General features: G+C 64.2%; 80 protein-coding genes, 1 tRNA gene and 2 pseudogenes. 33 read left to right on the top strand and 50 right to left on the bottom strand.

Annotation, left to right across the window (positions count from 1 at the left end; all coding sequences use genetic code 11):
- Positions 1–121: 121 nt before the first annotated feature.
- From HX613_RS08220 to HX613_RS08230, 3 genes are all read left to right on the top strand, one after another.
- Positions 122–427 (top strand): hypothetical protein, encoded by a 306-nt coding sequence (locus HX613_RS08220; RefSeq protein WP_235344884.1) that lies wholly within the window; start codon positions 122–124, stop codon positions 425–427.
- A 178-nt stretch (positions 428–605) separates the two neighbouring features.
- Positions 606–1,421 carry a YidC/Oxa1 family membrane protein insertase gene (locus tag HX613_RS08225; RefSeq protein ID WP_235344885.1) on the top strand — a complete coding sequence of 272 codons (816 nt, stop codon included), beginning with the start codon at positions 606–608 and terminating at the stop codon, positions 1,419–1,421.
- Positions 1,422–1,647: 226 nt separating this feature from the next.
- Complete coding sequence (locus HX613_RS08230; protein ID WP_235344886.1) at positions 1,648–2,085, top strand: hypothetical protein; 438 nt, start codon at positions 1,648–1,650, stop codon at positions 2,083–2,085.
- Positions 2,086–2,177: 92 nt separating this feature from the next.
- On the opposite strand, the gene HX613_RS08235 is transcribed toward HX613_RS08230, so the two are convergent.
- From HX613_RS08235 to HX613_RS08250, 4 genes are all read right to left on the bottom strand, one after another.
- Positions 2,178–4,730, bottom strand: a complete 2,553-nt coding sequence (locus HX613_RS08235) for an ATP-dependent Clp protease ATP-binding subunit (protein ID WP_235344887.1) — start codon at positions 4,728–4,730, stop codon at positions 2,178–2,180.
- 91 nt (positions 4,731–4,821) lie between these two features.
- The gene (locus HX613_RS08240; RefSeq protein ID WP_235344888.1) at positions 4,822–5,658 is read right to left on the bottom strand and encodes a DUF3152 domain-containing protein; all 837 of its coding nucleotides are present in this window, start codon (positions 5,656–5,658) and stop codon (positions 4,822–4,824) included.
- 48 nt (positions 5,659–5,706) lie between these two features.
- Complete coding sequence (locus tag HX613_RS08245; protein WP_235344889.1) at positions 5,707–6,375, bottom strand: VOC family protein; 669 nt, start codon at positions 6,373–6,375, stop codon at positions 5,707–5,709.
- A complete protein-coding gene (locus HX613_RS08250) occupies positions 6,363–7,016 on the bottom strand; it encodes a VOC family protein (protein WP_235344890.1) in 654 nt (217 codons plus the stop codon). The genes HX613_RS08245 and HX613_RS08250 overlap by 13 nt, the downstream gene beginning before the upstream one ends.
- A gap of 82 nt (positions 7,017–7,098) precedes the next feature.
- Between HX613_RS08250 and HX613_RS23020 the strand changes: the two genes are divergently transcribed.
- Genes HX613_RS23020 through HX613_RS08280 form a run of 7 tightly spaced genes read left to right on the top strand, consistent with a single transcriptional unit; the run spans position 7,099 to position 14,916 of the window.
- Positions 7,099–7,155, top strand: coding sequence for a putative leader peptide (locus HX613_RS23020; protein WP_353843990.1), 57 nt, complete (start codon positions 7,099–7,101; stop codon positions 7,153–7,155).
- Positions 7,156–7,207: 52 nt separating this feature from the next.
- Positions 7,208–8,917 (top strand): TIGR04028 family ABC transporter substrate-binding protein, encoded by a 1,710-nt coding sequence (locus HX613_RS08255; protein WP_235344891.1) that lies wholly within the window; start codon positions 7,208–7,210, stop codon positions 8,915–8,917.
- Positions 8,914–9,969, top strand: a complete 1,056-nt coding sequence (locus tag HX613_RS08260) for an ABC transporter permease (protein ID WP_235344892.1) — start codon at positions 8,914–8,916, stop codon at positions 9,967–9,969. Before HX613_RS08255 ends, HX613_RS08260 begins: the two co-directional genes overlap by 4 nt.
- Entirely contained in the window at positions 9,966–10,841 is an 876-nt protein-coding gene (locus HX613_RS08265) for an ABC transporter permease (RefSeq protein WP_235344893.1), read from the top strand. Before HX613_RS08260 ends, HX613_RS08265 begins: the two co-directional genes overlap by 4 nt.
- Positions 10,838–12,517 carry a dipeptide ABC transporter ATP-binding protein gene (locus tag HX613_RS08270; protein WP_235344894.1) on the top strand — a complete coding sequence of 560 codons (1,680 nt, stop codon included), beginning with the start codon at positions 10,838–10,840 and terminating at the stop codon, positions 12,515–12,517. Before HX613_RS08265 ends, HX613_RS08270 begins: the two co-directional genes overlap by 4 nt.
- 10 nt (positions 12,518–12,527) lie before the next feature.
- A complete protein-coding gene (locus tag HX613_RS08275; protein WP_235344895.1) occupies positions 12,528–13,571 on the top strand; it encodes a putative FMN-dependent luciferase-like monooxygenase in 1,044 nt (347 codons plus the stop codon).
- Between the two features lies 1 nt (position 13,572).
- The gene (locus tag HX613_RS08280; protein WP_235344896.1) at positions 13,573–14,916 is read left to right on the top strand and encodes an alkylhydroperoxidase domain protein; all 1,344 of its coding nucleotides are present in this window, start codon (positions 13,573–13,575) and stop codon (positions 14,914–14,916) included.
- A gap of 6 nt (positions 14,917–14,922) precedes the next feature.
- Here HX613_RS08280 and HX613_RS08285 read toward each other — a convergent pair whose 3' ends face one another.
- Both HX613_RS08285 and HX613_RS08290 read right to left on the bottom strand, forming a co-directional pair.
- Positions 14,923–15,540: a class I SAM-dependent methyltransferase gene (locus tag HX613_RS08285; protein WP_235344897.1), complete on the bottom strand. Its 618-nt coding sequence runs from the start codon at positions 15,538–15,540 to the stop codon at positions 14,923–14,925.
- Entirely contained in the window at positions 15,540–16,511 is a 972-nt protein-coding gene (locus HX613_RS08290; RefSeq protein ID WP_235344898.1) for an NAD(P)/FAD-dependent oxidoreductase, read from the bottom strand. The genes HX613_RS08285 and HX613_RS08290 overlap by 1 nt, the downstream gene beginning before the upstream one ends.
- A 114-nt stretch (positions 16,512–16,625) precedes the next feature.
- On the opposite strand from HX613_RS08290, the gene HX613_RS08295 reads away from it, so the two are divergent.
- Positions 16,626–17,225, top strand: a complete 600-nt coding sequence (locus HX613_RS08295; protein WP_235344899.1) for a helix-turn-helix domain-containing protein — start codon at positions 16,626–16,628, stop codon at positions 17,223–17,225.
- Between the two features lie 28 nt (positions 17,226–17,253).
- On the opposite strand, the gene HX613_RS08300 is transcribed toward HX613_RS08295, so the two are convergent.
- Entirely contained in the window at positions 17,254–17,673 is a 420-nt protein-coding gene (locus HX613_RS08300; protein ID WP_235344900.1) for a DUF779 domain-containing protein, read from the bottom strand.
- Positions 17,673–19,196, bottom strand: coding sequence for an acetaldehyde dehydrogenase ExaC (gene exaC / locus HX613_RS08305; protein WP_235344901.1), 1,524 nt, complete (start codon positions 19,194–19,196; stop codon positions 17,673–17,675). Before exaC ends, HX613_RS08300 begins: the two co-directional genes overlap by 1 nt.
- A gap of 249 nt (positions 19,197–19,445) precedes the next feature.
- Here exaC and HX613_RS08310 point away from each other — a divergent pair, with 249 nt between their 5' ends.
- The gene (locus HX613_RS08310) at positions 19,446–19,781 is read left to right on the top strand and encodes a hypothetical protein (protein ID WP_235344902.1); all 336 of its coding nucleotides are present in this window, start codon (positions 19,446–19,448) and stop codon (positions 19,779–19,781) included.
- A gap of 8 nt (positions 19,782–19,789) precedes the next feature.
- Here HX613_RS08310 and HX613_RS08315 read toward each other — a convergent pair whose 3' ends face one another.
- The 4 genes from HX613_RS08315 to aqpZ all read right to left on the bottom strand — a co-directional run bounded on the left by HX613_RS08315 (position 19,790) and on the right by aqpZ (position 22,271).
- A complete protein-coding gene (locus tag HX613_RS08315) occupies positions 19,790–20,242 on the bottom strand; it encodes an SRPBCC family protein (protein ID WP_235344903.1) in 453 nt (150 codons plus the stop codon).
- A 66-nt stretch (positions 20,243–20,308) separates the two neighbouring features.
- Entirely contained in the window at positions 20,309–20,932 is a 624-nt protein-coding gene (locus HX613_RS08320; RefSeq protein WP_235344904.1) for a M23 family metallopeptidase, read from the bottom strand.
- An 8-nt stretch (positions 20,933–20,940) separates the two neighbouring features.
- Positions 20,941–21,501, bottom strand: coding sequence for a GNAT family N-acetyltransferase (locus HX613_RS08325; protein ID WP_235344905.1), 561 nt, complete (start codon positions 21,499–21,501; stop codon positions 20,941–20,943).
- Complete coding sequence (gene aqpZ / locus HX613_RS08330; RefSeq protein ID WP_235344906.1) at positions 21,498–22,271, bottom strand: aquaporin Z; 774 nt, start codon at positions 22,269–22,271, stop codon at positions 21,498–21,500. Before aqpZ ends, HX613_RS08325 begins: the two co-directional genes overlap by 4 nt.
- A 179-nt stretch (positions 22,272–22,450) precedes the next feature.
- Here aqpZ and HX613_RS08335 point away from each other — a divergent pair, with 179 nt between their 5' ends.
- Positions 22,451–22,666, top strand: a complete 216-nt coding sequence (locus tag HX613_RS08335; protein WP_235344907.1) for a hypothetical protein — start codon at positions 22,451–22,453, stop codon at positions 22,664–22,666.
- A gap of 3 nt (positions 22,667–22,669) precedes the next feature.
- Here the strand turns inward: HX613_RS08335 and HX613_RS08340 are convergent, their stop codons facing one another.
- Positions 22,670–23,740 carry an AI-2E family transporter gene (locus tag HX613_RS08340; protein ID WP_235344908.1) on the bottom strand — a complete coding sequence of 357 codons (1,071 nt, stop codon included), beginning with the start codon at positions 23,738–23,740 and terminating at the stop codon, positions 22,670–22,672.
- Between the two features lie 107 nt (positions 23,741–23,847).
- On the opposite strand from HX613_RS08340, the gene HX613_RS08345 reads away from it, so the two are divergent.
- A complete protein-coding gene (locus HX613_RS08345; RefSeq protein WP_235344909.1) occupies positions 23,848–26,424 on the top strand; it encodes a M3 family metallopeptidase in 2,577 nt (858 codons plus the stop codon).
- On the top strand, positions 26,399–27,130 hold the full coding sequence (locus HX613_RS08350; RefSeq protein ID WP_235344910.1) for a queuosine precursor transporter: 732 nt from the start codon (positions 26,399–26,401) through the stop codon (positions 27,128–27,130). Before HX613_RS08345 ends, HX613_RS08350 begins: the two co-directional genes overlap by 26 nt.
- A 314-nt stretch (positions 27,131–27,444) precedes the next feature.
- Here the strand turns inward: HX613_RS08350 and tgt are convergent, their stop codons facing one another.
- Positions 27,445–28,734, bottom strand: coding sequence for a tRNA guanosine(34) transglycosylase Tgt (gene tgt / locus HX613_RS08355; protein ID WP_235344911.1), 1,290 nt, complete (start codon positions 28,732–28,734; stop codon positions 27,445–27,447).
- Between the two features lie 21 nt (positions 28,735–28,755).
- Here tgt and mmuM point away from each other — a divergent pair, with 21 nt between their 5' ends.
- A complete protein-coding gene (gene mmuM / locus HX613_RS08360) occupies positions 28,756–29,703 on the top strand; it encodes a homocysteine S-methyltransferase (protein WP_235344912.1) in 948 nt (315 codons plus the stop codon).
- Here the strand turns inward: mmuM and HX613_RS08365 are convergent.
- Positions 29,678–31,078: an FAD-binding oxidoreductase gene (locus HX613_RS08365; RefSeq protein WP_235344913.1), complete on the bottom strand. Its 1,401-nt coding sequence runs from the start codon at positions 31,076–31,078 to the stop codon at positions 29,678–29,680. The genes mmuM and HX613_RS08365 overlap by 26 nt on opposite strands.
- The gene (gene hisC / locus HX613_RS08370) at positions 31,075–32,160 is read right to left on the bottom strand and encodes a histidinol-phosphate transaminase (RefSeq protein ID WP_235344914.1); all 1,086 of its coding nucleotides are present in this window, start codon (positions 32,158–32,160) and stop codon (positions 31,075–31,077) included. Before hisC ends, HX613_RS08365 begins: the two co-directional genes overlap by 4 nt.
- 216 nt (positions 32,161–32,376) lie before the next feature.
- Between hisC and HX613_RS08375 the strand changes: the two genes are divergently transcribed.
- Positions 32,377–33,852: a malate:quinone oxidoreductase gene (locus HX613_RS08375; RefSeq protein WP_235344915.1), complete on the top strand. Its 1,476-nt coding sequence runs from the start codon at positions 32,377–32,379 to the stop codon at positions 33,850–33,852.
- 141 nt (positions 33,853–33,993) lie between these two features.
- Here HX613_RS08375 and HX613_RS08380 read toward each other — a convergent pair whose 3' ends face one another.
- The 3 genes from HX613_RS08380 to HX613_RS08390 all read right to left on the bottom strand — a co-directional run bounded on the left by HX613_RS08380 (position 33,994) and on the right by HX613_RS08390 (position 37,683).
- Positions 33,994–34,818, bottom strand: coding sequence for a bifunctional allantoicase/(S)-ureidoglycine aminohydrolase (locus tag HX613_RS08380; protein WP_235344916.1), 825 nt, complete (start codon positions 34,816–34,818; stop codon positions 33,994–33,996).
- A 72-nt stretch (positions 34,819–34,890) separates the two neighbouring features.
- On the bottom strand, positions 34,891–36,198 hold the full coding sequence (locus HX613_RS08385; RefSeq protein ID WP_235344917.1) for a DUF6986 family protein: 1,308 nt from the start codon (positions 36,196–36,198) through the stop codon (positions 34,891–34,893).
- A gap of 105 nt (positions 36,199–36,303) precedes the next feature.
- On the bottom strand, positions 36,304–37,683 hold the full coding sequence (locus tag HX613_RS08390) for an NAD-dependent malic enzyme (protein ID WP_235344918.1): 1,380 nt from the start codon (positions 37,681–37,683) through the stop codon (positions 36,304–36,306).
- A gap of 226 nt (positions 37,684–37,909) precedes the next feature.
- On the opposite strand from HX613_RS08390, the gene HX613_RS08395 reads away from it, so the two are divergent.
- Positions 37,910–38,695, top strand: a complete 786-nt coding sequence (locus tag HX613_RS08395) for an IclR family transcriptional regulator (protein WP_235344919.1) — start codon at positions 37,910–37,912, stop codon at positions 38,693–38,695.
- 199 nt (positions 38,696–38,894) lie between these two features.
- Here HX613_RS08395 and aceE read toward each other — a convergent pair whose 3' ends face one another.
- The 4 genes from aceE to uraD all read right to left on the bottom strand — a co-directional run bounded on the left by aceE (position 38,895) and on the right by uraD (position 43,625).
- Positions 38,895–41,672: a pyruvate dehydrogenase (acetyl-transferring), homodimeric type gene (gene aceE / locus HX613_RS08400; protein ID WP_235344920.1), complete on the bottom strand. Its 2,778-nt coding sequence runs from the start codon at positions 41,670–41,672 to the stop codon at positions 38,895–38,897.
- A 66-nt stretch (positions 41,673–41,738) separates the two neighbouring features.
- Complete coding sequence (gene pucL / locus HX613_RS08405; protein WP_235344921.1) at positions 41,739–42,623, bottom strand: factor-independent urate hydroxylase; 885 nt, start codon at positions 42,621–42,623, stop codon at positions 41,739–41,741.
- A gap of 187 nt (positions 42,624–42,810) precedes the next feature.
- Positions 42,811–43,134, bottom strand: a complete 324-nt coding sequence (uraH, locus tag HX613_RS08410; RefSeq protein ID WP_092103512.1) for a hydroxyisourate hydrolase — start codon at positions 43,132–43,134, stop codon at positions 42,811–42,813.
- Positions 43,131–43,625 (bottom strand): 2-oxo-4-hydroxy-4-carboxy-5-ureidoimidazoline decarboxylase, encoded by a 495-nt coding sequence (gene uraD, locus HX613_RS08415; protein WP_235344922.1) that lies wholly within the window; start codon positions 43,623–43,625, stop codon positions 43,131–43,133. Before uraD ends, uraH begins: the two co-directional genes overlap by 4 nt.
- A gap of 263 nt (positions 43,626–43,888) precedes the next feature.
- Between uraD and HX613_RS08420 the strand changes: the two genes are divergently transcribed.
- A complete protein-coding gene (locus tag HX613_RS08420) occupies positions 43,889–45,058 on the top strand; it encodes a glycerate kinase family protein (RefSeq protein WP_235344959.1) in 1,170 nt (389 codons plus the stop codon).
- Positions 45,059–45,101: 43 nt separating this feature from the next.
- Positions 45,102–45,569 (top strand): thioredoxin-dependent thiol peroxidase, encoded by a 468-nt coding sequence (bcp, locus tag HX613_RS08425; protein WP_235344923.1) that lies wholly within the window; start codon positions 45,102–45,104, stop codon positions 45,567–45,569.
- A 79-nt stretch (positions 45,570–45,648) separates the two neighbouring features.
- On the opposite strand, the gene HX613_RS08430 is transcribed toward bcp, so the two are convergent.
- The 5 genes from HX613_RS08430 to HX613_RS08450 form a co-directional block, all read right to left on the bottom strand.
- The gene (locus tag HX613_RS08430) at positions 45,649–46,647 is read right to left on the bottom strand and encodes a DUF559 domain-containing protein (protein WP_235344924.1); all 999 of its coding nucleotides are present in this window, start codon (positions 46,645–46,647) and stop codon (positions 45,649–45,651) included.
- A 170-nt stretch (positions 46,648–46,817) separates the two neighbouring features.
- Positions 46,818–48,197: an allantoinase AllB gene (gene allB, locus HX613_RS08435; protein WP_235344925.1), complete on the bottom strand. Its 1,380-nt coding sequence runs from the start codon at positions 48,195–48,197 to the stop codon at positions 46,818–46,820.
- Between the two features lie 195 nt (positions 48,198–48,392).
- Entirely contained in the window at positions 48,393–50,189 is a 1,797-nt protein-coding gene (gcl, locus tag HX613_RS08440) for a glyoxylate carboligase (RefSeq protein ID WP_235344926.1), read from the bottom strand.
- A gap of 116 nt (positions 50,190–50,305) precedes the next feature.
- Positions 50,306–51,187, bottom strand: coding sequence for a 2-hydroxy-3-oxopropionate reductase (locus tag HX613_RS08445; protein WP_235344927.1), 882 nt, complete (start codon positions 51,185–51,187; stop codon positions 50,306–50,308).
- 44 nt (positions 51,188–51,231) lie between these two features.
- Entirely contained in the window at positions 51,232–52,044 is an 813-nt protein-coding gene (locus HX613_RS08450; RefSeq protein ID WP_235344928.1) for a hydroxypyruvate isomerase family protein, read from the bottom strand.
- Positions 52,045–52,351: 307 nt separating this feature from the next.
- Between HX613_RS08450 and HX613_RS08455 the strand changes: the two genes are divergently transcribed.
- Positions 52,352–53,914, top strand: coding sequence for a nucleobase:cation symporter-2 family protein (locus HX613_RS08455; RefSeq protein ID WP_235344929.1), 1,563 nt, complete (start codon positions 52,352–52,354; stop codon positions 53,912–53,914).
- A gap of 25 nt (positions 53,915–53,939) precedes the next feature.
- On the opposite strand, the gene guaD is transcribed toward HX613_RS08455, so the two are convergent.
- The 8 genes from guaD to HX613_RS08495 form a co-directional block, all read right to left on the bottom strand.
- Positions 53,940–55,226, bottom strand: coding sequence for a guanine deaminase (gene guaD, locus HX613_RS08460; RefSeq protein WP_235344930.1), 1,287 nt, complete (start codon positions 55,224–55,226; stop codon positions 53,940–53,942).
- 41 nt (positions 55,227–55,267) lie between these two features.
- Entirely contained in the window at positions 55,268–56,056 is a 789-nt protein-coding gene (xdhC, locus tag HX613_RS08465) for a xanthine dehydrogenase accessory protein XdhC (protein WP_235344931.1), read from the bottom strand.
- Entirely contained in the window at positions 56,053–58,470 is a 2,418-nt protein-coding gene (gene xdhB / locus HX613_RS08470) for a xanthine dehydrogenase molybdopterin binding subunit (RefSeq protein WP_235344932.1), read from the bottom strand. Before xdhB ends, xdhC begins: the two co-directional genes overlap by 4 nt.
- Entirely contained in the window at positions 58,467–59,933 is a 1,467-nt protein-coding gene (locus tag HX613_RS08475; RefSeq protein WP_235344933.1) for a xanthine dehydrogenase small subunit, read from the bottom strand. Before HX613_RS08475 ends, xdhB begins: the two co-directional genes overlap by 4 nt.
- Positions 59,934–60,162: 229 nt before the next feature.
- Positions 60,163–61,638, bottom strand: coding sequence for an NCS2 family permease (locus HX613_RS08480; RefSeq protein ID WP_235344934.1), 1,476 nt, complete (start codon positions 61,636–61,638; stop codon positions 60,163–60,165).
- 415 nt (positions 61,639–62,053) lie between these two features.
- A tRNA-Ser gene (locus HX613_RS08485) sits at positions 62,054–62,141 on the bottom strand.
- Between the two features lie 71 nt (positions 62,142–62,212).
- Entirely contained in the window at positions 62,213–62,677 is a 465-nt protein-coding gene (gene tadA, locus HX613_RS08490; protein WP_235344935.1) for a tRNA adenosine(34) deaminase TadA, read from the bottom strand.
- Positions 62,678–62,751: 74 nt separating this feature from the next.
- Complete coding sequence (locus tag HX613_RS08495) at positions 62,752–63,306, bottom strand: tRNA adenosine deaminase-associated protein (protein ID WP_235344936.1); 555 nt, start codon at positions 63,304–63,306, stop codon at positions 62,752–62,754.
- 78 nt (positions 63,307–63,384) lie between these two features.
- Between HX613_RS08495 and upp the strand changes: the two genes are divergently transcribed.
- The 3 genes from upp to HX613_RS08510 all read left to right on the top strand — a co-directional run bounded on the left by upp (position 63,385) and on the right by HX613_RS08510 (position 66,162).
- The gene (upp, locus tag HX613_RS08500; RefSeq protein ID WP_235344937.1) at positions 63,385–64,023 is read left to right on the top strand and encodes a uracil phosphoribosyltransferase; all 639 of its coding nucleotides are present in this window, start codon (positions 63,385–63,387) and stop codon (positions 64,021–64,023) included.
- 282 nt (positions 64,024–64,305) lie between these two features.
- On the top strand, positions 64,306–65,133 hold the full coding sequence (locus HX613_RS08505; RefSeq protein ID WP_235344938.1) for a winged helix-turn-helix transcriptional regulator: 828 nt from the start codon (positions 64,306–64,308) through the stop codon (positions 65,131–65,133).
- 87 nt (positions 65,134–65,220) lie between these two features.
- On the top strand, positions 65,221–66,162 hold the full coding sequence (locus HX613_RS08510; RefSeq protein WP_235344939.1) for an endonuclease/exonuclease/phosphatase family protein: 942 nt from the start codon (positions 65,221–65,223) through the stop codon (positions 66,160–66,162).
- 46 nt (positions 66,163–66,208) lie between these two features.
- On the opposite strand, the gene HX613_RS08515 is transcribed toward HX613_RS08510, so the two are convergent.
- Together HX613_RS08515 and HX613_RS08520 are read right to left on the bottom strand one after the other, a co-directional pair.
- Positions 66,209–67,396 carry a MarP family serine protease gene (locus tag HX613_RS08515; protein WP_235344940.1) on the bottom strand — a complete coding sequence of 396 codons (1,188 nt, stop codon included), beginning with the start codon at positions 67,394–67,396 and terminating at the stop codon, positions 66,209–66,211.
- Between the two features lie 8 nt (positions 67,397–67,404).
- On the bottom strand, positions 67,405–69,069 hold the full coding sequence (locus tag HX613_RS08520) for a PrsW family intramembrane metalloprotease (protein WP_235344941.1): 1,665 nt from the start codon (positions 69,067–69,069) through the stop codon (positions 67,405–67,407).
- Between the two features lie 383 nt (positions 69,070–69,452).
- Here HX613_RS08520 and HX613_RS08525 point away from each other — a divergent pair, with 383 nt between their 5' ends.
- Positions 69,453–71,390 carry a hypothetical protein gene (locus HX613_RS08525; RefSeq protein WP_235344942.1) on the top strand — a complete coding sequence of 646 codons (1,938 nt, stop codon included), beginning with the start codon at positions 69,453–69,455 and terminating at the stop codon, positions 71,388–71,390.
- Positions 71,391–71,479: 89 nt separating this feature from the next.
- On the opposite strand, the gene HX613_RS08530 is transcribed toward HX613_RS08525, so the two are convergent.
- Genes HX613_RS08530 through HX613_RS08555 form a run of 6 tightly spaced genes read right to left on the bottom strand, consistent with a single transcriptional unit; the run spans position 71,480 to position 77,892 of the window.
- The gene (locus tag HX613_RS08530) at positions 71,480–72,268 is read right to left on the bottom strand and encodes an HpcH/HpaI aldolase family protein (RefSeq protein ID WP_235344943.1); all 789 of its coding nucleotides are present in this window, start codon (positions 72,266–72,268) and stop codon (positions 71,480–71,482) included.
- Positions 72,253–73,038 carry a fumarylacetoacetate hydrolase family protein gene (locus HX613_RS08535; protein WP_235344944.1) on the bottom strand — a complete coding sequence of 262 codons (786 nt, stop codon included), beginning with the start codon at positions 73,036–73,038 and terminating at the stop codon, positions 72,253–72,255. Before HX613_RS08535 ends, HX613_RS08530 begins: the two co-directional genes overlap by 16 nt.
- Positions 73,039–73,050: 12 nt before the next feature.
- Entirely contained in the window at positions 73,051–74,163 is a 1,113-nt protein-coding gene (gene hpaD / locus HX613_RS08540; RefSeq protein ID WP_235344945.1) for a 3,4-dihydroxyphenylacetate 2,3-dioxygenase, read from the bottom strand.
- 11 nt (positions 74,164–74,174) lie between these two features.
- Complete coding sequence (gene hpaE / locus HX613_RS08545) at positions 74,175–75,680, bottom strand: 5-carboxymethyl-2-hydroxymuconate semialdehyde dehydrogenase (protein WP_235344946.1); 1,506 nt, start codon at positions 75,678–75,680, stop codon at positions 74,175–74,177.
- Positions 75,677–76,414, bottom strand: coding sequence for a GntR family transcriptional regulator (locus tag HX613_RS08550; protein WP_235344947.1), 738 nt, complete (start codon positions 76,412–76,414; stop codon positions 75,677–75,679). Before HX613_RS08550 ends, hpaE begins: the two co-directional genes overlap by 4 nt.
- On the bottom strand, positions 76,411–77,892 hold the full coding sequence (locus tag HX613_RS08555; RefSeq protein ID WP_235344948.1) for a fumarylacetoacetate hydrolase family protein: 1,482 nt from the start codon (positions 77,890–77,892) through the stop codon (positions 76,411–76,413). Before HX613_RS08555 ends, HX613_RS08550 begins: the two co-directional genes overlap by 4 nt.
- Before the next feature lie 168 nt (positions 77,893–78,060).
- Between HX613_RS08555 and HX613_RS08560 the strand changes: the two genes are divergently transcribed.
- Complete coding sequence (locus HX613_RS08560) at positions 78,061–79,404, top strand: MFS transporter (RefSeq protein ID WP_235344949.1); 1,344 nt, start codon at positions 78,061–78,063, stop codon at positions 79,402–79,404.
- A 76-nt stretch (positions 79,405–79,480) separates the two neighbouring features.
- Positions 79,481–81,409 (top strand): FAD-binding monooxygenase, encoded by a 1,929-nt coding sequence (locus HX613_RS08565; protein ID WP_235344950.1) that lies wholly within the window; start codon positions 79,481–79,483, stop codon positions 81,407–81,409.
- A 157-nt stretch (positions 81,410–81,566) separates the two neighbouring features.
- Here HX613_RS08565 and HX613_RS08570 read toward each other — a convergent pair whose 3' ends face one another.
- From HX613_RS08570 to HX613_RS08585, 4 genes are read right to left on the bottom strand one after another with little or no spacing between them, the layout of a single operon-like run.
- Positions 81,567–82,079 carry a hypothetical protein gene (locus tag HX613_RS08570; protein WP_235344951.1) on the bottom strand — a complete coding sequence of 171 codons (513 nt, stop codon included), beginning with the start codon at positions 82,077–82,079 and terminating at the stop codon, positions 81,567–81,569.
- Between the two features lie 28 nt (positions 82,080–82,107).
- Complete coding sequence (locus HX613_RS08575) at positions 82,108–82,551, bottom strand: hypothetical protein (RefSeq protein WP_235344952.1); 444 nt, start codon at positions 82,549–82,551, stop codon at positions 82,108–82,110.
- A gap of 59 nt (positions 82,552–82,610) precedes the next feature.
- A complete protein-coding gene (locus tag HX613_RS08580; RefSeq protein WP_235344953.1) occupies positions 82,611–82,877 on the bottom strand; it encodes an HNH endonuclease in 267 nt (88 codons plus the stop codon).
- A 22-nt stretch (positions 82,878–82,899) separates the two neighbouring features.
- The gene (locus tag HX613_RS08585; RefSeq protein ID WP_235344954.1) at positions 82,900–83,469 is read right to left on the bottom strand and encodes a DUF222 domain-containing protein; all 570 of its coding nucleotides are present in this window, start codon (positions 83,467–83,469) and stop codon (positions 82,900–82,902) included.
- A 104-nt stretch (positions 83,470–83,573) separates the two neighbouring features.
- On the opposite strand from HX613_RS08585, the gene HX613_RS08590 reads away from it, so the two are divergent.
- From HX613_RS08590 to HX613_RS08600, 3 genes are all read left to right on the top strand, one after another.
- A complete protein-coding gene (locus HX613_RS08590) occupies positions 83,574–84,314 on the top strand; it encodes an HNH endonuclease (protein WP_235344955.1) in 741 nt (246 codons plus the stop codon).
- Positions 84,315–84,426: 112 nt separating this feature from the next.
- On the top strand, positions 84,427–84,783 hold the full coding sequence (locus tag HX613_RS08595; RefSeq protein WP_235344956.1) for a hypothetical protein: 357 nt from the start codon (positions 84,427–84,429) through the stop codon (positions 84,781–84,783).
- Between the two features lie 62 nt (positions 84,784–84,845).
- On the top strand, positions 84,846–85,358 hold the full coding sequence (locus HX613_RS08600; protein ID WP_235344951.1) for a hypothetical protein: 513 nt from the start codon (positions 84,846–84,848) through the stop codon (positions 85,356–85,358).
- Between the two features lie 183 nt (positions 85,359–85,541).
- Here the strand turns inward: HX613_RS08600 and HX613_RS08605 are convergent, their stop codons facing one another.
- Both HX613_RS08605 and HX613_RS08610 read right to left on the bottom strand, forming a co-directional pair.
- Positions 85,542–87,443, bottom strand: a complete 1,902-nt coding sequence (locus tag HX613_RS08605; RefSeq protein WP_235344957.1) for an FAD-binding monooxygenase — start codon at positions 87,441–87,443, stop codon at positions 85,542–85,544.
- 76 nt (positions 87,444–87,519) lie between these two features.
- Positions 87,520–88,863 carry an MFS transporter gene (locus HX613_RS08610; RefSeq protein ID WP_235344949.1) on the bottom strand — a complete coding sequence of 448 codons (1,344 nt, stop codon included), beginning with the start codon at positions 88,861–88,863 and terminating at the stop codon, positions 87,520–87,522.
- A 168-nt stretch (positions 88,864–89,031) separates the two neighbouring features.
- On the opposite strand from HX613_RS08610, the pseudogene HX613_RS08615 reads away from it, so the two are divergent.
- The 3 genes and pseudogenes from HX613_RS08615 to HX613_RS08625 all read left to right on the top strand — a co-directional run.
- Positions 89,032–90,512 (top strand): annotated as a pseudogene (locus HX613_RS08615) (fumarylacetoacetate hydrolase family protein).
- Positions 90,509–91,087: pseudogene (locus HX613_RS08620) on the top strand (GntR family transcriptional regulator); the annotation flags it as partial. The pseudogenes HX613_RS08615 and HX613_RS08620, both read left to right, overlap by 4 nt.
- A 154-nt stretch (positions 91,088–91,241) precedes the next feature.
- On the top strand, positions 91,242–91,854 hold a 613-nt coding region (locus HX613_RS08625), incomplete at its 3' end, for an aldehyde dehydrogenase family protein (protein ID WP_235344958.1).

Consider the following 91,854-nt stretch of genomic DNA (forward strand, 5'->3'; position numbering starts at 1 on the left):
AAGGTGTTTCCGCTCCAAGCGGGAGTGTGCCGCTGTGAGCGGACAGTGCCGCTTTCCCAGACGACGTGCAGTGCCGTCGTGATAAAATCGAGCGACGATTTCAAATGGAAGGTCGACCGGAATGCTGCTGAACCTGTGGATGACAGTTCAGTTCATCGTGGTGCTGTTGAGCGCCGACATCGATTCGGTCATTCCCCAGTCGTCCATGCATCTGATCGTCCTCGTGCTTCTGGGCGCGGTGCTGCTGTCACCGGTGGCGCCCTGGGCGGCAAACGCTCTCGTCAGGGCTCTGTCCCTGGCTCCCCACGGCCCCTGGATGCGACGTGAGCGAACCGAAGTTCGCGAATTCCGCATACCTGAGGAACCCGGGACTCCGGGCACCGCGCAAGCGAGAGCCCCCTCCTTCGTCGTTCGCTCCTTCGCCTGAACGACGACTCCATCTCCGTGCTCTGAGGCACGGTCTCTGACGTCACTCCTGCCTGCTCCTTGAGAGTCTGCCCGTGGTGTCGCCATGCGTCGTTCCGTCGATGAAACCCCATGACGACATCACACCACTGCTGCCTGCATGCTGAACTGCATCGGCGGCGCCCAGGAGGGCCATCACCATGAACATCTACGAATTTCCACCCATTGAACTGCTCGTCAACGCCGCCTATTGGGTCGTCACCTGGCTCTCGACCCTGCTCGAACCACTGGCGGGCAGCGCAAGCGCCGCGCTGGCCATCGTGGTGCTGACGCTCGTCGTCCGCGCCGTCCTCATCCCCGTGGGCCTGTCACAGGTCAGAGCCGGAATCACTCGACGTCGGCTGGCACCGAAGATCTCCGAGCTGCAGACCCGACACAAGAAGAATCCCGAGCTCATGCAGCAGAAGATCATGGAGCTCTACAAGGAGGAGAAGGCCTCCCCGATGGCCGGCTGCCTGCCCGTGCTCGCTCAAATGCCGGTGCTCATGGCCGTCTACGGAATCTTCATCCAATCCACGATCGGCGGGCATGCGAATGAGCTCCTCAATCATTCGCTGCTGGGCATCCCCCTCAATGCCGGCTTTGTCGGTCTCCTGGGTGGCGGGGATCTGACGGTGGTCAGCATTGCGGTCTTCGCCGTCATCGTCGTGATCATCACTGTCGTCGCCGCCCTGTCGCGGCATCTCCTGACCCCCGACATGCCGCAGACGCCGCCGGTCCAGGCTTCCACCACTGATCGACCCGCTATGCCGGACCTCTCCGGCGTGACCAGGATGCTGAGCTTCATGCCGTTCATGACGGCGGTCATCGCACTGTTCGTCCCACTGGCGGCCACGCTCTATCTGATGACGACGACGGCATGGACCTTGGCAGAGCGTCTCGTACTCAACCGTGCCTTCAAAGTTGACGAGCAGGACGGACCCAGCAGAAGATTCAGAGCAGCTCGGCCGCCCTGAAGAGATTGTCAGGCTGATGGCCTAGCATCTGCGACATGAGCACACATCGAGACCTCGCGCGCCACCTGGTGGATGAGCACGGTCGCACATTCGCAGCCGAGGCGGCAATCACGTTGCGGGACAAACCCGCTCCGCTGTGGCAGCTCCTCGTTCTCAGCCTGCTGCTGTCGACGCGGATCAGCTCTGATATCGCCATCGGAACCGCTCGTGAGCTCTTCTCCACCGGGTGGAGGACGCCCCAGCGCCTGCGCGAGAGTACGTGGCAGGAGCGAGTCGATGCGCTGGGCGCGGAGGCTATCGTCGGTATGACGAGAGCACTGCGACCCGCCTGGACGAGGCGGGCGCACTCCTCATCGATCGGTGGAACGGAGATCTTCGCCGACTGCGTGAAGAGGCCGAGGCGGACATCGCTCGCATCTCGAAGCTCCTGCAGGAGTTCCCCGGGATCGGTCCCACCGGCGCCGGCATCTTCCTGCGTGAGGCGCAGAAGGTCTGGCCCGAGGCCCGTCCGTATACCGACAAGCTCACGATCAGAGGGGCTCGAGCATCAGGACTGCCAGAGAGCCCCGAGGGGCTGGCCGATCTGGTCGCAGGCAACGACTTCGCGAACCTCGCCGCCGCACTCGTGAAGGTGGCACGCGACCCGGCCCTGTTGGAAGAATGAATCGTCAGCCCAATACACAGCAGACCCGGGTCGGAGGAAGAATCCTCCGACCCGGGCCTGCTCATCGATTGGGCTCGCAGACAGCCTCTGACTCAGGCTGCCACAGGAACCTCGGCAGAGCCCGCGATCACGCGCAGCGCTCCGTCTTCGACAGTGGCGCTGACGGTTCCGCCCTCTGACACCGCCTCGTTGACGAGGAGGTCCGCGATGCGGTCGTCGAGCTCACGCTGGATCACACGGCGCAGCGGACGAGCACCGAACTCGGGCTCGTATCCGGCATCGGCAAGCCATTCCACAGCGTCCTCGGACACACTCAGGCTGATGTCCTGGTGCGCCAGACGCTGCACCGACTGCTCCAGTTGGAGACGGACGATGACGCGCAGCTGCTCACGGTCGAGTCGCGAGAACATGACGGTCTCGTCGATCCGGTTGAGGAACTCGGGGCGCATCACTTCCTTGAGCTTGCCCATCACCTTCGCACTCAGGTCCTTCTCGGTGACCTTCGCATCGGTGGAGCTGAAGCCCAGCGGGGTGCTGCCGGCCATGAACTCGGAGCCCAGATTGCTCGTCATGATGATGACGGTGTTCCGGAAGTCCACGGTCCTCCCCTGTCCGTCGGTCAGACGACCGTCGTCGAGGACCTGGAGCAGCAGATTGAATGCGTCCGGGTGGGCCTTCTCGACCTCGTCGAGCAGGATCACCGAGTACGGCTTCCGTCGAACCTGTTCGGTGAGCTGACCGGCTTCGTCGTAACCGACGTAGCCGGGAGGCGAACCCACCAGGCGCGATACGGTGTGACGCTCGCCGAACTCACTCATATCGAACCGGATCATCGCCGACTCGTCGTCAAAGAGCGTCGCGGCCAGCGACTTGGCCAATTCTGTCTTGCCCACGCCCGTGGGGCCCAGGAAGAGGAAGCTGCCGATGGGACGGTTCGGGTCCCCCATGCCCATCTGTGACCGGCGAACGGCCTTGGACACTGCGGTCACCGCATCGTCCTGGCCGATGACACGACCATGCAGGACCTCTTCGAGCTTGGCCAGTTTGGCCTTCTGTCCCTGAGTCATGTTCCCTGCTGGGATTCCCGTGGCACGGGACACGACCTGTGCGATCTGGTCGGCGTCGACGACGCCGGGATTGGCGTCTGCCTCAGCCTGCACCGTGTCTTCGTCCGAGTTCTCGGCTGCATGCAGCTTCTCCCCAAGACTCATGACCTCGTCGCGGAGTTCTCCTGCGCGCTCATAGTTCTCTTCGCCGATGGCGGTGGACTTCTCGGTTTCGAGCCGCTCGATCTCCGTCCGCAGAGCCTGGGGATCGATCTTGGGCCCACGACGCAGCGACAGACGAGCTCCCGCCTGATCGATGAGGTCGATCGCCTTGTCCGGCAGGAACCGATCGTTGATGTAGCGGTCGGAGAGCTCCACGGAGGCGCGGATCGCCTCAGGTGTGTACGTCACGTTGTGGTGCTCGGCGTAACGGCCCTTGAGCCCGTCGAGGATCGCCACAGCATCCTCGATGTTCGGTTCTCCCACGCGCACCGGCTGGAACCGACGTTCGAGAGCTGTGTCCTTCTCGATCGTGCGGTATTCCTTGAGAGTGGTCGCACCGAGCAGGTGCAGATCTCCTCGGGCCAGCCTGGGCTTGAGGATGTTGCCGGCGTCCATCGAGTTGGATTCGCCGTTGCCGCCGGCACCGACGAGGGTGTGGAGCTCATCGACGAAGACGACCATCTCGCCGTCCTCGGCGATCTCGTCGAGTGCACCTGTCAGACGCTCCTCGAAGTCGCCGCGGTAGCGTGTGCCCGCGAGCATTCCCGGAAGATCGAGTGCGATGACTCGTTTGCCGGACAGCTGAGCCGGGATCTCGCCGCTGTGGATGGCCTGAGCCAGTCCTTCGGCGATCGCGGTCTTGCCGACGCCTGCCTCGCCGAGGAGCACCGGGTTGTTCTTGGTGCGGCGGGCCAGGATCTCGATCGTCTCCTGAATCTCATCAGCTCGTCCGATCACCGGGTCGAGCTCACCATCGGCGGCCAGAGCCGTGAGATCCGTGCCGAAGCGCTGGAGCATGGTCTCTTCCGACTGCCCTGCTCCGGGACCGCCTTGCGGATCGCCGGCCTCTGCAGCTTCGGCTCCGGCCTGCAGCCGCTCCTGCGTCACGCCCGCCTGGGCGAGGATGCGACCGGCAGGCATCTCATGGTTGAGCACGAAGGCGAAGAACAGGTGCTCCGGGTCGACATAGGTCGAACCGAATGCCCGAGCCACCTGGTAGGCGTCGAGCAGCGCACGCTGGCCCGAGCCGGTGAGCGTGAGCGCGCCCTCGGACTTCGTGTTCGATGATGCGGGCAGGCGCTCCTCAACGGCGTGAGCGACCTGTTCGGGGTCCGCTCCCGCCTGGCGGATGGCGGTGACGCCTGGTTCGGTCTCAGCCATAGTGCGCAGAATGTGGAGCGCATCGACCTCCGACTGACCGTGCTCTCTGGCATAGTCGGCGGCATTGTCGATGACCTCATGGCTGCGCTTACTCAGCAGCTTGTTGATGTCGACGCTGCGCCCCTGGCGTGAACCCTGCTGTCCCTGCAGGAAGCGAGCGAGGAACTCGTCGAACGAGTCGCCGCCGGAACCCGCGGGTCCGAAGAATGTGGCCAATCTGACCTCCTGTTGAAACTTGAGCGTGTACGACTCAATCAACGATGAAGGCGGGGGTCTTATTCCCGAGTGCCGTCCTCGGCTTCCCAGCTCAGCCCTTCGAGGGCCAGGCGTTGGGCTCGCAGCCCTGCAGTCCCTTGGTCTGCTGCTGCATGAGCGGAGCGGTCTCGCCCGGCCCCGGGCAGGATTCATGGCCGTGGCCCAGCGCGTGGCCGACCTCGTGGTTGATGAGGTACTGGCGGTACTGAGTGATGTCATCGAACTCATCGGTGGCAGACACCCAGCGCTTGGCGTTGAGGATGACGTCGTTGCCGTTGCGGCAGGAGAGTTTGCCCAGGGTGCGCAGCGGCAGGCACATCGAGTCCACGGTGTCGGGGCTGGCGATGGAGATCATCGCATCCTCACCCTCGTCGACCATTTCAATCGACACATCGTCCAGGTCCTGCCAGCCGCGTTCGTCCTGGAGCGTCTTGATGATGAAGGCGCCCGCCTCGTCGACGTCGATCGGCAGATTGTCCTCAACTCGCAGCGCGACCTTGAAGGTCTTGCCCTTGTCCCGGTTGGGTCGGGCCTCCTTCTTCGGTCGGTCCCACTCGCCGCTGCCCTTCATATCGATGTCGGACTCACTCACACCGGCGGCACCCGCGGAATCAACGTCGGGCTCGGCAGACTTGCTGGGTGCCGGGGACTTCGTCGGCGACGCCGACTCACTCGGCTGTGCAGAGGCCGGACTCTCACCGGACGCGACCGTCTCGCTCGAGGACGGTGCAGGCCTGGCCTCCTGCCCCGAGTCCGGCGCGCAGGCACTGAGCACGATGAGCAGGGATGCGGCAACCGCCGCCGAGGCGGCCCTCAGCCGACGCGAGGCACCCGGCGACGATCGAGATGACTGCAGTGGACCTTGTGAATTGCGAGGAGTTGGCGACACTCTGCCGAGTCTAGCGTTTGAACGTGCGTTGCCGGAGGAATCGCATGATCAGAACTCGAGCACACCGCCGGGACCGCGCAGACGTGCGTGCAGCCGATGCTCCTTGCCTTCGACGACTTGGGCATCACCGGCACCGAGCACATCGAGGACACGGCGGGTCTCCTCGGCGTCCGGGGATTCGATGGTGAACTCGAGGAGCTCCACCGACGGCAGGGACGCCGCGGCGGGGTGGGTCGATTCGCCCCAGTCGATGAGGAAGGGCTGGGTGCCCGTGCTCGGCAGCGGAGACCGAGAGGTCAGACGCCATTCGAGCAACGTGCCGTCAGCGGTCTCCCTGGACATGTCACGGACCTCGCCGAAGTCGATCCCTTCGGTATTCGCCCCGGCGACCTTCGCGAGGAAGGCATGCGGGTGGATGGCCCAGGTCTGCAGCGTCAGGCCCTGCGCCAGATGTGCATCCAGCGGCAGGGTGCCGTCTGCCGGTGGCGTCTGCTGTGCATCCGGACCCAGAATCTCGAGGTAGGTATGGGCGCCAGCATCCCAGCCGGCTGGGGCAACACCGACAAGATAGTTCGCGGTTCCTCGGCCGGGGTGACTTCCGCCGGCGACGGCACGGACCCCGGTGAGGCGCTCGAATTCAGCAACCCCAGCTTCGAGCTCAGGCACCGTGATGATGAGGTGGTCAAGATTGGCGGGAATCGTACTCAGATCGTCCATGATCCACCGGGACCTTTCAGTGTGGCGTGCAGGGTTTCTGTGACTCCTGCCTCAACCTCGATGGTAGCCCCCAAGGATCGCAGAACTCTGGATGTTGTGTCCACATCTGGGCTCGTCGCCCAGAACCGCTCGAGGCGAACAGTGGGCATCGCCTGCCGTGCGGGATGCGGAGAATCCTTCCAATCGATGAGGAAAGGCTGGATTCCGCCCAGAGCCAGCGGCTTCCGCCTCGTCAGCCTCCATTCGAGAAGCATGCCCTCAGGGGTGCGGCGGGTCATGTCGTGAACCTCGCCGAGGTCGATGTGCGGTTCGATTGATCGTGCGGCTGAGGTAACGAGTCCGTCGAAGTCGGCCGGGTGGATCGCCCACCGCTGCACAGCGGGCTCGGTGATCCCCGTCAGGCGCGAAGCCGCGAGCGCCGGATCCTGTTCGGGGTCGGGGCCGAGGATCTCAAGGTAGACATCGCGGCCGGCCCCGCCACCAACCCCCTCGAGACCAAGCAGAGCATTGGCCGTACCCAGGCCCGGATGAGCACCCCCGGGAATAGCTTCCACACCGAGCATGTTGTGATATTGCTCAACACTTTCAGCGAGATTGGGCACGGCAATGACGAGATGATCGAACTCCGAAGGCAGCAACATGACTCAATGTTAAGCGATCAAATTGACGCTCAGCATGTCGATGCGATTAACTCAAAGCATGCAGACACTCCCAGGGGCCCAAATGCTGTGGCGTCGGATCCACATCGATCTCAAGAGGCTCACCAGCTCCAATTGTTGAGCACCTGACCAGACCCCAAGCTCGGTTTCATCTGCACAAAGGACCACATTCCATGCCGGACCTCCGTCCAGCCACCTCGGCGAACCTCAGTCGAGCCTACGGGCGACGCAATTTCCTCAGCCTCGGGCTGGGGCTGGGCACGGTCATCACGCTCAGCGCCTGCACCCCCACCGATGATGCTCCGCTGCCCGAGGGCGGCGACCCGGTGCAGGGCGGAGTCCTCACCTACTTCGAGCCTCAGACCTGGACGCTTCTCTACCCGCCCTCGGTCGGGTTCTATCCCAACGGCGGCATCATGAACAACATCTCCGCGCGTCTGCTGTGGCAGGACCCGGAGACTCTCGAACTCCACCCCTGGCTGGCCACGCAGCTGCCGGAGATCAACGGCGATGCCACCCAATTCACGTTCACGATCCGCCGCGGCGTGACCTACTCCGACGGCTCTCCCCTGACAGCGGATAACGTGGCGAAGAACTTCGACCTCTTCGGACGCGGAGACGAGACCCGCACTCTCCCGGTCTCCGAGCAGATCTCGAACTATGAGAGCAGCGAAGTCCTCGACGATCAGCGGGTCCGCTTCCACTTCAGTGCCCCCTCCCCCGGATTCGCCCAGGCGACATCGACGATGAACGCCGGCCTGCTCGCCGATTCGACGCTACGACTCGACGCCGAGGGATTCGGTCCCGGCGGTGCCACGCAGATCCACACCTGCGGTCCGTTCCGCATCACCGAGGAGACGATCGGAACGAAGCTGTCCGTGCGCGTCCGCGAGGACTACGACTGGGCGCCACCGCACTTCGAACACCAAGGCCGAGCCCACCTCGACGGCATCGACTACCTGGCCAACAATGAGTATTCGGTGCGCATCGGAGCCGTGCTCTCCGGGCAGGCCGACGGTGTCCGCGACGTCCAGGCCCCCGACGAACCTCGGGTGAAGGAGCAGGGCCTGAGCCTCTATGCCAAGGCCACGAACGGCATCGACAACAGCATCAACTTCCGTTTCCGGCACGAGCTCCTGTCCGACCTCAAGGTCAGGCAGGCCATCATCGCCGCCGTTGACCGGCAGGAGATCGTCGACAAGCTCTTCACCCCCAACTACCCGTTGGCCACCGGGCTCTTGGCCAAGGGAGCCATGGGCTACAAGGACCAGTCCGGGTCCTGGGTCCATGACCCCGACGAAGCGAACCGACTGCTCGATGAGGCAGGCTGGTCCGAGCGCAACGCCGCCGGCTTCCGCGTCAAGGACGGCCAGGTCCTGGAGCTGGCCGTCAACATCGCGCTGCCGCAGCCACGGTCGAATGAGGTGCAGACGCTCATCCAGCAGCAGCTGCGCCACGTCGGCGTGCGTCTGTCCATCAACCCCGGTGACCAGTCCAAGCAGACCCTGGACGCCCTCGATCTCGATACGATCCAGATCTACCATTCGATGGTCGCCCGCGCGGACTTCGACAATCTGCGGTCGAACTACTCCTCGGTCAACCGAGATGTCTTCCTCAACGGGAAGGACCGCGACGACGCCGACGATGAGAGCATCGATCCCGAGATCGACCGCCTGCTGGACGAACTCGCCTCGGAACCCGAGACGAAGAAACGGCAGACGGCTGCGGAGAAGGTCCAGGACTACCTCGTTGAGAACGCCTATGTGCTGCCGTTCTTCGAAGAGCCCCAGGTCTTCGCCTTCCGCCGCCGCGTCAACGGCTTCGCGACCGAACCGGTGGGCCGCCCCGACTTCTACAGCACATGGTTGGCAGGTCAGAAATGATCCTCGACGTCCGATACCTCTTCCTGCGCCTGGGGCAGGCTGTTCTCGTCCTCCTCCTCGCATTCACTGCGGCCTTCATACTGCTCAGCCTCATCCCCGGCGACGGCGTCACCGCCAGGTTCGCCGACCCGGCACTGGGCCTTTCGGCCGATCAGATCGCCACGATCCGGACCGAGACCGGGGCCGATGAATCCTGGATCAGCCGCTACTTCCTGAGCCTGGGCGGCTTCCTCACCGGCAACTTCGGGTTCTCCGTTCAGACCGGGGCCGCCGTGTCGACGATCATCACCGCGGCCCTGCCTTCGACGGCGGTCCTCGCCCTGTCCGGGTTCGTCTCAGCCTTGGTCCTGGCCGTTCTCATCGCGGTGCTGGCCACCTACGGCCCCTTTGCCTGGCTGCGGAAGATCCTCGACTCCGTGCCCAGCCTGTTCATCTCGATTCCCGTGTTCTGGCTCGGCATCCTGCTGATCCAGATCTTCTCCTTCCAACTCGGGTTCGTCTCCGTGGTCTCCCCCAGCCCCGCCGAGGCGCTCGTCCTGCCCACCCTGACCGTGGCGGTTCCGCTGTCGGCTCCGATCGCGCAGGTCCTCATCCGCTCCATCACCGATGTCAGGGCCTCGGGATTCGTCAAAGTCACCTCGGCCAAGGGCGCGAGCGAACTGTGGATCCTCGTCCACTCCGTCGCCCGCAATGCAATCCTGCCCGGGCTGACGATCATCGGCCTGGTCTTCGGCGAACTCGTCGCCGGCGCCGTGGTCACCGAAACCGTGTTCGGGCGCAACGGCATCGGTCAGATCACGGCCCAGGCGGTGACCCACCGCGACAATCCGATCCTCCTGGCCGTCGTCGTCATCGCGACCCTGACGTACGTGATCATCAACCTCATCGTCGATCTCCTCTATCCCGTCATCGACGTGCGCCTGCGCTCTGGGGCAGGGACGGCCTCGGCGGGGAAGAAGCCTGCCGATGAGCCCACCCGCCGAGCGCTGACGACCACCGCTGCCAGCGTCGGAGTCGACCTCGACTGGGACGAGAAGGACACTCACTCATGAGCCTCATCGACACTTTCGCCCGCACCCCAGGCACCGGCACGCCGCACCCGGCATCGAAGCGGCGCAGCCGCACCCGCGCGAGCATCGGGCCCGCCACCATCCTCTCCGGGCTGGTTCTGCTCATCGCCGTTGCGTGGGCACTCTTCCCGGGGCTGTTCACCCACCATGATCCCAATGACGGCGGAAACACTCCGGCGCTGCTGGCCCCGAGCCTCGACCATTGGTTCGGCACCGACCAGACCGGCCGCGATGCCTTCACCCGCGTCGTCTACGGCGCATCTCAGTCCCTGCTGGCGGCGCTCGTGGCAGTGGGCGTCGGCCTTGTCGTGGGAACGGCGATCGGGCTCATCGCCGGCACCCGCCGCGGTTGGCTCGACGATGTGCTCATGCGCTTCATCGACGTGCTGCTCTCGATCCCCGCGATCCTGCTCAGCCTCTCGATCGTCATCGTCTTGGGCTTCGGCACCATCAACGCGGCAATCGCCGTCGGTGTCACGGCCATCGCCCAATTCGCACGCCTGTCGAGGTCAGAGGCGGTGCGGATCAACACAAGCGACTTCGTGGCAGCGGCCTACGGCTCGGGCGGCACCTTCTTCTCCGTCCTCTTCCGCCACATCCTGCCCAACTCGATCTCGCCCGTCCTGTCCCTGGCCGTGCTGCAGATCGGTTCCGCAATCCTCCAGATCTCGACCCTGGGCTTCCTGGGCTACGGCACTCCTCCGCCGACACCTGAATGGGGCCTCATCATCGCCGAGGGCCGCAACTTCGTGGCTACCGCCTGGTGGCTGACCGTCCTGCCCGGCTTCGTCGTCATGGCCATCGTCCTGGCCACCCATCAGATCGGCAATACCCTGCGAAAGGCGACATCATGACCGAGAGCGCACCACTGCTGTCCGTCCAGGATCTCAGTGTCGCCTACTCCCAAGCAGCAGCCCAAGCCGTCGACGGCGTCTCGTTCGCCGTTGGTGCCGGGTCGATGACCGCGGTCGTCGGCGAATCCGGGTCCGGCAAGTCGACGACCGCGAATGCGGTCATCGGTCTGCTCCCGGAGTCCGCGCAGATCATGGGTGGGCACATCCACCTCGGCGAGCTCGATCTGGGCGCGCTGGGCGCCAGCGCCTGGCGGGGAGTCCGCGGCAGTCAGATAGGCTATGTTCCCCAGGACCCCGGCAGTTCCCTCAACCCCCTGCAGACCATCGGAAAGTCCGTCGCCGAGGCGCTGCGAATCCACAAGCGTGCCGACCGTAGATCCGCCCGCGCCCAGGTCATCGACCTGCTGGCCAAGGTCGGCATCGATCGTCCGCAGATGCGTGCCGACCAGTTCCCGCATGAGCTCTCCGGAGGCATGCGTCAGCGGGTCCTCATCGCATCGGCTATCGCACTGCGTCCGCGTCTACTCATCGCCGATGAGCCGACCTCGGCGCTTGACGTGACCGTGCAGAAGCAGGTCCTCGATCTCCTCGATGGGCTGCGAGCCGAGACCGGGATGGGCGTCCTCTTCATCACTCACGACCTGGCTGTCGCCGGTGAACGCGCCGATGATGTCGTGGTCATGCAGTCTGGGAAGGTCGTCGAGGCCGGTCCGGCAGCTCGGATCTTCTCCCGCCCTGCGACCGACTACACAGCCCGACTTCTCGCCGATGCTCCGGCACTGAAGACGAAGGCTCGCCACACCGCGGCCGTCGAGGACTCGCAGACAGACTCCTCGTCGGCAGCCTTCGTCGCCGTCGAGGGACTGACTCAGGTCTATGCCCGCAACGAGGATCAGGTCATCGGCGTCGACGACGTCTCGCTGAGCGTTCAACGCGGAACCACACACGGGATCGTGGGCGAATCCGGGTCCGGCAAGACCACGACAGGCAAGGCCCTGGCAGGGTTCCTGACCCCGCAGTCCGGTCGCATTCGCATCGGCGATTTCGACACCGCTGATTCCGTGACGGGCAATGCCGCACGCGTCCGCCATCGGGACTTCCGGCGCAGAGTCCAACTGGTGCACCAGAACCCGTATTCGGCGTTGGATCCGAAGCACTCGATCCGGCAGATCCTGACCGAGCCCCTGCGCAATTTCCGCATCGGGACCAGAACTTCGCGTCCCGGACTCGTCTCCGAGGCCCTTGACCGGGTGTCGCTGCCGACAGAATTCCTCGACCGGCGGCCGCAGGAGCTCTCCGGCGGTCAGCTGCAGCGAGTGGCGATCGCCCGAGCACTCATCGCCGGTCCGGAGCTCGTCGTCTTCGATGAAGCAGTCTCCGCCCTCGACGTCACCGTGCAGGCCCAGATTCTGGACCTCCTCGATGAGCTCCAAGCTGAGCTTGGTCTGACATATGTCTTCATCTCCCACGATCTTGCGGTCGTGCGTCAGATCGCTGATACGGTGTCGGTGATGTCGCAGGGACGCCTGATGGAGAACGGACTGACGGAGGACCTCTTCGCCCGCCCGCAGACCCACTACACGCGCACCCTCCTCGACGCGATCCCCCACCCCGTGATGCTCCACGGCGGCGAGGACGCGAAGAATCCGACACCGCTCGCAGCCGCAGAAAGATGAGACCACCACGATGACGAACAGCTCCCCCGGACCCCGGCTCGGATTCTTCACACGTCTGCTCGAGGACGCTCCGGCCGATCAGCGCTACCGGTTCGCGCTCGAACAGATCCAGGCGGCCGAGACACACGGATTCGATTCGGCCTGGGTCGCCCAGCACCACTTCTCCGCGGCCGAAGGTGGACTGCCCTCCCCGCTCGTGTTCCTCGCCCATGCTGCGGCGCAGACGTCTCGGATTCGACTGGGCACGGCGATCATCACCCTGCCGATGGAGAACGGTGTGCGTGTGGCCGAAGACGTCGCAGTCACCGATGTGCTCTCCGGCGGGCGCCTTGAGATCGGACTCGGTTCGGGCGGAAACCCCAAGTCGTTCCCGGCCTTCGGCACCAGTTTCGATGTCCGCCGCGAAGTCTTCGCCGACAACCTCGCCGCGCTGAAGACGCTGCTGGCAGGGAAATCATTGGACACCGGACACGCCCTCTATCCGCAGGCCTCCGGCCGGTCTGACGGTCGCGGACTCTCCGAACGCCTCTGGCAGGCCACCTTCTCCTCCGGCGGTGCCGGAGCGGCCGGTGCCGCGGGTGATGGCCTCATGCTCTCTCGAACGCAGCCCCGTGCACAGGACAATCCGGGGGCGCCCCTCGACGAAGTGCAGCTGCCGGTCATCGACACCTATCTGTCGAACCTGCCGGCGGGGGTCGAGCCCCGCATCCTCGCCTCCCGCACGGCCGTCGTCGCCGAGGCCAAGGATCTGCCGGCGCTGCGTGCGCTGACGGAACCGGCACTGCGGTCCGAGGCAGACCGCCTCGTCGGCTACGACACCTCCGGCCTGAGCCTTGATGAGCTGCTCGTCGCCACGGATACGTTCCTGGGCACCCCCGAGCAGGTCGTCGAACGCCTCTCGACAGACCGTGTCCTCTCACAGGCCACCGACGTCAGCTTCCAAGTGCACTCGGTGCCCACGACGAATGAGACCACCCTGCGATCCATCGAGCTGCTGGCCACCGAGGTGGCACCGGCTCTGGGACTGACATTGACGACAGAACAGGCGGCCTGACATGACCGACATCATCAACACCCTGGCGGGAATCGCCGCGCAGGACCCGCTCGATGCTCTCCGCGATCACCGTGCACAGGCCAAGGAGAATGCGCAGCTCAGCTTCGAAGCTCTCTTGGAACCTGCCGAGGCCGAGGGGTTCTCCCAGCGAGATCGCTACGCCGTCGCCGCCTTCACCGCCGGGCTGCTGGGATCTCCCGCCGCCGAGGAGTTCTACCGCGACCTCCTTCGCGACGAGGACGAGGTCGCGTCCTGGGCAATCGCCGAACTCCTCGACGAGGCTCTGCCCGAACTCGACTCCCGGTCATCCGGGCACGGTCCCTATGGAATCTTCGAATCCGCTGCACTCGCTGACGAGAACGTTGTCGGACCATGGTTGTCAGTGGAGAAGAAGTCCATCGAAGTCCTCGGTCCGCAGCTGGCCGCCGGGCTCGAATTCGCTCATCTTCTGGTCCTGCATCCGCGAGATTCTCGACCCGAACATATGGCGCTGCTGCTCGATGCCGGATGGGACGAGGATTCGATCGTCACGCTCGCGCAACTTGTCTCGTTCCTCAACTTCCAGATCCGCATCAGTACCGGGCTGACGGCACTGGTCCACGCACCGACCGCGGCCTTGGCCCCCGTCGCAGACGAGCCACCGGAAGCGGTCGACGATGACAGCGAGGCCACCTCGGCGAGGGAATCCGCTGCCTCTTCGAAAGGCAGCGAAGCTCTGGCCCGGGTGGGCGATCGTGTCAGCTCCTACCCCGATCTCAAACGGCCCTCACTGTTCCAGCAGTCCGGATTGGGGTGGGTGCCCTGGATCGCACCCGTCGCCGAGGCGGAGCTGAGCGATGTCCAGCGTGAGGCTCTGATCGAGGCGGGGCGGGCGAAGAACCCCTACTTCCGTCTGTTGGCCAGAGATCCTGCGGCGCTGAGGGCCCGGACGCTGACCGATCTCGACATCTTCTTCAACACCACCGACGGACTCGGCCGGGCCGAACGCGAGCTTGCCGCGACCGTGGCCTCACGTCTCAACGGGTGCCTGTTCTGCGCCTCGATCCACTCGGACCGGGCCACTGAGGAATCCGGGCGCCGCGACCTGGTGCAGTCGCTGCTCGACTCTGGCATTCACACACCGTCGAACCTCGGCGACGCGGTCTGGGATGCTGTCGTCGACGCCTCCGCGGCGCTCACGCTCACGCCCCAGGCGTTCGGCCCGGCGCATGTGACTGCACTGCGCGAGGCCGGTCTCGAAGACGCGGACATCGTCGACGTCCTCAACTGCGCGGCCTTCTTCAACTGGGCCAATCGGCTCATGCTCTCCCTGGGAGAGCCGGAGGTGCTGGCACCCGGGAAGTGACCCGGCTCAGCGGCCGCGCCCGGCCTTCACCACGACGTCGTCGATGGTGATCGTGCGGCCTTCAGGTCCGACCATCGTCCGCTGTGACTCCTCGGCGGTGACGACGGTCCAGACGGCTGGATCGAGACGATCCGTGATGGAGTCGGCGGTGGCTGAGGCTTCTGCAGGTGGATGAGATTCGCCATGGCCGCGGTGGAGGTGGCCGACGATGAGCAGGGTTCCGCCGGGTGCCACCCAGGAGGCGATGCGGTCATAGAAGTCCAGCTGCCCCATCGCAGGGTGCGCATAGTGGGTGGTGACCAGATCGTACTGCGTCTCCGGTTCCCAGACGGACAGGTCAGCCTGGGCCCATGCGATTCGTCCGGCCATCCCGGCAGTGGCCGCACGGTCCTCGGCATAGTTCAGCGCAGTGTCGGCGATGTCGGCGCCGGTGACATCCCACCCCTTGTCCGCCAGCCAGATGGCTTCTGCTCCGGCACCGCAGCCGGAATCGAGGGCGCTCCCGGGTTCGAGCTCACCGATCTGGTGGACCAGGTGGGGGTTCGGGTCGCCTGAGCTCATCATGGGGGCTCGTTCGCCATCCCAGGTCTTATCCCAGTAGCTCCTATCGAATGAGTGAGTCATCAGCTTGCCCTCCCGTCCTGTTCGTCGTTCAGCTCTGCCACTGCACGATCGAGGTCCTTGAAGATGAGATCGGTGTTGATGTGCTGGGCGGCGAGCGCTCCGGCTGCCGCCGCACCGCTGACCTGTGCTCCGATGTCTGTGGCGTTGCCGGCGACCCAGACACCCGGGACGGAGGTCAGTCCGAAGGATTCGGTTTCGATGAAAGCTCCTGCTGGATGTGCCGTGGGTTCGAGACCGATACTCGCGAACATTTCGGTACGCGCGACCATCGGTGTGGCCACGACCGCCGCGTCCACAGCAACGACCTGCCCATCGTCCAGGCGAACACCGGTCAGTGTGTCGTCTATGATCTCGAGGCTCTCGATGCCGCCTTCGATCACTGGGATGTCGAGTGCCTGCAGCTTGATCTGCTCCTCCTCGCTCAGCTCGTGGTCTCCGGCGAAGAGCATCACCTGGTCACTCCACTGGCGGAACAGGAATGCCTTGTGGACGGCCATCGGGGTGGTGACGAGGACTGCGATGCGGCCATCCCGAACCTCCCACCCATGGCAGTACGGGCAATGGAGCACGCCATGGCCCCATTGCTCGCGGACACCCGGGATCTCGGGCAGCTCGTCGACCAAGCCGGTCGCAATGAGCAGGCGCCTGCCTTCGACGGCGTTCCCATCGCGCAAAGTGAGCGTGAAACCGTCTTCAGCGCCGCTGACGGCGACGACTTCATCGTCGATGAGCTCTCCGCCGTAGCCGAGCACCTCTTCGCGTCCTCGCCTCAGCAGCTCCTGGGGACTGATGCCTTCGTGGCCCAGCAGCCCGTGCACTCCGTCCGCGGGTGCGTTGCGCGGTTGGCCCGCGTCGAACACGGTCACACTCCGGCGTGCGCGGGCCAGGGTCAGACCCGCACTGAGGCCGGCTGCTCCCGCTCCCACGATCACGACGTCTCGGATTGCGCTCTTCTTCTCTGCCACGCTCATGCCTCTCGTCCTCCCACGAAATCAGGAACTGCCTCTGCGACGTTCCAATACTTCGATGGTGACAAGCACGACGCATCATTGCAAATGAGTTTTCCGAATGGCAAAATTGTGAGCATGGATGAACTCATGGACCGCACCCTCGATGCTGTCGGACCACGCTTGAAGCAGCTGCGACAGCGCCGCGACATCACTCTCACCGATCTCTCCGAAGAGACCGGCATCTCGATCAGCACACTGTCACGGCTCGAGGCTGGTCACCGCCGCCCCAGCCTCGAACAGCTTCTGCCCTTGGCACGCGCATTCGGTGCCACTCTCGACGAGCTCGTCGATGCTCCACCGACTGGAGATCCGCGCATCAATCTGCGTCCGATCCCCAGTGGTGATGGTCGGACCATACTGCCTCTGACTCGTCGGGCTGGGGGCATCCAGGCCTACAAGTTCATCCTTCCCGCCGGGGACGACGAGACAGTGCCCGAGCTGCGCACCCATGACGGCTATGACTGGGCGTTCGTCCTCAACGGCAGACTCCGACTCGTCCTGGGCGAACACGACCTCATCCTCGAACCGGGCGAGGCCGCGGAGTTCGACACTCGCACTCCGCACTGGTTCGGCGCCACCAGCTCAGGACCGGTCGAATTCCTCAGCCTTGTCGGCAAGCAGGGAGAACGAGCCCACATCCGAGCGGCGCCGAAGCGCCGCCTCGGCGCAGAATAGATGCAAGCGCCAGGCGAACTGACTGGTGTCAGCCGATGTCCATGAGCGTCGACCGGATGATGAAGCGATTGCCCGTCGGTGACTCGACGCTGAAGCCGCCTCCCCGTCCGGGCACCACATCCACCGTCAGATGCGTGTGCTTCCAGTATTCGAACTGCTCGACCGACATCCAGAAGTCGAGGCCGGACTTCTCACTGTCGTCGATGGGCAGTTCGAAGTGTCCGAGCAGGACGTCGGCATCGGAGGTGAGGAAGTCGCCTTCTGGGAAGCACATCGGCGAGGACCCGTCGCAGCAGCCACCCGACTGGTGGAACATCAGTTGACCGTGTTTGGAGACCAGTTCGCCGAGGAGGTCGACGGCGGCCTGTGTCATGGCCACCCGGGACTTCTCCTCCCCGTCGATGGTGGGGGTAGATTCCAGTGCTGCTGTCTGTGTCGATTCACTCATCAGAAAAATCCTTGTGCGTTCTCCGAGTAGCTGACCAGCAGGTTCTTCGTCTGCTGGTAGTGGTCGAGCATCATCAGGTGGTTCTCTCGGCCGATTCCCGATGATTTGTATCCGCCGAACGCGGCATGTGCCGGGTAGGCGTGATAGTTGTTCACCCAGACACGGCCGGCCTGGATGTCACGGCCGGCACGGTAGGCGATGTTGCCGGTGCGGGCCCAGACGCCGGCCCCCAGACCGTAGAGCGTGTCGTTGGCGGTGGTGATGGCGTCGTCGTAGTCCTTGAACGAGGTCAGTGCTACGACTGGACCGAAGATCTCCTCCTGGAAGATCCGCATATTGTTCGAGCCCTTGAAGATTGTGGGCTGGACGTAGAAGCCGCCTGATAGATCTCCTTCGAGTTCGGCCTTGTCACCGCCGATGAGCACCTCGGCGCCTTCGTCCTTGCCGATCTGCAGGTAGGACATGATCTTCTCGTACTGATCATTCGAGGCCTGCGCGCCGACCTGGGTGTCGGTGTCGAGCGGATTGCCCTGCTTGATCGAACGCACACGCTCGACACCAGCAGCGACGAAGTCATCGAAGATCGACTCCTGGACGAGGGCGCGAGACGGGCAGGTACAGACCTCACCCTGATTGAGTGCGAACATCGCGAAGCCTTCGAGCGCCTTGTCGCGGTAGCTGTCGTCGGCGGCGAGGACGTCTTCGAAGAAGATGTTCGGAGACTTGCCGCCGAGTTCCAGGGTGACCGGGATGATGTTCTGCGAGGCGTATTGCATGATCAGACGACCCGTCGTCGTCTCACCGGTGAACGCGATCTTCTTGATCCGCTTGTTCGAGGCCAGGGGTTTGCCTGCCTCGACGCCGAAGCCGTTGACGATGTTGAGGACACCGGGTGGCAGCAGATCGCCGACGAGTTCAGCCAGGATGAGGATCGAGGCCGGAGTCTGCTCGGCGGGTTTGAGGACGACGCAGTTGCCTGCGGCGAGCGCCGGTGCCAGCTTCCATGTGGCCATGAGGATGGGGAAGTTCCACGGGATGATCTGTCCGACGACGCCGAGCGGCTCGTGGAAGTGATAGGCCACGGTGTCATCGTCGATCTGCGACAGGCCGCCTTCTTGGGCCCGGATCGCTGCGGCGAAATAGCGGAAGTGGTCGATGGCCAATGGGATGTCGGCGGCCAGTGGTTCGCGGATGCCCTTGCCGTTGTCCCAGGTCTCTGCGACCGCGAGCATCTCAAGATTGGCCTCCATTCGATCAGCGATCTTGAGGAGGATGTTCGAGCGCTCGGTCACCGAGGTCTTGCCCCAGGCCGGTGCTGCCGCCCAGGCCGCATCGAGGGCAGTTTCGATGTCGTCGGCGGTGGAGCTGGGGATCTCTGTGAATGCATGTCCGGTGACGGGAGTGATGTTGTCGAAGTAGTCGCCGTTCTTCGGCGGCACCCACTCGCCTCCGATGTAGTTCTCGTAGCGCGATTTGAACGTGACGAGTGAACCTTCGGTACCGGGTGCTGAGTAGACTGCCATGACACTCCTTCGTGTGAGTCCATCCGCTCGCATCGCACGCATTGTTTCGCGTGCAGTGCATGGTCGTGGTCGACTGCGCGGAGCGGACGTGTCCGTATCCTCTCACCATAGGGCGGAGAGAGTGTACGAACAATAGCCTGCACGATTTCAAGGTGAAGTTGAGAGAATGACTCGATGGATGTCCGACCGTTCTATCCTGCTGATCGCGAATCATCCGAAACGGATATCTATCGGCCTCAGCGTAAGGTCATGACTCCGCGCGTGGAAAGTGCCCGTAGAATCTCTGCCGAGATCGACAGACTCGATGATTCACGGATCTGTGCGCTCGTCAACGCCGCTGACCTCATGCACCTGTTCCACTGGACGCTGTTCGAACTCGGATTCACCTCCAGGTCCAGGCGTTTGGAGCTGCTGCGTGCCGCAGCAGCTGATCCGGCAGCCTCTGTGCTGAAGCCGGTTCGCGCAGCTCTCGGTGACAAAGGTGCCGATCTGATCGCCGAGCATGCGAGTGTCGCTGTCCGTATGACGGAGATGTTCGCCGTTCTCATGCAGGATGCGTTCGGCACCAGGTACGACAGACGATAGCGCTGGTTCTAGTCGGTTCTGAGTATATTTCGCCGGAGGAGCTCGAGGCTGAAGTCCCAACCGTCGGCGAAGAAGTCGCGCGCTTCGCCTCGGCGTTCGGTTGGAATGTCGTCAAAGCAATGCACGATGGTCACCCTCGTATCCTCGCCATGAGGTTGCAGAGTGATCTCGACACTGCCGGATCGGCCGAAGCGCCCATTCGCCCAACGAAGGATCGCAAGGCAGCGCCGCTCGTCGAAGACGGTGATCTCGCCAGTGAGCACATACTCGTATGAGTGGTCGCTGTAGTGCTCCTCGTAGGAGCTGCCGACTCGTGGTTCGAAGTTGATCTGCACTGTCGGCGGCGGACACCACCATCTGCTCAAGCGAATCGGGTCTGCCACGTGCGGCCAGACCTGGGCAGCCGACGCTTTGATCACCAGCGATCTGTCGAAGCCCCAATCCGGATTCTTGTCAGCCATGGGCACATTCTTCAGTGTCTGGCATCAAGTCACAATGATGATTCAGATCAGCCGGTCGGCGGGTTCTCATTGGAGCGTCCTACCCGAGATGATCGAACCGTTCGACGGCAAGGCGCCCCTGAACGCAATGCGCGTAGCCACTGCGTGCTCAATGTCGACACTGTCGATCGCCTGGACATGTAGGTGCGGTTCCGTGCTGTTGCCGGAGTTTCCACAGCGGCCGATCTCTTCGCCGATCTCAACGTGCTGTCCCGCCCGAACCCGTGTGCTGCGATGCTGGAGATGGCAGAGCGAGACTATACCGCCGACGCATCTGATCATGACGTGATTGCCGGCGAGCGCAGGCCAGCCCGCACCGACACGGCGAGCCTGTGTCAGCGCGTATCCGATCGAAGGGACACCGCGATACGAAAGATGATCACGCTCAGTGTCATGAGACGCCACGACAGTTCCTGCGACCGGAGAGAGCACCGGACGACCGAAGCCGACAAAGTTCTCCGGAGGTTCCGGACGGACGAGGGAGCCGACGGTGAAGGGCGCCGATCTCCCAGAGCCATCGACCGGCACGAAGTCGATTGCGTATGAGGTCGCGAAGAGTGTCGTGCCGTGGCTCGGCACCCGATCGGCGGGACTGTTCTGGACCAGCCATCGGCCGGTGAAAGGGTAGTCCATATCGAGCAAGTCGGCCATAGGGTTCGTCACCTCGTGGAGTGCCCCCGCCGTACCGAGGAATACAGGATCATGTCGCGAGGTTCGCCGCCGACCAGCTGATGTCTGACCAGAAGTTCCTCGCGAACATAGCCTGCTCGCTCTGCGGTGCGAATCGATGCGATGTTCCACGGTTCGATGAACAGGTCGATCCGCTGTACTCCCGGAACAGTCCACCCGAACTCGGTCAGGGCCGCGAGTGCCTCGGCCGCATAGCCGCGCCCACGCTCGGACGGCGCAAGGGCATAACCAGCGCTCGCCCGCCCCTCGTCGAGATCCTTCAGCCAGAGACCGCAGTGACCGATCGCGAACTCATCGGAACGTCGCGCAATCGTGAAGGAGAAGCCAGTTCCCTCTGCATGACGACCCTGCTGGCGTTCGACCCAGTCACTGGCCTCCTGCGTGGTGGCGTCTTCTGGCAGTGAACCCGTCTGCGGCACATAGGGGTCGGTCGACAGCTGCCGAGCCATTGCGGCGTCCCGCGCCTCCACTGCTCGCAGCAGAACCTGCCCAAAAGCCGGTGACTCCGCGGGCCAGGGTGGCAGTGTCATCCGCCCTCGGTGATGGGAACTTCGGCAGCCTTCGGGAACAGAAGGTTATAGGTGAGTCCGGCGACGGCGGCACCAGCGAGCGGTGCGAGGAAGAACACCCACACCTGACCGAGCGCGTCTCCACCGGCGAATACCGCGACACCGAAGGAACGTGCCGGATTCACCGAAGTGTTCGATACCGGAATGGCGACGAGGTGGATGAGTGTGAGTGAGAGGCCGATCGCCAGAGGAGCCATTCCGACCGGGGACCTGTCGTCGGTCGTCCCGAGGATGACGTAGAGGAAGATGGCGGAGAGGACGAACTCGGCGATGAGCACGCTGACCAAGGAGAATCCGTTCGGGGAGAATTCTCCATAGCCGTTCGTCGCCAGTCCGTCCCTCGCAAGCGAATAGTCGGGATTGCCCGAGGCGATGAGGAGCACGACTCCACCGGCGACGATGCCGGCGACCAGCTGTGTGATCCAGTAGGGAACGGCGTCCTTGACCGGTGTCCTGCCTGCTAGCACACAGCCCAGCGTCACCGCGGGATTGAAGTGTCCACCGGAGATATGTCCGACGGCGTAGGCCATGACGACGACGGTGAGACCGAAGGCCAGCGCGACGCCGAGGAATCCGATACCCATGTTGATGCCGTCGTCGCCGACGACCTTTGCTGCGAATACGGCCGCGCCGCAGCCGCCGAAGACGAGGACGAAGGTGCCGAGGAATTCGGCGAAGATCTTTGAGACTAGGGTGGGTTTCTGCTGGAGCGCCATGATGATTGATCCCATCTGTGATGTGTGCCACATATCATGCCGTTTTCCATACTACAGTCACGTCTCAGCAGATGAGCCCAAGTCGCACTGTCGTCTCCTCTCACCGGGTGCAACGCGGGCTCATCCCAACGGCATGACCATGATCAGGCAGGGCCACCTCGGCGAGGGGACCGGCACTTGGTACGCTGACGGACATGAGCGATGTCGACAGCCCGGTTCTCCGCCTGATTCCCTATCTCGCGGCATTCACGGTCGCGGTGTTCGTCGGCCTGCCTGTGATGGGCAACGGAGATCTGTTGACGGCCGTAGTCGTCATCGCCGTCGCCTATTTCGTGACCTACTACCTGGTCAGGTACGTCATCGGACTCATCGTCCGAAACCACCGAAACAGCACCGACGACCAGGACTAGCCGCTACCGCTTATCCTGCGCGGGCACGACGACCTTGCGGATGATGATCATCCCCGAGGCGGCCACGGGCACAGCGACCACGGCGCCGAGGACTCCACCCAGGGTGCCGCCGGCGATGGCCGCGATGATGACGAGCGCACCGGGCACGTTGACCGCGGTCTTCATGATGCGGGGGCTGAGCAGGTACGCCTCCACCTGCATGTACACGAGGTAGTAGATGCCGACGGCGATCCCCAGCCCGGGAGAGACCATGAGGCAGGATCCGGTGATGATGATCGCACCGGTGATCGGGCCGACGAGTGGGATGAGTGAGGCGAGGAACGCGATGAACGCCAGCAGCGCCGGCAGCGGGGCACCGATGATGGTGAGGAAGATCGCCGAGCACACGCCGTTGACGATGCCCAAGGACACCTGTCCCAGAACGTAGCGTCCGATGGATCGGGTGACTTCCTCGGTGACGGATTCGACGGTCGGTCTGGAGCTTGCAGCGACGATGGAGAGCAAGGCCGACTTGATCGTCGGCATCGTCACGGCGAAGTAGATGGTGAGGATGACGACGATGACGACACCGGCGAGGAAGCTGAGAATGCCGGCTCCGATGGACACGACCCCGCCGCCCAACGACACCACGTTCTTCGGGTCGGATGCCCACTCGCCGAGGTTGGCGAAGATCTTGTCGAGATCGACGGCTCCGGTGAATCTCTGTTCGAGGTCGGCGACCCACCCAGTGGCCGCCAGGCTCGCGACGATGTCCGGAAGATCACCGATGAACTGCTGGATCTGGCTGATGACGGCAGGGGCGATGAGCAGCACGGCCCCGGCGACGATGGCGATGAACGCCAGAACGACGAGGACGACCGACAGGGACCGGGGCAGCTTGCGCTCGACCAGCCACAGCACGATCGGTTCGAGTCCGAGCGCGAGGAACAGGGCCAGACCGATGTAGATGATGACAGTCGCCACAGACTGCAGGGCCGTGATCAGCCCGAATGCGAGTCCCACTCCCAGCGTTCCGGTGAAGCCGACCCGGAATGCGCTGTTGAGAGTCAGCGTCTTTCCCTGCCCTTTGCCCATGGTGACAAGTGTAACCAGCGACCATGCGCTGCAGCGTGTTCACGCGTTAGGATCGAGGGCGAGACCTGGCACAATCCTTCAACCGTGTAGAAAGTGGTACGTCGACGATGAGCTCCGATCCGAACAGCATCGATGTCTGGGAGGCATTCCTCGACCCACAGGGCGACTTCTCACTGCCCGACTTCTCCGCGGTCACTCCGGCATCACTGATCGCTGCGGTCAGGGCGGCCACCGACTTCGCGCGGTCCGAGGTCGAAGACATCCTCGGTGATGAGAACGATCCGACGTTCGTGTCGACGACCGTGCGCTTCGAATCCGCGACCATCCCCATGGCCCGGATCTCGGCCGTGGTGAGCGCCGTGGAGTCGAATCATTTCCGTCCCGAGCTCGCCGATGCCGTCGCCGAGGTGTGGGATCGCCTGTCCGCGGCACGGACCCGGATCTTCCTCGACGTCGAACTCTTCCACCGCATCGAGCAGGTCCCCTCCAGCGATCTCAACCCCGAGGACAAACGTCAGCAGGAGCTCACGGTCGAGGAATTCGTGCGTGCGGGAGCCCGCCTCGGCGAAGAGGAGCGGGATCAGATGTCCACGATCGCAGCCGAACTCACGACCCTGGCGACCTCCTTCTCCCGGGCGCTGCAGAAGGACACCCGGGATCTCGCAGTCCACCTCCGCGACGCGCAGCAGCTGGCCGGGATGAGCGAGGACCAGGTCGCCGCAGCCGCGAACCGGGCTGCCGAACGCGGCACGGACGGGTATCTGCTGCCACTGAACAACTTCACTCAGCAGCTCGTCCTCGAGTCCCTGGAATCCGCCGAGACCCGCAGACTGGTGCTCAGAAATTCGACCTCGCGCGGGGCTCGAGGCGGCGAAGGCGACACCCGCACCCAGGTGGCCGATACCACGGCGCTGCGAGCGCTGCAGGCAAAACTGCTGGGATACCCCTCGTACTCATCATTCGCAGTCGACAACCAGACCGCCGGCGGACCGGATGCGGCCGCGGACATCGTCTCCTCACTCATCGCCCCGGCCAACGCTCAGCTGGCGGCGGAGCTGGCGCAGGTCAAAGACCGCTACGGCCTCGATGATGTCGCATCCGAGGATGTCAAACACCAGCTAGCGCGATACCGGGCGGATGAGTTCGGCATCGATGCCGACGAGGTGGCCAAGTACTTCGAGTTCGACACTGTCCTCAATGAGGGCGTCTTCCGCGCCGCAACGGGCCTCTACGGAATCACCTTCGCCCCGCGTGAGTCAGTCATCGGCTGGCACGAAGATGTTCGCTCCTTCGAGGTCACGGACGCCAATGAACGCACCCTGGGACTCATCCTCCTCGACCCGTATTCCCGGGACACGAAGCGCGGCGGCGCCTGGATGGGCGAGTTGGTCACGAGTTCACGACTGACCGGGCACCTGCCCGTCGTCACCCTCTCACTCAACCTGGCCAAACCCGGCGAGGGCCGACCGACGCTGCTCAACCCCACCGAGCTCAACACCTTCTTCCACGAATTCGGCCACGTCCTCCACGGCCTGTTTGCGAACTCGACCTACCCGTCGACAGCCGGCACCGCCGTTCCCCGCGACTACGTGGAATTCCCATCTCAGCTCAATGAGATGTGGCGCTTCCACCCGCAGGTCCTCCCCCACTACGCCAAACACGTCGACACGGGCGACCCGATGCCCGAATCGCTGGTCACTGCCCTCGTCGAAAGCGAGAAGTTCGGGCAGGGATTCGACACGACCGAATACCTCGCCGCGGCCATGCTCGACCTGTCGTGGCATTCCCTTGAAGCCGGTGAGCACATCACAGACGTCCTCTCCTTCGAATCCGAGGTCCTCGCCGCTGCCGGATTCACCACTCTCGTTCCACCCCGTTATCGCACCACCTATTTCGGCCACATCTTCGCCTCAGGCTATGCCGCCGGCTACTACTCCTACCTCTATTCGGAGGTCATTGCGGCCTGGGTCAGCGAATGGTTCGAAGCTCAAGGCGGACTCAACCGTGAGGCCGGCGATGCGTTCCGCGAAGCGATACTGGCCCCCGGCTTCTCCATCGATCCGATGAGCGCGATCGAACGGTTCTTCGGCAAGCGCCCCGATGTGGCGCCGCTGCTGCGCCGCCGCGGACTGGCGGAGCCGGTGGAGGAACCGGCCGAAGCCGTCGAAGAGCCCACCGAGGTCGAAACCGTCGAACCACAGGAACACCGCAACCATGCTGAAGTCGCCAAGGTCCTCGAGGGGAAGGGAATCGAGCCGCAGATCAGACTGTTCACCGATGCCACGCCCACGGCAGCCTCGGCGGCGGAGAAGGTCGGCGTCGACGTCGGCGCGATCGCCAACAGCCTGATCTTCTCCTCCGGCGGGGAACCGGTGCTCATCATGACCTCCGGACGTCACCGCGTGGACACGGAGCACGTGGCCGGGCTCATCGGCGCTGACTCCCTTGACCGGGCCGACAAGGACCTCGTGCGCGCTGCGACCGGACAGGTCATCGGCGGTGTTGCGCCCTGTGGCCACCCGCAGCCGATTCCCACGTATGTCGATACTGCGCTGAAGGACTATCCTGTTCTCTGGGCAGCCGCCGGCACACCGAACTCGATGATGCCGCTGACATACGAACAGCTGCTGTCGATCACCGGAGGGAAGGAAATCACCGTTGTCGAAGAAGGTGCCGAAGGCTGAGGATGAATCGGACAGCACTCTGACGAATCGATTTGCGGCCTTCGCCTCCTCCAGGGGTCGCTACTACGCGGTGATCCTCGCCGTGTTCTCGGCGATCCTCATCATCTCCAACATCTCCGCGACGAAGGTCATCGGCTTCGGACCCATCGTTACCGACGGCGGCGCCTTCCTGTTCCCCATCGCCTACATCCTCGGCGACGTGATCAGCGAAGTCTACGGTTTCAAGGCCGCCCGCAAGGCCGTCATCACCGGCTTCGGGCTGCAGATTTTGGCGACCTTCGTGTTCTGGCTCGTGCTCATCTCACCCCCGGGACCGGGCTATGAGAACCAGGACGCGTTCGCCGCTGTCCTCGGCTTCTACCCGCGCATCGTCGCAGCATCCCTGGTCGGATACTTCTTCGGGCAGCTGCTCAATTCCTATGTGCTCGTGGCCGTGAAGAAGCGGATGGGCGAGCAGAAGCTATGGGTCCGTCTGCTGACATCGACGGGCGTCGGTGAGTTCGTCGACACCCTGCTGTTCTGCGTCATCGCCTTCGCCGGCGTCATCCCCGGCCTCGACTTCATCAACTACATCGTCTTCGGCTTCGTCTACAAGGTCACCGTCGAAGTCATCCTCATGCCCGTGACCTACCGGGTGATCAAGCTGGTCAAGAAACACGAACCCAGCTACGAACTGCCGGACGAAGGCAGCGCGGAGACACACTGACCGCAACGGCGCTGGTTACGGGGCGAAGTGACCGCAGGTTGCGCGGGATCGGCGCGGGATGGGGCCGGCGCGGGATCGGCGCAGCGGGGCGTTCCGCAGAGCAGGTCTCGCTCGATCAACGCCGAGGTCGAATATGTCGTCACCGGCGACGACATATTCAGCGTTCCCGACGATCGAGGCGGCCGCTCACGCGTGACTGCGCGCGAGCGATCACGTTTAGTGCACTCCCCGATCACGTTTAGTGCAGGGAGGCAGTTTGCGAACTGCTCTACTGCGCTGAAAGTGATCAGGATGAGGCCCGATCGGAGCGGCGCTCAACACTGCTTCGCGTAGTAGCGGCCGAGCACCTCGGTCTCGAGTTCGTTGAAGCGGCTCTCTTCCATGGACCGACGAATCTCGGCGACGAGATTGACGACGAAGTACTCGTTGTGGATCGTGCACAGGGTGGAGAAGAGCATCTCCTTCGCCTTGTACAGATGCCTCAGGTAGGCCCGCGAGTAGTTTTCACAGGTGTAGCACTTGCACTCGGGATCGAGCGGTCCGAAGTCCCGGCGATACTTCGCTCCGGTGAGGTTGTAGCGCCCGTCACGCGTGTAGATGGCCGCATTGCGGGCAACGCGCGAGGGTGAGACGCAGTCAAAGGTGTCGGCACCGGTCTTGATCGCCTCGAACAGGTCATCGGGCTCCGAGATGCCCAGCAGGTGGCGGGGTTTGTTCTCCGGCAGCTCCTCGCACACCCAGCGGATGATCGTGCCGAGGTTCTCCTTCTCCAACGCGCCTCCGATGCCGAAGCCGTCGAAGTCCATCGCGCCCAGGTCGTGGGCTGCCTTGCGTCGCAGGTCCTCGTACTGTGCGCCCTGGAGCACGCCGAACAGCGCCTGGTAGGGCCGGTGCGTGCGTGCTTCGGTCTGCCGCTTGTGCTCCTCGATGCAGCGCAGAGCCCACTGACGAGTGCGCTCCAAAGACAGCACCTGGTAGCCGCGGGTGTTGACCAGCGTCGTCAGCTCGTCGAAGGCGAACATGATGTCGGCGCCCAGTTCGTGCTGGACCCGCATGGAGACCTCGGGGGTGAAGCGGTGCATGCTGCCGTCGAGGTGGGATTTGAAGGTCACGCCGTCGTCGTCGACATTCGACATGCGTTCCTTGCCGACGGCAACGAGATCATCGTTCTGCTCCCCCGTCGACTCCATCGAGATGACCTTCTTGAAACCCGAGCCCAGGCTCATGACCTGGAATCCGCCCGAGTCGGTGAACGTCGGGCCCGGCCAGTTCATGAATTTCCCCAGCCCGCCTGCCTCATCGACGAGCTCGGACCCTGGCTGCAGGTAGAGGTGGTAGGCGTTGGAGAGCACTGCCTGACCGCCGAGTTCTTCTACCTCGTCGGGGCGCACCGCCTTGACCGTGGCCTTCGTGCCGACGGGAATGAATGCGGGAGTCGCGATGTCACCGTGCGGGGTGTGGATGACGCCGGTGCGCCCACCCTCGTCGAGGCGAGCTCCGATCTCGAACCCGAATCGGGATCGGTCGTTGATGGCCGGTGAGTCGGTGCTGCCGTCGTTTGAGGAGGCTGTCTCAGATTCTGCGGAGGATTCGATTCGGGTCACCCGACAAGTTTAACTGGGAGCATGTCGACAACCTTCATCCAGATGCTCCGGGCCGCGGAAGTCAGTGGCAAACCCATCATCATCGACGGTGGCCTGGGCACTGCGCTCGAGTCCCGCGGCATCGATCTGCGCCATGAGCTGTGGTCGGCGGCCCTGCTCCGTGATTCCCCCGACACTCTTCGCGAGGTGCACGCCGACTTCATCCGCGCAGGTGCCCGGATCGTCACGACCGCCAGCTATCAGGCGACCCCCTTGGGTTTCGAGCGGGCATCGATCTCCGCCGAGGAGGGACGCGGACTCATCGTGACCAGCGTGGAGGTTGCCGCCCGAGCCGGCGCCGCCCTCGCCGCCGGTTCCGTCGGACCGTATGGGGCCGCCATCGGCAATGGCGCCGAGTACACCGGCGACTACAGCTTGAGCGATGCCGAGTTCACCGAATTCCACCGCCCGCGCATCGAGGCCCTGGTCAGTGCTGGTGCCGATCTGCTGGCCATCGAGACTCAGCCCTCGCTTCCGGAAGCCCGGGTGCTCGCGGGCCTGGCCCAAGAGTTCGGCATTCCTGCCTGGCTGAGCGTGACTCTGGCCGACCATGGGGGCTTGGCCGATGGTCGTCACATGGCCGACGGGACGCCCCTGATCGACCTCGCCGAGGCGGTCGCCGGTTCACCGATGATCCGCGCACTGGGCGTCAACTGCGTGCGCCCATCGCTGATCTCACCCGCACTGAAAGCCTTGGCCAGCGCCACGGACCTTCCGCTCATCGCCTATCCGAATTCGGGCGAGACCTACGATGCGACCAGGATGGAATGGCGCGAAGGTGCGGCCTTCGACACGAGCCCGACGACCCTGTCATCGTGGGTGTCCGCCGGCGCCCGCATCATCGGCGGCTGCTGCCGGACGACGCCGGGCGACATCGCCGGTCTCGTCGCCTCGGCGCACGAACTCAGCCCAGCATCTTCCCCGGGTTGAGGATCCCCAGCGGGTCAAGGGCGTCCTTGATCTGCGTGTGCATCAGCCTGGCTCCAGCGTCGAGCTCACGCCCGAGCCACTCGCGCTTGAGGAACCCGACACCGTGCTCCCCCGTGATCGTCCCTCCCAGATCGAGTCCCAGCTGCATGATCGCGGCGAACGCCTCCTGCGCCTGGCTCACCTGAGCCTCGTCCCCGGCGTCGAAGACCACCGAGGGGTGCATGTTCCCGTCACCGGCATGACCGGCCGTGGCGACCTCGACGTCGAAGCGGGCATCGATGACCGCCAGGCGTTCGAAGAACTCGCCGAGAGCCGAGCGCGGCACGCACACATCATCGACGAGCTCGCCCCCGCCACGAGCGTGCGCGTACTTCTCCATCGCCGGGGCCACCGCCCGACGGGCCGCCACGAGCATCTCCGAATCGGCGGGATCGTCGGAGACGAAGACCTCGGTGCCGCCGTTGGATTCCGCGACCCGGCGGAAGGCTTCGAGCTCCTCCATCGCCCCTGCACCCTTCGCATCCGACTGCACGAGCAGAAGCGCACCGACGCTGTCCGGCAGACCGAAGTCACCGTAGGCATTGATCATCGCCACACTGGGTCCGTCGATGAACTCCAGCATCGACGGATTCGCTCCCGACCCCATGTACTCGGTGACGGTGCGCCCGGCCGATGCGGTGTCAGGGAAGATTCCCACGGCGGTGATCGGCTGCGTCAGTGCCGGTTTCAGGGCCAGCGTCACCTCGACGATGGTGCCCAATGTGCCTTCGGACCCCACGAACAGGGCCGCCAGGTCCAGTCCGGCAACACCCTTGGCCGTCTGCCTCCCCAGCTTCGTCACGGTGCCGTCGGCGAGCACCACGGTCATGGCGCGCACATAGTCCTTGGTCACCCCGTACTTCACGCAGCACATTCCGCCGGCGTTCGTGGCGACATTGCCGCCGATCGTCGAGATCGCCACCGACCCGGGATCGGGAGGATAGGAGAGTCCGTGTTCGGCCAGCGCCGTCTTCAGATCCCGGTTGATGACACCGGGCTGGACCCTGCATGTCTGGTTGACCGGATCGATGTCCACGATCTCGTCCATCGCTGCCACGTTGAGCAGCAGGCAGCCGTCGATCGCGTTGGCAGCGCCCGAGAGACCGGTCCGCGCACCCTGGGAGACCACGGGAAGGCGGTGCTCGGCGGCGAAGGCCATCACGGCCACGACATCATCGACCGTCCGTGCCCTGACCAGGCCCAGAGCCTGCCCGGCCGGGCAGAACATTGCCTTGTCGTAGGCATAGCTGTCGATGACGTCGCGGTCCATGACGAGGGCACCGGGGCTCAGCCGAGCCTCCAGCTCCTGTGTCGGAATCTGGGTCGTGGTGCTCATGCGGTCCTGGACTCTGCGAAGGACTTGGCCACCTCACGCACTCTCTCGAGCGCTTCATCGGCGCCGATGCTGATCCGAACTCCCCCGCTCAGGCGCCGAATGGCCACGGCCTGCTCGGCACACGCGGCTTCGAATGCCTGTGCATCCTCTGCGCCGAGGCTGACCCACACATAGTTGCCCTGGGAGTCGGAGACGGTGAGCCCGGCATCGCGCAGGTCCTGTTCGAGCTGGTCACGGGTGGCCGCAACCTCCTTGGCTCGGACGAGGACCTCGTCATTGCGCGACAGCGACTCCACGGCAGCGACCTGTGCCGCCGAGGTGACGCTGAAGGGTGCGATCACCTGACGCAGTGCGCTTGCGATCGTCGGGTCGGCGACGCCGTAGCCCACACGCAGACCGGCCAGGCCATGTGCCTTGGAGAAGGTCCGTGCCAGCACCAGATTCGGGAACTTCCGGTAGGCGTCCATCCCATCGACCACCTCGGCGTCGGTGGCGAACTCGAAGTAGGCCTCGTCGAGGACGACGATGACCTCGGCTGGGACCTCGGCCATGAAGCCGTCGAGCTCGGACGTCGAGACCGACGGCCCGGTCGGGTTGTTGGGCGAACAGAGCAGGATGAGTCGGGTCGTGTCATCGATGGCGGCGACCAGTCCCTGGAAGTCGTGCCGACCGTCTTCGAGCAGGGGCACGGGCCGCTTCTCCGCACCGCGCGCCGAGGCGAGGATCGGATACATCTCGAACGAGGGCCACGGGTAGACCACCGAGGTCCCGGACTCGAGCGTGATGTTCGTCAGCGCAGACAGGATCTCCGAGGCTCCGGCGCCGGGGACGATCTCGGCCTCATCGACATCGAGGTGGGCCGCTATATCGGTCACCAGCTTCGACGCCTTCGGGTCGGGGTAGTTCGCGGGCACCCGCCCGGCGTCTGCGATCGCGTCGGTGACACCCGGCAGCGGTGCCAGATGGTTCTCGTTCGAGGACAGCTTGTACGGTTTCAGACCTGGTGCGCTGGCCGGGGGTTTGCCCGGCACATAGGGCGGGAATTCGGCCAGGGCATCACGAAGAAGGAAGTGATTCGACATGTGCCCATATTTGCACATCCTGTGGCAGGCGACACAAGGCGTCCAAGGGCTAAAAGTCCGAATGGTCGGAAAATGCCTCACGCCGCGGACGAACATCGGCTGTGAGGTTCCTCGCATGGGACTCCTGTGCCCGGGGGCGGGTTACTGGTTCGCCTGACGCGGAGAGTAGTCTGTGAGGCGAATACATGTAGTCAGTGACGAAGGATGAGAGTCGAAATGCCCTCAACGCAGGAAAAGGTTGACGTTGTCTTGATCGGCGGCGGCATCATGAGCTCCACTCTTGGTGCCATGCTGACCGAACTTCAGCCCGAATGGGATATCCGGGTCTACGAGAAGCTCGACTATGTCGCCGAGGAGAGTTCCGATCCGTGGAACAACGCCGGCACCGGTCACGCCGCCCTGTGCGAGCTCAACTACACTCCTGAGGACGAGAACGGCCACATCGACCTCGCGAAGGCCTCGCAGATCAACGAGCAGTTCCATCACTCCCGCCAGTACTGGTCGCACCTCGTCGACAACGGCGTCCTGGCACAGCCGAAGTCCTTCATCAACCAGGTCCCTCACATCAGCTACGGCCGTGGTGAGAAGGGACGCGACTACATCAAGAACCGCTACGAGCAGATGGTCCGCAATCCGCTGTTCTCCGAGATGGAGTACACCGACGATCCGGACACCCAGGCCGAGTGGCTGCCGCTGATGTTCGAGGGCCGCGGGCCCGGTCAGGTCAACGGCATCTCGCGCACGAAGATCGGTTCGGACGTCGACTTCGGATCGCTGTCTCATCAGCTGCTGAACTATGTCGGCGACAAGGGTGCCACGATCCGCACCAGCCATCAGGTCACCGACCTCGAACGCTCCTCCGACGGCTGGATCGTCACCGTCAAGGACCTGCTCTCCCATGAGACCCACAAGGTCAACGCGAAGTTCGTCTTCGTCGGCGCCGGCGGCGGTGCTCTGCCGCTGCTGCAGAAGTCGGGTATCCCCGAGGGGCGCGGCTACGGCGGCTTCCCTGTCTCCGGCATCTTCCTGCGCACCTCGAACCCCGACCTCGTCGCCCGCCACCAGGCAAAGGTCTACGGCCAGGCATCCTTCGGCGCCCCGGCTATGTCGGTGCCTCACCTCGACACCCGTGTCGTCGACGGCAAGGACTACCTGCTGTTCGGACCCTACGCCGGCTTCTCCCCCAAGTTCCTCAAGGGCGGCCGTTTCACCGACCTGCCCTTCTCAGTGCGCGGGAACAACCTGCCCACGATGCTCAACGTGGCCAAGGACAACACCGACCTCGTCACCTACCTCGTCTCCGAGCTGGCCGCGTCGAAGAAGGCCCGCTTCGAATCGATGCACGAGTTCATCCCGAACATCGACCCCAGCGACTGGGAGTTCATCCAGGCCGGTCAGCGCGTGCAGGTGATGAAGAAGGATTCGAACAAGGGCGGTGTGCTCAGCTTCGGCACCGAGCTCATCTCCTCCGCCGATGGCTCGATCGCCGCTCTCCTGGGCGCCTCGCCCGGTGCATCGACGGCAGTGTCCATCATGCTCAACCTGCTCAAGACCTGCTTCCCTCGCCAGTACAGCGGCTGGGAGCCCTCCATCAAGGACATGGTGCCTTCGCTGGGCCGCAGCCTCGCCGACGACGAGACCCTGCTCAAGGAGCTCTCCGAGTACACGGCGCGCACCCTGCAGCTGATCTGAGCAGCTGAAGCCGTCGCCGTATAGCCGCGCAGCCGGCCGAATGCAGTAACCGCTTGCCAGAGGTGCCAGAGCACGTCACTTGTGCTCTACCCAGGCACTTCCGGCAAGCGGTTACTGCATTCACCCCAACGCCGGCGTGCGCTACAGCTCGACTTGGCGGTTGACGTCCTTGTAGAGCAGGTAGCGGAAGCGGCCCGGCCCACCGGCGTAGCAGGCCTGCGGGCAGAAGGCGCGCATCGAGATGAAGTCACCCTCCTGGACCTCGACCCAGTCGCCGTTGACGCGGTAGACGGCCTTGCCCTCGAGCACGTAGAGGCCATGCTCCATCTCGTGGGTCTCGGCGAAGGGGATCACGGCACCGGGTTCGAAGGTCACGATGTTGACGTGCATGTCATAGGCCAGATTGTCCGGATCCAACGGACGCGTCGTGCGCCACCGGTTGTCGGTGCCCGGCATCGCTGCGGGCTCGACATCGGACTCCTGGCCGAACTTGGCCTCCGGGTTCAGTCCGGCCACGGGCTGGTAGCGCTTGCGGATCCAATGGAAGCGTGCCGCCTCGGCGCCGGTGGACTTCACACTCCACGTCGAACCGGCGGGCAGGAACCCGTAGCCGCCCGGCGTCAGGGTGTGGGCCTGACCTTCGTGGGTGATCTCGAGCTCGCCGACCATGAGGAAGATGAACCCCTCGACCTCGACCTGCGGCTCCGGCTTCTCGGCACCTCCGCCCGGGGCGACTTCGAGGATGGTCTGAGAGAACGTCACCGCGCCCCCGGCCACCGGCTTGCTCAGCACCCAGGAACGGGTCCCCGTCCATTCGGGCAGGTTCGAGGTCACGATGTCGCGCATGACTCCGCGTGGGATCACCGTGTAGGCCTCGGTGACGATCGCACGGTCAGTGAGCAGGTCCGTCTGCGGCGGGTGCCCTCCGGTCGGCGCGAAGTAGGTGTAGGGGTCGGTCGTCGTCATGTGTGCGTGTTCTCCTTCGGAACGGGGGTGGTCAGTACCAGGCGGTTGTGTGTCGCCGAGGTTGCCGGCAGGTCACTCGGGCGCGCCGGTGGCGGCGATGTGATTGAGGGTCGCAATCGACATCTTCGTCCGGTCCGTCACGAATTCCTCGGTGTGGGCACCGCAGGACAGTCCACGGCCCAGGTAGCGGGCCAGCGCCCGCGCGGTCGCCGGCTCGTCGAGGACGGCCGAGTCCTCCTGGAACACGTAGTTGCGCAGTCGGGTCGCCGCACGTTCGGCCCCCTCACGGTAGAAGCGGAAGGTGGCGAGGAAGCGTGTGGGCAGCTGGTGCGGATGCATGTCCCACCCTTGGTAGATGCCGCGCTTGAGGTGCCTGCGGACCAGTCCGGCGTGCAGGCTCCAGGCTCGTTGAATCTCCTCGGGCTCGCCGAGGGGCATGATGTTCGTCGAACCGTCGGAGAGGTGGACGCCGGTGCCGGCGACCGCGAGCATCATCTGGTTCTTCGCGAAGTCGGCCACCGGGTGGTCCATGGCCTGATAGGCAGCGGCAACACCCATCGATGCCGAGTAGTCGTAGGTGCCGTAGTGCAGGGAGGTGATGCGCCCGGCACCGGCGTCGAGGACCGGAGCCAGGGGCACAGTACCGTCGGCGCCGAGGATGAGCTGCGGGGTCTCGACCTGCACCTCGAAGGTGATCGAACCCTCGGCGAGACCGTGCTCGGCCTCCAGCGCACGGCAGGCAAGGACCATGGCGGACACCTGGTCAACGGTGCTCACCTTCGGCAGAGTGAGGACCAGCTGCTTGGGCAGGGATCCGTGGGCGGCGATCACCTCGGCGAGGAACAGGTCCAAGGTGCGCAGACCGCGCGCCCGGGTATCGGCCTCCATGCATTTGAACCGGATGCCAAAGAACGCCGGTGCACCCGTCTCGCTCAGTCCTGCGATCGAGTTGCGCGCGGCCTGGCGGACACAATCGTCCTCGGTCGCATCACCACGATCTCCGAACCCGTCTTCGAAGTCCATCCGCAGGTCCTCGATCGGTTCGACGGCAAGTTTCTTGGTGACCGCCTCGGCGAGCATCTCCGCTTCCCGGGCGACCTGGTGCAGATTGGGCATCGACTGGCTGTCGGGGGCCAGCGTCTCCTTGCGGGAGGCGATGATGACGCGTTCGGCCAACTGGACCATCCCGCCGTTGGCCTCGACGCATTCGAGCGCCTGCTCACCCCATTCGCGGGGCAGGGCCGGGGACGAGAGATGCCCGGGGACGTAGACGGTGTGCACGGGCTGCCTGACCTCGCGCTCGCCGGGATACCGCCTGCTCAGCAGCTCGTCCGTGTCCGCCAGGAGTGAGTCGATGTCGGCCAACGTTGATTGATCCAATTTCACATTCTCTTTCATAGCATCATTGCGCGGGAGGACTGGTCTTCCAACATTGTCTCTCATAAAACAGCGACCGGCCCCCTGTTTCAGGAGACCGGTCGAAGATCAGGAGGAGACAGCGGCGACAGCCTCCGCCACCTTCTTCGCCACGTCGGGGTCGAAGACCGACGGGACGACGTAGCCCGGATGGAGTTCGTCTTCGGGGATGCACGAAGCGATCGCGTCCGCCGCGGCGACCATGATGTTCTCGTCGATGTCTGTCGCCTCGGCGTCAAGGAGTCCGCGGAAGATACCCGGAAAGGCCAGCACATTGTTGATCTGGTTCGGGTAGTCGCTGCGTCCGGTAGCCACGACGGCGGCGTACTTGAGCGCCTCGGCGGGGTCGACCTCCGGGTCGGGGTTGGCCATCGCGAAGACGAGGGCGTCCTTGTTCATGGCCTGGATGTCAGCGCCGTCGAGCACGTTCGGAGCGGAGACGCCGATGAACACGTCGGCGCCGACGACGGCTTCCTTCAGTGTGCCGTCGAAGCCCTCGGGGTTCGTGTTGCGCTGCAGCCACACCTTGTGCTCGGTGTCGACGGTGGACTTCGGTCCGATCGCGCCGTCACGGCCGCAGGCGATGATGTTCTTCGCCCCCGCGACCTGGAGCAGCCGGATGATCGCATTGCCGGCAGCGCCGACGCCTGAGACGACGATGCGCTGATCTTCGAGCTTGCGGCCCACGACCTTGAGCGCGTTCTTCAGCGCGGCGAGCGTGACGATGCCGGTGCCGTGCTGGTCATCGTGGAAGACCGGAATGTCGAGCTCGGTGCGGAGCCTGGCCTCGATCTCGAAGCAGCGCGGGGCGGAGATGTCCTCGAGGTTGATGCCGCCGTAGGCCGGGGCGATGGCCTTGCAGATCGAGATGATCTCCTCGGTGTCCTTGGTATCCAGTGCCACGGGCCAGGCATCGACGCCTGCGAACTGCTTGAACAGGACAGCCTTGCCCTCCATCACCGGCATCGCCGCTTCGGGCCCGATGTCGCCGAGGCCCAGCACTGCGGTGCCGTCGGTGACGACCGCAACAGTGTTGCGCTTGATCGTGAGGCGACGGGCATCGGCCTTGTTCTCCGCGATGGCCATGCACACGCGGGCCACGCCCGGGGTGTAGGCACGGGAGAGGTCGTCGCGGTTGCGCAGAGGCACCTTGGGCGTGGATTCGAGCTTGCCGCCGAGGTGGAGCAGGAAGGTCCGGTCGGAGACCTTGTGGACCTCGACTCCATCAAGCGTGTCGAGTGCTGCCGATACCTCGTCGGCGTGTGCGACATCGCGGGTATCGGCGCTGACGTCGATCATCACCGTATGCGGGGTGGATTCGACGACGTCGAGCGCGGTGATCGCGGCACCGGTGGCTGCAGCGGCGGCCACGAGGTCGGACGTCGATGTCCGACCGACCGCAGTCTCCACGCGAAGAGTGATTGAGTATCCGGGGCTTGGAACAGCCATGGGAGTTATCCTCTCTGATAAGTCTTTTCCGTAGTACGGATAATATCTTCTGTATAGTGGAAAATCTAGCCAGAATGCTCGTGAACGGAAACTTTCTTCCATTTCAGGACTAGACTGAGGGGCAGTTTCGCGCAGCGATGCTGGTTTTCATGTCGTCGGCACTCATCGTCGAGCTGCCACACAAGTCAATGAAGACGAATCCAATGGACGAGGAAGAGGAACTGGGATGACCAGCAATGAGACGAAGGCCCCTGCGATCCGCCAGACGAAGGGCGGCGTCCAGTCCGTCGAGCGCGCCTTCGGGCTCCTCGAATGCATCGCGAACTCCTCCGGCTCTGCCACGCTGAGTCATATCGCCGCCGAGGTGAGCCTTCCCCTCCCGACGATTCACCGCCTGCTCAATACTCTGGTCAACCTCGGGGTGGTGCGTCAGCTGCCCAACCGCGGCTATGCGCTGGGCCCGGGACTGATCCGCCTGGGCAATCTCGCCGGCGCCCAGCTGGGCGCCATCGCCCGCCCCTACCTGCGCACCCTCGTGGACGAACTCGGCGAGTCCGCGAACGTTGCCACCATCGACGGAGACATGGTCGTCTACGTCGATCAGGTGGCCTCGCAGCACCAGATGCGGATGTTCACCGAGGTGGGCCGCCGTGCCCATATGCACGACACCGGAGTTGGCAAGGCGATGCTCGCCGGGCTCGATTCCGAGCAGGTGCGTCACATCGTGACGACCGCCGGGATGCCCACACCCACGCAGTACAGCATCGGCACCGTCGCAGATCTCGAGGCCGAGCTCGTACGCATCCGCGACCGCGGGTACTCGATCGACGAGCAGGAGCAGGAGCTGGGTGTGCGCTGCTTCGCGATGTCGATTCCCGATGCCCCCGCTCCCCTGGCGATCTCCGTGTCCGGACCCATCAGCCGCGTCGACCAGGCCTTCTCAGATCGCGCCATCCCGCTGCTGCGATCGGCCGCCGAGGCGATCTCAGCAGACATGCGCGGCGGCTCCTAGGGCGCAGCACCCGGAGCGCCGCCGCATCCGCGATACAACGGCGGAGCGCCGAAACTCGGTTGTCCGCCCGAACTGAATACTCAGTGACGGGTGGCGTGTCGAGAAACGTATGTGCAATCACGTTTCTAGACACGCCACCCGTTTTTCGCTGCAGAGCGCCGCGCCTCAGCGAGCGCGGTGCCTCAGAGAGCGCGGTGCCTCAGGAATCGCCTCCGGCGGTGCCTGAGGTTCCTGCGTTGACCTCGTTCAGGCGATACTTCTTCGCTGCCTCAACCGGCACCGAGCGAGCGATCTCGCCGCGGTCGGCCAGCAGCTGCAGGGTCCGGACGACCATCGAGTGCGCATCGATCTTGAAATGGCGCCGGGCGGCGGCGCGCGTGTCTGAGAACCCGAAGCCGTCGGCACCCAGTGTCGCGAAGTCCTGGCTGAGGAACGGACGGATGAGGTCAGGCTGTGTGGAGTCGAAATCGCTGGTGGCGACGATCGGGCCCGCCTCGGCGCCCAGGCGCTCGCGCACATAGGGCGTACGCGGCTCGGCTTCGAAGTTCTCGAGCTTCTCGGCCTCGCACCTCAGCGCATCGCGGCGCAGCTCGGCCCATGAGGTCACCGACCAGACAGCCGCATCCACGCCCCATTCCTGAGCCAGCAGACCACGGGCCTCAAGTGCCCACGGGACTGCGACTCCCGACGCGAGCAGCTGAGCCTGCGGACGATCGCCGGCCCCCGCCTCGGCGCCGGTGTCCGCCCCCGCCTCAGCGCCGGTGCCGACATCTGCCACTCGATGGATTCCGCGCAGGATCCCGTCGACGTCGACATCTTCGGGTTCGGCCGGCTGGAGCATCGGCTCGTTGTACACGGTCAGGTAGTACATGACGTTGCGGGCGTCATCGCCGAGGTCGTGCTCGCCGTACATGCGGTGCAGGCCATCACGCATGATATGGCCGATCTCGTATCCGTAGGCCGGGTCGTAGATCCGCACCGCAGGGTTGGTCGCGGCCAACACGGGTGAGTGTCCGTCGGCGTGCTGCAGGCCCTCACCGGTCAGCGTCGTTCGACCGGCTGTGGCGCCGATGATGAACCCGCGGGTCATCTGGTCCCCGGCGGCCCAGAAGGCGTCGCCGGTGCGCTGGAACCCGAACATCGAGTAGAAGACGTAGATCGGGATCATCGGCTCGCCGTGCGTCGAATACGAGGTTCCGGCGGCGGTGAATCCTGCGGCCGCACCGGCCTCGTTGATGCCGACGTGGAGCAGCTGACCCGAGGTCGCCTCCTTGTAGGACAGGAACAGTTCACGGTCGACTGCCAGGTAGTTCTGCCCGTTCGGGTTGTAGATCTTCGCGGTCGGGAAGAATGCATCGATGCCGAAGGTCCGGGCCTCATCGGGGATGATGGGCACGATCCTGTTGCCGATGCCCTTCTCACGCATGAGGTCCTTGAGCAGGCGCACGAAGGCCATCGTGGTCGCGGCCTGCTGATGGCCCGAGCCCTTCTTGGTCTGCGAGAAGGCCTTGTCGGACACGGCAGGCAGGGTCTTCTTGCTGTTCTCGGGCTTGCGATTGGGCAGGAATCCGCCCAACTTGGACCGCTTCTCCAGCATGTACTGGACTTCTTCAGCGTCGTTGCCCGGGTGATAGTAGGGCACCGCGTAGGGGTCTTCGTCGATGACCTTGTCGGTGATCGGGATGTCCATCCGGTCGCGGAAGGCCTTGACGTCGGCGGCCGTGAACTTCTTCATCTGGTGCGTGGCATTGCGCGACTCGAAGGTCGTGCCCAAGCCGTAGCCCTTGACCGTCTGGACGAGGACGACGGTCGGCTTGCCCTTCGTGTTCACGGCCTGCTCGTAGGCGGCATAGACCTTGTGATAGTCGTGACCGCCGCGCTTGAGGTTCCAGATGTCGTCGTCGCTCAGGTCCTCGACGAGGCCCTTCGTCACCGGTGAGCGGCCGAAGAAGTTGTCGCGGATGAATCCGCCGGACTCGGCCTTGAAGGTCTGGTAGTCACCGTCGAGGGTCTCGTTCATGATCCGGACCAGCTCGCCGGTGTGGTCGGCGTCGAGCAGGGAGTCCCATTCGCGACCCCAGAGGACCTTGATGACGTTCCAGCCGGCGCCGGTGAAGACCGCTTCGAGCTCCTGCACGATCTTGCCGTTGCCGCGCACCGGTCCGTCGAGTCGCTGCAGGTTGCAGTTGATGACGTAGGTGAGGTTGTCGAGGCCCTCGTTCGCGGCCAGCTGGAGCGCGCCGCGTGATTCCGGCTCGTCCATCTCGCCATCGCCGAGGAAGGCCCAGACGCGCTGATCGGAGGTGTCCTTGATGCCGCGGTTGTGCAGGTAGCGGTTCATCTGCGCCTGGTAGATCGAGTTGATCGGGCCCAGACCCATCGACACGGTCGGGAACTGCCAGAAGTCCGGCATCAGGCGCGGGTGCGGGTAGGAGCTCAACCCGTCAGGGGCCTTCGAGGCCTCCTGCCGGAAGCCGTCGAGCTGCTTGTCGCTCAGACGGTTTTCGAGGTATGCCCTGGCATACATGCCGGGTGAGGCGTGCCCCTGGAAGAAGACCTGGTCGCCGCCGCCGGAATGGTCCTGCCCGCGGAAGAAGTTGTTGAACCCGATCTCGTAGAGGGTCGCGGCACCGGCGTAGGTCGAGATGTGTCCGCCGACGGAGATCTCGGGACGCTGAGCCCGGTGGACGAGCATCGCGGCGTTCCAGCGCAGCCATTTGCGGTACTTGCGCTCGAGGCGCTCATCGCCCGGGTAGGCAGGTTCCTGATCGGCCGGGATCGTGTTGACGTAGTCGGTGGTCGTGACCTTGGGCTGGGCCACCGAGTTCGATGCGGCACGGCGGCGCAGGGCCTCCATGATCTCGGCCGCACGCAGAGTTCCACGCTGGTTGACCAGTCCCTCCCAGGACTCGAGCCACTCGTCGATCTCTTCGTCACCGGTTCCCCTCGGGATCGCCGAGGTTGTGTCCTGGGTCATAGTTCTCCCTCTCAAACACGTCAGGCCCACGGGAAGGTGTTCCCGTGGACCCGACTATGGAATTTATCAGCAGAAGCCGGCGATCTGCGCCCAGGCGTCCTTGTTCTCCTCCACCCCGTCACGGGTGAAGGTGGCCTCGATCAACCCGTAGGGCCGATCAGCGACGATGAGCACTTCGTTCGGGTTCTCCAAGCCGAAGCGTTCGATGTCGTAGAGGAAATGGTGCTTGTTCGGGCACGAGAAGCGGATCTCGTCGATCTCCGGCACAGCCTCGATGACCTTCTCACCCATCTGGTACAGGGTGTGCTGCAGGGCATGCGAGTAGTGGTCGGTGAACGAGTCGAGGATGATCTCCTTGACTTGTCTGTACACGCCCTCGAAGTCGAGATCCGTGGTGTTGTAGATCCAGCGGGTCGCGATGTCGGTGGCGAGGATGCGGTCGTCGGTCTCCGGCAGGGTCGTGTACTTGTCCTTCGGGTAGCCGACGAAACCTGATTCGGTGGTCTTGAGCACGGTCAGCCCGTAGAAGCCGGAGATCAGGGTGGTGGTGTCGCCGTCGCGGGTCAGCACCGCGGTGCGGGTCTCCGGCGCTGACTTGTAGAAAGAGTGGTTGTGATCGTTGATGCGCGACCAGCCGTACTCTTCGGCTGCCCAGCGTCCGCCGGTGACCCAGTCGAAGCTGGAGGTGAAGTGCTCGCCGAGTCCGAGGAGGAACTGCTCGGGTGAACTCACTCCGAGTTCCTTGGCCTTGGCGAAGACCGTGTTCTTCTGGGTGTCGGTGGCGACGACGTGTTCGTTGTTGCCCTCGGTATGCGCGGTCTCGAAGTCGCCCCACAGCTGGGAGGTGACGTTGAGGTCGCGGATCTCGTGACGTTCGGAGTCACGGTAGACCCTCATCAGACGATTCTCCGCCTTGCCGTACTGATTCGTCGTCAGTTTCACCTTGCTCATCTTCTTGCTCCTGTTGCCTATGCCAACGACCGCGCCGCACTCGTCACCGAGTCCGACATGGCCGCTGTGACCAATTGATTTGCGAGGTCACCGGGCGTCGAACCCGGCGAACTTCGGCGGTTTGTTGAGGATCATGATCCTGCAGGGGGCCTGCTTCCCCTGATGTCTTATGGGTGGTGCCGTCCACTCAGCTTCCCCGGTAGGTGCTGTACGCGAACGGGCTCAGCAACAATGGTATGTGATAGTGCGCCTCGCCTGCCTTGACCGTGAAGTCGATCGTCACCTGCGGGTGGAAGTGATCCTGCCCCTGGGCCTCGAAGTAGGCACCGGTACCGAATACGATCCGATAATCACCGGCGCCGAGGTGGTCCGGTCCGAATTCCGAGACACGACCGTTGCCGTCGGTGCGGGCGTTGGCGAGCACTTCGGTGCCGGAGTAGAGCGTGACCTCGAGGTCGGCGGCAGGGGTGCCGAGCGTGGAGTCGAGAGCGTGGGCGGAGATGAAGCTCATGCGAGGAGTCCTTCGAGTCTGAGTGCGGCGATCTGGATCAGCTGTTCGCCGACCTCGGCGAGTTCGTCGGTGTCGGTATTGGCCATGCGGCGCTGAAGTTCGGCGAGGATCTCCTCGGGGCTGCGACCGGCTGCGCGAATGAGGAAGACGCGGTCGAAGTGCTCTTCGTAGGCGGCGTTGCCCGCGGCGAGGCGCTCCTGTACGTCACCGTCGAGGGAACCCAGGCCAGCCTGCTCGCGGGAGGAATGAGCCGCCTCGGCGGAAGAGCCTTCGGCCTTCTCACCGATCCGGGGATGGTGGGACATGGCCTGGTTGATCTCGTCGTCGGTCAGTGGGGTCGCGCTGGTGCGGGCGGCCTCGAGGGCAGCTTCCACAGTGGAGAACGGCCGCGCTGCGTCGACCCCGTCGATCCATCGGTCGACGTCGAGGCACGGGCGCAGTGTCGCGCGGGCATCGTCGGTCGACAGCTGATTGAACTCGCCTAGGTCCACATTGACCTCCTGAGAAAATCGAGATGCTGAACCACTGAGAATGTGTTTCACATCACGGAAGATTGTTTCCATTTAACTGCTTCGAGTTTGACCCCAGGTCCGCGCTAAGTCAAATTCCGTGATCGACGTCAGCGCCCCTCTCCGGAGGATTTGGAAAAGTTATTCCACAAAGCGGATAATGATGGCAGAGTCCCTCGCGCAGTCCGCGTTCTGGGCACTTGGCCATCGTTTTCTCGACAATGAGGTTGAATGACGTCATGAGCATGGAAGCACCCACGATCGTCTGCGCGCCCGATTCCTTCAAGGGTTCGGCCGGCGCCCCCGCTGCCGCTGCCGCCCTGGCTCGCGGTGCCCGCCAAGTGTTCCCCGACTCGCAGATCACCGACCTGCCCTTCGCCGACGGCGGTGAGGGAACCCTCGATGCACTGCTGGCCGTGTGGGGCACCCCGGCTCGCTCAATCGAGGTCGTCGATGCCCTGGGCCGGCCGACGACAGCCCTGTTCGGCATCTCCGCTGACGGGAAGACCGCGGTCATCGAGGCGGCTCAGGCCAATGGTCTCCCCCAGGTCTCCGACGTCGCCCTCGCACCCGAGCGCGCCGATACATACGGCGTTGGCCTCCTCGCCCGCCACGTCCTGGACCAGGGGGTGGAGGAGATCCTGCTGTGCATCGGCGGCTCAGCGAGCACCGATGGCGGCGTCGGCATCGCCTCGGCCTTGGGCGCAGCCTTCGCCGACTCCTCCGGTGCGCCGATCGCTCCCGGTGGCGGCGGGCTGTCCTCCTTGGCCGGCGTCGATGTCTCCGCATTGGATCCGCGTGCCCGCGAGGTCCGCTGGCGCATCGCCGTCGACGTCGACAATCCGCTCACCGGCCCTCGTGGCGCCGCCGCAGTCTTCGGTCCGCAGAAGGGCGCCGATGCGGCGTCCGTTGCCGTCCTCGACTCCGGACTGGCCCACCTCGCCGAGGTGCTCGCCGGATCGGCTGCTCAGGCTGAGTCTTTGGCGGCGACACCGGGGTTCGGTGCCGCCGGCGGAATCCCTCTGGCCCTGACGAGCCTGCTGGGCGCCGAGGTCGTACCCGGGTCGACGATGGTCGCCGAGGCCGTGGGCCTGACCGAGGCCCTGGCCGCCGCCGACATCGTGCTCACGGGCGAAGGATCCTTCGATTCCCAGTCTCTGGGCGGGAAGGTCGTCGCGGCCGTACGCGACTATGCCCCCGCCTCGGCGAGGATCATCGTCATCGCCGGCCGCGTCGCCCTCAGCCCTGCCGAATGCCGTGAGGCCGGCATCACGGCGGCCCTGTCGATCGCGCCGGGCCCCGCCGACCTCGCCGAGCTCTCCGGCCGCGCCGAAGAACTCATCGAAGCCACCGCCGCCCACGCCTGCGCGCTCGTGGACGCGGGCGCTGGCACCGCGGGCGCGCAACAGAACTGACCACCAAGGACACCAGCAGTCACCTACGAAAGGACTCACCACCATGAGCACACAGCTCGAAGTCGGACAGACCGCACCGGACTTCTCCCTGGCCGATGCCAGCGGAAAGACCTACTCGAAGGCGGACTTCGCCGGGCAGAAGGTCATCCTCTACTTCTACCCGAAGGCCGCGACGCCTGGCTGCACCACCGAGGCCTGCGACTTCCGCGACAACCTCTCGTCCCTGGCCGCGGCCGGGTTCCAGGTGCTCGGCGTCTCCCCCGATGACGCCGAGGCGTTGCAGGCCTTCACCGACGACCAGAACCTGACCTTCCCGCTGCTCTCAGATCCGGGTGCGGAGCTGGCAAAGACCTACGGCTCGTTCGGTGAGAAGACGGTGGGCGGCAACACCTTCGAAGGCACCCTGCGTTCAACCTTCGTCATCGCCGAAGACGGAGCCCTCTCCGACGTCGAATACAACGTCGACGCCGAAGGCCACGTCGCCCGCCTCCGCGAGAAGCTCGGCGCCTGAACCTCCCCTTTCCCTCCCAACTACCTGACGGCGGCCCAGCAACCTTGCGCAAGGTTGCTGGGCCGCCGTCAGGTAGTTTTCAGCGCTGCCTGAGTCGGGCCGCGACCGTGTTGAGGATGTGGGCAAAGGGCTGCGATTGGAACAGCTGCCCATAGGTGAGTCGGATGACTCTGTAACCTCTCGCCTCCAGTGCCGATTCCCTGGCTTTCTCCTTCGCGATATTCCCGCGGACATCATCATCTATGAAGTACTTCTCGATCCCGTCGACTTCGACGATCACCTTCGCGTCGACATTGCAGAAGTCCACCCTGGCGAGCGCTCGGCCGCTCTCGTCGAAGAATTCGACCTGGGGCTCGAATCCTCCGATGCCGTGCTCGAAGAAGCGGACCGCGGCAATCGATTCCGACGGGGCCTCTCGCCGACCGTCGGACAGCTCGATGGCTTGTCTGGCTGCACCGGCGCCGCGAATCTCAGGACACAGGAGGAGCTGATCGCCGAGGCGGTTCTTGGATGTCCGCCCGCCCCTGATGGCCTCGTCGATCAATGGCACGGCCAGGTCGAGAGCATAGTCTCGGGCCACGTCGATGAGTGTCCTCTCCAGGGTGGTCGCGGAGTACATGCCGATCACAGCCTTTTGGCCCACCGGCACTTCTCGGTTGCGAACGTGGAGATACCGGTATTTCCGGCTGACATTCGGTCGAAGCACCTCGACACGAGACGTGGCCGGATAGCTGGGGTCCAATCCGTGGATCAGTGCGGCCGAAAGGTGGGAGAACACCTCCCTTCCCTTAGTCACGCGATTGCGCCCGGACGCGGCATTGATCTTCTCGGCCCGTGCCCGGATGAGCAAGCGCAGCCGATCCGCGTCATCTCGCATGTTCCCGCGCAATGCCAGTGCGTTGACCTCGTCCTCCGACAGCGCGCTCCAGATCGCGTAGTGTCGTGGATCGTCGCAGACCGCGGTCGCGACATAGCGACCTCGCGCGATCCGTGAGAGGCAGCACCGCTCCGCTCGCCGGATCTCATCCTTGGTGAAGCCCAGACGATAGAGTTTGTCGGTCGCCAGATAGAGATGCATAAGTACTAAATTGCATCACATTTCACCAAACCACAATAGAATAAAGCAAATTGTGGAAAACTTCATCGTCAGCCTATCTCGCCCCCATGCCCAACTACTACCTGACGGCGGCCCAGCAACCTTGCGCAAGGTTGCTGGGCCGCCGTCAGGTAGTAGTTGTTGGGGGAAGGTCAGCGGGCGCGGAGGAGGCGGCCCTGGGGCTCGTCGAAGTCCACGGGTACGCCGCGGAGGATCGTCTGCTTGACGGCGCCGCGGACGGCACGCGTGTCGTAGGCGCTGATCTGGTTGCGGTGGTAGAGCTCAGTGGCGCGAACGGTCCACTCCTCATCGGGGGCGAATACTGCGAAGTCCGCGTCGTTGCCGAGTGCGATAGCGCCCTTGTTCTTCACTCCGGCGACGGATGCGGGGGCACTTGACATCCAGGCCACCACCTCGGCGAGGTCGATTCCGCGCTTTGCGGCCTCGGTCCACACGAGCGAGAGGCCCAGCTGCAGGGAGGAGATTCCGCCCCAGGCCGCGCCGAAGTCGCCGGTGTCGAGGAGTTTGAGCTCGGCCGTCGAGGGCGAGTGGTCGGATACGATGCAGTCGATCGTGCCGTCGACGAGCCCCTGCCACAGCGCTTCGCGGTTGGATTCCTCACGGATCGGCGGGCAGCACTTGTGCGTCGTCGCGCCGTCCGGGATCTCCTCGGACGTGAACACGAGGTAATGGGGGCAGGTCTCGACGGTGAGCTTCACACCCTCGGCCTTGGCCTCCGCAATCTGAGGCAGCGCGTCTGCCGATGACAGGTGCAGGATATGGGCGCGGGCGCCGGTCTCGCGGGCGGCCTCGATGACGCGGGCGATCGCAACGTTCTCGGCCTCACGCGGACGAGAAGCGAGGAAGTCGCTGAATTTGCGCCCTGAATTCTTCGGGGCCTCGGCCATGACCGAGTGGTCCTCTGCGTGGACGATGAGCAGACCGTCGTATTTCGCGAGTTCCGCCAGGTCGGCGCGCAGCTCTTCGGGCTCCAGCGGTGGGAACTCATCGACACCTGAGTCTTCGAGGAAGCACTTGAAACCGTAGACGCCGGCGTCGAAGAGGGGCTTGAGGTCACCGGTATTGCCGGGGATCGCCCCGCCCCAGAAGCCCACGTCGATGAAAGCCTTGGACGCCGCGACCTCGCGCTTGATGTCGAGTGATTCGACGTTGACCGTCGGCGGCAGGGAGTTCAGCGGCATGTCGACGATCGTCGTCACGCCTCCGGCGGCTGCGGCGCGGGTGGCGCTGGCGAAGCCCTCCCACTCGCTGCGGCCGGGGTCGTTGACGTGCACGTGCGAATCGACGAGGCCCGGCAGCAGCACCTGTGAAGCGTCGAGCTCGACGATCTTCGCGTTCGCCGAGGTGGTCCCGCTCAGTCCGGCTCCCCCGGTGGCGATCTCGACGATTGCGCCCTCACGCACACCGACTTCGGCGGCGCTGACACCCTCGGGCAGAACGGCCCGCTGTGCCCTGATGACCAGGTCAAAAGCTTGGTCGGTGGCCAGTGTAGCGGCGTCATCGACGTTCATGCATCCTCCTCATTCACCCAACCGGGACGGCCGGGGCAGTTCACCCGGCAATGCCAGCCGGGGCCATTGTTCTCGGCATCTGCGCCGAGCATGTCATACAAGTCCCCGAGGGGTCGGAATCGTGCATCCGACTCCCTCGGGGTCATGGTATACCAATTGTGACCTGGCCGACATCGGGTCTCGTCGACCCGAAGCCTACTTCGCCGCGGCCAGTTCGCCCATCGGCGTCAGCGCCGTGGGCGCATCGGCCGGAGTCTGGGCGAGGACGTCGAACTCATTGATGCTGTCCAATGCCGCCCCCATCGAGATGTTCGTGACGCGCTCGAGGATGACCTCGACGACAACGGGCACCTGGTGCTCGTCCATGAGTTCCTTGGCCACCCGCAGGCCCTCGCCGATGAGCTCGGGATCCTCGACGCGCAGCGCCTTGCACCCCAGCCCCTGTGCGACGGCCACATGGTCGACGCCGTAGCTCGCGGCCTCTCCCGTGGAGTTGATGTTGTCGAAGGCCAGCGACACCTGGTAGTCCATGTCGAAGCCGCGCTGCGACTGTCGGATGAGCCCCAGGTAGGAGTTGTTGACGACGAGGTGCAGATAGGGGATCTTGTGCTGCGCACCGACGGCCAGCTCCTCGATCATGAACTGGAAGTCGTAGTCACCGGAGAGCGCGACCACCGTCTCCTCCGGTTTGGCCTTCGCCACCCCCAGCGCAGCCGGTCCGGTCCAGCCCAAGGGTCCGGCCTGACCTGCGTTAATCCAGTGGCGCGGCTTGTAGACGTGAAGCATCTGCGCACCGGCGATCTGGCTCAGGCCGATCGTCGACACATAGGTCACGTCCCCATCGAAGGCGGAGTTCATCTCCTGGTAGACACGCTGCGGTTTGATCGGCACATCGGTGTAGTTGGTCTTGCGATGTTCGGTGGACTTGCGCGCCGTGCACTCGCCGGCCCAGCCGGTGAAGTCCGGCAGGCTCGCAGCCTCAGCCCGACCACGCGCCGCGGACAGCAGCGCATCGAGCGCGGCACCGGCGTCGGAGACGACACCGTAGTCGGGTGAGAACACACGCCCGATCTGCGTGGGCTCGATGTCGATATGGACGAACTTCCGACCGTTGCGGTAGACCCCGAGATCACCGGTGTGACGGTTGGCCCAGCGGTTGCCGATGCCGATGACCAGATCGGACTCCAGGAATGAGGCGTTGCCGTAGCGCACGTGCGTCTGGATGCCGACCATGCCCGCCTGCAGCGGGTGGTCGTCAGGAATCGTGCCCCAGCCCATCAGCGTCGGTGAGACCGGGATCGAGGTCGCCTCGGCGAATTCGACTAGCTTGTCCGCGGCATCGGCGTTGAGGATGCCGCCGCCGGCGATGATGAGCGGATGCGACGCTGCGGCGATGAGGTCGAGGACCTTCTCCGCCTGCGCCGAGGTGGCAGCTGGCTTCGACGGCAACAACGGTTCGTAGGTGTCGATGTCGAAGTCGATCTCGGTCTGCTGGACGTCGATCGGCAGGTCGATGAGGACCGGGCCGGGCCGAGCCGAGCGCATGAGCTGGAAGGCCGACTGGAAGACGCCGGGGACCTGTCCTGCCTCGAGCACGGTCTTGGCCATCTTGGTCACGGGACCAGCGATTGAGGCGATGTCCACGGCCTGGAAGTCCTCCTTGTCCAGAACCGCGACGGGAGCCTGTCCGGTGATGCACAGGATGGGCTGCGAGTCTGCGGCTGCGGCGTAGAGGCCGGTGATCATATCGGTCCCGGCAGGTCCCGAGGTGCCGAGGCAGATGCCGATGTTCCCGGCCGCCGCCCGCGTGTACCCGTCGGCCATGTGTGAGGCCCCTTCGACGTGGCGGGCCAGCGTGTGGCGGATTCCGCCATGGGCCTTCATCGCCGAGTACAGCGGGTTGATGGCCGCGCCCGGCAGTCCGAATGTCTCCGTGGCGCCTTCCTTTTCGAGGATGAGCACCACCGCGTCAACTGCGCGCATACGTGTCATTGTTCTTCCTTCGCTTCAGCGGCCCACGTTCGAGCGGACCGGGTTCAGTGGCCCGCCATGGGCCGAGTTCGGTGAGCCGGCGACGACGCTGTCGCCGGCTCGGTTCGTGGTGGTGTCTACTTCTTCCCGGAGAGCTGCTCGACGACGGTGAAGAGACCCGAGTGGTCAAGTCCCCCGTTGCCCTGCTGGACGGTCGAGGCAACGAGCTGCGCGACGGCCGATCCGAGTGGGATCGCGACGCCGGCCTCGCGGGCTGCGGCGGTGACGATGCCCATGTCCTTGTGGTGCAGGGCGAGTCGGAACCCGGGGTCGAAGGAGCGGTCGAGCATCTTCTGCCCCTTCTGATCGAGGACCTTCGATCCGGCCAGTCCCCCGCCGAGGACCTGCAGCGCCGAGGTGGTCTCGACACCGTAGGCCTCGAGGAAGACGACAGCCTCGGCGAGGAGTTCGATGTTTCCGGCGACGATGAGCTGGTTCGCGGCCTTCACGGTCTGGCCCGAGCCCGAGGGTCCGACGAGGACGATGGTCTTGCCGACCGCGTCGAAGACATCGGCCACTGCATCGAAGTCAGCCTGAGCGCCGCCGACCATGATCGACAGTGCACCGTTGATCGCTCCTGCCTCGCCCCCGGAGACCGGCGCGTCGAGAGGCTTGAGGCCCTTCTCCGCTGCCTGAGCGGAGAGGCTCTTCGCGACGTCGGGGCGGATGGTCGAGTTGTCGATCCAGTACGCGCCGGCCTCGGCATGGGCGAGGATGCCCCCCTCGCCAGTCAGCACGTCTTCGACGTCTGGGGAATCGGGAACCATGGTGATGATGACATCGGCACCGTCGACCGCCTCGGCGATGGTGCCTGCGGCCTGGCCGCCAGCCTTCTCGAGTTCGGCGGCCTTCTCGGGTGAGCGGTTGTACCCGCGGACGGTGAAGCCGGCGCTGACGAGGTTCTTGGCCATCGGCAGGCCCATGATTCCGAGTCCGATGAATGCGATTGTCTTGCTCATGTTCGTGTCCTATCTGGTGCAGAGAGCTGGAGGTGGAGGCAGATTCAGTTCGCGAGCCATTCGAATGCGGTGGCGCGGTCCTGCTTGTATTCGAGGGCGATGGAGCCGGTGTAGCCGAGTTCGTAGGAGCGGTTGATCCAGTCCTGCAAGGGCAGCTCACCCGTACCTGGTGCTCCGCGGCCGGCAGCGTCGGCGATCTGGATGTGTCCGAACTTCGCGGCGTCGGCTTCGATGACAGCGGCCACGTCGTCGCCGTTGATCGACATGTGGAAGAAGTCGGCGAGGACGGCGATGTTGGCAACGCCCTGAGCACGGACCCGCTGGACCACCTCAGCGGCATCTGAGGCGCGCTTGAGCGGGTAGTCATCGGCTCCGGAGACAGGTTCGACGAGGACGGTTCCGTCGATGGCGGCCACGGCGTCGGCCGCGAACTTGAGGTTCTCGAGTGCGACCTCGTCCTGCTCCTCGGGCGTCTGACCTTCGGTGCGCAGACCGTAGAGGGCGTTGAAGGCCCCGCATCCTGTGCGGCGGCCGATCTCGACGACGATCTCGACGTTGGCCGCGAAGTCGGCTTCTGCGCCCTTGATCGAGACCATGCCCCGGTCGCCGGCGGCCATGTTCCCGGCCCAGAAGTTCAGACCCTTGAGTTCGACTCCGGCCTTGTCGAGTGAGGCGATGAACTCATCGACCTCCGCCGAGGTGGGCCTCGGGTTGCCGTCGAAGGGCCACCAGAACTCGACCTGGCTGAAACCGGCGTCCTTGGCAGCCTGGGCCCGCTCCATCACGGGCAGTTCGGTGAGCAGGGTGGAGCAGTTGAGGATGTAGCTGTCGGCATTGGTGAAATCGAATGTCGTCATGGGATTCTCCTTCGCGTCGCTGCGAGTGCGGATTCATTGTTTTCCGTATTGTGGAAATTTATTTCCGTGTGATGAAATCCAGCATAGGCATGCAAGCGAGATGGAGTCAACCCTCCGAGGCAAGTAAGTCAGAGATCCTCGGAATCAGAACACCACTGAAGACTTGCTCCTCATGCCGAAACCAGCTACCCGAATCGCCTATTTGACTTCACGGAAAAAGAGGCAGAACGTAGTGCACATCACACTTTATGGAAGAGTGCATCCACGATACGGAAGAGTAATGAGGCTTACTCCGGAAGGTTGAGATATGCCCGAGAATTCGACGACGAAGTCCCTCCCTCCCGGGTCCAAGCGACCCGAAGACGCGTGGCTCCCTGTGCCCAAGCTCTTCGCCTACGGGCTCCAGCATGTCCTCACCATGTACGGCGGCATCATCGCGGTGCCCCTCATCATCGGCAAGGCAGCCGGCGTCGACGGCGATCAGCTCGTCGCGCTGGTCACCGCCAGCCTCTTCGTCGGCGGCATCGCCACGCTGATCCAGAGCATCGGGATCCCCTTGGTCGGGTCCAAGCTGCCGCTCATCCAGGGAGTCTCCTTTGCCGGTGTCGCGACGATGCTCGCCATTCTCACCGGCGGCGGCAGCCTCAGCGACATCTTCGGCGCGGTCATCGTCGCCAGCATCATCGGCTTCGTCGTCGCCCCTTTCTTCGCGCGGATCATCCGATTCTTCCCACCCGTGGTCACCGGGGTGGTCATCACGGCCATCGGACTCACGCTCATCCCGACAGCGGCCGATTGGGCCATGGGCGGCGATGAGGCCGCTGCGGACTACGGTTCCGTGCAGAACATCGCCCTGGCCTTCATCACCTTCGCCGTCATCCTGCTGCTGAGCAAGGTCGGCTCGGCCGCCGTCTCGCGGCTGTCGATCCTGCTGGGCCTCGTCATCGGCACGGGCATCGGTGCCGCCATGGGCATGACTGATTTCTCCGAGGTCGGGCACGGGGCTCCCGTGGCGATCCCAGGGCTGCTGCCCTTCGGCGCACCGACCTTCGACCTCGCGGCGATCGGGTCGATGCTCATCGTCATCCTCGTCATCAAGACCGAGACCGCGGCCGATGTGCTGGCAGTCGGCGAGATCATCGGCACCCCGGTCGACAAGAAGCGGGTCGCGGCCGGTCTGCGCGCTGACATGGCTTCATCAGTCATCGCACCCTTCTTCGGCTCCTTCACCCAGTCGGCCTTCGCACAGAACGTCGGCCTCGTGGCGCTGACCGGAGTCCGCTCCCGCTTCGTCGTCTCCGCAGGCGGCGTCATCCTCATCCTCCTGGGGCTCATGCCTGTGCTCGGTCAGGTCGTCGCTGCGGTGCCGATGCCCGTCCTCGGCGGCGCCGGCTTCATCCTCTTCGGAACCGTCTCGGGGTCAGGCATCCGAAACCTCAAAGAGGTGAAGTTCGACGGCAACATGAACCTCATCATCGTCTCCGCATCCCTCGCCTTCGCCCTCGTCCCCGTGGTCAAGCCCGACTTCTACGAGCACTTCCCGTCCTGGGTGCAGACGATCTTCCACTCGGGAATCTCCTCGGCCGCGATCATGGCTGTGCTGCTGAACCTCCTGTTCAACGAGCTGCGCTTCGGAAATTCGACCAACCCTTCCGTCTACGCCGCGAAACCGGCACGCTTCCTCACGCCCTCGAACCTCAAGGATCTGCGCGAGGGCGATCAGTTCATCGACGGAGTCTTCGTCGACTGCGACGGCGAGGAGATCCCGCTCGTGCCCGATGAGCAGGCCCAGGAGATCCAGGCCGCAATCGACTGCGGGGACATCGTCGACACCGCCGAGGTGAAGCAGGTCGCGCACCGCCGTTCCTGACGGCGTCTCGTCCCCTGACGACGGCTCAGCCCTTGACGAGCTGGCCGTCGACCCACACTCGGGAGATGTCGGCCGGAGTCCCCATGGCGAAGATCTTCGCCAAGGCGTCGTCATCGCTGCTGGCGTGCTCAAGCCCTACGGCCAGAGGCTCGCCAGCGCTCGGCTGGATGTAGGCGGCGTCGAAGCGCTTGCCCACGGACAGGTCCCCGACCTGATCTGACAGTTCCAGGGCCTCGGCGCCGGCGGCCGTTGCCAGGTGCAGAAGGTGTGCCGAACTCAGCGGCAGTCCGCCTGACGGGTCCAGCTGCTGCATGAAGTGGGCCTGGACGCCCTCCTTGAGGAGGGAGAATCCTGTACCCGCTCCCACATCGGAGCCGAGCGCCACACGGACCCCGGTATCGATGTGTCGGCGCAGTGGGAAGAAGCCGCTGGCCAGATTCGAGTTCGAGGTCGGACAGTGCGCCGAGGCGGCCCCCACCTCTGCCATCCGTGCCAGTTCGCGATCGCTCGGGTGGACGTTGTGGGCCAGGACCGTCTGCCTCCCCAGCAGTCCTGCCCGATCGTAGGTGTCCAGGTAGTCGAGTGCCTCAGGGAACATCTCGGCGACACCGGCGATCTCGTCGCGGTTCTCGTTGAGGTGAGAGGTCACCCAGATGCCCGGGTTGTCCGCCACCAGTTGGCCGCCGGCAGCCAACAGCTCCTGACCCGCTGAGAACGAGAAGCGCGGGGTCACTGCATACCGGAGATGACCCTTCCCATGCCAGCGATCGATGAGGTCCTGGCTCTCGGACACGGATCTCTCCACGCTCGTCAGCAGCGGCTCTGGGAGCATCTTGTCGCTGGTGACCAGTCCCGATGTGATTCGCAGACCCACCTCGGCGGCCTGGGTGAAGAAGGTGTCCATCGCGGTGGCGAAGTGCGAACCGAAGACCATCGCCGAGGTGGTCCCCGCCGAAGTCAGCCCGGTGAGGAACTCGCCGGCCACGACTGCGGCATAGGCCTCGTCACCGAGTTTCTCCTCTTCGGGCAGGGCACAGTGGTCGAGCCACTCGAGCAGCGGCTTGCCGAGGTAGCCGATGGCGCGGACCTGCGGGTAGTGGACGTGGGTGTCGATGAGGCCGGGGATGAGGACGCCGCCGCGGAGGTCGACCACCTCGGCGTCGGGATGGTCCGCGACCGCACTCGCATAGTCGGTGCGGGCGATGATCAGTCCATCATCGACGACGAGAGCGACGTCTGAGTCGGAACGCAGGGTGCCCCCTGCGAAGGGGCTGGTCGGTGTGTCGAAGACACGGGCGCGGCAGATGAACATGGTGGTGCTCCTTGCAGGTGAAGAATGGTGAGGTCAGTGGTTCAGCTCATGCGGCTCAGCAGGTCGGCGGCGACGCTGAGAGCGATCGTCGCCGGCTGCTTGCCGGGCAGGTCGGGCAGGCCGATGGGGCAGTCGATGGTGTCGACGACCTCGGGTGTATGGCCTTCGGCGATGAGGTTCTTCCGAAACCGCTGCCATTTGGCGCTCGAGCCGATGAGCCCGATGGAGCCGAGGTCACCGCGGGTCAGCGCCGCATCGCAGAGATGAAGATCCTCGGCGTGGTCGTGGGTCATGATGAGCACATGGGTGCCCGCGGGCAGGCCGAGAAGCACCTCTTCGCCGACGACGGCGAACTCGCGATGGACCTGGGCCACAGGCGGCTCCAAACGGTCGAGCTCCTCGAGGTGCTCGGGACGGGAATCGCTGACGTGGACGTCGATGTCGTGGCGGGCCAGGATACGGGTCAGTTCGAGTCCGATGTTGCCGATCCCGAAGATCGCCACCGCGGCGGGCACGGGCAGCGGTTCGAGCAGAACGCTGACCTCTCCCCCGCAGCATTGGCGTCCGTATTTGGCCGGTGCCTTGTCGTTGAGCCGCAGCGTGAGCATCTCGGGTTCGGACGACGACCCGGATGCGAGGATCTCACGGGCGCGGGTGACGGCCGTCATCTCCAGATTGCCGCCGCCGATGGTCCCATGCAGGTCATCGGCAGTGACAATCAGCTTCGCTCCGGCCTCACGTGGGGCGTGCCCGCGAACCGAGGCAAGAGTGACGAGGACGGCCGGCACCCGAGACTTCCGAAGCTCGGCCGCTGTGTCCATCCAAGTCATGATGGGACACTGAGGCCTTCGGCTGCCGTCGCGGCAACAGCATCCCCCGATGCAGCCGCGTCGCTGATGACAGGCGAGCGCACCGATTCGATGGCCCAGAACACGGCTTCGGGAGTCGCCGGCGACGCCAGCTCGACCGATGGACCGTGGGCGCCGAAGGTCTCCGAACCGAATGCGGCCACAGCATTGCGCAGGGCCTCCCGCACCGAGAAGGCGAGCATGAGCGGGGGTTCGCCCACAGCTTTGGAACCGTAGACGGCGCCCTCTTCGTGCGCCTTGTCCAGCAGCGAGACGTTGAATACCTCCGGGGCCTCGGAGAAGCTGGGGATCTTGTACGTGCTCGCAGCCTGGGTCGCCAGGCGACCGCGGCTGGGCTTGTCTGATTCGTCCCACCGCAGGTCTTCCAGGGTCAGCCATCCGGCGCCCTGGACGAATCCGCCCTCGATCTGACCGAGGTCGATCAGCGGTGAGAGCGAATCGCCGACGTCATGGACGATGTCGACCCGACGCAATCTGTAGGAGCCGTCGAAGCGGTTGACCTCGACCTCGCTCGCCGCAACACCGTAGGCGAAGTATTTGAAGGGCTCGCCGGTCATAATCGACAGGTCCCAGTGCAGCCCCTCGGTCCGGTAGAACCCTGAGGCCGAGAGCTGGATCCGCTGGAAGTAGGCGGCGTTGATGAGCTCTTCCCAGGTGATGGTCTTCTTCGATGACAGCGCGCTGACGATGCCGCGGGTGACGCTGACCTCGTGCGCGGGTGCCCCGAGGATCCCGGCGGCCACCTGTGTCAGCCGGCCCAGAATCTGCTCGCAGGCGTCCTTGACCGCACCGCCGTTGAGGTCGGTGCCTGAGCTCGCCGCCGTCGCCGAGGTGTTGGGGACCTTATCCGTGCGCGTGGGCGCAAGCCGCACCGTGGACAGAGGCACACCCAAGGTCGTGGCCGCGACCTGCAGCATCTTCATGTGCAGGCCCTGGCCCATCTCGGTGCCGCCGTGGGTGACGAGGACGGAACCGTCCTTGTACACGAGCACGAGGGCCCCGCCCTGGTTGAAGGCCGTGAGGTTGAACGAGATCCCGAACTTCACCGGGGTCAGCGCGATCGCGCGTTTGACGTTCTCGCTGCCCGCGTTGAACTGGTCGATCTCGGCTTCCCTGGCCTCCACCTCGGCGGTGGACACGACCTGGTCCCAGGCCGCCTCCATCCTCTCGGGGTGACGCACGGGCTGGTAGTACGGGGTGTCCTGTCCGGCGGAATAGAAGTTGCGGCGGCGCAGCTCACGGGCGGATAGGCCCAGCTTCGGAGCGACCCGGCCGAGGATGTCCTCCATCACCAGCATGCCCTGGGGTCCGCCGAACCCGCGGAAGGCGGTCTGCGAGGTCTTGTTGCACTTCGCAATGCGACCGGCCACGCGGATGTTGGGCACCCAGTAGGCGTTGTCGATGTGGCACATGGCGCGGGTGAGCACGGGTTCGGACAGGTCGAGACTCCACCCGCCGTCGGCGGTCAGCGTGGCGTCGAGAGCGAGGATCTTGCCCTCGGCGGTGAAGCCGATCTTCCAGGACGAGTGGAAGCCGTGGCGTTTGCCGGTCATTGTGATGTCGAGAGTGCGGTTGAGCCGCAGGCGCACGGGGCGACCGGTGAGCTTCGCGCCGAGAGCTGCAAGAGCCGCGTACCCATGGGGCTGCATCTCCTTGCCGCCGAAGCCGCCGCCCATGCGCAGGCACTGCACGGTCACCTCGTGGGCGGGAACCCCGAGGACGTGGGAGACGATGTCCTGCGTCTCGGTGGGATGCTGCGTCGAGCACTGGACGAAGATCTGCCCACTCTCGTCGACCTGAGCCAGCGAGGCCTGGGTCTCAAGGTAGAAGTGCTCCTGGCCGGCGAACTCGAATTCGCCTTCGAACACGTGTGCGGCATCGGCGAAGGCTCCGGTGGCGTCGCCCTTGTCGATGACGGGCTGGATGCCGTGGAAGCTCTCCGCCTCGATCGCATCCCTGACGCTGACCAGGGAGGGCAGCGGTTCGTAGTCGACGGTCACGGCTGCGGCCCCGGCCTTCGCCGCTTCGAGATCGTTGCCGAGGATCCAGACGATGGGCTGGCCGAAGAACATGACCTCGTCGACGGGCAGCATCGGCTCGTCGTGCTTGACTCCCTGGTCGTTGACGCCGGGAATGTCTGCGGCCGTGATCACGCGGATGACCCCGGGCACCTCATAGGCGGGCGCGATGTCGACGGAATTCAGCTTGGCGTGCGCCTGAGTGGACTGCACCGGGTACGCGTGGAGGACTCCGGCGAGGCGTCCCACGAGGTCATCGGTGTAGAGGGCCGCTCCGGTGACGTGGCCGAAGGCGCTTTCGTGGTGGTGGGACTCACCGACGATGGGGTCGGTGGGGCGCTGTGAGAGCTGGCTCATCGTCCTGCCTCCTGTTCGGCATAGAAACGTTCCAACGAGGACCGCAGCATCGCGGTCCGGTATTTCGCACTCGCCCGGTGATCGTCCATCGGGGTGCCCTCGGCGGCGAGGGTCTCTGCGGCGCCGTGCACGGTCTCAAGGCTCCAGGCCGAACCTTCCAGCAGAGCCTCGGTGGCCCTGGCGCGCAGCGGAGTGGCCGCGACTCCGCCCAGTCCGATCCGGGCCTTGGCCACGATCCCGTCCTCGACACTCACGGCGTAGCCGATCGCGACCGAGGAGATGTCGTCGAAGCGGCGCTTCGCGATCTTCTGGAACGAGGTCATGGGTGCCAGGGGCAGCGGGATGCGGATCGCGGTGATGAGTTCCCCGGCAGCGCGGACGGTCTGCCGGTATCCGGTGAAGTAGTCGGCCAGGTCCACGACCCGTGACCCCTGCACCGAGGTGAGCACGAGCTGTGCGTCCAGGGCCAGGAGTGCCGGTGGAGTGTCGCCGATGGGTGAGCCCGTGCCGAGGTTTCCGCCGATGGTGGCGGCGTTGCGGATGAGTCGGGAGGCGAACTGCGGGATCAGTTTGCCCAGCAGCGGGATCGAGCCGGCGAGTTCGCGTTCGAGTTCGCTCAGGGTATGAGCCGCACCGAGTTCGATGTGGTCCTCGGTCCGGCGGATGCCGCGCAGTTCGGGCAGACGGTCGATGGCGAGCATCGATTTGGCGCGTGCTCCCTTGATGTTGACCTCGACGCCCCAGTCGGTGGCGCCGGCGACGACGAGAACCTCGGGCTCGGCAGCCAGGATGTCGAGCGCCTCGGCGAGGGCGGCCGGGCGACGGTAGCGTCCTGGTTCACCGGTGGCCGTATCGGCTCGGTGGATATCGGTGCTCGCCGAGGTGGGTGCCGGGTTCTGCCGACGCTGTGCGATCGTGTCGCCGGTTTCGGGCTGGCCGAGGGCGTAGGCGGCGTCGCGGATGGGGCGGTAGCCGGTGCAGCGGCAGAGGTTGCCGGACAGGGAGTGGATGTCGAAGCCGTTGGGGCCGCAGTGGTGGTCGGCGGCGATCGCGTCCTCGGCACGTTCTGGCCGGTAGTATTCGGCGGCCATGGAGCAGATGAAGCCGGGGGTGCAGTATCCGCATTGGGATCCGCCGCGCACGGCCATCTCTTCCTGGACGGGGTGGACGGACTCCTCGTCTGCGAGACCTTCGGCCGTGATGACTTCCTGGCCGTCGAGTGCCGCGGCAGGCAGCAGGCACGAGTTGATCGAGGTCCAACGGGTCGTCCCATCGGCGTCGGGGCGGGCGACCATGATCGCGCAGGCCCCGCATTCGCCTTCGGCGCAGCCTTCCTTGGCTGCTGTGAGACCGGCTCCGCGGAGAAAGTCCAGAGCATTGGTGTGTGGTGGCCCGTCGAATTCGTGAACTGCTGAGTTCACTGAAATCTGGGCGGTGGAACGTTGAGTTGCCGGAGCAGACATCGCACTTACCTCCTGCGCCTCGTCTATGCGGCGCACAGTGCATGGTTAGAACATTTGCTTCATTCTTCGAAACTTCTGGTTATCCATGCGAACAGCAGCGAAGAACGTGGTGTCGAGTTGACGTGGTGACCCGGTTGGCTGGGTGACCCGTCAGTGCAGCGACTGACGGGGCCTCAATCGCCGTGTGCGATCTGGCCCTTTCCCCAAGCAAGATGTCCAATCATTTCACTCATCCACCTAACATAGCTGAAATCGGCCCGCGAACGAAGTACAGCACGAATCCTGCGGACACGACCCAGAGGAGCCAGTGAACGTCCCGGCCGCGCTTGCTCATCGCGTGGATGAGGGCCCAGGAGATGAATCCGACACCGATTCCGTTGGCGATCGAATAGGTCAGCGGCATCGTGACCATGGTCAGGAACACCGGCAGCGAGGTGCGGAAGTCGCTCATGTCGATCTCGCGGATCTGCGTGACCATCATGGCGCCCACGACGACGAGCGCGGCGGCTCCGGCTTCCATCGGGATGACGCCGATGAGCGGTGCGAAGAACATCGACACCAGGAACAGCGCACCCGTGATGCAGGCGGCGAGTCCGGTTCGAGCACCTTCGGCGATGCCTGCCGCTGCGTCGACGAACACGGTGTTCGACGAGGCGGAGGCTCCACCACCGGCAACGGCGCCGATGCCCTCGACGATGAATGCTCCGCGGATACGGGGGAACATTCCGTCTTTGGTCTGCAGCCCTGCGCTGCGGGCGAGGCCGGTCATGGTGCCCATGGCGTCGAAGAAGTTCGTGAACACCAGGGTGAAGACGAGCATCGTGGCAGCGAGGACGCCGATGCGCTCAAAGGACCCGAACAGGTCGAAGGCTCCGATGAGCGAGAAGTCGGGCAATGCGACGACCTGACTGGGTATCTCGGGTGCGGCGAGGTTCCAGCCCACCGGGTCCGGATTGACCGGGTCGCCCACGGTTCCCAGCTTCGCGAAGGCCTGGATGACCATCGCGACGATTGTGGCCACGATGATGCCGATGAGGATTCCGCCCGGAACCTGGCGTGCGACGAGGATGCCGATGAGGATCAGAGCGAAGACGAACACCAGCGTCGGCAGCGAGGCAATCGACCCGTCCTGTCCCAGCTGGACGGGAGGCCCGGCCGGGGTGCGGGTGACGAAGCCGGAGTTGACGAACCCGATGAACGCGATGAACAGGCCGATTCCAACCGTGATCGCGACCTTCAGGGCGTGGGGCACGGCGTTGAAGATCGCGGTTCGGATGCCGGTGGCTCCGAGGACGACGATGATGACACCGTTGATGACCACGAGCCCCATGGCTTCGGCCCAGGTGACTTCCTGGACCACCGAGACGGCCAGGAAGCTGTTCATGCCCAGCCCCGCGGCGAGTGCGAAGGGGAGCTTCGCGACGACGCCGAAGAGGATCGTTATGACGCCGGCGACGAGGCCGGTGACAGCAGTCAGTTGGGCGAAGTCGAGCGCCCCGCCCGCGACGTCCTGGGAGCCGCCCAGGATGAGCGGGTTGAGGACGACGATGTAGGCCATCGCGAAGAAGGCGACGATCCCGCCGCGGATCTCCTGTCTGACCGAGGATCCGCGTGATGTGATTTCGAAGAATCTGTCGAGCAGACCAGGACTCCCGCTGCTGTTGTCAGCGGTCTTCGTGTCCCGCTGTTGGTCGTTGTCAGCCATTTTCATGGACCACCTCAAGTTGTTCGATTTGATCAGTCGGCAACATCATCGTCGGCGACCATGCGCCTTGAACATGCGCAGAGAAACGGACGCAGCTTCCACAACAGAAATTTCTTTTCACATCATGGAAAGACACTTCCGTTCCGACAGACCAGTTAAGTCTGTTTTGCATAATGTGTCAACGATCACAATCTGATTGCGCTGTCAGATCAGGGACAGTTCGCCCGTCTCGACCACACGCAATCATCGCAAACCACACGCTTGCCCCTGTCATCGGGGTGGTTGCCCGCGGCCCTCGGAGGCGGGGTTCGCAGTCGGCACAGAGTGCTGAATGAGGACTGTCGGTCGCCTCCGCGCACAAAAATGCCTGAGTCGCGACACCGTTTGCAAACGATATCGCGACTCAGGCAAAACGCGGTGGCGGTGGGATTTGAACCCACGGTAGGGGGTTACCCTACACAACATTTCGAGTGTTGCACCTTCGGCCGCTCGGACACGCCACCGCGAACAACATTACAGTCAGCCCCAGGCGGCGTCCAAATCGAGCAGGCGTGACCTGAGCCACTGTGCCCGCTCACTCCGTCGGCGTGCATCGGCCAGCGGGATTCTCCCGTTTCGCGGCGAAGAAATCACTGAGCAGGTTCCGGCACTTCGTCGCCGCAACTCCGGAGTAGACCTCTGGGTGATGCAGCGCGGCGCGGTCTCGCAGCAGATCCCAGACAGACCCGGCCGCACCGGCCTTCTCATCGAATGCTCCATAGACGATTCGCGCAACTCGGGATCCGACGATCGCACCTGCACACATCGCACAGGGCTCTAGGGTGACGACAAGGGTAGCGTCGTCGAGGCGCCACCGTCCGGTCGCCTCGGCGGCATTGCGCAGTGCCATGAGCTCGGCATGCCCGAGCGGGTCCTGATCGACTTCGCGTCTGTTGTGACCGCGCCCGATCACCGCGCCATCCCCGCTGAGCACCACAGCCCCGACGGGAACGTCGTCATGCGCACTCGCCAGCGCCGCCTCGGCGAGGGCGAGTGCCATCCAATCCTGGAAGTGCGTGTGGGCACCGAAACCGAGATCCGCACTCTCCCCCGGCGAAGCCTCTTCCGGTGAGCTCAGCGGGCGGCCTGGAGCTGATCGGCGAACCCGACGGTCTCACCGACATGGGCAACGACGCGGGCAGGGTCCGAGCGGTACTTCTCCACCTGCTCGATGAGATCGGCGGGCAGGACTCCGCGGTCGGCGTAGATCTCGGCATCGCCGCCCCATTCGGCGTCGGCGTCGAACTCGAGCATCGCAACCTCTTCATCCTCGGCGTCGTCATCGGTCGAGGCGACCGCATCTTCTTCGAGACCGAACTCCTCCTCCGGCTCAGCCTCATAGGCATCGGGCTGCGAATCGAGGAAGTCGGCGAATATATCCGCGAAGGGGCTGAGCTCGACGGCACGCAGGTCAGACAGGAAGACTTTGATCTCGTTGTTCTCGCAGACTCGCACGAGGCCGAACCATTCGTCCTCGTGCTCGATGACCGCGACCGATTCGCCGTCTTCCGAGCCGGCCGCCTGCATCATCTCAACAAGGCTGTCGAGATCCGAGGCATCCCGGACATCGACATCGAGCGCACGAAAACCATCGCTTGTTTCGGCAAGGATCTCAGTGAAGTAGGACATGCTCCCATTGTGACTCCTCGGCCGACCATTCACCACAGCTCCACGCGCGAAGATGAAAAGTTCCGTACCATTTCTCTTATGCGCCTTCATGTAGCCGATCACCCGCTCATCGCCCACAAACTCAGCGTCCTACGTGACCAGAGCACGGATTCTGCTCGCTTCCGTCAGCTCACCGAGGAGCTCGTCATGCTCCTCGCCTATGAGGCCACCCGCTCGGTTGCGGTCGAGGACAAGGAGATCACGACCCCCGTCACGACGTTCACCGGCACCCGCCTGGCCGAACCGCGTCCGGTCGTCGTTCCGATCCTGCGCGCGGGCCTGGGCATGCTCGACGGCATGCTGCGCATCCTCCCCACCGCCGAGGTCGGCTTTCTGGGGATGGTCCGCGACGAGGAGACATTTGAGCCCAGCGCATACGCAGATCGTCTGCCCGATGACCTCAGCGGTCGGCAGATCTTCGTCGTCGATCCGATGCTGGCCACGGGTGGGACCTTGGCCATGGCCATCGACTTCCTCCTCGCCCGAGGTGCCAGGGACGTCACGGCGGTCTGTCTCGTCAGTGCTCCAGAGGGCGTCGCGCGCATTGAGAAGGACTACGCACAGTCGGCGAATGTCGAGATCTACACGGCGGCACTCGACGAGAAGCTCAACGAGAAGGGCTATATCGTCCCCGGGCTCGGCGATGCCGGCGACCGAATGTACGGAATCGTCGACTGACCGAGGCTGGATGACGCCGGATGACGAAGAATTCGGCGTCATATTTCGTCACACTCGTCTCATTTTCGGGCTTTCCTTTGCAACCGGCCAGTTTTGTGACAAATAATGAAGTCATGACTTCTTCGACGCACCCGAAGCGAATGTGCCCCGCAGGCATGTGTATGCTCTGCGTTCGTTGTCGGTGACCGTCCCTCCGCTGTCCGGCTTCGAACGAGTACACGCAGACTCCGCAGCGGACTCATTCAGTCACAACGGCCTGACAGGTCGAAGCAAAGGACAGCCATGTCGAATCCAGAACCAGCGTACGCACATCCACGCAGCGCAGCTGCCATCCGACGCGCAGGAGCCCGGTTGAGTGCAGTAGATCCGCAGAACCCGCCCCACACCTTCGGCCCCGCCGGTGTCGTGCCGTCTCCGAAGGCAGCCCGCGGAATCATCGTCTACATCGGTCTTGATGAGTCCAAGGCGGCTGCCGATGGGACCAACCTCTCCGCAATCGCCGGTGAGCTGCAGGCCTACGCGAAGGAATTGGCCTCCCAGGCCGAGACCCAAGCGGTCATCGCTCTGGCGCCGGAGGGTCGCGGCAACGACATCGATGCCGTTCGTGCCGTGGCCAACGGCTCCCCCGCCGCCACGGGCACCCCAGCTGGATCACACGGCCCGGTCCGCTCGCGCATTCCCAACCGGATCCATCCACCGACCCTGCGCCGCGAGCCCGAGCAGGGCATCGGCGAAGCCGCCCCCACAGGCGGCTTCGGATCCCGATTCGATGGGAACTTCCAGAACAGAACCGCCGAGCGCCTGCGCATCGACATCCCGCGCCGCGAGGTTCGCATCGACGGCGATCTCATCGATGTCACCACCAAGGAATTCGACCTCCTGGCGACTCTCGTATCTCATGCCGACTCCACTCTGCCCCGTGAAGATCTCATCACGGCCGTCTGGTCGGGTGGCGAAGTCCCTGATGAGAGGACTGTTGACGTGCACATCCGACGCCTGCGCCGACGTCTGGGAGAGTACTCTTCGGTGATTCGGACGATGAGAGGCTCCGGCTACCGCTATGACACTCACCCCGATGTCACAGTGTGGTCCGCCACCGCCCACCGGTGACTGAATCCTATTCTTGGGCGAAAAGTGAGCCACGTCGCATGGCTCGCCCAGCATGAGGACAGACTCAACGGTTAAGATTCTTAATCGATGAACGAGGAATATTCTCAACCCAGGAAAACGCATAGCCCAGCCAAGGGGATCACCGCGCTGATCTTCGGCATCGCCTATGCCGCATTTCTCCTGCTCCACCACCTGCTGCCGACCAGGATGGGCATTGCGCTGCTCATCGAGAGCATTCTGCCGTGGACGGGAATCTTCCTGGCCCTGGTCCTGCTCATGTTCCTCATCCGCTTCTCGCTGCTCTCAGCAATCGGCTTCCTGGTGCCGACAGTGGTCTGGGCCTCGATGTTCGGCTCCGCGGTGATTCCGGCGAGCGACACTGGCGACCCGGATATCACCGTCGCCACGCACAATGTGGGTGCCAGGTTGTCCGAACCCACCGCAGCGGCGAAGAATCTCGTATCCGCTGACCCCGACATCGTCACGATTCAGGAGCTCGAGTCCCTGTCGGGCAAGATCATCCACAAGGAACTCGATTCCTCGTTCCAGCATTCGCAGGTCGTCGACACGATCGGCGTGTGGTCGAAATGGCCGATGTCCGCACCCGAAGAGGTAGACCTGGGACTGCAGTGGCCTCGTGCCTTCGCCACAACCGTCTCCACAGACCACGGCGACATCAGGTTCTACTCCGTACACTTGCCTTCGGTGCGACCTGGCCACGAAGCCATGCGCAATGCCGCAATCCGCAGGTTGGCCACAGAGGTCGAAACCGATGAAGCCGAACGTGTCATCGTGGCCGGTGACTTCAACACCGCAACGACGGATACCAACTTCTCGACCCTGTCTCCCCCACTTGAGGACTCGCGGGTCGAAACCGGCGGCGGCTTCGGTTTCACTTGGCCTGCCCGCCTCCCCATCACCCGGCTCGACCATGTTCTCTATCGCGGGTTCGACGCCACCTCCGACGAGGTGCTCGACCGCGGCTCGAGTGATCACCGCGCCGTTCTCGCCGGCCTTGACGTGAAATAGCTCGTCAGCCTTGACGTGAAATAGTTTTCATCGCCTATACGCTGCCTCAGCCGGTGCAGTGTCCTGTCGACTCCGGAGTCCGGTTCTGTGCTCCTGCCTGCAGTTCGTCGCTGATCTCCGCTCGCGTGAGGGCATACCCTGTCTCCTCATCGGTGGCGGACCTGGCGAAGACCATCCCCACCACGTCACCGTTCGCGTCGAGCAGCGGACCCCCCGAGTTTCCTTCGCGGACGATTCCACGCAGCGAATACACCTCGCGCACCACTGAGCCCGAATCGTAGATGTCGAGACCGCGCGCGTCGATCTTCTCCCGCACTCGCGAAGGAGAGATCGTATAAGGCCCGTTCTGGGGGAAACCGGCGACTACGGAGTCATCTCCCGGTCCGAGCCCGCCGCCGAATTCGAGGGCGGGAGCATCGAGCTCGGGAACCCGCAGGACGGCCACGTCGGCCTCGGAATCGAATTCCACCACCTCGGCGGAATACGGCCTGCCCTTACCGCCGACCTGGACGGCGAGGTCCGTTGAGCCTGCAACGACGTGGGCGTTGGTGGCGATGAGTCCGTCACTGTAGACGAACCCCGAGCCCTCGGATCCCGTCGGGCAGGTGGTGGCAGTCGTCGTGACCTTGACGACGGATTCCTCCACACCACGACCGACGTCGACCATCGCGGAGTCGGGTTCTCCGACGCCGCGGATCTGCTCTGTCTGCCCCGAGAATACTTGCGGAAATCCTGTGGCCTCGAGACCTTGGGAGATGTCGCCCAGAGCGATCTGTGAGGAGTACGGGATCGTCTTGTCAACGGCCGCAATCACCGTGGAGTCTGCGACCCATCGGTTCGGCTCGACCCACGGCGTGGTCCGAATGAAGCCCGCCGCCAGCCAGACGACGAGGACGTAGACGACGCCCGCGGTGACTGTGCCGCCGATCGAGTCGATGCCCTGCCCGAGCTCCGAGTCCATGGATCGTTTGATCCACACGCCGACCCCGTTGCCGACGAAGGCGAACAGAACGCTGAGGACGAGCGGCATCGATGCGAGGAGGATGACGACACCGGGATTCTCCATGACCTGGGTGCCTTCGCTCAGGCGTTCGATCAGGGGTGAGAGCAGCCTGCCCACGATCCAGCCGACCACGAAGCCGGCGACAGTGGCGAGGCCGATGATGAAACCCTGGCGGAACCCGGAGAAGAGCGCAGCGATCCCCAGGATGATGATGACGACGTCGACGAGCATCACGAGAGTCAGCGCACCACGCTTCCCGATGCGGCCAGAAGGCGATCGCGGGCGGAGGAGAACTTCTTCAGCTGGAAGCTCTCGATGTCACGTTCCTTCTGCCCGCCGACTCCGGCCAGGAGCCGCATGCGCGTAGTCGAGAGATCTCCAGAGGTGCGGATCATGGTGCGCATCTCCTCTTTGCCGCCGGGGAAGGAATCGGCCCAGCGCTTGCCGAACTTGCGTCCCTTCCAGGTTGCGAGCATGTCGACTTCGGAGTGAGTCATCCATCCCGTGTTCGCGTAGTCGCCGAGCATGTTCTGTGTGTGGAGTCGCTCGCTGCGTCGCAGGAGTATCCCGAGCACCACCCAGCAAGTGGTGAACATGAAGCTGACGACGATGAGACCGATGATCGACACGATCGCGTTGATCTGGCCCAGACCGGTCATCGTGCCGTTCCAGACGGCGTGAAGAAGCATACCGACGAGAAGGCCAGGCAGCCACATCAGGACAATCGCCCACCACTTCCACTTGCGGGCAGCGAAGCCGATGGTCACGCCAGCACAGGTGCAGAACACAGTGTGCAGGAGCGGTGAGCACACGCAGCGGAGGATGAATGTTACGAGGAGGTTCCCGCCGCTCTGTTCCCAGGCTCCTCCGAGGTAGAGGACATTCTCGGTGAAGGCGAAGCCTGCGCCGATGAGGGCTCCGTACACGAGGCCGTCGAGGGGACCTTCGAAGTGTCGGCGAGCGGCGAGGACGATGACGACAAGCAGAACGGTCTTCGTCGTCTCTTCGACGATCGGGGCCTCGACGACTGCGCCGTAGGCATCGGGCAGACTTCCGACGCCGGCGAAATAGAGCGCGACCTTGCCGACGATGGAGAACACGAGCGTCAGGGTGACGGCAGCGACGGCGCCCCAGAGGAGGCAGAGGCCGAGGATGATCTTCGGCTGCGGTTTCCATCGGTCGAGCCAAAGCACATAGGCGATGATTCCGATCAGTGGTATCGCCGACAGCGCGACCAGGGCGAAGAGCCTGAGGCCGAAGCTCAGTCCCCCCAGAAGAGCGAGAACCAACAGCCCGATGAATAGCCCGACCACAGCAAGGATGGCGATGACCAGACGGATGATGTTGGCGGTCGAACCGGGCTCTTCCTCAGGCTGAGATTGGCGCACGGCCCCGGTCCACGGAGTCTCCGAGATCACCTGCTGAGGCGCCTGCAGGCGTGCGCGGACCCGCATCTCCTGGGTCACGGTCGGGGCGAACCGCGCCTGTTCGTAGACACGTCCCTGCATCGGCGGCTGGCCATACATCTGTGCCTGGCCCTGCATCGGCGGCTGGCTCATTGGGGCGCCGAGGTGGGGGTTGCCCTGGCCTTGTGGCGCGGGGTTCATTCCCGGCTGGGGAATCTGCCGCGGCGGCGGCTGAGAGCCTGGCCCCTGCGAACCAGGGCCGGGCTGCTGCGGTCGCGGCCGAAACCGGTCGTTGTTCGGGCGCTGTGGCGGCGGGACTTGCATCGGTGGCCCCTGTGGCGGCACTTGCCCCTGCTGCGGCATCCCTTGCTGAGGCGGCACGTTGGGGTTCCGGGGGTCGGCGACCCGAGACGGTTGCGCGCGTGGGGGCACGGAATTGCCCGGGTGCGCGTTCTGCTGCGAGTCGGGGCCGTTTCCGGGGCCCGCCTGATGCGACATATATCGTCCTTCTTGGTATGGAATTCACCGCCTCGCCAAGTTTACGGTCCAATGCTGACGTCAGGCCCAAAACGGTGTTGCCGTACCGCAACAGTTGCTGACTTTCGGTGGCCACTCAAGTTCGCTGCTATGTGGACGGATCACCGTTCCCGGCACCACCTCGGCGAGGGAGAGCAGCCATGAAATCGTGCGCTGCCCGTCCAATCTCAATGGCACCCATCGTGACCTGGAACGATGCCCATCCGGGGTCTCGTTCGTCTGTCCACACCCCCGCTGCGATCGCCGTCGACTCATGTTCGTTTTCCTGTGGACGGCGCCGGGTGAATTCACAGGCAGATTTTCTGCTCTGGTCAGGCTCGACTCGTCCATCGTGGAATCGGGGTATGACTACTCGCAGACGCTTCACTCTCCGCTCCGCTCTCTTCTTCCTGGTCCTGGCTCTGGCATCTCTCATCGGGCTCGGTCCGGCCATGGCCCAAGGGCCGCCCGCCTCGCTTGGGGAAGTGCCGATGCTCAAGGCCAGCGCCACCTATGGTCAGGGCATCTGGCATCACGCTCCGCAGGGCAAGACCTGGTACGGCTCCTACAGAACCTTCGATGACACGCAGGCGTACTGCATCGATGCCGGCAAGCAGTCGCCTCTGCCCAAGTACTTCAAGAACTCGAAAGCGCAGAAGATCACCACCGCGCAGACCGCGTGGGCGCTGCACGAGTACTCCGGATCCGAATCGGCGGACGTGCAGGCGGCCTTGAGCGCATTGGCGCGCCTGGATGAGGCGATCCCGCATGATCACAAGGTTCCACCGCAGGAGCCGGGCGATCTGGGAAAGAAGTTCAAAGGTGCTGCCAAGCAGTTCTCAAAGATCAGCGCCGAGGCGAAGAAGCTCGCGGGCCCCTATACCCTCGATGTCAGCTTGACTCCCGTCGTAGCCATGCCGGTGCTCGAGCCGTATGGCAATCAGGGACTCGAGGGCGGTGACTTCAAACGAGTCGATGTCGATAACGACGACGATACGAGCCCCCAGCTCCCCACGACGGATACAGTCACGCTCTCGGTGTCCTTGACCAGCTCCTCCGGCACTGCCGTGCCGGGTGTTCCCATCACTCTCGACGTCGACGGAACCGAGGACGCACCGAAGTCCCTGACCAGCGAGGCGAAACCCGTTGTCACCACCCTCAGACTCAACGCTCCGGGCGCGGTCACGGCCAAGGCCACAGCGAGTCTCGCTCCCGAGTCTGTCCTGCTCTACGAACCGCAGAAGACCAAACGTGTCCAACGCGTCATCACCCCTGACGAACCTGTCGAGATCTCTGCTCAGGCGAAGGTCGACATGACCTCGCAGCCTCGCGTGTCCACCGACATCTCTGACCAGAGCCCACAGACCGGCGATTCGATCACCGACAAGTTCACTGTCTCCGGCCTGGTCGGCGACCATACGGTGACCGTCGAACATCAACTGTGGAAGACGGAATCGGCACCCGAACCCGGGAAGAAGAACGACGACGCCGAGGTGATCGCAGAAGTGACGTCGAAGGACGTCGGCAACGGCACGCACCGTTCCGACGCAATCACAGTCCCGAAGGACTTCCACGGATGGATGTACTTCACCGAGACCATCAGCGGCGACGAGTCCACCAAGGAGTGGAAGGGCACCCACGGTCAGCCACGGGAGACAGGCTTCGTCCCCTGGACTCCGAGGGCCGAGACGGAAGCGGTTCTTGAGGTCAACGCCGTCCACGACGAAGTCACGGTCAGCGGATTGCGCCCGGGCGGTGAAGCTGTGATCACGATAACGGCATATCACTCAGAGTCAGAGCCGCAGCAGTCGAAGGAAGTCGGCGGCACGAAGCTCCATTCTCAGGACATCACCGTCGTCGGAGACCAAGAGGGAAAGGCAACCGTGAGCTCAGAGGCTGTTGACATGCCCGTCGGGTGGGTGTCCTATGTGACCACGATCCAGGGCAATGACGAGCACCAGAAGTGGACGAGCGACTGGGGCATACCTGCTGAAACAGTGCACAGGCCGCCCGAAGAGACTCCGACGATGCCACCCGAGGAGCCCGCGACACCACCTGCTCCACCAGAACCGCCTGAAGCGCCAGCAGAACCACCGGTCGAACCCGTCGCTGACAAGCCTGCGCCGCCTGTCGAACCAACGGCCGCACCGGTCGCTGATAAGCCTGCTGCACCCGCCCCACCGGCACCGCTGCCGAGGACGGGAACCACGGGCAACGGAATGCTCATCGGTGCTGGAATCTTCCTCATCGGGCTCGGAGCCACAGCACTGCTGATCACCGGCAGCCGGCGAAATAGGGAGTAAGGAGGAAAGCGGTGGCCCGGAGGACACACGTCCTCCGGGCCACCACCACGCCCCTCAGCTGCTCAGCCGCTCAGCGCCCGATTAGTCGATCATTCCTGCACCCAGGTCTCGGCCCAGGCGCGAGCGCCGTTCATCATCAGTCCGACGTCGGCGCCGACGAGGACGAATGAGGCACCGGAGTCGAGGTATTTCCGTGCCTGTTCGGGATCGAAGGCGTTGACGCCGACGAGTTTGCCGGCCGCCTTGACCGCATCGAAGGTCCGCAGCACCGCATCGGTGACATCGGGATGCGTCTGCTGCCCGAGCAGACCCATCGAAGCAGCAAGGTCAGAGGGCCCGACGAACACTGCATCGATTCCGTCGACTGCGGCGATCTCCGCCGCGTTGTCCACCGCCGTTGCCGATTCGATCTGCACGGTCAGGGACACGAGCTCCTCGGCCCTCGCGAGGTAGTTCGGCACCGCGTTCCAGCGGGAGGCCCGCGCCAGTGCCGATCCCACCCCACGCACACCGCGAGGTGGGTAGTACACGGAACGCACGGCCGCCTCGGCGTCGGCAGGGGTGTCGATCATCGGCACGAGCAGGTTCTGCGCACCGAGGTCGAGGTACTGCTTGATGAGGACCTGGTCGTTGACGGGCACCCGCACGACGGGAGTCGCGGGGTATCCGTTCATTGCGCGCAGCAGACTGGTCGTGGTTTCCAAGCCGATCGGCGAATGCTCGGCGTCGATGAGCACCCACTGCATCCCTGAGGCCGCAGCGATCTCCGCGGCTGCGGGCGAGCCGGAGCAGACCCACATTCCGGCCAGATACTCTCCGTCGCCCAGCTCGGTCACGCGCTGGGTGAAGGTCTGCGGCAGCTCTACTCGAAACGACATGTGATGACTCCCAGATCTCCGTAGTCGGCGTGGACTGTATCGCCCGTGCTGACCCACATGGGGCGGGTGAAGGACCCGGCCAGGACCGTCTCGCCGGCCTGGAGGACATCGCCGTGTTCGGCCAGTTTGTTCGCCAGCCACACGATGCCGCGGGCCGGGTGGTCGAGGACGGCGGCTGCGAGCCCGGAGTCCTCGACCGACTCATTGCGGTACAGCAGTGCCCCGACCCGGCGCAGATCCACCGCGTCGACGGTCACCGGATTGCCACCGAGGACCATGGCCCCCAACGCAGCGTTGTCGGAGATCGTGTCGACGATGGTGCGGCCTTCCATCTCGATCCGCGAGGACAGCACCTCGAGCGCCGGCACCACGTATTCGGTGGCGCGCAGCACATCGATGAGACTGATGTCTGGCCCGCGCAGCTCGTCCTTCAGCACGAAGGCGAGTTCGACCTCGACTCGCACGCCCGAATACTGCGAGTGGTCGATGACCGAACCTGTGTCATAGACCTGGTCGGCGAAGATCGCACCGTAGTCGGGTTCACTGATCCCCGTCGCCTGCTGCATCGGCTTCGAGGTCAGTCCGATCTTGTGACCGATCAGTCTGCGCCCTGATGCTTCACCGCGGCGACGCCATTCGTTCTGCACGGCGTAGGAATCCTCGACGGTCATATCGGGGTACTTGGTCGTGAGCAGACCGATCTTCGTCCGGTCCTTCTCCGCTTGCGCCAGATCGTCGGCGATCGCCGCGATCGTTGTTTCATCGAGCATGTGCGCGTCTCCTCAGAGCTGGTGGCCCAATTTGAACTCGTCTTCTCCGTCGTCAGCACCGGAATGCTCACCGAAGTTCGTCGTCGCGTCCTCACGGCGAGTGTAGGAGAACCCGTCGGCGCCGATCGTGACGTCCATTTCGGAGTCGTCGGTGCGCTGAGTCAGCGACACCGGGTAGCCCTCGAGGTCGAGGACCGTGGAGGCGTCGGTGTACCAGGAGGGCACGACCGGGTTGCCCCACCAGTCACGGCGCTGGTTGTCGTGGACGTCCCAGGTCACGCGTGGGTTGTCGGGGTCGCCGGTGTAGTAGTCCTGCGTGTAGATCTCGATCCGGTGACCGTCAGGGTCGCGCAGATAGAGGTAGAAGGCGTTCGAGACGCCGTGGCGACCCGGCCCGCGCTCGATTGCGTCGGACAGGCGCAGCGCACCGAGCTTGTCGCAGATGGCGAGGATGTTGTGCTTCTCGTGCGTGGCGAACGCGACGTGGTGCATGCGCGGTCCGTCACCGCCGGTCATCGCGGTGTCGTGCACCGTGGGCTTGCGCCGCATCCACGCAGCGAAGACAGTGCCGTCGGAGTCCTGGATGTCCTCGGTGACGCGGAATCCCAGGTTCTCCATGTAGTCCACGGCCTTCGGCACGTCCGGGGTGACCTGGTTGAAGTGGTCGATACGGACGAGTGCACCCGGAGAGTAGAGGTCGTAGCGCCAGGCCAGACGTTCGACGTGGTCGACCTCGTAGAAGAACTCGTAGGGGAAGCCGAGGGGATCCTGGACGCGCACCGAATCACCGATGCCGGCGACGAATCCCTCCTTCTTCCGCACAACCGGGCAGCCGAGTTCGCGGTAGTACGCCTCGGCGGCGTCGACGTCTTCAGGGCTGCGCACTCGGTAGGAGAATGCGGCCACCGCGGCAATCGGACCCTGGCGGAGGATCAGGTTGTGGTGGATGAACTCTTCCATGGACCGCAGGTAGACGGCGTTCTCGTCTTCCTCGGTGACCTGCAGATCGAGCACATCGACGTAGAAGTCGCGCGACTTCTTCAGATCGGTGACGACGAGCTCCATATAGGCGCACCGCAGAATGTCCGGGGCCGGAACCGTTGGGACTGGGATTGTTTGGGACATGTGGTTTCCTCTCACTGCTTCCCGAAGACTGGATTGTGGACATCGCCGAGGTTGATGTGCACGGACTGCTGCTCCGTGTAGAAGTCAATCGACCGGTAGCCGCCCTCGTGGCCGAGGCCCGAAGCCTTGACACCGCCGAAGGGGGTGCGAAGGTCGCGGACGTTATTCGAGTTCAGCCACACCATTCCGGATTCGACGGCCTGTGAGAAGTTGTGCGCCCGCTTGAGGTCGGAGGTCCAGATGTAGGCGGCCAGACCGTACTTGGTGTTGTTGGCCAGCTGCAGCGCCTCCTCATCGGACTTGAAGGGTGTGATCGCGACGACGGGTCCGAAGATCTCCTCCTGGAAGATCCGAGCGTCCGGGGTGACATCGGCGAACACGGTCGGCTCGACGAAGTTGCCGGTGTCGAACCCTTCGGGGCGGCCGCCGCCAGCGACGAGGCGAGCTTCCTGCTTGCCGATTTCGACGTAGGACATGACCTTGTCGTAGTGCTCGGGGTGGACCAGTGCGGCCACCTCGGTGCTGGGATCCGACGGCAGGCCCACCTTCACACGCTTGGCCTGGGCAGCGTAGCGCTCGACGAATTCGTCATAGACGGATTCCTCGACCAGGATGCGCGAACCGGCGGTGCAGCGTTCGCCGTTGAGGGAGAAGACGCCGAAGACAGTGGCATTGATCGCGGCATCGAGGTCCGCATCGGCGAAGACGACGGCCGGTGACTTTCCGCCGAGCTCCATCGACAGGCCCTTGAGCCAGGGAGCGGCGTTGGCGAAGATCGTCTGACCAGTCGTGGACTCACCGGTGAAGGAGATGAGCGGGACGTCGGGATGCTTGACGAGGGAGTCTCCGGCGAAGCCCTCTTCGCCGAAGCCGTTGACCATATTGAACACACCCTTGGGCAGTCCGGCCTCTTCGAAGATGCCCGGCCACAGCGAGGCCGACAGCGGGGTGAATTCTGCAGGCTTGAGCACGACGGCGTTGCCGGTCGCGATGGCCGGAGCCAACTTCCAGGACTCGAGCATGAACGGCGTGTTCCACGGGGTGATGAGCCCGGCGACGCCGATGGGTTTGCGGTTGACGTAGTTGGCCTGGCGTCCGGGAACCTTGAAGGCGTCATCGACCTGGGCGACGATGAGATCGGCGAAGAAGCGGAAGTTCTCCGCGGCGCGGTTGGCCTGGCCCTTGGCCTGGGTGATCGGCAGCCCGGAATCGAAGGACTCCATCTCGGCGAGTTCCTGGCTGCGGGTCTCGGCGATGTCGGCGATCTTGTTGAGCACGCGCGCACGCTCACGTGGGAGCATCGAGGGCCACGGGCCTTCGTCGAAGGCCTGCTTCGCCGAGGCGACGGCTGCGTCGATGTCGGCCTTCTTGCCTGATGCGGCCTTGATGTAGGGCTCGTTGGTCACCGGGTTGATGACGTCGAATTCCTCGCCGTCGATCGAATCGACGAACTCGCCGTTGATGTAGTGACGGATCTTCTCCGGCAGATTCGCGGGAGTTGCAGTGGACTCGGTCATGACTTGTCCTCTTCTCTGTCGATGTTTCCTGTGCTTGCAGGGGTATCTGGGGTTTTGGCTTGGGCTTCCTGGTAGCTGGCGAGGGTCGTTGAGCGGTGATTCCTCACGACTCGCTCGATCTCCTCCGCCGAGGCGCGGGCCCGGATGAGTGCGACGATCCTGGCGTGCTCGTCGACCGAACCCCGTGCCCGTTCGGGCACGAAGGAGAAGGTCGAGTTCCGCAGGTGCGCCAGACGGTCCCATTCGACAGCGACCAGGGTGTGCAGCCGTTCGTTCGGGCACCGCCGAAACAGTGCCGCATGGAATTCGTGGTTGAGGCGGGTGAACTCGGTGGGATCGAAGTCGGCGAGCAGGTCACGCATGCGCTCATTGATCGCATCAGCCTCGGCGAGATCGTGCTCGTCCAGGAAATCAAGAGCCTGCGCGGTCGCGGCTCCCTCGAGGATCGCCACGGCCTCCATCGACTGGGCGTACGAGCTCTGGTCGACCATGGCGACCCGGGCTCCGACATTGCGTTCGAAGGTCACGAGCCCATCGGCCTCGAGGCGGCGGATGGCCTCCCTGACCGGAACGACGGAGGTATCGAGCTCGAGAGCGATCTGAGCCAGCACCAGTTTGTGCCCGGGTTCGAAGGTCTGATCCGCGATGCACTTACGGATCCAGCGGTAGGCCGTCTCCGCTTTGCTCAGTGAGCTCGGCTCCGCCGGTGCGTCGACGGCGTCAGCGGTGGTCATCGTGAGGCTTTCCAGGCTTCGAACTTCTCTTTCCATTCGCCCTTAGGTGGGAACAGCGACTCGATCGGGTTGCCGGCGGCCACCTGCTCGGCCACCCATCCGTCTTCGATCTCCTTCGTCAGCGCCGCAGCGACGACTTCCTCAACGAGACCGCGTGGGATGACGATGACTCCGTCGTCGTCTCCGACGATCACGTCGCCGGGCAGCACTGTGGCGTTTCCGCAGGCCACGGCCACGTCGGATTCCCACGGGACGTGCTTGCGGCCGAGCACGGCGGGATTCCTCGACGTTGAGAACACGGGGAGGATCCCGGCCACCTCGGCGGAGTCGCGGACTCCCCCGTCGGTGATGACGCCTGTCGCGCCCTGCGCCTTGGCCCGCAGCGCGAGCACGTCGCCGAGGGTTCCCGAGCCGGACTCGCCGCGTGCTTCGATGACGACGACCTCGCCGGACTGCAGCGAGTCGAAGGCCCGCTTCTGGGCGTTGTATCCGCCGCCGTGTGATTTGAACAGGTCCTCGCGGTTGGGCACGAAGCGCAGCGTCTTCGCGGTGCCCACGACCTTGCTGCCGGGCACGAGCGGGGAGACGCCTTCGATGACGACGTTGTTGAGTCCCCGTGCACGCAGCTGCGCGGAGAGACCAGCGGTCGGAGCCTCGGTGAGCTTGGCGCGCAGGTCCTCACTCAGCGGACCGGTGGACGATTCCTCCGGTGCCAGACCGGCTTCCTCACGTGATCCCCAGGCGTCGGCCTGCAGGGCTTCGGTCACGGCTGGGGTGCTGCCGAGGTTCCGGTCGAATGCGCCCGGTCCCTCGACGACATTCGTGACGAGGCGACCCGAGCTGAGTTCTGATCCGGTGCTCGCCGAGGTGGTCGTGACCTCGACCTCGACCGTATCCCCGGGCGCCACAACAGTTGATCCTGCGGGAGTTCCGGTGAGGATGACGTCACCGGGCTCCAGGGTCATGTGCTGGCTGAGATCGGCGATGATCCGGGTCAGGGGGAAGATCAGCTGTGCGGCACTCGTGCCGTCGTCCTGCTTGACCTCGCCGTTGACCCAGGTGCGGATGCGCAGCGACTGGGGGTCAGCCTCGGCTGCGGGGATGATGTCGGGGCCCAGCGGCGTGTAGCCGTCGCGGCTCTTCGACCGCAGATTCGAGCCCTTGTCGGGAGACTTGATGTCGTAGAGGCCGAAGTCGTTGGACGCGGTCACTCCCTCGACGAAGGTCCAGGCCTCGTCGGGGCTGACGGATCGGGCCGCGGTGCCGATGACGACCGCGATCTCGCCTTCGAAGGCGAGCAGCGATGTTCCGGCGGGACGCTCGATCGCCTCACCCGATGCGGCCAGGGAACTGGTGGCCTTGAGGAAGTAGGACGGCTGGGACGGCCGTTTTCCGCGCTGGGCGGAGCGTGACTCGTACGCCACGTGGACGGCAATGATCTTGCCCGGTCGGACTGGGACACCAGCTGGAGTCGACATCGATCTCGCACCTCATTTCGATTGGCTTTCACCCAGATCGTATATGATACGGTTCCGGAGGACAAGTAGTCCGCGTCACATGATTGAGGTCACGTCAGCGCTCCGATAGCTGCGATCTCCCATGGGACAGCGGCACTAACGCAGCAGCCTCAAAGCGACACAGGAGTCATGGTGAGTAAAAAGCACACCCAAGGTCGGGTGGCATTCGCGACCGTCGTCGGTACCAGCATCGAGTGGTACGACTACTTCCTCTATGCGGCGGCCTCAGGGCTGATCTTCAACGAGCTGTTCTTCGGCCCGCTGGGTTCGACGCTGTCGACCATGGTCGCCTTCGCCACCGTCGGCATCAGCTTCCTGTTCCGACCCCTGGGCGCTTTCCTGGCCGGACACTACGGCGACAAGCTGGGGCGACGGGTCGTCCTCATCATCACGCTCATCGCCATGGGTGCCGCCACCGCTCTGATCGGCTTCCTGCCGACCTACGATTCGATCGGCATCGCGGCACCCATCCTCCTCATCGTCCTACGCATCATCCAGGGCATCTCAGCCGGCGGCGAGTGGGGCGGAGCGGTTCTTCTGGCCGTCGAGCACGCGGAGCCCAAGCATCGCGGGCTGCGCGGATCCTTCCCGCAGATCGGCGTCTCCATCGGACTCATCCTCTCTTCGGGCGTGCTCGCGCTCATGACCGCGATCGCCCCCGGAGAGGCCTTCCTCGAGTGGGGCTGGCGGGTGCCGTTCTTCCTCTCGATCCTGCTCGTCGCCGTGGGCTACTGGATCCGCCGCGGCGTCGAAGAGTCCCCCGTCTTCCACGAGATCGCCGAGCGTAAGGAGCAAGTGACCAATCCGCTGGGCAAACTGTTCAAGGGCCACTGGCTGCTCGTCATCCTGGCCTCGCTGGTCTTCGTCGGCAACAATGCCGCAGGCTACATGACCACCGGCGGCTACATCCAGAACTACGCCACGGACCCAACCGGACCGGTCGGGCTCGATCGCGGCCCCGTGCTCTGGGCAGTCTCCGCATCGGCGGTGTCGTGGCTGATCTTCACGATCATCGCCGGCTCCGTCTCTGACAAGATCGGTCGCAAGAACACCTATCTGCTGGGCTGGGTACTGCTGCTGATCGGCATCTTCTCGCTCTTCCCGCTGGTCAACACCGGCAGCATCTGGATGCTCTTCCTGGGGCTGATCATCTTAACCGTCGGGCTCGGATTCACCTACGGGCAGCAACCGGCGATGTATGCCGAGATCTTCCCCTCCAGCGTGCGATTCTCCGGTGTATCGGTCTCCTATGCGATCGGGTCGATCCTGGGCGGAGCCTTTGCTCCCACGATCGCAAAGGCGCTGGTGGCGTCGACCGGCACAACCACCTCGGTGGCCATCTATCTGGCCATCATCACGCTCATATCCCTTGCCGCAACTTTGGCCCTGCGGGACCGGTCGCGCATCCCCCTGGGCCCCGACCACGAGGAAGAGCAGTCGGTGAGCCCAGTCATAGGCATTGGCTCAAGATGACCTGAGTAACACACGATCGTATATGAACTGCTAATATTGGAAAGTCACAAAGACGTGTGATGAACCGGAGGTTGACATGCATTTTCACCAGCACGGCTATGTGTCCGCAGACCCGCGGATCGAAGCTGCAGCAGGTTACGGAATCGATCGTCCACAGGACCTGCCCGATGAGGTCGATGTCCTCATCGTCGGCAGCGGCCCGGCGGGCATGATTGCGGCGGCACAGCTGTCTCAGTATCCCGAGGTCAACACCCGGATGATCGAGAAGCGGGACTCACGACTGGTCATCGGTCAGGCCGATGGCATCCAGGCCCGATCGGTCGAGACCTTCCAGGCGTTCGGATTCGCCGAGGAGATCATCCGCGAGGGTTATCACATCATCGACATGTCCTTCTGGAACCCGGACCCGGAGAACCCCGAGCACATCATCCGTACGGGACGGCCGAAGGACGATGAAACCGGAATCAGCGAGTTTCCGCACCTCATAGTCAACCAGGCTCGCGTCCTCGACTACTTCGCTCAATTCGCCAAGCAGTCCCCCGGACGCGTCGAGCCCGACTACGGCATCGAGTTCGTCGATCTGAGCGTCGACGGTGACACCGGTTCAAATCACCCGGTGACGGTGACAGTTCGCTATACCGCAGGAGCGCGCGCAGGCGAAGAGCGCACGATCCGCGCCGGTTATGTCGTCGGCTGCGACGGAGCCCGCTCGGGCGTACGCAGGTCGATCGGTCGCACGATGACCGGCGACCAGGCCAATCACGCCTGGGGCGTCATGGACGTGCTCGCCAACTCCGACTTCCCCGATATCCGCACTAAGTGCGCCATCTCCTCCAAACATGGCAACATCCTTCACATCCCCCGCGAGGGCGGGCACCTGTTCCGCATGTACGTCGACCTCGGCGAGGTCCCAGAGGACGATGCACGCAAGGTGCGGCAGACGAGCGTCGATGAGATCATCGATCGTGCGAACGCCATCATCAAGCCCTACAGCATCGACGTGAAGAACGTCGCCTGGCACAGTGTCTATGAGGTCGGGCACCGGCTCACCGATGCCTTCGACGACACCGACGACACGACTCCCGGATCACCGTGTCCACGCGTGTTCATCACCGGCGACGCCTGCCACACGCACTCGGCGAAGGCCGGTCAGGGCATGAACGTGTCGATGCAGGACGGGTTCAACATCTCGTGGAAGCTCGGCCAAGTGCTGTCCGGACGATCCTCACAGGAGCTGCTGCGGACCTATTCCGCCGAGCGTCAGGTCACGGCGAAGAACCTCATCGACTTCGACAAGGAATGGTCGACGCTGATGGCCACTCCGCAGGAGGAGCTGCCGGACGAGACCTACCTGCAGGACTTCTATGTCAAGACCGCTGAGTTCCCGGCCGGGTTCATGACCGAATACACCGAGTCGATGATCACAGCGTCCACCGCGCACCAGGAGCTGGCCACCGGCTTCCCCGTGGGCAAGAGGTTCAAGTCTGCTCGGGTCCAGCGCAGCTGCGACGCCAACTACATCCACCTGGGACACAGGGCACGGGCCGACGGCCGCTGGCGCGTCTATGTCTTCGCCGATGCGCCGGCACCGGGTAGCAATGCCTCGTCCAAGGTCACCCAGTTGGCCGACTGGCTCAGTGCCGACCCGGCCTCGCCGTTGGTCAAGTACCGTCGTGCAGGTGAGGACCTCGACAGCCTCCTCGAGCTCAGCGTCATCTACCAGCAGGGTCACACCGAGTTCTCCTTCCCCGATGTGCCGACGGTCTTCCGTCCGCATGTGGGCGAGTTCGACCTTGAGTATGTGGAGAAGATCTACGCGACGCTGGCCGATGAGGACATCTTCGACGTGCGCGGCATCAGCCGTGACGGTGCTGTGGTCGTGGTCCGTCCCGATCAGTACGTCTCGGGCATCTTCCCGTTGGATGCCCATGACGAGATCGGCAAGTTCTTCGACGGAGTGTTTCGTCTCCGAACAGTGACGTCTTGGGAACAGCAGCGAGTCTGATCCACTGTCGCCGACGTCTCTTCAGTGTGGGCATACCTCACCTGAGGAGGCGTCGGCGTTGTCGTTGGGCAATGAGTCCGCTGATTCCAGCTGCGATCACCATGATGCTGCCCATGTGGTCGCCGGCGTGGACGCCTCATAGCGGTCTTGCGCGCAGTCACGGCTGATGCTTCGGACGAGATCTGCCAACAGACGATCCGGCGCTCCCCGCTGCACCAAGCGCCAAAGCACCCACCAAACATATGAAGAAGCCGAAGTCAGGGACTGCGACTTCCATGCCACCCGTCGGCATTCCCTCAGCAGTCTGACCGTCCCATATCAGAGACGGCGGGTTGAGAGCGGCGAAGACGAGAACGATGATGAGGAGCGCGGCGATGACCATCGCTGCACCAGACCACCAGCGCGAGATTCCGAAGAGCAGAGGCAGAATCGAGAAGACGACCACCAACAGCCAGACTGCGAAGAATCCTGGAACAGCAGTCGCCGGATCAAACGGGTGCTCCCCCAACGACGTGATCCTGATCCTCGGCCCATCATCGTTTCCGCTGTCGAGGATGGGTACGAAGATCGTGATCACCCACGCGGCGACAGTCACCAGCGGCAGGAGAGTCGCAATCCGGTGGAAGCGCGTTGTTCGGGGTCCGTGAGAGCTGCCATCGTCAACATTCATACTCAGAATCCTGAGGCGGATCGTGGTGTCAGCCGTGTCGGATCTGTTGCAGTCTCAGCACGTCACCCGACGTCGAACATCCCCGAGCGCAGAGCCTCCTCAATTGTGCTTCCCGTCGAAGCCTCCGGCACACGCCGCCGGCCAGACGACCGAGATCGACCAGGCCCACGGGACCGGGACGGTATCTCAGACTCACTGTCGGCGGAAGGCACAGAGGATCGACCACCTCGGCGATCTCGGCGATCTCGCAGTCGTTGCTCTCCCCTGCCGGCGCCGCTGCCACGAACTTCCTGGCCTCCGAGGCCGAGATCGGGAGGAACGGCAGCTCCACCTCACGTTCGCCGACGTCGCCCGACTCCGAATCCGCGTCAGGCGGGTCTTTCTGCGGTTCGAGCAGCCCGGCGAGTTTCAGCCGCCAATCGTCGGCGGCGTTCGCATCCGGTGGTGCTGTACCGGGCCGTGGGTATCTCATTCGTCTGACGAACGGAGGCGTTGCCGCTTCATAGTCGAGGCCGCTAGGTGTGGTGACCTTCAAACCCTGAGCCGTGGCCTCGTGCTTCCACCCCGGTGTTCCTTTGCATAGTTGCAGGCTGCACACAGTCCCGAGCCGTTCTCCCACGAGGTCGCTCCCCCGGATGCATATCCCTCGGCGTGATCGGCGTGCTTGATTCTGGCATCGCACCACGGCGTCCGGCACACGTCATCGCGGTAGACGACCATCTGCCTGAGCAATCCGGTGAAGGACCGCGAGCGGGATTCCATGCCCACCAGTTGGCCATCGGTGACCTGAGTGAACATGCGGCGGATGAAGACCTCTGCCTCATTTGCGGCGATGAAGCTGCGAGCCGTCTTGGCAGGCAGGGGGCCGAATCCGGGCAGCCACGCGGGAACATACCGTCGGAGAACAGGGATTCCGCCTCGATGACAAGGTGGACTTCGGTGGGAACTGCCTCGGCGCCTGCCTGACCGGTGAGCCGCTCGACGAGGGTGTCGGCCATGAGCTGATTGTGCCTGCGCCCCTGTGCCGTCCCGGCTGCCAGGGCTGAATCTGTCGCTTCTCTCGCAGTCCTTCATAGACCGCGACTGCCTGTTGGATGGGCAGAATCGCAGAGACACGTCCCATCCCGTCATCGAGCGGGGTCATCGTCACGCGCCGATTGGCTGTTGCCCTCTTCACCCGTTCGGCAGCGGCTTCGTCGTTCATCTCTTCTGCCAGGGCTCGCGCTTCGGTCCGCAGACTCCGCAGACCCGATGGCCCCATACTCGATTTCATTCGAGTGTCGATCTTGCGTCGGTCGGCGGAAGGCAGGCATGCGGTCTCGTCGACCATGATGCGTGCCTTGTCCTCGGAGATCTCACCCGAGGACAGTGCCTTGAATGTGTTGGGCAATTCGCGACACTGGCCTCGGGTGAGATCTCCGAGGACAAGGCACGCATCATGGTCGACGAACCGCATGCCTGCCTTCCGCCGACCGACGCAAGATCGACACTCGAATGAAATCGAGTATGGGGCCATCGGGTCTGCGGAGTCTGCGGACCGAAGCGCGAGCCCTGGCAGAAGAGATGAACGACGAAGCCGCTGCCGAACGGGTGAAGAGGGCAACAGCCAATCGGCGCGTGACGATGACCCCGCTCGATGACGGGATGGGACGTGTCTCTGCGATTCTGCCCATCCAACAGGCAGTCGCGGTCTATGAAGGACTGCGAGAAGCGACAGATTCAGCCCTGGCAGCCGGGACGGCACAGGGGCGCAGGCACAATCAGCTCATGGCCGACACCCTCGTCGAGCGGCTCACCGGTCAGGCAGGCGCCGAGGCAGTTCCCACCGAAGTCCACCTTGTCATCGAGGCGGAATCCCTGTTCTCCGACGGTATGGTTCCCGCGTGGCTGCCCGGATTCGGCCCCCTGCCTGCCAAGACGGCTCGCAGCTTCATCGCCGCAAATGAGGCAGAGGTCTTCATCCGCCGCATGTTCACTCAGGTCACCGATGGCCAACTGGTGGGCATGGAATCCCGCTCGCGGTCCTTCACCGGATTGCTCAGGCAGATGGTCGTCTACCGCGATGACGTGTGCCGGACGCCGTGGTGCGATGCCAGAATCAAGCACGCCGATCACGCCGAGGGATATGCATCCGGGGGAGCGACCTCGTGGGAGAACGGCTCGGGACTGTGTGCAGCCTGCAACTATGCAAAGGAACACCGGGGTGGAAGCACGAGGCCACGGCTCAGGGTTTGAAGGTCACCACACCTAGCGGCCTCGACTATGAAGCGGCAACGCCTCCGTTCGTCAGACGAATGAGATACCCACGGCCCGGTACAGCACCACCGGATGCGAACGCCGCCGACGATTGGCGGCTGAAACTCGCCGGCTGCTCGAACCGCAGAAAGACCCGCCTGACGCGGATTCGGAGTCGGGCGACGTCGGCGAACGTGAGGTGGAGCTGCCGTTCCTCCCGATCTCGGCCTCGGAGGCCAGGAAGTTCGTGGCAGCGGCGCCGGCAGGGGAGAGCAACGACTGCGAGATCGCCGAGATCGCCGAGGTGGTCGATCCTCTGTGCCTTCCGCCGACAGTGAGTCTGAGATACCGTCCCCGGTCCCGTGGGCCTGGTCGATCTCGGTCGTCTGGCCGGCGGCGTGTGCCGGAGGCTTCGACGGGAAGCACAATTGAGGAGGCTCTGCGCTCGGGGATGTTCGACGTCGGGTGACGTGCTGAGACTGCAACAGATCCGACACGGCTGACACCACGATCCGCCTCAGGATTCTGAGTATGAATGTTGACGATGGCAGCTCTCACGGACCCCGAACAACGCGCTTCCACCGGATTGCGACTCTCCTGCCGCTGGTGACTGTCGCCGCGTGGGTGATCACGATCTTCGTACCCATCCTCGACAGCGGAAACGATGATGGGCCGAGGATCAGGATCACGTCGTTGGGGGAGCACCCGTTTGATCCGGCGACTGCTGTTCCAGGATTCTTCGCAGTCTGGCTGTTGGTGGTCGTCTTCTCGATTCTGCCTCTGCTCTTCGGAATCTCGCGCTGGTGGTCTGGTGCAGCGATGGTCATCGCCGCGCTCCTCATCATCGTTCTCGTCTTCGCCGCTCTCAACCCGCCGTCTCTGATATGGGACGGTCAGACTGCTGAGGGAATGCCGACGGGTGGCATGGAAGTCGCAGTCCCTGACTTCGGCTTCTTCATATGTTTGGTGGGTGCTTTGGCGCTTGGTGCAGCGGGGAGCGCCGGATCGTCTGTTGGCAGATCTCGTCCGAAGCATCAGCCGTGACTGCGCGCAAGACCGCTATGAGGCGTCCACGCCGGCGACCACATGGGCAGCATCATGGTGATCGCAGCTGGAATCAGCGGACTCATTGCCCAACGACAACGCCGACGCCTCCTCAGGTGAGGTATGCCCACACTGAAGAGACGTCGGCGACAGTGGATCAGACTCGCTGCTGTTCCCAAGACGTCACTGTTCGGAGACGAACACTCCGTCGAAGAACTTGCCGATCTCGTCATGGGCATCCAACGGGAAGATGCCCGAGACGTACTGATCGGGACGGACCACGACCACAGCACCGTCACGGCTGATGCCGCGCACGTCGAAGATGTCCTCATCGGCCAGCGTCGCGTAGATCTTCTCCACATACTCAAGGTCGAACTCGCCCACATGCGGACGGAAGACCGTCGGCACATCGGGGAAGGAGAACTCGGTGTGACCCTGCTGGTAGATGACGCTGAGCTCGAGGAGGCTGTCGAGGTCCTCACCTGCACGACGGTACTTGACCAACGGCGAGGCCGGGTCGGCACTGAGCCAGTCGGCCAACTGGGTGACCTTGGACGAGGCATTGCTACCCGGTGCCGGCGCATCGGCGAAGACATAGACGCGCCAGCGGCCGTCGGCCCGTGCCCTGTGTCCCAGGTGGATGTAGTTGGCGTCGCAGCTGCGCTGGACCCGAGCAGACTTGAACCTCTTGCCCACGGGGAAGCCGGTGGCCAGCTCCTGGTGCGCGGTGGACGCTGTGATCATCGACTCGGTGTATTCGGTCATGAACCCGGCCGGGAACTCAGCGGTCTTGACATAGAAGTCCTGCAGGTAGGTCTCGTCCGGCAGCTCCTCCTGCGGAGTGGCCATCAGCGTCGACCATTCCTTGTCGAAGTCGATGAGGTTCTTCGCCGTGACCTGACGCTCGGCGGAATAGGTCCGCAGCAGCTCCTGTGAGGATCGTCCGGACAGCACTTGGCCGAGCTTCCACGAGATGTTGAACCCGTCCTGCATCGACACGTTCATGCCCTGACCGGCCTTCGCCGAGTGCGTGTGGCAGGCGTCGCCGGTGATGAACACGCGTGGACACGGTGATCCGGGAGTCGTGTCGTCGGTGTCGTCGAAGGCATCGGTGAGCCGGTGCCCGACCTCATAGACACTGTGCCAGGCGACGTTCTTCACGTCGATGCTGTAGGGCTTGATGATGGCGTTCGCACGATCGATGATCTCATCGACGCTCGTCTGCCGCACCTTGCGTGCATCGTCCTCTGGGACCTCGCCGAGGTCGACGTACATGCGGAACAGGTGCCCGCCCTCGCGGGGGATGTGAAGGATGTTGCCATGTTTGGAGGAGATGGCGCACTTAGTGCGGATATCGGGGAAGTCGGAGTTGGCGAGCACGTCCATGACGCCCCAGGCGTGATTGGCCTGGTCGCCGGTCATCGTGCGACCGATCGACCTGCGTACGCCCGAGCGGGCTCCGTCGCAGCCGACGACATAACCGGCGCGGATCGTGCGCTCTTCGCCTGCGCGCGCTCCTGCGGTATAGCGAACTGTCACCGTCACCGGGTGATTTGAACCGGTGTCACCGTCGACGCTCAGATCGACGAACTCGATGCCGTAGTCGGGCTCGACGCGTCCGGGGGACTGCTTGGCGAATTGAGCGAAGTAGTCGAGGACGCGAGCCTGGTTGACTATGAGGTGCGGAAACTCGCTGATTCCGGTTTCATCGTCCTTCGGCCGTCCCGTACGGATGATGTGCTCGGGGTTCTCCGGGTCCGGGTTCCAGAAGGACATGTCGATGATGTGATAACCCTCGCGGATGATCTCCTCGGCGAATCCGAACGCCTGGAAGGTCTCGACCGATCGGGCCTGGATGCCATCGGCCTGACCGATGACCAGTCGTGAGTCCCGCTTCTCGATCATCCGGGTGTTGACCTCGGGATACTGAGACAGCTGTGCCGCCGCAATCATGCCCGCCGGGCCGCTGCCGACGATGAGGACATCGACCTCATCGGGCAGGTCCTGTGGACGATCGATTCCGTAACCTGCTGCAGCTTCGATCCGCGGGTCTGCGGACACATAGCCGTGCTGGTGAAAATGCATGTCAACCTCCGGTTCATCACACGTCTTTGTGACTTTCCAATATTAGCAGTTCATATACGATCGTGTGTTACTCAGGTCATCTTGAGCCAATGCCTATGACTGGGCTCACCGACTGCTCTTCCTCGTGGTCGGGGCCCAGGGGGATGCGCGACCGGTCCCGCAGGGCCAAAGTTGCGGCAAGGGATATGAGCGTGATGATGGCCAGATAGATGGCCACCGAGGTGGTTGTGCCGGTCGACGCCACCAGCGCCTTTGCGATCGTGGGAGCAAAGGCTCCGCCCAGGATCGACCCGATCGCATAGGAGACCGATACACCGGAGAATCGCACGCTGGAGGGGAAGATCTCGGCATACATCGCCGGTTGCTGCCCGTAGGTGAATCCGAGCCCGACGGTTAAGATGATCAGCCCCAGGAAGAGCATCCAGATGCTGCCGGTGTTGACCAGCGGGAAGAGCGAGAAGATGCCGATCAGCAGCAGTACCCAGCCCAGCAGATAGGTGTTCTTGCGACCGATCTTGTCAGAGACGGAGCCGGCGATGATCGTGAAGATCAGCCACGACACCGCCGATGCGGAGACTGCCCAGAGCACGGGGCCGCGATCGAGCCCGACCGGTCCGGTTGGGTCCGTGGCGTAGTTCTGGATGTAGCCGCCGGTGGTCATGTAGCCTGCGGCATTGTTGCCGACGAAGACCAGCGAGGCCAGGATGACGAGCAGCCAGTGGCCCTTGAACAGTTTGCCCAGCGGATTGGTCACTTGCTCCTTACGCTCGGCGATCTCGTGGAAGACGGGGGACTCTTCGACGCCGCGGCGGATCCAGTAGCCCACGGCGACGAGCAGGATCGAGAGGAAGAACGGCACCCGCCAGCCCCACTCGAGGAAGGCCTCTCCGGGGGCGATCGCGGTCATGAGCGCGAGCACGCCCGAAGAGAGGATGAGTCCGATGGAGACGCCGATCTGCGGGAAGGATCCGCGCAGCCCGCGATGCTTGGGCTCCGCGTGCTCGACGGCCAGAAGAACCGCTCCGCCCCACTCGCCGCCGGCTGAGATGCCCTGGATGATGCGTAGGACGATGAGGAGGATGGGTGCCGCGATGCCGATCGAATCGTAGGTCGGCAGGAAGCCGATCAGAGCGGTGGCGGCACCCATGGCGATGAGCGTGATGATGAGGACGACCCGTCGCCCCAGCTTGTCGCCGTAGTGTCCGGCCAGGAAAGCGCCCAGGGGTCGGAACAGGAAGCTGATGCCGACGGTGGCGAAGGCGACCATGGTCGACAGCGTCGAACCCAGCGGGCCGAAGAACAGCTCGTTGAAGATCAGCCCTGAGGCCGCCGCATAGAGGAAGTAGTCGTACCACTCGATGCTGGTACCGACGACGGTCGCGAATGCCACCCGACCTTGGGTGTGCTTTTTACTCACCATGACTCCTGTGTCGCTTTGAGGCTGCTGCGTTAGTGCCGCTGTCCCATGGGAGATCGCAGCTATCGGAGCGCTGACGTGACCTCAATCATGTGACGCGGACTACTTGTCCTCCGGAACCGTATCATATACGATCTGGGTGAAAGCCAATCGAAATGAGGTGCGAGATCGATGTCGACTCCAGCTGGTGTCCCAGTCCGACCGGGCAAGATCATTGCCGTCCACGTGGCGTACGAGTCACGCTCCGCCCAGCGCGGAAAACGGCCGTCCCAGCCGTCCTACTTCCTCAAGGCCACCAGTTCCCTGGCCGCATCGGGTGAGGCGATCGAGCGTCCCGCCGGAACATCGCTGCTCGCCTTCGAAGGCGAGATCGCGGTCGTCATCGGCACCGCGGCCCGATCCGTCAGCCCCGACGAGGCCTGGACCTTCGTCGAGGGAGTGACCGCGTCCAACGACTTCGGCCTCTACGACATCAAGTCTCCCGACAAGGGCTCGAATCTGCGGTCGAAGAGCCGCGACGGCTACACGCCGCTGGGCCCCGACATCATCCCCGCAGCCGAGGCTGACCCCCAGTCGCTGCGCATCCGCACCTGGGTCAACGGCGAGGTCAAGCAGGACGACGGCACGAGTGCCGCACAGCTGATCTTCCCCTGACCCGGATCATCGCCGATCTCAGCCAGCACATGACCCTGGAGCCCGGTGACGTCATCCTCACCGGAACTCCCGCAGGATCAACTGTTGTGGCGCCCGGGGATACGGTCGAGGTCGAGGTCACGACCACCTCGGCGAGCACCGGATCAGAACTCAGCTCGGGTCGCCTCGTCACGAATGTCGTCGAGGGACCGGGCGCATTCGACCGGAACCTCGGCAGCACCCCAGCCGTGACCGAAGCCCTGCAGGCCGACGCCTGGGGATCACGTGAGGAAGCCGGTCTGGCACCGGAGGAATCGTCCACCGGTCCGCTGAGTGAGGACCTGCGCGCCAAGCTCACCGAGGCTCCGACCGCTGGTCTCTCCGCGCAGCTGCGTGCACGGGGACTCAACAACGTCGTCATCGAAGGCGTCTCCCCGCTCGTGCCCGGCAGCAAGGTCGTGGGCACCGCGAAGACGCTGCGCTTCGTGCCCAACCGCGAGGACCTGTTCAAATCACACGGCGGCGGATACAACGCCCAGAAGCGGGCCTTCGACTCGCTGCAGTCCGGCGAGGTCGTCGTCATCGAAGCACGCGGCGAGTCCGGCTCGGGAACCCTCGGCGACGTGCTCGCGCTGCGGGCCAAGGCGCAGGGCGCGACAGGCGTCATCACCGACGGGGGAGTCCGCGACTCCGCCGAGGTGGCCGGGATCCTCCCCGTGTTCTCAACGTCGAGGAATCCCGCCGTGCTCGGCCGCAAGCACGTCCCGTGGGAATCCGACGTGGCCGTGGCCTGCGGAAACGCCACAGTGCTGCCCGGCGACGTGATCGTCGGAGACGACGACGGAGTCATCGTCATCCCACGCGGTCTCGTTGAGGAAGTCGTCGCTGCGGCGCTGACGAAGGAGATCGAAGACGGATGGGTGGCCGAGCAGGTGGCCGCCGGCAACCCGATCGAGTCGCTGTTCCCACCTAAGGGCGAATGGAAAGAGAAGTTCGAAGCCTGGAAAGCCTCACGATGACCACCGCTGACGCCGTCGACGCACCGGCGGAGCCGAGCTCACTGAGCAAAGCGGAGACGGCCTACCGCTGGATCCGTAAGTGCATCGCGGATCAGACCTTCGAACCCGGGCACAAACTGGTGCTGGCTCAGATCGCTCTCGAGCTCGATACCTCCGTCGTTCCGGTCAGGGAGGCCATCCGCCGCCTCGAGGCCGATGGGCTCGTGACCTTCGAACGCAATGTCGGAGCCCGGGTCGCCATGGTCGACCAGAGCTCGTACGCCCAGTCGATGGAGGCCGTGGCGATCCTCGAGGGAGCCGCGACCGCGCAGGCTCTTGATTTCCTGGACGAGCACGATCTCGCCGAGGCTGATGCGATCAATGAGCGCATGCGTGACCTGCTCGCCGACTTCGATCCCACCGAGTTCACCCGCCTCAACCACGAATTCCATGCGGCACTGTTTCGGCGGTGCCCGAACGAACGGCTGCACACCCTGGTCGCTGTCGAATGGGACCGTCTGGCGCACCTGCGGAACTCGACCTTCTCCTTCGTGCCCGAACGGGCACGGGGTTCGGTCGACGAGCACGCCAGGATCGTCGCACTCATCCGGGCCCGCGCCTCGGCGGAGGAGATCGAGCGAGTCGTGAGGAATCACCGCTCAACGACCCTCGCCAGCTACCAGGAAGCCCAAGCCAAACCCCAGATACCCCTGCAAGCACAGGAAACATCGACAGAGAAGAGGACAAGTCATGACCGAGTCCACTGCAACTCCCGCGAATCTGCCGGAGAAGATCCGTCACTACATCAACGGCGAGTTCGTCGATTCGATCGACGGCGAGGAATTCGACGTCATCAACCCGGTGACCAACGAGCCCTACATCAAGGCCGCATCAGGCAAGAAGGCCGACATCGACGCAGCCGTCGCCTCGGCGAAGCAGGCCTTCGACGAAGGCCCGTGGCCCTCGATGCTCCCACGTGAGCGTGCGCGCGTGCTCAACAAGATCGCCGACATCGCCGAGACCCGCAGCCAGGAACTCGCCGAGATGGAGTCCTTCGATTCCGGGCTGCCGATCACCCAGGCCAAGGGCCAGGCCAACCGCGCCGCGGAGAACTTCCGCTTCTTCGCCGATCTCATCGTCGCCCAGGTCGATGACGCCTTCAAGGTTCCCGGACGCCAGGCCAACTACGTCAACCGCAAACCCATCGGCGTCGCCGGGCTCATCACCCCGTGGAACACGCCGTTCATGCTCGAGTCCTGGAAGTTGGCTCCGGCCATCGCGACCGGCAACGCCGTCGTGCTCAAGCCTGCAGAATTCACCCCGCTGTCGGCCTCGCTGTGGCCGGGCATCTTCGAAGAGGCCG

It is taken from the genome of Brevibacterium sp. UCMA 11754 (genome assembly GCF_021532275.1).
In the GTDB taxonomy this organism is placed as follows: Bacteria; Actinomycetota; Actinomycetes; order Actinomycetales; family Brevibacteriaceae; genus Brevibacterium.

Excerpts from the sequence above, each read along its gene's own strand:
- HX613_RS08455 (WP_235344929.1), top strand. The coding sequence starts at position 52,352 with ATGCCCGAGAATTCGACGACGAAGTCCCTCCCTCCCGGGTCCAAGCGA.
- HX613_RS08345 (WP_235344909.1), top strand. The coding sequence starts at position 23,848 with ATGAGCTCCGATCCGAACAGCATCGATGTCTGGGAGGCATTCCTCGAC.
- HX613_RS08275 (WP_235344895.1), top strand. The coding sequence starts at position 12,528 with ATGACGAACAGCTCCCCCGGACCCCGGCTCGGATTCTTCACACGTCTG.
- HX613_RS08310 (WP_235344902.1), top strand. The coding sequence starts at position 19,446 with ATGACTCCGCGCGTGGAAAGTGCCCGTAGAATCTCTGCCGAGATCGAC.
- HX613_RS08255 (WP_235344891.1), top strand. The coding sequence starts at position 7,208 with ATGCCGGACCTCCGTCCAGCCACCTCGGCGAACCTCAGTCGAGCCTAC.
- HX613_RS08605 (WP_235344957.1), bottom strand. The coding sequence starts at position 87,443 with ATGCATTTTCACCAGCACGGCTATGTGTCCGCAGACCCGCGGATCGAA.
- HX613_RS08250 (WP_235344890.1), bottom strand. The coding sequence starts at position 7,016 with ATGTTGCTGCCTTCGGAGTTCGATCATCTCGTCATTGCCGTGCCCAAT.
- bcp (WP_235344923.1), top strand. The coding sequence starts at position 45,102 with ATGAGCACACAGCTCGAAGTCGGACAGACCGCACCGGACTTCTCCCTG.
- HX613_RS08225 (WP_235344885.1), top strand. The coding sequence starts at position 606 with ATGAACATCTACGAATTTCCACCCATTGAACTGCTCGTCAACGCCGCC.
- HX613_RS08565 (WP_235344950.1), top strand. The coding sequence starts at position 79,481 with ATGCATTTTCACCAGCACGGCTATGTGTCCGCAGACCCGCGGATCGAA.
- HX613_RS08580 (WP_235344953.1), bottom strand. The coding sequence starts at position 82,877 with ATGTTCACTCAGGTCACCGATGGCCAACTGGTGGGCATGGAATCCCGC.
- HX613_RS08380 (WP_235344916.1), bottom strand. The coding sequence starts at position 34,818 with ATGACGACGACCGACCCCTACACCTACTTCGCGCCGACCGGAGGGCAC.
- HX613_RS08445 (WP_235344927.1), bottom strand. The coding sequence starts at position 51,187 with ATGAGCAAGACAATCGCATTCATCGGACTCGGAATCATGGGCCTGCCG.
- allB (WP_235344925.1), bottom strand. The coding sequence starts at position 48,197 with ATGAACGTCGATGACGCCGCTACACTGGCCACCGACCAAGCTTTTGAC.
- xdhB (WP_235344932.1), bottom strand. The coding sequence starts at position 58,470 with ATGAGCCAGCTCTCACAGCGCCCCACCGACCCCATCGTCGGTGAGTCC.
- mmuM (WP_235344912.1), top strand. The coding sequence starts at position 28,756 with ATGTCGACAACCTTCATCCAGATGCTCCGGGCCGCGGAAGTCAGTGGC.
- HX613_RS08550 (WP_235344947.1), bottom strand. The coding sequence starts at position 76,414 with ATGACCACCGCTGACGCCGTCGACGCACCGGCGGAGCCGAGCTCACTG.
- HX613_RS08475 (WP_235344933.1), bottom strand. The coding sequence starts at position 59,933 with ATGTCTGCTCCGGCAACTCAACGTTCCACCGCCCAGATTTCAGTGAAC.
- HX613_RS08535 (WP_235344944.1), bottom strand. The coding sequence starts at position 73,038 with ATGCTCGATGAAACAACGATCGCGGCGATCGCCGACGATCTGGCGCAA.
- HX613_RS08560 (WP_235344949.1), top strand. The coding sequence starts at position 78,061 with ATGGTGAGTAAAAAGCACACCCAAGGTCGGGTGGCATTCGCGACCGTC.
- HX613_RS08420 (WP_235344959.1), top strand. The coding sequence starts at position 43,889 with ATGGAAGCACCCACGATCGTCTGCGCGCCCGATTCCTTCAAGGGTTCG.
- HX613_RS08510 (WP_235344939.1), top strand. The coding sequence starts at position 65,221 with ATGAACGAGGAATATTCTCAACCCAGGAAAACGCATAGCCCAGCCAAG.
- HX613_RS08390 (WP_235344918.1), bottom strand. The coding sequence starts at position 37,683 with ATGGCTGTTCCAAGCCCCGGATACTCAATCACTCTTCGCGTGGAGACT.
- HX613_RS08365 (WP_235344913.1), bottom strand. The coding sequence starts at position 31,078 with ATGAGCACCACGACCCAGATTCCGACACAGGAGCTGGAGGCTCGGCTG.
- gcl (WP_235344926.1), bottom strand. The coding sequence starts at position 50,189 with ATGACACGTATGCGCGCAGTTGACGCGGTGGTGCTCATCCTCGAAAAG.
- HX613_RS08220 (WP_235344884.1), top strand. The coding sequence starts at position 122 with ATGCTGCTGAACCTGTGGATGACAGTTCAGTTCATCGTGGTGCTGTTG.
- HX613_RS08430 (WP_235344924.1), bottom strand. The coding sequence starts at position 46,647 with ATGCATCTCTATCTGGCGACCGACAAACTCTATCGTCTGGGCTTCACC.
- hpaD (WP_235344945.1), bottom strand. The coding sequence starts at position 74,163 with ATGTCCCAAACAATCCCAGTCCCAACGGTTCCGGCCCCGGACATTCTG.
- HX613_RS08515 (WP_235344940.1), bottom strand. The coding sequence starts at position 67,396 with ATGCTCGTCGACGTCGTCATCATCATCCTGGGGATCGCTGCGCTCTTC.
- pucL (WP_235344921.1), bottom strand. The coding sequence starts at position 42,623 with ATGAGCAAGGTGAAACTGACGACGAATCAGTACGGCAAGGCGGAGAAT.
- HX613_RS08265 (WP_235344893.1), top strand. The coding sequence starts at position 9,966 with ATGAGCCTCATCGACACTTTCGCCCGCACCCCAGGCACCGGCACGCCG.
- HX613_RS08280 (WP_235344896.1), top strand. The coding sequence starts at position 13,573 with ATGACCGACATCATCAACACCCTGGCGGGAATCGCCGCGCAGGACCCG.
- HX613_RS08600 (WP_235344951.1), top strand. The coding sequence starts at position 84,846 with ATGAATGTTGACGATGGCAGCTCTCACGGACCCCGAACAACGCGCTTC.
- HX613_RS08300 (WP_235344900.1), bottom strand. The coding sequence starts at position 17,673 with ATGAGTGAATCGACACAGACAGCAGCACTGGAATCTACCCCCACCATC.
- HX613_RS08555 (WP_235344948.1), bottom strand. The coding sequence starts at position 77,892 with ATGTCGACTCCAGCTGGTGTCCCAGTCCGACCGGGCAAGATCATTGCC.
- HX613_RS08610 (WP_235344949.1), bottom strand. The coding sequence starts at position 88,863 with ATGGTGAGTAAAAAGCACACCCAAGGTCGGGTGGCATTCGCGACCGTC.
- aqpZ (WP_235344906.1), bottom strand. The coding sequence starts at position 22,271 with ATGGGATCAATCATCATGGCGCTCCAGCAGAAACCCACCCTAGTCTCA.
- exaC (WP_235344901.1), bottom strand. The coding sequence starts at position 19,196 with ATGGCAGTCTACTCAGCACCCGGTACCGAAGGTTCACTCGTCACGTTC.
- HX613_RS08340 (WP_235344908.1), bottom strand. The coding sequence starts at position 23,740 with ATGGGCAAAGGGCAGGGAAAGACGCTGACTCTCAACAGCGCATTCCGG.
- HX613_RS08520 (WP_235344941.1), bottom strand. The coding sequence starts at position 69,069 with ATGTCGCATCAGGCGGGCCCCGGAAACGGCCCCGACTCGCAGCAGAAC.
- guaD (WP_235344930.1), bottom strand. The coding sequence starts at position 55,226 with ATGTTCATCTGCCGCGCCCGTGTCTTCGACACACCGACCAGCCCCTTC.
- HX613_RS08375 (WP_235344915.1), top strand. The coding sequence starts at position 32,377 with ATGCCCTCAACGCAGGAAAAGGTTGACGTTGTCTTGATCGGCGGCGGC.
- HX613_RS08505 (WP_235344938.1), top strand. The coding sequence starts at position 64,306 with ATGTCGAATCCAGAACCAGCGTACGCACATCCACGCAGCGCAGCTGCC.
- HX613_RS08495 (WP_235344936.1), bottom strand. The coding sequence starts at position 63,306 with ATGTCCTACTTCACTGAGATCCTTGCCGAAACAAGCGATGGTTTTCGT.
- HX613_RS08590 (WP_235344955.1), top strand. The coding sequence starts at position 83,574 with ATGAAATCGAGTATGGGGCCATCGGGTCTGCGGAGTCTGCGGACCGAA.
- aceE (WP_235344920.1), bottom strand. The coding sequence starts at position 41,672 with ATGACCCAGGACACAACCTCGGCGATCCCGAGGGGAACCGGTGACGAA.
- uraH (WP_092103512.1), bottom strand. The coding sequence starts at position 43,134 with ATGAGCTTCATCTCCGCCCACGCTCTCGACTCCACGCTCGGCACCCCT.
- HX613_RS08335 (WP_235344907.1), top strand. The coding sequence starts at position 22,451 with ATGAGCGATGTCGACAGCCCGGTTCTCCGCCTGATTCCCTATCTCGCG.
- HX613_RS08480 (WP_235344934.1), bottom strand. The coding sequence starts at position 61,638 with ATGGCTGACAACGACCAACAGCGGGACACGAAGACCGCTGACAACAGC.
- HX613_RS08395 (WP_235344919.1), top strand. The coding sequence starts at position 37,910 with ATGACCAGCAATGAGACGAAGGCCCCTGCGATCCGCCAGACGAAGGGC.
- HX613_RS08525 (WP_235344942.1), top strand. The coding sequence starts at position 69,453 with ATGACTACTCGCAGACGCTTCACTCTCCGCTCCGCTCTCTTCTTCCTG.
- HX613_RS08315 (WP_235344903.1), bottom strand. The coding sequence starts at position 20,242 with ATGGCTGACAAGAATCCGGATTGGGGCTTCGACAGATCGCTGGTGATC.
- xdhC (WP_235344931.1), bottom strand. The coding sequence starts at position 56,056 with ATGACTTGGATGGACACAGCGGCCGAGCTTCGGAAGTCTCGGGTGCCG.
- tadA (WP_235344935.1), bottom strand. The coding sequence starts at position 62,677 with ATGGCACTCGCCCTCGCCGAGGCGGCGCTGGCGAGTGCGCATGACGAC.
- HX613_RS08290 (WP_235344898.1), bottom strand. The coding sequence starts at position 16,511 with ATGAGCGTGGCAGAGAAGAAGAGCGCAATCCGAGACGTCGTGATCGTG.
- HX613_RS08295 (WP_235344899.1), top strand. The coding sequence starts at position 16,626 with ATGGATGAACTCATGGACCGCACCCTCGATGCTGTCGGACCACGCTTG.
- HX613_RS08575 (WP_235344952.1), bottom strand. The coding sequence starts at position 82,551 with ATGAGATACCCACGGCCCGGTACAGCACCACCGGATGCGAACGCCGCC.
- upp (WP_235344937.1), top strand. The coding sequence starts at position 63,385 with ATGCGCCTTCATGTAGCCGATCACCCGCTCATCGCCCACAAACTCAGC.
- hpaE (WP_235344946.1), bottom strand. The coding sequence starts at position 75,680 with ATGACCGAGTCCACTGCAACTCCCGCGAATCTGCCGGAGAAGATCCGT.
- HX613_RS08245 (WP_235344889.1), bottom strand. The coding sequence starts at position 6,375 with ATGGACGATCTGAGTACGATTCCCGCCAATCTTGACCACCTCATCATC.
- HX613_RS08570 (WP_235344951.1), bottom strand. The coding sequence starts at position 82,079 with ATGAATGTTGACGATGGCAGCTCTCACGGACCCCGAACAACGCGCTTC.
- HX613_RS08320 (WP_235344904.1), bottom strand. The coding sequence starts at position 20,932 with ATGGCCGACTTGCTCGATATGGACTACCCTTTCACCGGCCGATGGCTG.
- HX613_RS08260 (WP_235344892.1), top strand. The coding sequence starts at position 8,914 with ATGATCCTCGACGTCCGATACCTCTTCCTGCGCCTGGGGCAGGCTGTT.
- HX613_RS08285 (WP_235344897.1), bottom strand. The coding sequence starts at position 15,540 with ATGACTCACTCATTCGATAGGAGCTACTGGGATAAGACCTGGGATGGC.
- HX613_RS08325 (WP_235344905.1), bottom strand. The coding sequence starts at position 21,501 with ATGACACTGCCACCCTGGCCCGCGGAGTCACCGGCTTTTGGGCAGGTT.
- HX613_RS08450 (WP_235344928.1), bottom strand. The coding sequence starts at position 52,044 with ATGACGACATTCGATTTCACCAATGCCGACAGCTACATCCTCAACTGC.
- HX613_RS08530 (WP_235344943.1), bottom strand. The coding sequence starts at position 72,268 with ATGTCGTTTCGAGTAGAGCTGCCGCAGACCTTCACCCAGCGCGTGACC.
- hisC (WP_235344914.1), bottom strand. The coding sequence starts at position 32,160 with ATGTCGAATCACTTCCTTCTTCGTGATGCCCTGGCCGAATTCCCGCCC.
- HX613_RS08270 (WP_235344894.1), top strand. The coding sequence starts at position 10,838 with ATGACCGAGAGCGCACCACTGCTGTCCGTCCAGGATCTCAGTGTCGCC.